This window comes from Brevibacillus sp. HD3.3A (genome assembly GCF_013284375.2).
GTDB classification, from domain to species: domain Bacteria; phylum Bacillota; class Bacilli; order Brevibacillales; family Brevibacillaceae; genus Brevibacillus; species Brevibacillus parabrevis.
This window is the reverse complement of the sequence record NZ_CP085874.1, coordinates 5366781-5482123: the sequence shown is the minus strand read 5'-3', so window position 1 is coordinate 5482123 and position 115343 is coordinate 5366781. Positions and strand designations below refer to the sequence as shown.

The window sequence follows — 115343 nt, the reverse complement described above, 5'->3', positions numbered from 1 at the left end:
GTAATCGTGATGACCACTTGGCCAGCGGCTTTTGCCGAAGTGGTCAGGGTGACATCTCCATGCCCGCTCATGGCCTCGATTGCATTTTTGATGACGTTGATAAACACTTGCTTGAGCTGGTTTTCTTCCCCGGAGATGAGGGGATCGCAGCCAAAAGCGGTGTGGAAGCGGATGTTCTTCAAGTTTGCTTCTGACGCCAGCAAGGTCAGCACATTTTTCAGCAAGAAGACCAGCGGGAGAGATTTGATCTTGACGTTGTGCGGCTTCGCGAGCACGAGCAACTCACTGACGATGAAATTGATTCGATCCAGCTCGGAAAGCATGATGTCTGCGTACATTTGATGATCAACCAGCGTCGGCTTCAACAGCTGAATAAAGCCGCGCAGCGAAGTGAGCGGATTGCGGATTTCGTGAGCGATGCCCGCTGCCAGCTCGCCGATGACAGAGAGTTTCTCGGCATTGCGCAGCAGCATCTCGTTGTTTCTCCGCTCGGTAATATCGCGGGAAACGATAATGAAGCCGTCGCATTCGCCGTTGTCGGCCAGGATCGGGGTTCCTTTTGCCTCCAGCACGAGCCAGTCGCCGCTCACCGTGCGATAGCGAAATTCACACGTTCGCGGCTCCAGCGTTTCCATTAAATCTTGAAATTGCAGGTCGACGCGTTCCAGATCATCCGGGTGAATGTTTTTGAAGGACAGCTTGCCGGCATGCCTCATCGTTCCCGTGACTCGCTCGTATGAGGGAGAGAGGTGGACGATGTCTCCGTGCTTGTCGGTTATCAAAATCAAATCGTCCGTATGCTCCGCGATAAGTTGGCTTTCTTTTCTGATTTTGGACAAGGCCGCTTCAGATACTTTGCGCTCCATGACATTGCGGGAGACAAACATGACGTTTTTCACCGTGCCATCCTCGGAAGCAACGGGAATCCCGCGTGTCTCAAAAGAAATCCATGTTCCATTTTTGTGCCGGGAGCGAAATTCCAGGAAAACCGGCTGATTCTTTTCGAAAATTTCTTGCTTCTTGGTCAAAAGCAGGGGGAAATCGTCTGGATGTGTAATCTCCAGGCTGCCGGGGGAGACGAGTTCGGAAGGCAAATAGCCCAATTGCTGCTCGACAGAGGGGGAAACGTAGACACGCTTCAGCGACTCGTCGAAAATCGTGACGATATCTTGGGTATGGTCTATCAACAGTCGATACTTGGTTTCTGTTTGAAGCAACGCTTTTTCGACCCGTTTGCGCTCGGAAATGTCTCGCGTGAGGCACGAAGCGGCGATGATGCTTCCGTTTGCGTCGCGTATGGGGGCGGCGGACAACGTAACCTCCACCTGTGTGCCGTCTTTTCGCCTGCGGATCGTTTCGTAGTTGGTCAAATGCACGCCCATGTTTCGGACGGCATCAAACAACTGTCTCGTCTCGCTGACAAGCTCGTCCGGGATAAAGCAGTACGGGGAGGCGTTGATTTCCGCAAGCGACCAGCCGTAATACTGTTCAAATGCCTGATTGACCAAAACGATCTGGTTGTTCATGTCACTGATCGAGATGGCGTCTGTCGTAAAGTGAAAAAATGCTTTCAAAATCTGATCCGGGAAGAAGAGTCTCGCCGCGTCGGGGTGGGAGCGCCTTTTTTTCCACTTGTATGTGGGCGTGAGCTTATCTGTCATAGCTATCCTGCCTTGGCATTCAATTATTTGGATTTGCAGATTCGTGTCAAGATAGTCATAGTATTCGAGCTATTGGGGTTATTTTCCTATCACCAAATTCAGAATAGAAAGGGACAATATGGAAAACGAAAAATTGGCAAACGGAGGACGGTTCAAACTGGACGAAAAAATAGGCTATAATGAAAGAAGGAAAACAGGCGGAGGTGTCTTGCATGAGTACGGGGTTTATTGTTGCGTTGGTGATTGTCTTTGTCCTCATCATCGGACTCACGATATTGATTACAAACAAAGCTTATGCCCGCAAACCGGAGCAGGTAGATCCGCTTCCGGGGAAAGAACTGGCGCAGAAAGAGCTGGATCAGTAGCGCAGAACGAATGAATGGTTTGCCTGTGAGCCTGCGATGGGGATGTGCTGTCGCAGGCTTTCAGGTAGAAAGACAAGGTCAGACCAAGGAAAACAAAAAAGACTGGAGCGAGTCCAGTCTTTTTTCATATGGTACGCCTGAAGGGAATCGAACCCCCGCACATGGTTCCGGAGACCATTGCTCTATCCACTGAGCTACAGGCGTATGATGTGAATGGGTGACACTAATCAATTATAAGGGATTACCACAGGAAAATGCAAACGAAAAACGAGATTTTGTGTGATTTTTTTTCATGAGTGTGAACAGAAGCGGAGCATTAATTTTTGCAGATCATCTTCAAAAATTGGCAGGAAAATTGCAAGAGAGAACGAATATAATGAAAATTAAAGAGACATCTCGCAAGAAGCAGTGGGAAGGGGGCGAACTTCATGAACATGGGACTGGGGTTGTATCAAGAACAGACGCTGAAATTAGTGATGACGCCGGAATTGCGTCAAGCCATTACCATATTGCAATACTCAGCTGTTGACCTGATTTCCTATTTGCAGGATCAGGCCAACGAAAATCCTGTATTCGACCTGGAAGTAGCGGGAGAAGTGGCCTCGGCGAAAGCCGAAAAGCCGGCGCCAGAGATTGACTGGAAGGAAATCGTTGGCAACCGCGCGACGGGTGAGTACTCTCCGGCAAAAAATGAAAGCACTTACAACCCGTTGGATTATGTTCAGCAAGGCAGTGAAAACTTGTATGAGCATCTGGAGCGGCAGCTTGGCTACGTGAAGGGCTTCTCCCCTTTGCAAAGGCAAATCGCACTGTTTTTGATCGGAAACCTGGACGAAAAAGGTTACCTGGAAATAACGCTGGAGGAAGCGAGCCGCAATCTCGGAGTAGAGATGCTGGAGATTGAGGATGTACTGTCGGTCTTGCAGCACTTTGACCCGGTAGGAGTAGCGGCGCGCAGTCTGGAGGAATGTTTGCTGTTGCAGTTGGAGCACCTGGCGCTCGATGACGAGAAGATCGTCATGGTCGTCCGCAACCACCTGCAAGACCTCGCAGACAACCGTTACCAGCGCATTGCCGACAAAGTAGGCTGCACGCCGCAGGAAGTGCAGACGATGGCGGATCTCGTTCGGACGCTGAATCCCAGGCCGGGTGCTCAGTTCTCTCAATCCGAGACAAGATACGTCATCCCGGACGTGACCGTGGAAAAAGTCGGCAGCGAGTACGTGGTGCTAGTCAACGATGTGGCGGCTCCGCGCTTGAAAATCAACAGCTTTTATGAAAAAATGCTCAGTCAGCAAAAAAGCCAGGAAGAAGCGAAGCAGTTTATCCACGACAAGCTCAACGCCGCCATGTGGCTGGCGAAGAGCCTGGAACAGCGCCGTCTGACTCTCATGCGCGTAACGCAGGCGATCGTGGACATGCAACGCGACTTTTTTGACCGGGGCATCCATTATTTGAAGCCGATGACGCAAAAGGAAATCGCCGAGCGCGTCAGCTTGCATGAATCGACGATCAGCCGGGCAACCAGCAACAAATACGTGCAAACGCCGCGGGGAATTTTCGAGCTGAAATACTTTTTCACTTCGGCACTCACCACTTCCAGCGGGTCTGCAACGTCCTCCGAGAGCGTAAAACGCAGAATCAAGGCGCTGATTGAGCAGGAGGATCGCAAGGCGCCACTCTCCGACCAGAAGCTGGGGGAAATGCTGCTTGCAGAAGGAATCGAGATTTCTCGCCGCACGGTCGCCAAGTATCGGGAGGAAATGCTGATTCCATCCTCGGCCAAACGAAAGAGGTTTTAAAAGCCAATGAACAACAGGCAGCTTGAAATTGTCTTGTACGGACGAAAAAAATGCCATCTGTGCGAAGATGTGGAACTGATCATCCGCGCTTTGGCAGAGGAGTTTCCTTTACAGCTAAGCGTCGTGGATATCGAAAGCGATGAAACGTTGCACGAAGAGATGATGCTGGTGATTCCGGTAGTCGCGATTGATGGAGAGGTCGTATTTCGCTCGATCACTCATGTCGTGACCATGGAAGAGCTGCGAGCGGAATTTGCCAGGCGCCAGAATTGACTGAAAAAAGCTCCCCCTGTGCCAATATTTAGGTCAGGGGGAGCTTGCATGTTTGCCTGCGATATGCTACATTCAAGTTGTAGCAAGTGATCTTTTTTTTGTACGAATCGGGACAAAAAATGTATATACAGGGACAAAAAACGTCCCGATCAATTTTACAGCCAAGGATGTAAGCACATGCGACGTTTACTGGAACTGCAACAGAAGTTGCTGCCTGACCTGACCAGGGTCTTGCGTGAAAGGTACATGTTGCTCCGATCGATCTATCACTTGCAGCCGATTGGGCGCAGAGGGCTTGCTCAGGCGATGAACACTACCGAGCGCATTTTGCGTTCCGAGGTAGAGCTGTTGAAAGAGACAGGGCTTCTGACGGTTACCGCTGCGGGAATGCAGTTGAGCGGCGAAGGACAGCAAGTGTTGGACGACATGGAGCCGCTTGTCGGCGAGCTGTTTGGCCTCCGGGACTTGGCAGAAGGGCTGCAAAAGAAGCTCGGCATCCCGGAAGTGATCGTGGTGCAGGGCGATGCAGACCAGTCTCCCTGGGTCAAAGCCGAGCTTGGACGCGTAGGCGCGAGAGTTTTGAAGCAAGCGATCCAAGAGGGCGATATTGTCGCTGTGACTGGCGGCACTTCGATTGCCAGCGTAGCCAATCACCTGACGCCTTCCGCTTCGTTCAAGCATGTACAGTTCGTACCTGCTCGCGGCGGGCTGGGCGAGAGAGTGGAGCTGCAAGCCAACACGCTCGCTGCCGCGATGGCTGCCAAGACAGGGGCTACTTATCGGCTGCTGCACGTGCCGGATCGGTTGCACCCGGAAGCGCTGCAAACATTGCTCAAAGAGCCTCAGGTGCAAGACGTTCTCGCGCTTTTGCAAAATACGCGGATCGTGCTGCACGGGATTGGCGACGCGATCGCCATGGCTCGTCGGCGCAATTACTCCGAAGAAGAGCTGGCTGATCTGGCAGAAGCGGGAGCGGTATCCGAAGCGTTTGGCTACTACTTTAATGAAGCAGGCGAAACGGTCCACCGGATGCCGACTATCGGACTTCAGCTGGAAGAAGTGCACAAGGCTGAAACCGTGCTTTCCATAGCAGGGGGCGAAAGCAAGGCAAAAGCGATTCTTTCCTTTGCCAAACAATCGTGTCAGAATGTACTCATTACAGATGAGGGAGCGGCAAGAGCACTCTTGTCCACACGATTGTAACGGGGAAGGAAGTTGATCGTATGTCTACGGCGCAAGTTACGCCGATCCTGGCGATGATTGCAGGAATCGTGCTCAGTTTGTCGCTCGGTTTGCCGATCGCATGGGGGATTGTTTTTGCGATCCTGGTCACACTGGTAAGTGTAAGAAAGCTGGGCTTTTCCATCAGGCAGCAATTCGGCTTTGGCTGGGAAGGTGTCAAGAAGACGAAGCCGGTTCTCATGATCCTGTTTTTGGTGGGCGTGCTGATTCCGCTTTTGATGATGGGAGGAACGATACCCGCGATCATTTATTACGGGTTGTCCATCGTCAACGTCGACTATTTGTTCGTTCTCTCCTTTTTGCTGACAGGAGCAGTCAGTTACCTGCTTGGAACGTCTGTCGGCACGCTTAGCACCATCGGACTTTCCTTGATGGGGATTGCCCACGCAGCAGGGATATCGCCAGCGATTACGGGCGGAGCCTTGATCTCGGGAGCGATGGTGGGGGAACGATTTTCACCAATATCCAGCAGCCGTCTGCTTGTCCTCTCCAATGTAGGGATGACAGAAGCGCAAGATGGAAAAACGAGACGTCCTGCCATGCTTGCCACAGGCATATGCGCCGTTTTGTTTCTCGCTCTCGACCTGTTCCGGTCACAGGCAGGTTCAGGCGAAATGATTCAAATGTATCAGGAGCTTTTGACGAGCCACTTTTCGATTAACTGGTTGCTCATGCTGCCGCTGCTTGTCCTCATCGGGTCTTTTGCCCTGAGGATCAAGGCCGTAACGGCTCTTTTGCTCGGCATTGTCGTCAGTGCCGTGATGGTGCTCGTTCACGGGCAGCTTGATGTCAGCACGTTTTTTTCCGCCATGCTGAACGGCTACGAGCTGCACTCAGGTACAAGGCTGGATCAGCTTGTACACGGCGGGGGGATGGTTGCCATTTTGAACGTCCTGCTGCTGATTGTTTTGGCAGGGTTTTTGAACGGCATATTGAACCAGGCCCAAATTCTTGCCCCGATTGTCGATAAATGGATGGGCGAGACGAAAAATCCGACGCTGCTGGTAGCGAAAGCAACTGCTTTGTCGCTCCTGGTCATCATCATCAGCTGTAACCAGACCATTCCGATTCTGGTGCTGGGAACGACGCTTTTGGACCGATTCTCCCAATGGAGCAAAGGGCGCGAGTTGCTGGGGAAAACCATGCTCGATTCTACGGTAGTCATGCCTGTGCTGATTCCGTGGAACGGATTGTCGATGATGATGGCTCTGACGCTGGGAGTTCCCACCGTACAGACGTTGCCCTTTGTATTTTTCAGCATTTTGTTGCCGATTGTCACCATTCTCTCCACCCGATGGTTTCTTCCGGAAGGTGGGATGATAGCCATAAAGAATAAAGCTAGTTAACGATCAGGAGGTTTTTCTCATGGTAAAAGTAGGGATTAACGGATTTGGACGAATTGGTCGCAACGTATTCCGCGCAGCACTTGGCAATCCGAACGTGGAAATCGTCGCAGTAAACGATCTGACTGACGCGAAAACGCTCGCTCACCTGCTGAAATACGATTCCGTGCACGGCGTTCTGGATCTCTCCGTAGAAGCGGGAGAAAACACGCTGATCGTAGGCGGAAAAGAAATCAAGGTTCTCGCAGAGCGTGATCCTGCTCAACTGAAATGGGCAGACTACGGCGTGGAAATCGTCGTGGAGTCTACTGGCCGATTCACGAAGCGTGAAGACGCAGCGAAGCACCTGGAAGGCGGAGCGAAAAAAGTCATCATTTCCGCCCCTGCTACCAATGAAGACATCACGGTCGTTATGGGTGTAAACGAAGACAAATACGATGCTGCGAAGCACACCGTCATCTCCAATGCATCCTGCACAACGAACTGCCTGGCTCCGTTTGCCAAAGTGCTCAACGATAAATTCGGCATCGTTCGCGGCTTGATGACTACCGTTCACTCCTACACCAACGACCAACAAATTCTCGACCTGCCGCACAAAGACTTGCGTCGTGCCCGTGCCGCTGCGGAAAACATCATTCCTACCTCCACTGGAGCAGCGAAAGCAGTAGCGCTCGTACTGCCTGAGCTGAAAGGAAAGCTGAACGGCTTCGCTATGCGCGTGCCAACTCCAAACGTGTCGGTTGTCGACCTGGTCGTTGAGCTGAAAGCTGACGTAACGGTAGATGAAGTGAACAGCGCGCTGAAAGAAGCAGCTGAAGGCCCGATGAAAAACATTCTGGGCTACTCCGAAGACCCGCTTGTATCGTCCGACTACAACGGAAACCCGGCGTCCTCCACAATCGATGCTCTGTCCACTATGGTACTGGAAGGAAACATGGTGAAAGTAGTTTCCTGGTACGACAACGAGTGGGGTTATTCCAATCGTGTCGTAGACTTGTGTCATTTTGTTGCACAGCGCGGCTTCTAACACGTAAAATAGAACTGTTGTGAAAAAAGGGAGAGCAATCTCCCTTTTCCCATATGTTTTTTCCGAATAAAAAGCCATTGATTTGGGAGGATCGTTCATGAACAAGAAATCTATCCGCGATGTTGAGCTGGCAGGCAAGCGCGTATTTTGCCGTGTCGACTTTAATGTGCCGATGCAGGACGGGACCATCACAGATGATACTCGCATCCGTGCCGCTGTGCCAACCATCCGTTTCCTGATGGAAAAAGGAGCGAAAGTAATCCTGGCGAGCCATTTTGGCCGTCCAAAGGGGCAAGTAGTCGAAGAGATGCGCCTTACTCCTGTCGCGTCCCATCTGTCTGCGCTCCTGGACAAGGAAGTCCGTAAGCTTGACGATTCCACAGGGGCAGATGTCGAAGCGGTAGTAGGAAGCATGGAAAACGGCGACGTGATCTTGCTCGAAAACGTACGCTTCCATGCGGGAGAAGAAAAGAACGATCCAGAACTGGCAAAAAGCTTTGCGGCGCTGGCCGATCTGTTTGTCAATGACGCTTTTGGAGCCGCACATCGGGCACATGCTTCTACAGCAGGAATTGCTCAGTACATACCGGCTGTTGCGGGGCTTTTGATGGAAAAGGAAATCCGCTTCATGGGCGGAGCCTTGTCCAAGCCGGAGCGTCCATTTACGGCGATCGTCGGCGGAGCAAAGGTCAAAGATAAAATTGCTGTCATCGAAAATCTGCTGACCAAAGTGGATCACTTGATCATCGGCGGCGGCATGGCGAATACATTCCTCAAAGCACAGGGCTACGGCATCGGTGCTTCGCTGTGTGAGGATGACAAGCTCGATCTGGCGCGCAGCTTGATGGAGCAGGCAAAAGAGCGCGGCGTCCAGTTGCTGATGCCAGTCGACGTCGTTGTCGCAGACCGTTTTGCGGCAGATGCCGAGAAAAAGGTTGTGGCGATCGACGCGATTCCGGAAGGCTGGATGGCGCTCGACATCGGGCCAAAAACGGTGGAGCAATACCACAGTGTAATCGTAGAGTCCAAAACGGTTGTCTGGAACGGTCCTATGGGCGTATTTGAAATGGACGCTTTTGCAGCTGGCACGATTGCCGTAGCCAAAGCGATGGCTGCGTGCACAGGAACGACGATCATCGGCGGCGGCGATTCGGTAGCTGCGGTGGAAAAAGCAGGCGTAGCCGAGCAGATGACCCACATTTCTACAGGTGGCGGAGCGTCTCTGGAGTTTATGGAAGGCAAAGAACTGCCGGGCGTTGCTGTACTGGCAGATCACGAATAAGAGCGAAGCGGGGGAGTTTGCATGCGGACACCAATTATCGCGGGGAACTGGAAGATGTTCAAGACGATTGCCGAGGCGAAAGCTTTTGCAGCAGAAGCCAAAGCAGGGAACAACACTTCCGGCGTACAAAAAGTCATTTGCGCACCATTTACAGCTTTGGCTGCTTTGACAGAGGCATTGGCAGGAACGGATATTGCCGTGGGCGCGCAAAACATGCATTTTGCCGAGCAAGGGGCATACACAGGGGAAGTCAGCGCGTCCATGCTGAAAGAGATCGGCGTCGAATACGTGATTCTCGGCCATTCCGAGCGTCGTCAATACTTCAATGAAACAGATGAGACGGTGAATCAAAAAGTGGTCGCTGCGCTGGCAGCAGACCTGGTGCCGATTGTGTGTGTCGGAGAAAGCCTGGAGCAGCGGGAAGCAGGCGAGACAGCTAACGTCGTGCGCACGCAGACAGAAGGAGCTTTTGCCGGATTGACAGCCGAGCAGGTGGCAAAAGCGATTATTGCTTACGAACCGATTTGGGCGATTGGCACAGGCAAATCTTCTACGGCTGAAGACGCTAACGAGACGATTGCGATTATTCGCAGTGTCGTAGCAGAGCGATTCGGCCAAGCGACAGCGGAAGCCGTGCGGATTCAGTACGGCGGCAGCGTCAAGCCGGAGAACATCGCAAGCTATATGGCGCAGCCTGATATCGACGGCGCGCTGGTAGGCGGAGCGAGCCTGGCAGCAGACAGCTATTTGCAGCTTGTGGCAGGTGCACAGCAGCAATAGGAGGAGGAGAAACAAATGGCACAAAGACCGAAACCGGTAGCGCTGTTGATTTTGGATGGTTTTGCTTTGCGGAGCGAAACGTATGGCAATGCAGTAGCGCAAGCCAATAAACCGAACTTTGACCGCCTCTGGAACGAGTACCCTCATGCAACGCTTGAAGCGAGTGGACTGGCTGTCGGCTTGCCGGAAGGGCAGATGGGGAACTCCGAGGTAGGGCACCTGAACATCGGTGCGGGCCGCGTTGTTTATCAAGATTTGACTCGCATCACCAAGTCGATTCGGGAAGGCGCCTTTTTTGAAAACGAGACGTTGATTGCTGCCATCGAGCACGCGAAGCAAAACGGCAAGAAGCTGCATCTGTTCGGGCTTTTGTCTGATGGAGGCGTGCACAGCCATATCGAGCATTTGTACGCGATTTTGGAGCTGGCCAAAAAGCAAAGCTTTGACCGCGTTTATATTCACGGCTTCCTCGACGGGCGCGACGTATCCCCGGACAGTGCCGTCGGATACATTGCGCAGTTGCAAGCGAAGATTGCGGAAATCGGCGTTGGTCAGATCGCAACGGTGCAAGGTCGCTACTACGCGATGGACCGCGACAAGCGTTGGGAGCGGGTAGAGAAAGCTTACCGCGCCATGGTGTATGCGGATGCTCCTGCCTATCACGACCCGATTCAGGCGGTCAAGGAATCCTATGAAAAGTCGATCATGGACGAATTTGTCATGCCGACGGTTATCCTTGGCGCTGACGACAAGCCTGTAGCGACGATCGAGAACGGAGATTCCATCATCTTTTACAACTTCCGCCCGGATCGTGCCATCCAAATCTCGCAAGCTTTTACGAACGATGATTTCCGCGGCTTTGATCGCGGAGAGAACCACCCGCGCGATCTGCACTTCGTCTGCCTGACGCATTTTTCCGAGACGGTGAACGGGTATGTCGCTTACAAGCCTTCCAACTTGGACAACACGTTGGGCGAGGTGCTGGCACAGCAAGGCTTGAAGCAGCTGCGCATCGCGGAGACGGAAAAATATCCGCACGTGACCTTCTTTTTCAGCGGCGGCCGCGAGCAGGAGTTTCCAGGCGAGAAGCGCATCCTGATTCCTTCGCCAAAAGTGGCGACGTACGACCTCCAGCCGGAAATGAGTGCGCCTGAACTGACAGATGCGGTCGTGGCGGAGATTGAAGCCGATCATTTCGACGCGATCATTCTCAACTTTGCCAACTGCGACATGGTGGGTCACTCCGGTAAAATGGAGCCGACGATCAAAGCGGTGGAGACAGTCGACGCTTGCCTCGGTCGGGTCGTCGATGCGATTTTGGCCAAAGGCGGGGCGGCGATCATCACGGCAGACCACGGCAATGCGGATTTGATGCTGGATGCAGATGGGCGTCCGATCACTTCGCACAGCACGTACCCTGTGCCAGTCATTGTGACCAAAGCAGGCGCTACGCTCAGAGAAGACGGAGTTTTGGCCGATCTGTCGCCAACCTTGCTCGACCTTTTGGGAGCAGAACAGCCTGTTGAAATGACAGGGAAATCGTTACTTGCAAAATAGGCGTCTCTAAGACACACTGATAGATGTCTGGATAGCCATACCAAATACTTGTGGGGCGACTCGCATTTTAAAAGGAGATGGACGAGAAATGGCAATGATTACTGACATTTACGCACGCGAAATTATGGACTCCCGCGGCAACCCGACTGTGGAAGTGGAAGTGTACCTCGAAGATGGCTCCATGGGCCGCGCAGCAGTACCATCCGGAGCATCCACAGGTGCCTATGAAGCAGTTGAGCTGCGTGACGGCGACAAGTCCCGTTACCTGGGCAAAGGCGTTCTGAAAGCAGTAGAAAACGTCAACGAAATCATTGCGCCTGAGCTGATCGGCATGGACGCTCTGGATCAAGTAGGCATCGATATGGCGATGATCCAGCTCGACGGTACAGACAACAAAGGCAAGCTGGGCGCAAATGCGATCCTCGGCGTCTCCATGGCAGTAGCTCGCGCAGCTGCTGACTCTTTGGGAGTGCCGCTTTACAACTACCTGGGCGGATTCAACGCAAGAACGCTGCCAGTTCCAATGATGAACATCCTGAACGGCGGAAAGCATGCCGACAACACTGTAGACATTCAGGAATTTATGGTTATGCCAGTAGGTGCAGAGTCCTTCAAGGAAGCGCTGCGCATGGGTGCGGAAATTTTCCACTCCCTGAAAAAAGTGCTGCATGACAAAGGACTGAGCACGGCAGTAGGCGATGAGGGCGGCTTCGCTCCAAACCTGAAATCCAACGAAGAAGCGATTACGACTATCCTGGATGCGATCAAGGCAGCTGGCTATGAGCCAGGCAAAGACGTGTTCCTCGCTCTGGACGTAGCAGCTACCGAAATGTTCAAAGACGGCAAATACCACTTCGAAGGCGAAGGCGTTGTGAAAACAACCGAAGAAATGATCGCGTTCTACGAAGATCTGGTAAGCAAATATCCAATCATCTCCATCGAAGACGGCCTGTCCGAAGACGACTGGGATGGCTGGAAAGCTCTGACTGACAAGCTGGGCAGCAAAGTGCAGCTCGTAGGTGACGACTTGTTCGTAACCAACACAGAGCGTCTGGCGCGCGGTATCGAAACATCTACAGGCAACTCCATTCTGGTAAAAGTAAACCAGATCGGTACGCTGACAGAGACGTTTGAAGCGATTGAAATGGCGAAGCTGGCAGGCTACACAGCTGTTATTTCCCACCGTTCCGGCGAAACCGAAGACTCCACCATCTCGGATATCGCAGTAGCTACCAATGCGGGACAAATCAAGACAGGTGCGCCTTCCCGTACTGACCGCGTAGCGAAGTACAACCAATTGCTGCGCATTGAGGATGAGCTGGCTGATACCGCTCGTTTTGGCGGACGCAAAGCTTTCTACAACCTGAAAAAATAACGAAATACAACGAAGCGATGCTTGTGCAGACGATGCGCAGGCATCGCTTCTTTTTGTTCAAGGAGCAGTCAGCCTGGGGCAGTTCGGAGGCAGGCGAAAGGGGGTACAGCTTAGCGGGAGCTTGCGGGGAGGAACGGGAATCGAATCGGACCGCGGAGTGCAGTGACGTCCCATCACCTGCAAAACGGCCTGGGCTTCGACCACCATTTCCAGGCAGGCAAAAGCATCGATTTCGATAAACCCCATCTGTGACAACAGTGCCGAATCAGCGCGACATTCAGCCGCTGCGATCCGGCAGGAGATGTTTTCCAGGTCCAAGGGGGGCGGCAGGCTGATCGCTGCCTGTTCTTCCAAAGCGAGCGAGACAGGAAGCTCAAAAAGCAAGTCGCCGTCTGCAAAAAAGAGAACAGAAACAGTTGCTTCGACGATAAAACGGGCAACAGCAATCGGCACACGCTGGCCGCCAACGATGTGAAAAGTCCGGTGCAAAGGGGCGTGGAGGTGGCAGCGGATAGGGGCACAAGTGCAAGGGTCGTCTGGGGGCAGGCAGCTCACGGAGATCGCCATGCCGCTTTGCAGACAGTTTTTCAACTGAGTGAAAAAAGGCTCAGGAACCGGCAGCCGCGAGCGGGAATAGCTGGTCGTTAGCACCCAATCGTATATTTTTGGCAGACGAACGCACTCTTCGCGCATCTGGTGTGGCATTTCGGCCCCCTCCTTTCTTTCCTTTCCCAAAGTCAATTCCAGTTAGCCCTTGCTATTGCATCTTATGAGCGAAGCAGGCAATGGGCATCAGTGGATGTTTTGCTTTTCGCATGAAAAAAAGACTGCTCCTGGATAACAGGCAGGGGCAGTCTTTTCAGAGTAACGGTCGCTTACGACATCACTGCTTCTTTTGCTTTCGCGGTGTTGCCACCGATGCGGCATTTGCTGTAAGGGATGCACATGGGAGTGCCGTACAACGGATCGAGTGTGATCTGGCAATCCATATCGAACACGGTGCGGACGAGATCGGTCGTCAAAATTTCTTCCGGCGCCCCTTCGGCCACAACCGTCTGATTGTGCACGGCGACAATATGGTGGGCGTAACGGCAAGCCAGATTCAAATCGTGAAGAACCATTACAATCGTCCGCTGCTCAGTCTCGTTCAGTTCATACAACAGATCGAGAATTTCAATCTGATGCGACATGTCGAGGTACGTTGTCGGTTCATCGAGCAAAATCGTATCGGTGCCTTGAGCCAGCGTCATGGCGATCCAGGCTCGTTGGCGCTGACCGCCGGAGAGGCTGTCTACGGATCGGCTGGCCATTTCCGTCAGTTGAGTTGCTTCCAGCGCTTTCTTCACCATTTGCTCATCTTCTTCCGACCATTGCTGAAGCCAGTTTTGATAAGGGTAACGCCCCTGCTTGACCAACTGGTGAATACTCAAGCCTTCCGGTGCCGAAGGTCCTTGCGGGAGAATAGCCAGGCGCTTTGCCACTTCTTTTGTAGAGCGTTTGGCGATGGATTCGCCCTCAAGCAGAATGGCTCCTTCTTTTGGCTTTAGCAGGCGAGCGAGGGAGCGCAGCAGTGTCGATTTGCCGCTGCCGTTGCTGCCGATGAAAACCGTAATTTTTCCACGCGGAATATTCAAGTCGAGCGCTTCGATGATGTTGCGTTCCCCGTAGGACAAGGTCAGTTTGCGGGTTTCCAAAGCTTGCATGAGGGCAAGACTCCTTTCGCTAACGATTTCGATTTTTGTACAGCAAATAGATGAAGAACGGAGCGCCAATCGCAGAAGTGAAAACCCCGACAGGCACTTCGATTGGAGAAAAAGCCATGCGGGCGATCAGATCGGCAATCAGCACAATCACGGCGCCCAGGAATGCCGACAGAGGCAGGGCACCGCCAAAGGACGGCCCGATTAGCTGCTTGGCGATATGCGGCGCGAGCAAAGCGACGAAGCTGATGTCTCCGCCTACAGAAACGGCTGTTCCGGTCAAAGCTGCACAAATCATGAGCAGCAGGAACCGATCCCATTGGAGCGAGCTTCCCAGGCTTGTCGCCACGTCATCCCCGAGCTGCTGGATATTGACCCGTCGTGCCAGGACAGCCGCAACGACGATCAGGATGACGACCCATGGCAGGATCATGAACACATCGTTCCAGTCTACCCCGTAGATGCTTCCGGTCAACCAGAGCAAGGCTTTGTTTTGCAGCAAAAACGGACTGAACATGATCAGGATCGTGACGAACGCGCCCGCAGCAATCTTGATTCCGACACCGATCATGACGAGGCGCATCGGCGTGACGCCTTTTTTCCAGGACAACGCGTATAACAGAAACGTGGTCAGCAAGGCGCCGAGAAAAGCGGTAGGCGGCAGCCATTTGATGCTGACAGTATCGAAGACGAGCAAAAAGGCCACAGCCGCAACAGAAGCACCTCCGGCTACGCCGAGAACGTCAGGTGAAGCGAGCGGGTTGCGGATAATTCCTTGCATGATCGCCCCGGCCGAAGCCAAGGCAGCACCGACCAGAATCGCAGTCAGGATGCGGGGCAGGCGAAATTGCTGGACGATCAGAGCATTTTCATCAGAACCGATGCCGAGAAGGACTTTGACGACATCGAGTGGCGCAATTTTCATCTCGCCCATGCCGAGACTGATCACCGTGACAGCGAGTGCAACCAGCAAAGCGATGCCGGAAAAAAGAACGGTTTTTTTATGCAGCTGAAAAGACAGACGTTTGCCAAACCGCAGAGAGAGGTATGGTTTCATTCCTTATCCAGCCCCTTTCGTGCGACATAGATGAAGAACGGCACACCGATCAGGGCTGTCATGACACCGATAGGAACCTCGGCTGGCATGGCGATAAAGCGCGCGCCGATATCGGCGAGCAGCAACAGGATCGAGCCGAGCAGGCCGCTGTACAGAAGCACCCAGTGTGTTTCGATTCCAACGAGATAGCGAGCCAGATGCGGCGTGACGAGCCCGACAAAGCCGATCGGCCCTGCAACCGCAACGGCGCAGCCGGAAAGCAGAACGATGACCACACCTGTCGACAGCTTGACTAGCAGTGTGCGCTGCCCAAGCCCTTTTGCCACATCATCACCCATGAGCAGCGTCTGAATCGGACGGGCCAACAGGAAGGCGGCAATCCAGGCAAAGACCATATAAGGAAAGACGGTTGCCAAATACTCCAGCTTTCTCCCCCCGACAGAGCCAGCCAACCAGAAAAGCACCTCGTCGGCAGCTTTTTCATTCAAGACCATCATGGCGTGACGAATCGAAGCGGCCAAAGCTGTAATCGCTGCACCCGCAAGCACCAGCTTGACAGGCGTAAGGCCGTCTCTGCCAAACGAGCCAAGCAAGTAGACGACAAATCCGGCGACCGCCGCCCCCAGAAAGGCAATCCAGGTAAACTCCGTCAGCGAACTGATCCCGACAAAGGTAACGGCAAAAACGACAAAGAGAGAAGCGCCCGCGTTCAGTCCGAATAACTCGACATCTGCAACAGGGTTTCTCGTTAACGATTGAAGCAGGGTCCCGGCCAGGCCGAGACAAAAGCCTACCGTCAGCGCGTTCAGCACGCGGGGAACCCGAACTTCTTTAATGACAATATGTTCGTTCGAACCGTTGAAATGGGTGTAGGCGTCGATTGCGTTTTGCCAGCTGGTGTCAATTACGCCAAAAACGAGGCTGGCATAGCTAAGGTAAAGCAAGAGCAGAATGGCGATAACCACTCCCAGAATTTTCCGAATGTTACTTGCGAGTAAACAATTCATGAGGGCTACATCCTTATCTATTTCTTGTTGTTCTGTTTTGTTAACGATTCCGCCACAATGCTAAGTTTAGAGCCAGCTCGGATATGTGTCAATGATGCTGATAGTCATTATCATTTTATGCTTGACTGTGGCCATGCATAAAGGTAGGATAGTCAATGTCTTTGACTCACATTTTCCATAGACAAAAATCAAGGGGGTCCTCACATCATGTTTTCTCGTACATATCGGACCGCAGGCGGTAAAGCGTTCTTCGCCGTTTTGATGGCGCTGTTGCTGATCGTCACAGGTTGTGGCACACCGCAAGCAACAGAGCAAAAACCGGCAGAACAGAAGCCTGCTGACCAAGCTACAGGCAACTCCAACGGTTCCGGCCAATCTTATACAGTAAAACACGCGATGGGCGAAACCACAATCAAAGGTACTCCGGAACGCGTCGTTATGCTGACCAACCAAGGTACTGAAACATTGATGGCGCTTGGCGTAAAGCCGGTAGGTGCAGTTGGTTCGACTATTGACCCGACTCAATTTTACGACTTTACCAAATCTTTCCTCGAAGGAACGAAGTCGGTTGGTACGGAAAGCCAGCCAAACCTGGAAGCAATCGCTGCGCTGAAGCCAGACTTGATTCTCGGTATGAAGTTCCGCCACGAGAAAATTTACCAACAATTGTCCGCTATTGCACCAACTGTATTCGTAGAAGAACCGCGCGGCGACTGGAAAGCAAACTTCAACTTGTACGCAGAAGCGGTAAACAAAAAAGCGGAAGGCGAGAAAGTCATCGCTGACTGGAACAAACGCGTAGCAGACTTCAAGGAAAAAGCGGGCGACAAGCTGAAAACGCAAATTTCCGTCGTACGCTTCATGCCTGGTAAAGTGCGTATTTACTACAAAGACACTTTCACTGGCTCCATTTTCAAAGACTTGGGCCTGGCTCGTCCAGCATCCCAGGACAAAGAAGAGTTCGCAGCAGAAGTAACCAAAGAGCGCATTCCGGAAATGGACGGCGACATCATGTTCTACTTCACGTATGAGCCAGGCAAAGGAGAAGCTTCCAAGCTGGAGCAAGAATGGACGAACGATCCGCTCTGGAAAAACCTGAATGTCGTAAAAGCTGGCAAGGCGTTCAAAGTGGATGATACGATCTGGAACACTTCCGGCGGCGTAATCGCGGCTAACAAAGTGCTGGATGAGCTGGAAGGCTACATCATCGGCAAATAAGCTGGAAAGCAAAAAGACGGGGGCGGGTGCCCTCGTCTTTTTTTGCGTACAAAATGGTGCTGATCAGCCTGCCATGTTGTTGATCGTGCCGCGCGGATAGTAAATGTTGACGTGATCGATGTAGAGTTTCTCCGGTTTGCCGCCCGTTCCGCTAAAGATGATTTTCAACTCGTAGTCAGGCGTAACTTTGTACGTGTAGATGGTTTCACCTGCTGTGGTCGTGACATTGTTCGGCTTGCCCAACGTTTGCAGAACTTCCGCTTGGCTGATTGCTTGCAGGCGTGCATCGTAGGAGCGAATATCCACGACTTGCATGCCTTTGTTGAAGGCGAAGACCAATCCTTTGTCCATGTAGGTATTGTAGGTAATTCCATTGAAGGTCGCGACGATATCTGGTTTGCCGATCTGTTTTTCGATGTCATCAAATAAGTCTTTTTCGACGCGATATTCGCTGCCGAAAGTTTGCCCGTTTTTGGCCAGATCGCGGATGCTTTGCAAAATATCGGCATTGCTTCCGTACAGCATCAGGTTTTTGTTGCCTTGCGGGTAGTAGACGTTGTAGCGAACCAGGACGAGATCCTTGGCACTGGCGGTTTTCTTGCCTTGGAAGATAAACTTGATTTGGTATTTGTCTGTTACGTCGTATGTGTAAATCGTTTTACCGGCGAACTCGGAAATACGGCCGGGTTTTCCCATCGCCTTTTCCACCATGTCCGCATTGAGTTTCGCCAAGCGGGGATCGTTCGTGCGGATATCGACCACCTGCATGCCTTTGTTGTAGCCGAACACGACACCGCGTTTGGCATAGGTGGAGTAGGTCAGGCCGTTTGCCTGATCGGTATGATCCGGCTTGCCCCAGTCTTTTTCGACTTGATCAAAAACAGTCTGCTCCACGCTGTAGGGAACCTCAATCACTTTGCCTTTTTCAGCGTCTTTGCGGATGAGCGGCAGCAATTGCTCCGATTGCGGCTGAACAGGCGCAGGGGTTACGGCATTTCCTTTTCCAGCCGCTGGGCCAGGGGAAGCAGAAGTCGAGCCGGGCGTGTTGCTTGTGATTGATTCCGGCATGGTGCTTTGCTGGTTGTTGCTGATGAGGGTCGCTCCCATCCAGATCGTCGCCGCCAGAACAGAGCATACGGCCAAGCCTTTACCCAGAGCAGAAAAGCGGCCGGGGGAAGCGGCTGTTCGTTTAGGCAAGGAATGAGTGTCAGTCGAGCGGATCGTGGAGATGATTTCCTGTTTTTTATCCTGGTTCATTTTCATGTCAGGTAGTCCTTTCATGTCGTTTAGAAGCTGGTCGTCTGTTTTAGATGGCATCGCCTACCATCTCCTTTCTGTCTTGCATCAAATGCTCTTTTACCGCCTTCATGGCCCGGTGCATGGTCACGTTTACTTTGTTTTCCGACCAGTCGAGAATTTCGGCCGTTTCTTTGGGAGATAACCCCTTTATCCCGCGCAGGATCAATACTTCGCGATAAGCGGGCTTCATTTTTCTGACGGCTTGGTACAGGGCTTGCTGTTCGGCGTGCAGATGCAAAATTTCCTCCGGCGTTTTTGCTTCCGATTGAACCCCGGCAAGCCATTTGTCCGGCAGCCAGTTGCGCAGCCGATTTTTGCGGGCAAAGTCGATCGCTGTATGTCTGGCGATGGTGAGCAGCCATGTTTTCGGTTGCGATCGGCCTTCGAATGACTCCAGTGACCGCAGCGCCTTGAGGAACACATCCTGGACAAGATCCTCCACGTCCTTGTTTCCGGTGTAGTAGACGAGGAACTTGTAGATGTCGTCGCTATAGCGCAGAAACCATTGCTCGATGATGCTGTTTTTGTCCATAGCTGAACCACCTTTTATGCTTTCTACTTGTAATTTGACGACCAAGGCGTGCTTTCATTACAAAAGACGAAAAAAACTGCCGGAAAAATGACCGACAGTTTTTGGAAAGAACGTTATGAGTGCAACATGGAATCGCGTGTAAACCAGAGCCGATAGCTCAGCATGCTGATCAGAACGGCGGAGACAGCAGCAGACGAGCTGAAGCTGAGCATGATGAGAATCTGGTAACGAACAGCTTCGATAGGACTGGCGCCAGCAATAATCATCCCCGTCATCATGCCGGGCAACTGGACAAGCCCAATCGTTTTCATCGTATCAAAGGTAGGGATCATGCTTGCTTTCACGGCGCGCTTGAGGACGATTTGCACCGCTTGCCGGGTAGTCGCTCCCAGGCACAAAAGCGCCTCGATCTCGCCGCGCGAGGTTTCCACTTCCCTGTTCATATGGGAAAGAAACAGGCTGCAAACGATCATGGAGCTGCCGATAATCATGCCGCTCATCGGAATCAGGTACTGAGGTGTCGGCGAAACCAGTCCGAGCGTCACCAACAGCCCCATGGTGACCAGTTCCGTGAGCGCAAGCGAAAGAGCGATGCGTCCAAAGATGCCGCGCAGCTTTTTCGCTTTGCTCGCCGCGTTCCAGGAGGCGACGGCAATCATCATGGCGATGAGCAGCAAAATGAACAAGATGCTGTCCGAATGAAAGACGAAATGCAACACGTAGCCAATCGCCAAAAGTTGCAGCGTCGAGCGGATCGTGCCGACGGCAATTTCCTTTTCCAGCCCAAGCCGCTGCCACAAGGAGAGGAGGAGGGCAATCAGTACGAAGGCAAATGCGATCCAGATCGATGTATACGTCATATAGGGTGTACCTCTTTCGCGCCTGGATGAGCTTGTGCTAGTGATGTCTGCAAAAAGTCCCGCGCCTGTTCGGTGGGCGGCGCCTGAAAAAACGCGTGGCTGGGCATGTCTGCCTGCAGCTGATGATCTGCCATGAACCAGATGCGTTCGCAGTTGTTTTTCGCCTCTTCCAGATCGTGCGTGACCCAGAGGATGGTCGTGCCTGTTTGTTTGTGCAAATCGACGAGCAATTGCTCGGTTGCCAGTTTGCTTCTCGTATCCAGCGAGGCTGTGACTTCATCCAATAGCAGAACAGCCGGACGCAGGAGCAGTGTCCGCACGAGGGCTACACGCTGTTTTTCGCCGCCAGACAGTTGCTGCGCTGGCTTCGTCCATTCGACCTGTTCCAGATGAAGCTGTTCAAACAGGGCGCGGGCGAGCTGTTGGTCAAAAGGGCGCTGGTGCAGCATGCTTGCGGTTCGCAAATTGTCTTCTACCGTACCGGGCAGCATGGTCGCCTGCTGGGCGACGTAGCTCATTTTCATTCGCCACAAGGCGCTCGGCCATTGCTCCATTGCTTTTTGCTCCATTCGGACGGTTCCGTGATCGGGAGCCAACAGTCGGCCTAAAATGCGGAGCAGCGTGCTTTTGCCCTGACCGGATTTTCCGAGGATTCCAATAATAGCAGGTTCTGAGATGGTTGCGTTCAAGTCGCGAAAAAGCCAGGAATCGGCAGAAGCGAAAACTTTTTTGCCCAACGATTCAATCTCCATGACGGTGCTCATGCAAATCCCCCCATCAACGGCAAAACACCGAAGAGGACGAGTCTTCGGTGTTTCTCCTTACGGCTATCTATGTACTTATTTGTGCTCCGACAGCCATTGTGCAACCGCTTGAATTTCTGGTTGCTTTTTCAGCATTCCTGGAGGCATGCCGCCTTTACCTTCTTTGATAATTTTGGCGATGTCTTCAGCGCTGTAAGTTGCCCCGACTTTGGTCAGGTTTGGACCTGCGATTCCTTCAAGGTTTTGCCCGTGACAGGAAGCACAGTTTTGTTTGAAAATAGCTGCAGCGTCAATGTTGGCAGTAGGTGCGCCGCCACCTTGAGCTTCTTCCCCATGTTTTGGCGGGAAAATAATCGATCCTACGAGTGCAATGAGAAAAACTAGAAACAAGATACCAAACGAAGTGAAAAAGGCCTTCGCGGAATCAATTACGTCGTTTTGATTCATGTCTTTTTTGTTGGACCCAGCCATTTGACAAAGACCTCCCGATGCAAATAATAAAGGTTCAACTGCAATTTTACGGCAAAATCTTGACAGTTGCAAGGCGACTGCCAAACAGACAAAGAAAGTACACAATTTGCCAATTTTGTGTAAACAATCTTTCACTATCTCTATCTATTGTGCCTAAAAAGTCGGAGATTATTTTGCGGATGATTGCTCCACATATAATGGAAAGGATAGCGGGTTGCTGTAACCAGACAAGTATGATAAAGTGGTTATATTGGTTTTTTACCGCCTTGGAAATCCGTTTTGAGGTGAATGTAGATGGCATTGGCTGCGAAAATTTTACTTGTGATCGCAAGTATTGGCTTAATTATCGTCGTGTTGCTGCAATCTGGAAAGAGTGCCGGCCTTTCGGGAGCGATTGGTGGCGGTGCAGAGCAACTGATGGGCAAACAAAAAGCCCGTGGGATTGACGCACTTTTAGGGAAACTGACCGTTGTATTTGCGGTTGCTTTCATGATTTTTGCGATTTTGCTCGGGTATTTCTTGAAAACAGGAGCGTAATAGACGAATAGCCGAAAGACAGCGAGTGCGACTTGCTGTCTTTTTCGCTATTCCGATTGCGATGTGGATGAACGGTGAATACTACATAGTAATGGAGAAATGGAACAGCGCGGTAGAGCCACGCGAAAAAAGGAGGTTTGTGAATGACAGATCAAGAAAAAATACTCGCGTTCATGCGCGAGCAGGCCTATCACCCGATGACAGTGAAGGAACTGGAGGAAGCGTTTGAAATCAAGGACTCAGCTTCCTTCAAGGAACTGGTGAAGACGCTGAACGCACTGGAAGCCGGCGGAGAGATTATCCGCACTCGTGCGAATCGATATGGTGTACCTGAAAAAATGAATTTGGTGCGCGGACGTCTGCAAAGCCATCCAAAAGGCTTTGGGTTTATCATCCCGGAAACACCTGACATGGAAGATGTATACGTACACGCCAACGACATGAACGGAGCGATTCACGGTGATACCGTGCTGGTTCGTGTGGAAAAGGAAGCGGGCGGCAATCGCCTGGAAGGACGGATCGTTCGCATCGTCGAGCGGGGAATGACCCAAGTTGTCGGGACGTTCAAGGACGAGACGTACTACGCGTTTGTCATCCCGGATGAAAAGCGGATTGGCAAAGACATTTTCATCCCGAAAACGGCGTACAACGGAGCGGTAGACGGCCACAAAGTAGTCGTCAATATCGTCCGCTACCCGGAAGGACGGGTGAATCCAGAAGGAGAAATCGTCGAGATTCTGGGGCACAAAAACGACCCGGGAGTCGATATCCTGTCGATTATCCGCAAGTTCAATCTGCCGGAAGCGTTCCCGGATGAGGTGCTGGCGGAAGCAGAGGCTTCGCCGGACGAAATTTCCGAAGACGAAATCAAGGAACGCCGCGATCTGCGCGACCGGATGATGGTCACAATCGACGGAGCGGACGCGAAGGATTTGGACGATGCCGTGTCGCTTGAAGTGTTGCCGAACGGAAATGTAAGGCTTGGCGTGCATATTGCCGACGTCAGCTATTATGTCCGTGAAAAGTCTGCGCTGGACAATGAAGCGTATCGCCGGGGTACGAGCGTCTATTTGGTCGACCGTGTCATCCCGATGCTGCCGCACCGCTTGTCGAACGGGATATGCAGCTTGAATCCAAAAGTGGATCGGCTGACGATCTCCTGCGATATGGAGATGGACCAAAATGCGCAGCTGGTGAAGTACGATATTTTCCTCAGCGTTATCCGTACCAACGAGCGCATGACGTACGCCGATGTGCGCAGCATCCTGGAAGACAAGGACGAAGCTTTGCTTGAGAAGTACAGCGAGCTTGTCCCGATGTTCGAGGAAATGAAGAAGCTGGCACTGAAGCTGCGTTCCAAGCGGATGCAGCGCGGAGCCATCGACTTCGATTTCCGCGAAGCGAAAATTTTTGTCAACGAAGAAGGCGCACCGACAGAGATCGGCTTCCGCACGCGCTCGATTGCCGAGCAGATTATTGAAGAATTTATGCTGGCAGCCAACGAGACAGTGGCAGAGCATTTCCACTGGATGAAGCAGCCGTTCATGTACCGCATTCACGAAGACCCGAACGCGGAGAAGCTCATGTCTTTCATGGAGTTTATCACGAACTTCGGCTATTCGATCCGGGGAAAAGGCAACTCTGTACATCCTCGTGCGCTGCAACAGCTCTTGGAGGAAGTCAAAGGCACGCCGGAAGAAATCATCATCAGCACGGTCATGCTGCGTTCCATGAAGCAAGCGCGCTACGACGCGGAAAGCCTCGGTCACTACGGGCTGTCCACCGAGTTTTACACGCATTTTACATCGCCGATTCGCCGCTACCCGGACCTGATTGTCCATCGCCGCATTCGGGATTGGATCGAGCAGGGCAACAACCTGTCAGAGAAGCGTTTGGCGTATTGGGCGGAGCAAATGCCGGTTATCGCCGAGCACGCTTCCCAGCGCGAGCGGTTGGCTGTGGACGCCGAGCGTGAGACGGACGACCTGAAAAAAGCGGAGTTCATGAAAGAGCACATCGGAGAAGAATTTGAAGGCGTGATCTCCAGTGTTACCTCGTTCGGAATTTTCGTGGAGCTGCCCAATACGATCGAGGGGCTGGTGCACATCAGCTTCCTGACCGACGATTACTATCACTACCATGAGAAGATGTATGCGCTGGTAGGGGAGCGAACTGGCAAGCAGTACCGCATCGGGGATGTTGTGCAGGTTCGCGTGGCGAGTGTCAACGTGGATGAACGCACCATCGATTTTGAAATCGTCGGCATGACCAAAGCGGCAGGTTTCCGCGGCAGCCGCGAACGTACACCGCGCGTCATCGACGGACGCGGAGGAGAGCGCAAGCCGACTCGCGGCAAGCAGGATCGTTCCCGTGGAGGCCGCCCAGAACGGCCAGATCGCCAAAAGGACAAAAAGCACCCGGCTGAAATCCGGCAAAAATACAAGGATCGCCGCAGAAGCGAAGGAACCAAAGCTTCTCGTCCACCAGCTTCCGGATCAGCAGGTGCCAAGGAAGAGGTACTGCCAATCGGGACAGGCGGAGAAGAAAATCAATCACAGAACCAGAAAGGCTTCTGGGAAGATTTTGTCCGCTCCAAAAAGAAAAACCGCAAGAATGTAGCCAGCCAGGTCAAACGGAAGCGCCGTTAAACGATTGTATAAGAGCCAAGGGGGCTTGATTTGAGTGCCAATCGGCCAGGAAAGCCCCCGAAGCTTCCGGGAAAATCGCTTGCCACCATCGGCAAAATTTGCTAGACTAACTGTTACGATACGCAGTACGTACGAGTGAGGTGATCTCCATGTCAAAAGATAAAACCGGAACCAAGACAGTCGCCCAAAACCGAAAAGCACGCCACGATTACCACATCGAGCAAGTATTCGAAGCAGGCATTGCCCTGACCGGAACGGAGATCAAGGCCGTGCGTGCAGCGCGCGTCCAGCTCAAAGACAGCTTTGCCCGCGTGCAAAATGGCGAATTGCTGCTGTACAACGTGCACATCAGCCCGTACGAGCAGGGCAACCGTTTCAACCATGAACCGGAGCGCACCCGCAAGCTGCTGATGAGACGGCTGGAAATCCTCAAGTTGAACGGTCTGATCCGCGAAAGAGGCTACTCGCTGGTTCCGCTGAGCATTTATTTGAAAGGCGGCTGGGCCAAAGTCGAGCTTGCTCTCGTCAAAGGGAAAAAGAACTACGACAAGCGCGAAGACCTCAAGAAAAAGGACGCAGCCCGCGAAGTCGAGCGCGCCTTGCGCGACCGCCAAAAGGCATAATGGATGGCTATGGCAAGCCTGGCAGCAATCAACGTTGAGTTTCCGCCATCGCTTGTGCTATAGTAGTGGAACAACAGCAAGCGGTACAAGCTTGCATGGACTGACTTGTAAACACAGTCTGGATGTCGATAATGGCTCGTCATCTGGACTTTTTCTCACCTTATACCTCGGGGGCGTTCTGGATTCGACGGGGATGGTAGAGCATGAGAAGCGAGCCGGGGGGTTGCGGACCTCGTCACCAACGCAAACGCCATTAACTGGCAACAAACAACTTTCTCTCGCTGCTTAATAACCAGTGAGGCGTTACCATTCCATCGCCCATGTGGCATGACTAGCGCTCAACTTTAGTGGGATACGCCGGAGGCTTCCGCCTGGAGCCAAAGGAAGAAGATCAATCAGGCTAGGTAACGGGTCAGCGCGTCACTCCGCGAATCCGTCGCCGAAATTTAAATGAGTGACTGCGCTCGGAGATGCTCATGTATCGCTGTTTTCGGACGGGGGTTCGAATCCCCCCGCCTCCACCTACATAAAAAAAGCCACCTGCAGAGGTGGCTTTTTTGCGTTGACAGCGAAGTCTCGTTATGCATGAACTGACTCAATTTTCAGTCATCACAGCGATACTGAAATGCGGGTCCTGTCTGTATAAAGTACCCGCTTCTAACTTGTCCGGCCCAGTTTTTCAGAGCGGATTTCCACTGGGGACTTTTTAAAAAATCATCTACCAATACAGAACCAGAAACAACCAAACGATGGGAGTAAATGGAGCGAGCTGACCAGCCCCTCCCCAAATGCCGCCTGCCGGAAACCCGTCCTCAATCACAAGTAGCAATGGTAAACCGTATTGATAAGCCATTGCAGGTTCAATTTGCAAAAAAGGCGAGTACGGTTCTCCCTGCTGTGTTGCCCTCGTTGGTCGTAGAAGGACAGAAGCCATTCCATAACTCGAGTTAATCATCGTACGGATGTTTTCCAGTGTAGTATTCGGATATTCATCCAGAAACCCAAGCGAAATGCCCAGACTGCCCAAGGCACTGCCACTACCACTACCAAAAGTCAATCCAAATACAAAATGGTATAATAAATGCGACTATTCGCAATTAAGACTTTCCCGACCAGACTTACAAATACATGAACGAAGCCAAACAAAAATGAACGAGCTAGAAAAAACAATAATATCCGCAACTCTCTCTTACGAACCAGTATGATCTTGTAAAGCTCGTCTAATCAACGAATCAGGAAACGTGTCTTATCTACTTCCAGGAAGGTTAGGCCGAGAGGAGGATCGAAAATGGGGATTACGGTGCAGGAGATGCTGCGGTTGGACGCGCTGCAAAGTTTACGTGTTATCGCCGGTTTCGATGGTTTGGACAGGATCATCAATCAGGTAAATGTTTTGGAAATGCCCATAACCGAAGTGGAGCATTTGGTTTTGGGAGGCGAGCTTGTGCTGACCACCTTTCACAGCTTGAAAGATGATCTGGAGGCGCAAGTGAATACGATTAAAAAGCTTGCTGAAAACGGGGCAGCAGCTCTGGGGATTCATCCGATGATTGCTGACAAGATCATGCAGAAGGCGATCGTGGAGGCAGCGAATATTTCCGGCCTTCCTGTCATTTTGTTGCCTCCTGCGATGCCTTATGCTACGGTTTTTTCTGCCGTGTTAGGGACGATCCTGAATCGGCAATCACAGTTGTTGAAACAATCGGAAGAGATTAACCGGGAGATGACCCGTGTCATACTGCATGGCGGCGATGTGAATGCGATTGCCAAGACGCTGACCGGATTAATCAAGCAGCCAGTCATGATTACCGACGATATGTTCGAAATTTTGGCTTTAGGGTCAAAAGAAGCGGAAGAACATTCGTTTTTAAAAAAGTGTTTGCTTATGACAGAAATGTCGGAGCGGATTCAGTTTGATAAAGCTGGAAACTGGACCCACGATTCTGCGCTGGAGATGGTGTTTCACTCCAGCTTGTTTGAGATAGAAGGGCGGTCTGTACGGCTGATCGTTATGCCTGCCGGAGTGATAAGCGATCCTCTGGGGTACATTTTTACCTTAGAGTTGGGGGCTCCCTTACAAGAGCTTGATTTTATTGCCATCTCGCACGCTTCTACTGCGGTCGCCTTGGAGATTGCCAAGCAGCGGGCGATTACCGAGGCGAAAAGACGCATGCGAAGCGACTTTTTGACGGAAATGTTCGAAGGGAAATATGTTAGAGAAGAGGATTTGTACGAGAGGGCGAGAGCGGTCGGACTTAACCTGGTGAAAAAACATATGGTGCTGGTCATGCGTTTTGACTTCAGCGATGGGCTTGAAAAAGAGATGGGGAAACTGGAAAGCCGCATTCACGCGGCGGTCCGGTCAACGATCAATCAGCATGCTCCCAAATGCAATTTTGTGGTAAAGGGGGACATGTTGGTCATTTTCATTCATTTTGACAGGCAATTTGATAAGCAACATTCGCAACAGGAAGCGAAAAATCTTGCGGTCCTGTTAAAAGAGGCTATCGAAGCGGGAAGCGGCAAAGCCCGCGTATCTGCCGGAATCGGCGGTTTTTATCCGTCGCCGTTGAACTTGGACCAAAGTTACAGGGAAGCGCTGCAAGCCCTTGAGCTCGGCTGCAAAATGTTTGGGACGGGCAGTATTACAGCAGTGAATGAGCTGGGGGTATTCGGGATTCTGGGGGAACTATCCGGCAAGTTGTTAGACCAGTTTACAGCGGGGCTTCTCGATCAGCTCTATCAATATGATGCCAAAAATCAAACGGATCTGGTAAAGACGGTAGAAGCGTATCTGGATGAAAAGGAAATCTTTACAGATGTCGCAAAGCGGTTGTTCGTACATCCCAATACGGTCAAATACCGGATTGAAAAAGTGAAGGAGATTCTCGGGTTTGATCCATTTAAAAAGCCTGAGGAAAGATTGAATTTCCATCTGGCGCTGAAGGCCAGGAAGCTATTGCCATAATAGAAGCGCGAAGCAGCTCGGTTTGTCTGTGATAGACAAAGATACGGGCTGTTTTTTGTTTGTTTTAAATATTAAGATTATTATTTTTGTGTGAAATAATGTGAACAGAAACAAGCAGTATGATTGAAAGCTATGCAGGATAGGGGGCTGTGGGCTGCATGCTGGACACACAAGATCGGGAAAAACCAAAACCGATGAGGGGGCATTCGCATGGAGAAAAGAATTTTGTGGATCAATCCGGTCACTACTGATTTGTTCAACACCATTTTCAAGAGCGAGTTTGACAGGATCAAGCAGGCGGGGACGATTGTGGATGTGGTTTCCTTGACCCCGGGTCCTGGGCCGACTCATCTGGAGTACAACTGCTACGAAGTGATGCTGATGCCGGAAATCCTCCGCGTGATTAAAAAAGCCGAAGAAGACGGCTACGATGCGGCAATTATCGGCTGCTTCTACGATCCTGTCTTGAGGGCGGCCCGAGAGATTTCGAAAAAAATGGTCGTCACGGCTCCGGCAGAAGCCAGCTTGCATATTGCGGCGACATTGGGCGAGAGTATCTCGATCATTGTCGGGCGGCGCAAGTGGATACCCGAGATGAGAGAGAACGTCCATAAATATGGCTTTGCCGACAAATTGGCTTCTTTCAAGTCACTCGATATGGGCGTGCACGATTTTCAGAAAGATCATCAGGTGACGATGCAGCGGATGCGTGAGGCGGCGCGAGAGGCTGTCGAGAAGGATGGAGCCAATGTGCTTGTGCTGGGATGCACGATTGAATTTGGCTTTTATCGGGAAATTCAGGAGGAGCTGGGGGTTCCGGTTATTGACGCAAGCCTTGCACCTTTTAAATACGCCGAATTTTTGATAGAGCTCAACCAAAAATTCGGTTGGAGCCACAGCAAGCTGGATGGCTACCAGTCGCCGCCTGATGAAGAAGTGGCCTGCTGGAAGCTGTTTTAAAAACAAAGTTAGCGGCTGTGAGAAGAGATAAGGGGGGCCATTTATGAGAGCAGAAAGCGGAGTGGAGGTACTGCAAAAGCGATCAGTACCCGTTGGGGCGCTGTTTGAAAACATGCCGGTTACCAGTCAGCATTGGCAAGCGGGATTGGTGCTTTTTTTCTCCTTTGTGATTGAATCGTGGGAAATGATGATTGTCATTCTGGCAAGCGCTTCAATTGGCGGCGAGTTTCAACTGGACGGCACTCAAATCGGATCGCTTATCGGCTCCATTTATCTCGGGATGATCCCGGGATGCCTGCTATGGGGAAAGCTCGTTGATAAAATCGGCCGCAAGCAATCAATGATTATCAGTTTTGGCCTCTATGGAATCATTTCGCTTATTAGTGCATTCTCACTCACCTACGAAATGCTGTGGTGGACCCGCTTCTTGTCCGGTGTGGCGCTCTCTGGGGTTTTGGTGGCAACGTTCCCCTACTTCGAGGAGCTGCTCCCCATGAAGGTGCGTGGGAAGGCTGCGGTGTATCTGGCTTCTGGATGGCCAGTAGGCTATTTGCTTGCCATTGGCACGACCTACCTCTTTATGGAGCTGGGCTGGCGCTGGATTATTGGCGTCAGTTCGCTTGCCGGTTTGTGGTTTCTGGCAATCGCTGCGTTTGTACCTGAGTCGCCGTACTGGTTGGCCGGAAAAGGGCGCCATTCGGAGGCGAAGGAGGTTATTGACAAACTTTCCAAAGGCACGATGCAAAAAGAGATCAACAGCGTCGAGCTTGCTGTGGAGAATGTGAAAACAGGTTCTTTCCTGGAGATTTTTAGCGGGCAATTCCGGCGTTCGACAATTTTGCAGCTCGTCATCAACTTTAGTTTTTCCTGGGGATATTGGGGACTGTCCTCCTGGATGCCGGCACTTTTGGCGAAAAAAGGATTGAGTGCGCCGGAAGGAATGGGCTTTATGGCTATATCCGCCCTCTTCATGTTTCCCGGTTACATGGTTTCCTCGTATTTGACGGGCAAATATGGGCGCAAAAAAGTAATGGCGCTGTTCGTCTTTTTTGCAGCGATCAGCGGGTTTGGATTTGCCAACGCAAATACTTTGCAGGAAATGTACATCTGGAATTTTGCCCTTTCGTTCTTCAGCTTGGGGGCGTGGGGAGTATGGGATACATGGATGGCTGAGCTGTATCCGACAGAGGTCCGCGGTGTCAGCTATTCTGTAGGGATGACCGGCCAGCGTGTAGCCAACGCGATTGCACCAAGTGTAATCGGAGCCATGCTGGCGATCAACAGCAGCTTTTTGACTACGGTTTCCTTTATCTCCGCTTTTCTTGTCGTTACATTTGTGGCTTCGCTTTTCCTGAAGGAAACGGAAGGCGAGATTTTGCATTAATGCTGTAACATTCCATTACTCCTAGAAGGGTGGTTCCTATGCGTGTAGCTACAGATATTGGAGGAACGTTTACTGACCTGGTGTACCTAGATGAGCACGGTAAAATCGGTACCGCTAAAAGCGATACAACACCGCCCCATTTTGAGCAAGGGGTTATCCAAGTGATTCAAAAGGCTGGGATTGATCCTTTGGAAATCGCGACCTTTATCCACGGAACGACGGTAATTATCAACGCATTGACGGAGCGCAAGGGAGTAAAGACCGGGTTAATCACGACAAAAGGGTTCCGCGATGTGTTGGAAATCGCCCGAGGCAACCGTCCCGATTTGTTCAATGTTCGTTATCAGAAGCCGACTCCGTTTGTTGCGCGCTTTCTGAGGAAGGAGGTCAGCGAGCGGATCAACTATAAGGGGGAAGTCATGACCGAATTGGCGGTGGAAGAGGTGAAGGCCACTGTCGAGCAACTGCGAGCGGAGGGAGTCGAGGCTATTGCGGTCTCATTCCTGCATGCCTACGCCAACCCCATTCATGAAAAGCTGGCGGTGGAAGCGATCAGGGAAATTTGGCCGGAGGTAGCCGTGACGGCTTCGCATGAGGTGACCAAGGAATGGCGCGAGTACGAGCGGACCAGTACGGCAGTGCTGAACTCTTATGTCAAGCCGATTGCCAAGTCCTACATCGACAAGTTGAGTAACCATCTTCACGACATCGGGCTTGACGGCAACAAATATATCATGCAGTCCAACTCTGGCACGACTACTTTTGAGCAGTCAAAAGAAACGCCGATCAACATGGTCGAGTCGGGGCCAGTAGCCGGGATTTTTGGCTCAGCCATCTTAGGGCAAATTCTTGGGGAAGAAAACATCATTGCTTTTGATATCGGAGGGACGACGGCCAAATGCTCCCTGATTGACAAAGGGGAAGTAAAGGTTACGACCGAATACCGGATTGAGAAAGATGAACGAAATGCCGGATATCCGATTAAAGTACCAGTGGTTGATATCGTGGAGATCGGGAATGGCGGAGGTTCTATTGCCTGGATCGACGGTGCCGGCTCATTAAAGGTGGGGCCACAGTCGGCCGGGGCGCTGCCAGGGCCGGTCGCCTATGGGCGTGGCGGTGAAAGTCCGACTACAACCGATGCCAATTTGGTTACAGGGCGGTTATCGCCTGCCAATTTTCAAAACGAGGTAAATATGGAAGCGGTCAAGCAAGCGATCGACGAAAAGATCGCAAAGCACTTCGGCATCTCCGTGGAAGAGGCGGCACTGGGAATTATCCGCATTGCCAACTCCAACATGCTGAATGCGCTGAAGCTCATTTCCATTCGCAAGGGTTACGACCCGCGGGAGTTTTCCCTGGTTGCATTCGGAGGGGGAGGACCGATGCATGCGCTGGCATTGGCCAAGGAATTGGGTGTGAAAAAAGTCATCATCCCGATTGCGGCTTCGGTCTTCTCCGCATGGGGCATGCTGATGACTGACTTGCGGCACGACTACATCCAGACGTATATTCGCCGAATGAACGGACTGAATCAGGAAGAACTGAATCGCGAATGGAGCCAACTGGAAAAAGAAGCGACCGACCAATACGAGCGCGAAGGAATTGCAGCGGATCAAGTACTGTTCGTACGGTATGCGGACATCCGTTACGTCGGACAGGAGCATGCTGTCAAGGTTCCCGTGCCAAATGGACTGATGGATGCAAAAGCGATTGAGGAAGTGATTTATCGCTTCCATGACCTGCACGAGCAGCATTACACGTTCAAACTGGAGCATGCACCGACGGAGATTGTAAACCTCCATCTAACGGCGTTCGGCATGGTGCAAAAACCACGGATAGCCAGTCTGGGAAGACAAGGGGACAATAGCGAGGAAGCGCGCAAAGAAGTGCGTCCGGTTCTGTTCGAAGAGTATGGATGGATTGACACGACAGTCTACGACCGCGAGCTGCTGAATGCCGGAAGCGCGGTGAAGGGTCCGGCAATTGTCGAGGAACCTTCTTCTTCAACGGTCATTTATCCTGGACAGCATCTCATTGTTGATGAATATGGCAATCTAATCATTACTACGGGGGTGTAGTCAGATGAGTGAGACAACGTTGAAACATGACCAGTTTACGCTTGAGATTGTGAAAGATTCCCTGATCGCCATTGGGGAAGAAATGTTTCATACATTGGCGCGCACGTCGATGAGTCCGATTATTTACGAGGTGCTCGATTTCGCCAGCGGCTTGACAGATGCAAAAGGTCAACTTCTGACGCAAGGCAACGGTGTGACCGGATTTATCGGGATGCTGACCTTTATGGTGAAGGAAACTTTGAAAAAGTTTTCCGAGCATGGGGAGCTAAAGCCGGGGGATATCATCATCATAAATGATCCTTACGGTGGAGGAGGTTCCCACTTGTCTGATGTAGGTCTTGTGCTGCCAATCTTTTACGAGGGCGAGCTGATTGCCTTTTCGGCCAACAAGGCCCACTGGACCGAAGTAGGCGGAAAAGACCCGGGTTCCTGGACGACCGACTCCACGGAGATTTTTCAGGAAGGTTTGCAATTTCCCTGCGTCAAACTATTTGAAGCAGGCAAGCTGAATCAGCCGTTGGTTGATATCATTGCAGCAAATGTCCGCTTTCCCGATCTCTCGCTTGGTGATATGTGGGCGCAGGTAGCAGCATTGCGAACAGGGGAGAAGCGCTTTCGCGAATTGTGCGATAAGCATGGAAAAGCGGTAGTGAAGGATGCCATTGACCATTTGTTAAGACATGGCGAACAGTTGGCGGTAAAAGAAATTGCCAAGCTGCCTAAGGGCACGTATGAAGCCGTAGATTTTATTGATGATGACGGAGTTGGAAACGGTCCGTTCAAGGTACAGGTGAAGGTCACGATTACCGATGACGAGTTTATTTGCGATTTCCGCGGTAGTCATCCGCAAGTGCTGGGTCCAGTCAATTGCTCCTATACCGCCTTGGTTTCCGCCGTTCGCGTCATTTTCCTTGCGGTGACCAACCCGTCTCAGGATGTAAACGATGGCGTTTTCCGCCCGCTCCACATTCTTATCGATGACCGTTCCATTTTCTCAGCGGAACGCCCGGCAGCCGTATCAACCTACTGGGAAACCATGATGTATGGAGCGGATCTCGTCTGGAAGGCACTGGCACCGGTCGTTCCCCATCGGTTGAATGCGGGGCATCTGCTTTCGGTGTGCGGGGTGGTGCTATCCGGCATCCATCCGGATACGAACGAACCGTTCCTTGTGGTTGAGCCTTCAGTCGGAGGATGGGGCGCAGGAGACGGACTGGACGGGATGGCCGGACAGTTTTGCATCGGCGATGGGGAAACGTACAACGTGCCGGTCGAAGTAGCCGAGACACGTTATGGCATCATGGTTGAGGAGTACAGCCTGCGTACGGATGGGGCTGGTGCCGGTAAATATCGCGGCGGTTCAGGAGCTATCCGCTCGTACCGCGCGATGTCTGATGGTCAGACGATCACGGCAACCTTTGGCCGTCACAAATATTTGCCATGGGGCTTTAACGGGGGGCATGACGGCTCCCGCAATGAATTTGAGATCGTCAAAGCCAATGGCGAAGTGGTTGGTCCATTTGGCAAATATGCACGCTTTCCGCTTAATAAAGGAGATGTCGTGCGCCTTGTTACCGCAACAGGCGGAGGATACGGCAACCCGCTGGAACGTCCGGTAGAGAAGGTCGTCCTGGATGCCAAAAATGGCTATATTTCCGTAGAACAAGCAAGAGATTTGTACGGAGTAGAGCTGGACAAGGCAACGTATCGTGTAGGAGGAGTGACACCGCTGCGTCAGTCTTTTGAACAGGGGGAACAGCAATGCTCATTGTAAATGCCAATGCGATTCAGCCGGAAGATCGCCCAGGTGTAACCCTGAAAATATTGTTTACCGAAGAGCAGGTAGAGAACGGAAAAGCTACTTTCGGTGTCGTCGTCGTTCCGCCTGGTGCGCGTATTCCTTTAAGCGGTTCGGGGAGTCATGCGCAGGACGAGTATTCAATCGTCGTAAAAGGAACGATTCTTGCCGGTACGGAAGAAGGTGAATATCGGATGTCAGCAAATGATGCGTCTCTTATTCCTGCCGGCGAGGCCCACTGGGCATACAACGACGGGAGCGAAGATTGCGAAATCGTCTGGGTGCTTGTAAAACGATAGCGGCATGGATACGGAGAGGATGCTAGACTTGGTTATCTCAATGCCGCAGTGAATGGAGCATAGGTTTGTGTGACTGGATGAGTGCCCTCTTTTCATAAAAGGGGGCTAATCTTATCTCATTCGAACAAGTCTAGATCGCTAGTATGTTGATACAGCCATTCACCTTGCCTTCAACGAGACTACGTTGCTGCGTAAACACATTTTCGATTCCGATCTTTGGAGCGATCTGTTATCCTGCGTGAGTCGATTTATCCAATTTCAATTTGCTAAAGTGCCATATAATGTAGACCGTCCACAGGGCGGTTTGTTTGTTTTATACTGATAAATAAATTTGAATGGAACGCAACAATAACCCTTTTTCAGCATGAATAATCTCCTCCTTAATGTCGCGACAAATTGTCCTTACATTAAGAAGGGACTTCGGTAGAAAGATTCGAGGATTTCACAGGAGGAAACGGCATGAAGACAATCACGATCCACCAGCCTTGGGCAACATTGATCGCTCTTGGCGAGAAACGCTTTGAAACCCGGGGGTGGGCCACGAAATACCGCGGCCCTCTCGCGATTCACGCGGCCAAAAAGGTGGACAAGGAGGCGTGCTACAGGGAGCCAATACGGTCGGTCCTTGCCAAACATGGCTACTCGGCAGATAATTTGCCGACAGGCGCGGTGGTTGCGACCGCAAAGCTTGAAGATTGCCTGCAAATCATTATCGCCCCCGGAACAGGCGAAGTTGCCGCTTGGCGTGACGCAGATGATGCGGCGATACCGATAAAAGGCAATGAACTCAGCTTCGGTTGGTTTGCTCGCGGAAGGTTTGCCTGGCAGATGGTTGACGTAAAGCCGATCGCTCCGGTGCCGGTGAACGGACGGCAAGGATTGTGGAATTGGGATTGTGACAAATACCATAACGAGAAAACGGATAATGAATGATTGTCCTAAAATGACGAGCGAAGCAGATGGGGAGACTAGCGCACAGGCAGCAGGAGCGTGACTTCCTCGACAAATGAGAGTTCATCCGAAACACCGAGAAACTGACAAATAAATGAGTTCGGCCAGTCATTATATATGCCGTTCCTCGCCTTGCCTGTCCTACATAAATTGTACAAGGGGGTGGAGGGATGAGCACAAACAAGTGGAGGACTCACCGCAGATTTTCGCGCAGATTCGGCACAGTCTGGTCCGTCTGGCGATCTGTGAACGGCAAAATTCAACGAGGATACTTCAAATTTCCTTGCAAGAAAAACGCGAAGTGGGGCAATGTGATTGCAAACGAGCTGATTGCTTATCATCTAGCCAAGCTCCTGGAGCTAAACGTAGCGACTGTAGAACTAACGGTTGTTGAGGGAAAGCAAGGGATCGTCTCCATTGCTAAGCCGATGGCCGCCCATTTCAACTGGTTCCAGCTAACCAAAAAAACAGGCGGTTCGCCCGTTAAACATTTGCACAATCCCGAACAACTGTTACTTACGTTTGTTTTTGATATATGGATTTGCAACATTGATCGGCACGGGGGAAATCTGATTGTGTTCCCCAAAGGGAAGCACTATGATTTTTATTTGATCGACCACGGCAGCGCGGTTTTAGGGGGAGTTACGTGGAGAAAAATCCATTGGAGCGCGGATTACTGGCTGAATGTAAGCAAATACAATTTCCACTATCCAAGAGGCTTGCGCGCCTATATCCGCACCTTTCGCCAGCTTTTGCCGCATGTGGATAAAATCGAGAAAATTCCTGAACACATGATACGAGACATTGTGGAGACAGTACCGGAAAACGTATTGCCAAAACTTGAAAAAGAAATGGTAGTAGAAATGCTGCTCTACCGTCAAAAGAAATTACGCGAGATGGTCGTGGCTTGGTGCATGCGGCATAAGAAAGCGATTGCGGAGTAAGCAACTCGGCAAGAATGGGGTGGCGCGAGGGAGTTTACCAAGCAGGAGACGTGCCCCATTTTACCGCTTTTGTTGGGACGGAAACGATTTGCAGGGAACGAAGGCGAAACCGACGAAAGCAAGGAGTAGGACCATTTGTGTCGAGGAAATCAGAAATGTAGCCAATACATCCGTGCACTTCGCCGCATGTACAGGCTCTTTTGAATGGGCGGCAATGCGGTACTCGCGGCGGGCAGCTTGCAGCGCATTTTGGCGATTGCGCCGGAGTCGGAGACGGATGGCCGCGAGCTTATCAAATTGCATCTGGAAGCGGGCAACCGCAATGAGGCGCTGCGCGTTTATTGGCAGTTGGAGCAGTTCATTCGCGATGAGTTGGGTGTCGCGATGGAAGAGGAGACGGTAAGATTGTATCAACAAATGAGACACCAGGGATGAGCGGACGATGAGAAAAACGATTGCAGCGGCACTGGTCACGCTGGTCATATTGGCCGCAACATACGGCATGTTTCTCGTTTGGTTCTCGCCGGACGGGAAGCAGACGCCAAGGGTGGAGAACGGGCTGCTGGATTTGACCGCATGGCGGTTTGCAGACAAAGGCATCGTTCCGTTGGACGGAGAATGGGAGTTTTACCCGGACAAGCTCCTCTTCCATGAAGATTTCACATCCTCCCCCGCGAATGAAAACAATCGTTTGCCGGGGCGGATCGAAGTGCCGGGCTCGTGGTCGGATCAGATGAATACTTTGGGCATGGCAACATACCGTCTGCGGATCAAAGTCGGCGATACGGCAGCGGTTTACGGTTTGAAAACATCGGCAATCTGATCGACAACGCGGTCAAGCATACGAGGGCGGCAGTATTGCCGTAACGGCAGCGGCGACAGACGGACGGCATGATTGAAATTTCGGTTCAGGACACAGGCACAGGAATCGAAGCGCAAAACATTCCCTATCTGTTCGATGCGCCGCTGGAGCCTTTTGGCTATAATGTCATTGCCGTCAAAAACGGTTATGAGGCGCTGGAACAAATCAGCCAGCGGCATAAGATAGATCTTGTCATTCTCGACCTGATGATGCCGGGCATGTCGGGGTACGAAGTGTGCCAGGAGATTCGCAAAACGTACACGCTGCTGGAGCTTCCCGTGCTGATGGTGACGGCTGCGATTCAACCTCAAGACAAGGTAGCGGCGTTCGAGGCGGGGGCGAACGACTTCCTGCCGAAGCCATTCGAACTGGCGGAGCTGAAGGCAAGAATCGGCTGCGTGCTGGCGATGAAGGAGTCGCTCGCCAAGGCGGTCGATCTGGAGGTTGCGTTTTTGCAATCGCAAATCAAGCCGCATTTTTTGTACAACGTCTTGAATAGTATTGTTGCGCTGAGTTATACGGATGTTCTGCCGCATACAGCGATGAAGCAGGCGGATGGCGTGGAGGCGATCGCGGACAGGTAGATTAAGATAGAAAAATAGACCCAAGCTTGGGGAGCAATTGGTGGATAATCCGATTCAACAGTGAATGCGGATTATCCACTTTTTTTGCACTGTCTTTCATACGAGCGATAACATGTGGTTTCATCGAATGGATTTCCGTTCCGAGGTAAGGAAATCACTTAAAAAGCACTCTCTTTCTTGCGATTGATGGCAAGTTCAGTTCAGGGGCGCTGCATAAAAGTCTGCCTGTCAGTTGTTTTGCATCAGAAAACAGAAACTCGGATTTGTGCTTGGAATAATCATGCAGCTCATCTCGTGTTAACAAGGGCAGCCCGCAGGAATCTATGGTAAAAAGCGGACTTGACCTGAACGCTCACTCCGTCTCCACTATCTATTTGGGACATGAAAATAATGTCAAATATAGTTATTTATTCCTCTATCTATCTTGGTTTTATAGCGAGCCTACACCGTTCGGGCGACTTTCATCGCACACGGCGTTTCATCAACGGATCAGAAAGAAAATGAACAACAGGCAATATTATCGTACAACTCATATGTCTGAATTTACATTGTTTATGTTCGACAAACCAGACAATTTGTTAACGAGGGAGAGAACAGCATTGCATGAAGATGCGCACACTAAGGAAAAATAAAGGGGGCATTGCCGCGTGCGCTAAGACGCGACATTCATTTTCGGGGATGGCTCAGTTGGCTTGTTCATCTTCTCAGATGTTTTGCGTTTGCCGAAGCTGTGTTGAGTTGGCGTTTGCCAATGGCTGAAGTTTACACAAAGACGAACAGGAGCGATTTTCATGAGTGATCTGAGCGTTACAGGCGCTAACTTCTTGAGGTGCGCGAGTTTTTAGGTTATGGCGCATTTGCTATATGGGAAGCAAATGACGAAAGAGCAAACGTATAGCGAGTCATAAGTCACAGCCGAAGGGAGAGCGTGTATTTGTCGATTTCCCTATGTTGGGGAGACCCACAATCCCGCAAGATGCACCTATCTCCTTGTCAGCATCCTAACATCCGTTCAAGTATATAGATTGGGTAGCAAGTATACAATTTTCCAGAGGATTTGAGCTAGCGGACATAGATAGCTTCGGCATTAACGCGCCGAGGCTTTTTAGCATGTGTTCAGGGGACAAATTCTCCCCACGCACTGACTTTCAGACCTATGCAGAAAAAAAGCTCCTGTTGACAGGACACTAAATGGTGTCTTATTATCGAAACAGACACTAAAAGGTGTCCAATAAGAAAAAACCATTTGCAAAGCTCACAACCTGAATAAGCCTCATTTGAAACAGGGATGAGAGGGGAGACGAATGAGCAAGCTGATCAGTGCCAGAACAATCGCGAGTGTAGAAATTCAGCCCTGGGGAAAAATAACTGCTTATTGGTCAGCAACATTCTTACTCGTAGCAACATTGATGGTAAGTGGCATCGGTCAGCAACATTCTTACTCGCAGCAACGGTGATGGCAAGTGGCATCGGTCAACTGATGCAAGCGGGAGAAGCGTCGAGCTGGTGGCGAAGTTTGGTTGCCCGCTATAGGCTTTGACTATCTTAACCCTCTTAACCATTCCCGGGATTTGAAAAGTGCCCGGAGCCATCGCTTTTGCCGTGCCAGGTTTGCCTCGGCTGAAAGAATGGTTCACGCTGGTATCTACTTTTGAATGACTGGTGCAGCTTTCTCTCATGTGTTTGCCAACGCTTACGGTGATTGCGAGTTTTCTGCTATCCTCCCGCTCTTTTATTCCGCGCTAAATCTCGCCGCATGGGCGCTGCATTCACAGGGTGCAAACTTTAGGGAGGTGCTCAAAATTAACATTCGTCCTTTCGCGCCACCAATACCTATGTCCTACAGAAATTAATATTTTGGAGGGAGTGTTGTGAACGAGAATGAAAACGAAAACAACCAGTCTCGGGATGTGTTTGATGCTGTAGCGGACCCAACCAGGCGACGACTGATTGAGTTATTGGCCGGAGCAGAGGAGCTGCCGCTTCATGAACTAACGGCACAGTTTCAAATGGGCCGGACGGCGGTATCCAAGCATTTGACAATTCTGAAAGAGGCCGGACTGGTGCTCGACCGCAAAGTCGGCAGGGAAACGCGATTTAGGCTCAACGCGGCTCCACTGAGGGAAATTCAAGATTGGGTGGCTTTCTACAGCAAGTTTTGGAGTGCGAATTTGTTGCGCTTGAACCAACTATTAGAGGAGGAAGCAGAATGAGTTTGACATTATCTTTGGATTTTCAGTACAAGACAACGCTTGAGAAGCTGTGGTCCGCTTTGACTGATTCAAGCAAGCTGACCAAATGGGTGTGCAACATCCAGACTGGAGAGCCGATGGAAAATGATTTTAAACCTGTGGTGGGACATCGTTTTCAGTTTCGCACTCAGCCGACCGAATATTGGGATGGAGTCGTTGAGGGCGAAGTGCTTATCGTAGACGAACCAAACCGCTTGTCCTACACGTGGGGCAGCGGGGGAGAGAAGCACACAGTTGTCTGGACGCTACAGGATTTAGGAGACGGAAAAGTTAACCTGCATCTCGAACAATCCGGAATCTCCAATGAGCAGGCACTGGGTGGAGCGAAGTACGGCTGGAGCAAGTGGTGCAGCGAGCTGGAAAAGGCGTTGGCATAATAACCGGATAGCGGGATGTACCACTGATTACCTCCGTCCGCAACGCTAGATGAATGGATGATCATTTCCATACACACAAATGAAAAGCCTTCCAGTTGCAGCAAACGGGATAGAGTGCTCGAATGGGAGGTTTTTCAATTGCGTGCAAGTGAATTGTCGCGGTTGTTCGCATAGTCACAGTCTTAATTATGATAGAATGGGCAAAATTAAGAGCAAGAGGTTATTACGACTGAATGAACATTCTTTTGACTGTCAGTTGATCAAAAGATGGAAGAGGAGTGCTCTTTGATGACAAATAGTAGTGCGCATCCGAAGGTCGACGAATTTTTAAGCAAAGCGAAAAAGTGGCAGGAAGAATTTGTGGAGTTGCGCAGAATCGTTCTCGACTGTGGGCTGACCGAAGATTTTAAATGGATGCATCCTTGTTACACGCTGGAGAAAAAGAACGTCGTTTTAATCCATGGTTTCAAAGAATACTGTGCGCTCCTGTTCCACAAAGGTGCGTTGTTGCAAGATCCGCACGGAATCCTCATCCAGCAGACGGAAAATGTACAGGCGGCGCGACAAATTCGCTTTACCAACGTACAAGAAATCGTGGAGATGGAAGACGTCTTGAAAGCCTACATTCATCAGGCTATTGAAGTGGAAAAAGCCGGTTTGGAAGTGGATTTCAAGAAGACAGAAGAATATACCGCTCCTGAAGAATTTCAAACCAAATTAGCTGAAAATCCTGACCTGAAAGCTGCCTTCGAAGCGTTGACACCGGGACGGCAGAGAGCATACCTTTATTATTTTTCTGAACCGAAACAATCCAAGACGCGAGTGGCGAGAGTGGAAAAATACATGGAGCAAATTCTAAACGGAAAAGGATTGAATGATTAGCCTAGCGCAGCTATTCAGCGATAAGCGTCAAACGGAGCGAACCAACTGAAATCCGGTGAATGCAAAAAATTAGTGAGCAAATGGGACGCCGTGCTGTGACGTACGGTTGTTTTTTGCACCGCAGTCACGAACCTTTTGTTCGCAATAGTAAGAAATCTAATTGGAGAAAGAGCAGGCCATTACGGCTTGCTCTTTTCTTTTTGCGAGAGGGCAGGCAGCTCCATACTCGCGCAGAAGCCTTTGCCGACCTCGCTCGATAACGACAGCTTTCCTCCGTGAGCCTTGGCAATTCGCTCGGCCATGGGAAGGCCGAAGCCGTGTCCGTTCTGGCGCGGGCGTTTGCGTTTGCTTGCGTAAGGCAGTTCCAGCAAGTCGGGCAGTTCGTCTGGGGAAATTCCGTTTCCGTTGTCCGAGACGACTACGTGACAAGCTTGGTTGCCGGGATCAAAAAAGGTTTGGATGCGCAGTTGGCACCCCGCCGGATTATGGTCGATGCTGTTTTGCAAAAGGTTGGCAAGGGCACGCAACAAAAGGCGCTCATCCCCATCGATTTGCGGGGATTCATCTCCAAGCTCTACTTCCAGCTGATACCGCTCATCCAGTCCGTTGTTCAACAGCTCCGAGGCCGCTTGTCTGGCGACTGCCGACAACCGCAGCGGTTTTTTGCCCAGCGGCTGCATCTCGTATTCGAGCATGGAGACGAGGTTCAAATCACTTACCAAAGAACGGATGCGCTCGGCTTGTTGGCGCATAATCGCGGCCAAGCGCCTCTGTTCTGCCGGCAGCTCCGGGCTGTCAGCGATGTCGCTCGCGTAGCCGAGGAGCATGGAAAGCGGCGTACGGATGTCGTGGGAAACGCCGGAAATCCAGTTGGAGCGGGCCTCGTCTCTTGCTTTCAGAGCGGCGTTTTTTTGTTGCAGCAGGGCGGACACATGATTGATGCTTACCGCCAGATTCGCCAGCACGCCTTTTGGCTCAATCTGGACAGGCTTGTCTGCTCCCAACGCTTGAATGCCGCTTGTCAGCGGGCGGATGGAAGCGATGAGTCTGGAACCGATGAACAGCGAGAGCAACAGAGCCAGCACGATGTTGCCTGCCAACAAAAAGAACGCCTTCCCGGGCAAATTCTCCACCCAGCCAACCGGAAGAATATGCTGGTATTTGGCGTAGGAGCCTTTCCGGTAACCGACGACGACAAGGCCATCTGGATGTTCCCAGGTGAAGACCGGATAATCGTCCAGGAAGCTGCGTGAAAACTTGGCTACATCTGCGAGAGAGTACGGCCGTTCCAGTTCGGCAGGGAGCTGGAACTTCCATGCCACGTAGCCTTTGGAGTCGATCAGCATGGCCCACGCCCCGTTTTGCTCCAACAGTTGTTGCGAGCGGGGAGCGATGGCATAGGCGTCTCGCTTGCCATGCAAGTCGTCGCTGACGAAATGCACAACAGCGGAAGGAGAGGCGCCATCGCTGATCCCGCTGCCGATCCAGATCAAGAGCACGACAGCATTGAGAGCCAGGAGCAGCAGCGAAATCAGGATGGTGGCGTGAACAAAACGCTTGATAATGCGCGAGGTGCCTTCCATCGTTACTCCTCCTTTACGATCAGCTTGTAGCCGAGTCCGCGCACGGTCAGCAAATGAGCGGGCCGGGAAGGATTCGCTTCGATTTTTTCCCGAATGCGCCGAATGTGCACCATCAGCGTATTTTCATAGCCGTAATAGTCGTCGCCCCATGCGGCCTGACAGAGCGCGTCGCTCGTGACGATGCGATTGTGGTTCTCATAAAACTTGCCGAGCAGAGCGATTTCTTTTGCGGTCAGCGGGATATTTGTTCCGTCATGGCGAATGGTGCCAGCCTCCAAGTCAATGAGACGGTCGTCCAGTTGAAAAACAGGGCGTTTTTCCGGCGTGTGGGGAATGTACACTCTGCGCAAAATAGCCGTCAGCCGCAAGACAAGCTCCCGTGGCAAAAACGGTTTCACGATGTAATCATCCGCGCCCAGTCCGAGGCCGAGGATTCGGTCTTCATCCTGTCCTTTGGCAGACAAAAACAGCACGGGCAAGTTCGAAATATGCCGGATCGCTTGCAGCAAGGAAAAGCCGTCGCCATCCGGCAGCATGACATCAAGAATGGCGAGGTCAGGCTGGATGGAACGACAAAGCTCCAGCGCTTCTCTGCAATCGCCCGCCTGGTAAATGCGCATGAATCCTTCCTTGCGCAAAAAATGCTCGATCATTTTTCGGATTTCAGGCTCATCATCGACGATAAGCAGCTTTTTCTGTTTCAGTTCGTCCATCTGTCATCACCTCTCTCTACTATAGCGGCTTTGGCGCGGGATAATCGGCTTTTGCAGCAAATTTAAGGCTAGTGTAAGGTGAACGTCAGATTGCTGAAAGAATCTCCTGTCATACTTCGAATATGCCAGAAAAAGCCATTGCAGGAGGGACAGATGGAGACGATCCTATCTACTACCAAACTATCGAAGCGATACGGTGATGCCTTGCGCGTGAAGGAAGTGAACTTGTCCGTACGCGAAGGGGAGATTTACGGATTTCTTGGACCGAACGGAGCAGGGAAATCGACTACATTAAAGATGCTGTTGGGGCTGGTACGACCGACGAGCGGCCAGGTACAGGTGTTCGGGAAGGAGCTTCAGGCAAACCGCCGCTTCGTTCTCAGTCAAATCGGTTCACTGATTGAATCGCCCTCGTACTACGGGCACTTGACCGGACTGGAAAACATGCGTGTCGTGCAGAAGCTGCGCGATGTTCCGGCGAAAAACATCGAGGAAGCGCTGAAAATCGTGCGTCTGGAAAAACAGAAGGAGAAGCAGGTTGAAAAGTATTCACTGGGGATGAAACAGCGGCTAGGAATCGCCATGGCATTGCTGTCGTTTCCCAAGCTGTTGATTTTGGATGAGCCAACGAATGGTTTGGACCCTGCGGGAATCGGAGAAATCCGGGAGCTGATCAAAGCGCTTCCGCAACAATATGGAATGACGATTTTGCTTTCCAGCCACCTTTTATCCGAAATCGACCAGATCGCGACTTCCGTGGGCATTATCAATCATGGTCACATGCTGTTCCAGGGCAAGCTGAGCGAGCTGCACCAAAAAAACCAGCCGCGCATTATCATCAAAACGACAGATAACAGGGCGGCGAGGGACGTGTTGATGCGGGCAGGCTTTTTCCCCGGCGTGGAGGAGGGCGCGCTTGTTTTTGAAAAGCTTGCCGATGGACAGGTAGCGCAGGCAAACAGGATTCTGCTGGCTGAACATATTGATGTGCTTCGCATCGAGGAACAGAAAAGAAGCCTGGAAGACATGTTCCTGAAGCTTACAGGGGGAGGCGAAAGTCTGTGAGGAAGGCGCTGTCGCTTGAGTTTTACAAGCTGCGTCGCAAATACGTGCTGCCGATGGCGCTTTTGTTCCTGACGGTGGAGCTTGTCTGGGCGTTTATTGCCGTCAGCATGTCTTTTGAGCGCAATCGTGACAGCGCGGGCTGGGAAGTGATCGTCGCCATGCTGTCCACGATGAACGGACTGTTTTTGCCATTGCTTTCGGCTATTGTCGTTTCCCGGATTTGCGACATGGAGCATAAAGGGAATACGTGGAGGCTGCTTCGCTCTATGGCCGTGCAGCCAGGGAAGCTGTATGCGGCGAAGTACGCTTGCGCCGGATTGATCATGCTGGGCGTTTGCCTGTGCCAGCTGCTGGCGATTGCGGTGTTTGGCGTCCAATCCGGGTACTTGACGTCTGTTCCGCTTGTGCTGTTGGCACGGTTTCTCTTCGGCACGCTGGTCACGACGCTGGTCGTCCTTGCTTTGCAGCAGTGGATTTCTACGGTGGTGAAAAATCAGGCGTTTGCGCTTTGCCTGGGGATGCTCGGCGGTTTTCTCGGAATGGTAGGCGATTTGTTTCCGGAAGCGGCAAGACGCGTATTCGTCTGGGCGTATTATACGGGGCTTAGTCCCGTTACGCAGCAGTATGCGAGCGAAAAGATGCAATTCGTCGTCCGGGAGGCAGGCCCGATCTCGTCTGCCGCGGCTGTTTTGCTGGCGGTTGCCGCGCTGCTTTTTCTCATGGGAAGACGCCATGCATCCAGACTGGAAGGGTAGGGGGAGAAGTGATGATCAAGCAATGCTTTCAGGCGGAGTGGCTGAAAATGCGCCGCTCCCATATTTGGGTGGTGTTCATGATCCTGCCTTTGGTCAGCGTCATCATCGGCTGGACCAATTACGTCATGAACCAAGGGACGCTGCAAAAGGAATGGTACAGCTTGTGGTCGCAGGTTGGCTTGTTCTACGGAGAGTTTTTCTTTCCTATCCTCATTGCGATCGGCTGCTCGTATCAATGCCGGCTGGAGCATCAAAACAAAAACTGGCATCTGGTGCTGACCGCACCTGTATCGCTTGCGGCCCTGTTTGCAGCCAAACTGGGAGTCGTGGCAACTCTTCTTCTCCTAGTCCAAGCGTTCTTTTGCTTGCTGTATGTATGCGGCGGGCTTTTGGCAGGGCTTCCGGCGTCGCTTCCCGCAGAATTGCCCGGCTGGTTGTTGCGCGGATGGATCGCGGCGATGACGATCGCGGTTTTTCAATTGGCGCTCTCGATGCGGATCAAAAGCTTTGCAACGCCAGTCGGCATCGGTCTGTGTGCCGTTTTTTTCGGGCTGGGAATGTATGTGCTGAAGCTCGGATTGTTTTTCCCGCATTCGCTGTTAACAGTGGGGATGGGGGTATTGAGCCAGGAGGGACTTGATTTTGGCAGCAACGTGGTTTTTCTGCTGATGAATGCATTGTTCGGAGTGGGAATCAGTACAGTTGTCTTCCGGCGATTACGCAAGTCGGATGTGCTCGCCTGATCTTTGAAAAGAAGGGTTTTTCCGTAAGTGAAGAGAATAACGGATAAAAAGTCTGAGTATTCACTCACGATGGGAGGCGGCTGCGACCATGTTGCAAGGTGGAAAATACGTGAAGGTGGAGCCAGGGGTCGAGATTTTTGTGCAGGACGTGGGACAAGGTGATCCGATCGTCCTGATCCCGGGCTGGACGTTTACAACCGAAGTGTTTCACAAGCAGATCGAGCATTTTCAAAAGACTAACAGGGTGATCGCGATTGATCCGAGAAGCCATGGCAGATCGTCCGTGACGATGCACGGCAACGACTATGCCACGCACGGTACTGACTTGGCAAAAGTCATCGAGGCGCTGGGGCTTGTGGATGTGACGCTGGTCGGCTGGTCATTTGGCTGCTTGACGATGTGGGAATACGTTCGGCAGCACGGCACGCGAAACGTGAAATCTTTTGTGTTCGTCGACTTGTCGCCGAAGCCGCTCTCCACCAATCACGAGCAAGATTGGGTGGAAGGGCCGCTCGATGAAATCGCCGCCGCCTACAACTACTACACGCGGGATGCCGAGAAGCAGCGGGAGTTTATCTCGGGCTACGCGACAGGGGTCATGGTGCAAAGAGAGCTTGCGGAAAATGAGCTTTCCTGGATCATCGAGCAATCGCTCAAAACGCCTCCTTATATCGCGGCGAACTTGTTCGCGTCCGGGATGTTCTCTGACTACCGGGTAGAGGCAAAGGTTGCGAGCGAGTCGGTGCCGACGCTGACGATTGTGGCTGAGCATTGGGCCGAGACTGCAAAACGGTTCATGGAAAAGCATGCCCCCGAGTCCGCAGTGGAAGTATTGGGCGGGCACATGATGTTTTGGGAGCATGCCGAGCGGTTTAATGAGCTGCTCACCCAATTTCTCCATGCAGAAAAAACGGCAAGATAAAAGAAAGTGGCTGTCCTTGTGGGCAGCCACTTTTTATGAGCTTTGGCTTGGAAAAAGGAGGCGCGACCTTGCAGGCACGCCCGGCGAAGCCGAACACTTTTTTCCGGCGATTACTTGCGAGTAGCAGGTGCTGGCATTTCGTGAAAGCTGGCGGTTATTTGCTTGAACTCGCCATGCAGTCTGTCAAATTTTCTCGTTTGCGTCAGGCACATAATCTGATAAAAGTGCGTCGGAGACTCTGTGACGGTTACAAGATAGGAAATACTTTGACCATCGACCTTCCCCTGCATCGTGAATTGAGTGGAAAGACGTCCGTCAATCGTGAGCTGAACATGCTTGCTCACGCTTGCATCTGTCAATTCACTGAACAAGTTTGATTCCACGAAATCGACGTATTGGGGATAATCAAATGAACCGTCCAATTCTTCTTTAGAGTCCGCGAGAATAAGCAGATGCTTGTCCGCGAAGTTGTTGGAAAGGGCAATGGATGCGTCTGGGTGAAGACTAGCATTCTCGCTCCAGGAAGTCGGAGCAATGATTTGCATGGTTTTGTCCTTGTTAAACGCTCTTTTCTAAGAAATTGTTGCTTTTAGAAAAGCCGTGAGTTGCTTGATATTTATAGTACCAAGCGAAGCGTGCATTCACGGTAAATGGAAATCCTATAGACTTCCTGATTTTCATTATAGAACACACGTTTCCACAACAGCAATAGCAACAAAATTTGCGAAAAGAGCCTTGTTAAAAAAAGCTTTGTTCTCAAATGAACCCGTTAACGAGTCTTGCTTGGCATAAAAGGAAACGCCATAAATACCGCAAGCAATGATAACGAGGGCCAACAAGGAGAAGCCGATGGCAAAGCTGGTGGTCAGCTGCTTGCTCTCGTTTTTCAAATCTTTTACTTTCACGACAAAAGTGTTCGCTGCCATATCGCCGAACCGTTGCTTCTTTTTCGACACCAGTACGCTGATCCCGGCAGGCAATCCGCCGATGAGCATCGGGTTGGTTTCGACGATGCGGATCAAGGAACGAATGACCGATTTCCACAGCCCTGGCGGTTGACCTTCCTGATTCACCACTTTGATTCGCAGGGCGAATTTCCCGATGGTATAGCCAGTAAAACCTTCCAGAAGAACGTAGTAAGATAAAATTCCGAGTACGAAAACAAGCAACCCGATAATGGCCGGATCGTCAGACGAACGCCCAGCCAGCGCGACCACCCCTAAGACGAAAAAAATGAGCAAAATGTAATCTATCACATGTGCTCCCCAACGCAGGAAAAAAATCGACGCTCCGTAAGTCTGCGTAATGGACCCCATTAATTGCGGTCCTTCCAGAATCGGTCTGTCTGGTGGTGGAATTGGGGGAGCCACCGATGAATCTGCTTGCGGCAATGAATGATTCTCCAAACTTGTGCACCTCCAACAAAAATGTAAACATATAACATTTAAACACTTCAAAATTCACTCTGTCAAATTTTGCTTTTCTGCAAGAAACCTACCTAAAGATAGGTGACACACGATAGTTGCGACGATTATATTAGGAAGCGAGCTGATGTAAGAAAAACCATATACAGGGTGATTATGATGAGTACGCCTATGACTGCTTTTGTCGCTGTTTTAGTGCTGGGGGTTGTCGCCTACCTCACGATGTGGTGGGAAGGCACCTGGGTAAACCTTCGATTCACGAAATGGTATTTCGCTATCATAGTAGTCTTGGCGATCGCGACCGGAGGGTATTTTTGGTTTACGGGAGATACGATTTAATCAAGTAAAAAGCAAGCCGTCCACGGGCCCTCTAGCTGGAGGGCTTTTTTGCGTCCACATAACGTTCTTTTCTTATAAGGCAGTTTACTTGCATTGTTCGGAAGGATTCCACATAATAACTTTGTGCACATATTGGATCGAGACAAAAAGGCTGCTCTTTTGTGGGGTCATTTTCTTTTTAGGCAGGGAGATGCACATGGATCAAGGAAAGTACAGTTCACTTATCGCAACGAAATTACATGTTCCTACATATGGTTCGGACCTGTTGCATCGGCATCAATTGGTGGAAGAAATCGATGAAGTCAGGACAGCCAGAGTGATCCTTATTTGCGCTCCGGCCGGGTTCGGGAAAACAACAGCCGTTAGTCAGTGGATTACGAGTATCGGCAAGCCGGCGGGATGGCTGTCGCTGGATGAGGCGGATAACGATCCGGCCCGTTTTTGGCGCTACTTCGCAAAAGCATTGAGCATGGCACAACGGGAAGCTGGTCGTGAAGCTTCTGCGATGCTCGATTTGACCTATGCGGCGTCAGCAGACAATCTGCTCTCCATGCTGCTTGAAGAAATCGCTGCAATGCCTACCGACTATTATTTGGTGCTGGATGACTATCATCTGATCAAGGAGCGCTCGATTCACGAAGGTTTGCAAACATTGCTCCAGCACGCCTCGCCTTTTTTACACGTCATTCTCATCAGCCGTGAGGAGCCGCCGCTGTCTCTCCATCGCTTGCGCGTACGCAAACAGCTGGGACAATTGGGCGCGGAGCATCTCCGGTTCAATGAAGAGGAATGTCGTCAGCTTTTTAACGAACTGCTCGGGCTAGATTTGTCATACGAGGACATTCACGTACTCAGCAAACGGACAGAGGGCTGGATTGCCGGGTTGCAGTTGGCTGCTTTGTCCATGCAGGGGAAGGGTGGCTCCACGGTTACCATGCACAGCTTTTCCGGCAATGACAAATACGTGGAAGACTACTTGACCGAAGAAGTATTGAAGCGATTGCCGGAATCGGTACAGCAATTTTTGCTGAAAACTTCCATATTGCCGCGCCTGTCCGGGGAACTGTGCGCAGCCGTAGCGAGTGAGCCGGATGCCCACGCCATTTTGGAGATGCTTGCACGTACGAACTCTTTTGTCGTACCGCTGGATGGAGTCAACGAGTGGTACCGCTACCATCATTTATTTGCGGATCTTTTGCACACGCATTTGCGCAAAACATACAGTGAACAGCTGCCAACGCTTCATGTGGCTGCCAGTCGATGGTTTGAGGGCCACGGATGGATGACAGAAGCAATCGACCACGCGCTCAAGGGCAGTGATTGGTCGCGTGCAACCAGGCTGATCGTCGAGCACGCTCCCTGGATGTTGAAGCAGCACGAAAATGTGACATTGCGCCGCTGGATGAGGCGTTTTGATACAGTGTGGCTCAAGAGTCATCCCGAACTGTGCATTGCTTTTGCCTGGATGCACGCATTATCGGACGAGCTTGAGCAGGCAGAAGCGTTGTTGCATCTCGCTGAGGATGGTCTGCACGGCAAAAATGAGGGGCTTGAGGAATGTCGGGTAGAAATCTGGGTGCTTCGCGGATACGTGCAGTTGATCCTGCGCAATATTGCCCTCTCCCTTTCGTACTTGGAAGAATCGGTCAAAATGAAGCCAAAATTCAGCCGCTATTTTATCGTCGGGATTGAGCTGAATGGAGACGAGGCTTTTGTGCTTCGCAGTCGCGTGGCGTTAAGCGGCTATTTGTCCAAGGTAAGCGAGTTTTACCCTGCCATCAGAACGATTTGGAAGCACAGCGGCCTGGGGATTCTCGCATACGGCTCGATTGTAATGGCAGAGCTGTATTATGAGAAAAACGAGTTCGAGCAATTGACGTACTTTGTGCAAAGAGCATTGCAGCTGGGAAGCAATACGATGAATTTTGGCGTACTGGTCCCGGCTTATCTGGTTTTGACCCGTTGGCGAAAGGCGGAGAAGCGAGGGGCGGAGATGTGGCTGCCGCTTGCGGAAATAGCGGAGCTGTGTCGCCAGCGAAAAGCCCCGCCTCATTGGATTGCTTTCCTGGACGCGTTTCGTGTGCGGCTGTTGCTGGACGAAAATCAGCGGGAAGAAGCAGAGCAATGGGCGAGCCAATTTGAAAAAATGAGCAAAGACTTGATTCATTCCCGGCACGAGTTTGAACGGTTGACTTTGGCTCGTGTGTACTTGTCTGCCAAAAGGGAAAATGAAGCGTGTGAACTGCTGACCCGGCTGAAGCATGAGACAGAGGTGAAGGATCGGCTGGGGAGCCGGATCGAGACGCTGATTTTGCTCAGCCAAGCTTATCACAGCCAAAAGCGGCATCACGAGGCAGCCGAATGTATTCGCACAGCGGTGATGTTGGCGGCACCGGAAGGCTACGTGCGCATCTTTTTGGACGAGGGGCCAGAGGTCGCCAAAATGCTGTACGCCCTCTACAAAAGCAAGGCGTGCTCCAGGCAAGAACTTGACTATATGGCAAGTCTGCTCAAGACGGTGGAAAAAGAGTTTCCGGCGCTGGACATTCAAATTCGCGTGTCGCCTGAACTGGACAAATTGACCGAGCGGGAGGCAGAAGTGCTGTCTCTGATCGGAGAAGGGTTGTCCAACGCTGAGATTGCGGGCAGGCTGCACCTGACGATCGGGACAGTCAAGGTGTATGTTCACCAGATTTACGCCAAGCTGCAAGTTCGCAATCGCACACAGGCAGTGGTCAAGCTGCGAGAGAGCGAGCTGTAACCGGGGCAGCAAAAGGTTCGCCCGATGATATACATGCCAGAGAACGAAGAAGTCGCCTGTACGTGCAGGGGGCTTTTTTTCATGGGCATAGAGCCATGTTCGCTGAGGGATAGTAAAGCTATCCTGATTTGGAAAAAGAGTGATTGGAGAATGAGTCATAACGCCAAGCAACAAGTGCCGTTCAGCAGCTCGCTGGAAGAGAACATGGAAGTGGTGAAAAGGGAGCTGGGGAACAGCACCGACCTCGTGACCAGAACTGTACGGATGGAAGCGATTGGGCAAATCGAGGTAGGCATTCTGTACACAGAAGGATTAGTCGATAAAAGCCTGATCAGCAACTTCATGGAGTCGCTCATGGTTCATGCGCACAAAAGGGAAATTCCGTCCGATGACGCTTTGGCAGACGAGCCGCTGTCGTTGATCAAGGATTTCATGCTGACGATGGGTGGAGTGGAGCTGCTGGATGATTTGGACGAGCTTTTCAATGCTGTATTGACCGGAGATACGGTTCTGCTCGTGGAGGGGTGTACGCAGGGCTTTATCGTCAATACGAAGCAGTGGGAGGATCGCGGTGTCCAGGAGACTTCTGTACAGACCGTAGTGCGTGGTTCCCGGGAGGCTTTCTCGGAAAGTTTGCGGACGAACACCGCGCTGGTGCGAAGAAGGATCAACAACCGTCATCTGTGGCTGGAAACGAAACAGATCGGGAAAATGACCCAGACCAAAGTGAGCGTGATGTACATAAAGGGGGTTGCGGACGAAAACGTCATTGCGGAAGTGCAGCGGCGGCTAAACAGGATCGATATCGATGGCATTTTGGAGAGCGGAAACATAGAAGAGCTGATTCAAGACGCGGCCTTTACGCCGTTTCCGACGATTTACAATACCGAACGGCCGGACTCGGTAGCAGCGGGGCTGCTGGAGGGGCGGGTCGCGATCCTGGTAGACGGAACGCCGATTGTACTGCTGGTTCCGGCGATTTTCGTCCAGTTTTTTCAGTCGCCGGAGGATTACTATCAGCGTTCGGATTTTGGCCTGCTTCGCATGTTGCGGCTGCTTTCCTTTTTTATCGCGCTGCTCGGTCCTTCCATCTACGTAGCGATTACGACGTTTCACCAGGAAATGCTCCAGACGAACTTGCTGATGAGTATTGCGGCCCAGCGGGAGGGTGTTCCGTTTCCGGCTGCTGTCGAGGCGATGCTGATGGAGCTGACTTTTGAACTGCTGCGCGAGGCCGGAGTGCGCATGCCGCGTGCCGTAGGTTCTGCCATCTCAATCGTCGGGGCGCTCGTTTTGGGCGAAGCGGCGGTACAGGCCGGACTCGTATCTCCTGCGACCGTCATCGTCGTCTCCATCACGGCGATTACGAGCTTTGTGTTTCCGTCGTTTTCCATGTCCATTCCGATTCGCATGCTGCGTTTCGGCTTGATTGCACTTGCTGCCAGCTTTGGCCTGATTGGCGTATTTGTCGGTTTGATCGCGCTTTGCCTGCATTTGTGCACCTTGCGCTCGTTCGGGGTTCCGTACATGTCGCCGCTCGCTCCGTTGAATTTGGCCGACCAGAGAGATACGCTGCTGCGTCTGCCGATCTGGATGATGCACACGCGTCCCTACTTTTTACGGCCGAAAAACAGTATCAGAGAGCATGACAACAAGCCCAATCCTCCGAGAGAGTCTGTTCATTAAATTGATTGCCGAGGTGGGATTAGCATGAAACGAAAGGCGGTGTTCGTTCTGGCCGCTGTTCTGCTGCTGTTGACTACAGGGTGTTGGAACCGCAGGGAATTGAACGACTTGGCGATTGTCATGGCGGTGGGCATCGACAAGGTGGACGGAGAGTATTTGTTGTCTACGCAAATCGTCAATCCGGGTGGAGTTGCCGCCTCCAAGGACGGGGCAGGAGGCACTCAGTCGGCAGTAGCCACGTACAGCATGCGATCTGCGGACATTTTTGAGGGGATACGCCGCTTGACGACCATGACTCCGCGCCGGCTGTACTTTTCGCATATTCAAGTATTGGTGTTGGGGGAGCAGGTAGCGAGAGAAGGGACAAAAGAGGTGCTCGACCTGTTGTTTCGCGATCACGAAGTTCGCCCGGATTTTTACGTCATTTTGGCGAAAGATACTTCGGCCCTGCACATTTTGAGCATGCTTGATCCGCTGGAGAAAATCCCTGCCACCAAGCTGTACAAAAGCCTGGAAACAGGCGAAAAAGCATGGGGCTCCGTGATCTCGATCCAACTGGACGAATTTATTACACAGCTGCTGAGCGAAGGGTCGGAGCCAGTGTTGGTAGGGGTTACTGTAAAAGGCAAGGTTCAGACAGGAAGCAACGGAAACAACCCGCAGCAGGAAAGCGTCTCTACCCTGCTCAAGTATGAGGATATCGGCGTTTTCAAAGAAGACAAGCTGCAAGGATGGTTTAATGAAAAGGAAAGCATCGGCTTCAGCTATATTACAGACAGGCTGGACAGCACAGTTGAAGCCATACCGTGCGACAAAAACAGCAAGCTCATCATTGAAATCATTCACAGCAAATCGACGCTTGATGGTCGTGTCGTAAACGGAAAACCGCAAGTCGAGGTGAAAATCGAAGCGGAAGGAAATGTAGGAGAAGTAGCGTGCGCGATTGACCTTGCAAAGTCGCAAACGATCTACAAATTGGAGCGAGAGGTAGAAAAGCGAATCAAGGAAAAAATCCAGAATGTGATTACAAAAGCGCAGAAGCAATTTCACTCCGATGCGTTCGGATTTGGGCAAGTCATTTACCAGAACGATCCAAAGGGCTGGGAAAAGGTCAAGCACAACTGGAACGAGGCTTTTGCCGACCTGAAGGTGAAAATCAACGTAGATGTGAAGCTCCGGCGAACAGGCAAAGTCGGCAATTCTTTTATCCCCTTTATCAAAAAGGATTAGAGCATAACTATTTCCTGTTGTGGAAAAGGTAAGGATATTCCTGGCAAGAAGTAGGTGCGACTTGTTCCGATGTGGATGATCCTGTTGATTTTGCTGATTAGTCTGGTGATCGTAGCGATCGAAGCTCCTTTTCTGAAAAGGAACGGCTTGAAAAAGGAGCTTTTTGTTTTTGGCTGCTTGCTGCTGCTCGGGACAGGGCTTTGCATCGCCGAAGCGGTGGAGGCAAACATTCCAAACCCGCTGGACTGGATTACATTCGTCTATCGGCCGTTCAGCGACTTGATTTTAAGCATGGTGGAGTAACGGTGAACATAAGCGGTGCGCAAGAGAAGGGAGGGAAACAAGGGTGCTTGGCAACAGTCTGATCAGTGCGAGGCAGTTTTTTATTTTGGTAACCCTGTTCGTCATTGGCGATGCAGTCTTGTACGTTCCCTCGCTCACCGCCACATCCGCCCGGCAGGACGCGTGGATTTCGGCTTTGATCGGTTGGGGAGAGGGCTTTCTTTTGACCAGTTTGTATGCGGCATTGAGCTTGCGGCATCCGAATCGGACGATACTTCAATACAGCGAAGACATCTTGGGCAAGTGGGCAGGAAAAGCGGTCGCTTTTTTGTTCCTTTCCTATTTTTTTATCGATGCGTCACTGATGCTGATGGAAATCGGCGATTTTGTCACCACACAGATCATGCAGGAGACGCCGATCGAAATCATTCTCGTTCTGTTTGCGGCGATTATTGTCATGGGCACCCGCTGCGGGATGGAGCCGCTTGCGCGTGTCTCCGAGCTGTTGTTTCCGTATTTTCTGCTGCTGTTTTTCACGCTGATTGCGTTCATCGCCCCGCAAATCAAGGTCGATAACCTCAAGCCTGTCCTTGCCCATGGGATGGCGCCCGTTTTTGGCGGCAACTTCCGCTATATGGGCTATTTGCTGGAATCGGTCGTCCTGATCTTTCTGTTTCCGCTTGTGAAACAGCCGCGGCACGCAGCGAAGGCGTATATTATGGGCATTTTGATTGCTAATTTTTTCCTGACAATCATTACAACCGTCGCAGTGCTTGTGCTCGGTCCCAACATTACCGTACTGCTTGCCTATCCAAGCTACACGCTGGCGCAAAAAATTAGCGTCGGCAACTTTTTTGAACGCATCGAGGTTCTGATGGCTGTCATTTGGTTCATCACGCTGTTTATCAAAATAACGGTTTGCTATTATGCCACGGCTTGCGGGATTGCCCAGACGCTGCGATTGACCGACTATCGCAGACTGACGCTGCCTCTGGCGATGATCATGGTCATCGTCGCGCTTGCCACGATGCCCAATCGGCCGTATTTTGACAACTTTGTTTCGGAGATTTGGATGCCGTACTCATTGACGTACGGCTTGTTTTTGCCTGTGCTGTTGCTCGTGGTGGGCGGACTGCGGAAAAGGTTGGGGAAATGAAAGGAAAAATGATGCCAAAGACCTAGTTCATCGTTTATACTATTTTTTGAGAAAAGGAGGGGTGGAAGACAGCGCTTTGCTCTTTATTCGAAGGAAACCATGATCAGCTAGACAAATACGCCGAACATGAAATGGGGAACCACGATGAGACTGAATCATTGGGTCATGCGAATGATCCTGTTATGCCTGCTTGTTTATTCCTTTTCTTGTCCCGTTTCACCCTCATTCGCTTTTGAAAGCGAAACAACCACTTCTTCTACAGCGGAAAATGTTAACTTCTCCGAAATAAAAGTGACCAATGGCCTTATCACCGTTCCATTTTATTCGATCCCAGAAAGAAATCCTAAGACCAAACAGTTTACCCTCTCTTACACGCAAGATTCTGAGACACACTCCTTATCCCCCCTCCCAGCTAAATGGGAAGAATCTACGCGAACCTTTTTTATTCCCTTTAAACCTTTTCAATCAACCGACACAGAGCAAGAAATAACGATCCGCATCGGCTATGAAGATTCAGAACCGACAGAGCGTTCTATTGTTTTGGCGCCGAAAGATTCTGAGGTAGAATCGATCGAGATTTTGAACACTTGGGGAAATTCTGAATTGCAGTTGCGCGACAGCAATGATCGGGAAGCGAAATTGCTGGCAGTAGCGAAAGACAGCGAAGGTGCGATTGTCGCTTATGATAAAGTTACCTGGGCAAGTGAAAATCCGCGAGTTGCTTCTGTTACTTCGCTAGGAAAAGTGTGGGCGAAGAAGGCGGGAACTGCGGAAATTACGGCAACGATCGCTGGGAAGACGGAGACTTATCAAATCGATGTCGTCAGCAAGCAGCAAGTTCCGGCGGCGATTTCCAAAGATGGAGAATTTGGCCCGGAATCGGGAGTATATAAAACGAGTGGAACAATCGAGATAAAAGGCAAGGAGACTACTGTTTTACTGAGAAACACGAAGCTGGACGGCGATCTCGTCATCGACAACGGCGGTTCTGTCACTTTGGACAACGTTCACGTCTCAGGGGAGATCAAGGTGAAGGACGTTGCTTCCAACAGTTTGCATGTAAATAATGTCTCAGCCGACCGACTGGTGATCACCGATGAGAATGGCGCACGGCTTGTTCTCGAAGATGAGGTTGAGCTGCCAGAGGTAGAGGTATCTGCCCAGTCCACACAGTTCCCTGTCGTGATCGAAGGCAAAGCAGCTACTAACAGTACGCTGCAAATTACATCTCCTTCCTGGGTGGTAGTCGACTCTGTTGTGTCAAAGGTGGTTGTAGACAAAGACGCTGAAGGAACACGGATCGAAACCACCAAAGAGAGCAAAATCGAAGTAATTGAAGCGAATGCAAGCGCCAGTGTGGAAGGATCGGGCACGATAGACAAGCTCGTGCTGGCCGACAGTTCGGTAAATGTGAAAAGCGAAGTCAACATACCGACAGTGGCGTACGCGAATGAACCTGCTATGCCAACACCGCCGACTCCACCTACACCGCCTGCAAACCAGGCGCCTGTTGCCAGCCAAGTAACGATTTCCGGTACGTTCCAAGCAGGCGAGACATTGACGGGCAGCTATGTGTACACCGATGCGGAAAACAACCCGGAGCGCTTGTCCTTGTTCAAATGGTACCGCGGTTCGCTGTCGGACGGTTCCGATAAGGTGCAAATTTCCGGCGCGAACAAAAAAACGTATGTGTTGCAGCAGGATGATGTAGGGAAGCATGTGACGTTTGAAGTGACACCTATCGCCAGCACAGGAACGAGAAGCGGGGTGCCGGCAACTTACACGTCAACCCAGACGGTTACGAACGTTCCCGCGGCGAATAACCCGCCTGTCATCAACAGCAGCTATACGGCGCAAACGTTCAAAAATACGTTAGCAAGCGGAACTGTTGCTGCGACCGATCTGGATGGCGACACCATCACGTATTTGCTCGGCTCCACAACTCCTGCACACGGGGCTGTGGTCGTTCTGCCGAGCGGAGCATGGACGTATACGCCACAAAATGCTTTTACAGGAACGGACAGCTTTTCCATCGTGGCGGATGACGGAAGAGGGGGAACAGCTGCTACGGTTGTCTCCGTAACCGTGACAGAAGACCCGCTTGAAGTTGATCGCCAGGCGCTGACCATCGGTTATGCCAGCGGGGATGACGCCGATCATGTTACGCAAAATGTAGTCTTGGCAACGACAGGGGCAAATGGCTCGCTGATTTCATGGAGTTCGGACAACCCGGCTGTGATTGCGCAGGACGGCACGGTTACGCGCCCGCAAGCTATCGAGCAAGACGCTACCGTCACATTGACGGCGACCATCACGAACGGAAGCCGCTCGAACACCAAACCGTTTGTCCTTACCGTACTCAAGCAAGCGGCGCAAAGTAACAACCAGCCGCCGACGGCAGTAGGCACGATCAGCAATCAGACGCTGCTGCCAGGAAGCCAGCCTTACCCGCAGATCGATCTGTCTACTATTTTTGCTGACCCGGATAACGACGCCTTGCAGTACCAGGCAACGGCAACGGCGCAAAATATCGTGCAGCCGACCATTAGCGGCAACATGCTCAGTCTTGCTCCGGTCGGCAAAGGAGTGGTCACGATTACGGTCACGGCCAATGACGGCAAGGGCGGCACACAAGACGTTACTTTTACAGCTCACGCCTATGAGTTCGTCGCAGGCGGGCAGGTCACGATCAGGACCAAATCAGGGGTCATGAACGTGCAACTGGACTTGAACACATATTTTCCGGGCGCTCCGGCCAACTCCCTGCAAATCCTCAATAATGGCACAGGCGGCACCGTGATGGGCACCAAGCTCCAGCTGATCCCTGCAAGCGTGCCAGGAAGCGGGCTGTGGGTTGCCAATCAAAGCGACCAGGTTGCGCTAATCAAGGTAGATATTCAGCAGCAAGGACAGCCGCAACTGTTCTTCTCGGATTATGTATACGGAACAGATGGCCGCAATGCGCTCCAGCTGTTTTTCCAGGGAGACAACAACGGTCAAAAGGTCACAGGGTACGAGCTGGAAATTCACAGGTACATGACAAGTACGCAGACAAAAGCAGTGGAGACAAAGCCAATCATGCCGCTGTTTCCGAAAATGGCCTATATTATTATCGACCCGATTTTCTATGACTTCTTTGATATCACTCCAGCTACTTATTACAACGAAGAAGTTCATATGAGTTACCAAGGATATGTCACGGCTTTCGTGCTGAAAAAAGATGGTCAAATCGTGGATGTTTTGGGGAATCCCGATCCGAATAACCGCTCCCCGATCCTGGCGCAAACGGGCACGATTGTTCGCAAGTCGGGAATCTATACAGGCTCGCAAAGCTTCAGCCTCGAAGGGGAATGGGACATTTATCCTGCCGGTTATTACCAGAACATTGGGCGGCATAATCCGTAAACAGACAGCTATTGATGACAAGACGTACAAAAGGTGAGGAAAACATGAGCCTAACACACAAAAAAGCCAAAATGATCAAGACAGCAGCAATCGGATTGCTTGCCATACAGAGCCTGTTTGGATTTGCAGCACAATCCCACGCTCAGGGACCACTGGAAGAAATCAATTCTACAGTGGATGGTTATTGGTACTCCGGCGGGGAAGTCGAAGATGGGAGCTATTTTGAGGACAGCTCCAACTATGTAGGATTAGACGAAAATTTTGGCATGCAAAAAGCAGCCGTGCAATTCCCGTTGACTCAGCTTGATACGTCATTTATCAAGGCCAAGCTCAAATTGTACGTGACCAATGTGAACGGGGACGCTCAAACGGTTCCGAGCTTCACCCTGTACGGCTCCACCTACGGAGCATGGGACGACGATTTTCCGCTGAATCCCAATGATCCGGTCATTGATTCATTTGGGCAAAATCTGCAAGAAGGCGATTGGCTGGAATTTGACGTAACCAATTTTCTTCGCCTCCAGCTAGAGGCGCAAAGCCAGAACGTGACATTTGCGCTTTTGAGCAATACACAGACAGGGGCTTTCGGATTTGGGTCAAATGAAATCATAGACGGCAATTACCCGCGTCTCGTGCTCGAATATGCAGCCAAACAACCGCAAGTGACCCCAGCTACTACCCTGGAAGATACCGCAACTTCAAGTGGACTGGTGATTACTCCTGACCCGGCGGACGCCAGCAGCGTGACCCATTTTCAGGTCAGCGAAATTCAGGGCGGAAAGCTTTACTTGAACGATGGAGTGACTGAGTTAACGAATGGCAACTTTTTGCAAAAAGCAGATGGTGCTACAGGGCTGAAATTCGTGCCTAATGCGGATGCGAATACGCCAGCTGGCGATCTGTTCGGCTTCAAGGTCAAAGCAGCCAAAGATGCCAATGGTGCAGGGCTAAGCGGAGCGGCGGCGGCGGTCATTACGGTGCAGGAAGTGAACGATGCACCGACCGCCCAGAACGATCAGCTCGCCACGGTGACAAAAGGAACGCCTAAAGTGATGATTCCGTTTTCGCTGTTGACGGCAAATGATCAGGCAGGGCCAGCCAATGAGCACGGACAAACATTGACAGTGGCAGATGTTGATCAAGCAGTAGGCGGGACGGTCAGACTTGTCGACCAAGAGGTAGAATTTTCATTGGACCCTACCTTCCAGGGGACAGCGTCTTTTCAATACAGCTTACTAGACGATGGAACAACCAACGGCCTTCCTGCTTCGTTGACGGCTAGAGCGAAAGCGGAGTTTTCCGTGGAACAAATCACGAAGCCGATAATTTCGCTGGTTGGCGGCAACGCAATGTATGTGCCGTTCGGTCAAAGCTTTCAAGAACCAGGCTACTCAGCGAGAGACGCAAACAACAACGACATTACGAACAAGGTGCAAGTGACTGGTCAGGTGGTTACGAGTGAACTGGGAGACTACGATCTGGTGTATAACGTTCAGGACGACAACGGAATTGAAGCTTTGCCCGTGACGCGGACCGTATCTGTCGTCTCTCACGAACTGAAAGGTCTATGGCTGCAAGAAGGTACGATGACACCTGCTTTTCAGCCAAGTGTGGCGCAATACACGCTGCGAGTGCCCAACGAAGTGAGCAGCCTGCGGTTTCGGGCGGCAACTTTGGATCAGACGGCAACCTTGACCATTAACGGGGCGGCTGAAGTGAACGATATAAGCAAAGAGGTGAGCCTGAATCCAGGCCAAAACGATATTACGTTTATCGTGACGGCGCGGAACGGCTCGACCAAGACATACCAGTTGAGTGTGACAAGGGATAGCGCTCCGCCTGTGACGCCGAACCCACCGACCTATCCAGGACATTCCGAAACGATTCCGGAATCGCAGAACCATTTGAATGAACAGACAAAAGAGGTAATCAAGGAATCAGTTGACGCAAAAAGAATTGCCGAGCAGGTGGATAAATCGCTCGCGCACTTGGCAGATAAAGTTATGAGCAGCAAGCTCGGCGATACCGAGAAGCTTCAACTCGTAGCAAGCACTTCAACAGAAGTTTTGTCTCCGCTCGTTGCCAAATGGAAAGAAGGAGTAGTTTCCGACAAGCAATTGAGAGAAGCGCTGTCCCTCTTTTTAGAAAAGGGAGTGAACGAAGGTCTTGCTCAAAGCAAACTGGATGATTCGGAAGTGTTTGCAGCAGGGGCAAAGCTCGTAAGCACGGTGATTCGGGACGTGATCGTCGAACTGGAAGATGATCAGGTCAGGGAAGAAGTGGCTCAGCCTTTCCGTGAAGCTATGGACAAGCTGCTCAAACACAAAAGCATCCTCCAGGTAGCCCAGCATACAGAAGTAGCGGATACGAGCGAACAGCTGAACGAGGTTGCTGCTCTGGTGCAGGACTGGAGCCAGGAGCTTGGCAGCAAGTCCGACCTGTTTGATCTCGAACGGCACTTGCTCATTCAAGTGGTGGACGAAGAAGCGGCGGACGTAGAGGACAATGGCGAACAGCTGCGTTCCGGCCGTGCTGCTTCTGCGTCCCAAGAGCCGACTGTGCTGTTGTCGGAAGAGCTGGTCGAGACTTTGGCAAATCAACAGTTTGCCGTTACCGTTATGGCGCAATCGGGAGCAAGCGTGAAGCTGCCGCCAGCCTTTTTTGCCCGCTACAACGCTGAGACGATAGCCGTGGTGGTCGAAGAAAACGAAGAGGCAACGATCCCTGCTACGTTTTCCAAGACAAGCGATGCATACGATTTCCGGGTTTTTGCCGGGGAAAAAGAAATCAAGAGCTTTGCCAAAGGAGAGGCATTGATCGGAATACCGTACGCCTATTCCTCGAAAAAGTTCGCTCCTTATACGTATGATGCCGCTCGAAAAAACTGGAAGGCTGGTGCAACAGGCAAAGGCGAAGGATACGTCAAGCATGATGGGGAGCAGGTGCTTTTTCTGACCAGCGCGCCAGGGACGTACATGCTGGCGGAAACAAAGCTGCGCTCTCTCGCTGTGGCTCAACGTACAGTGAAGCTTGAGCAGGGAGCGACGTATCAAGTGCAGGTGACAGGAGCTTTGACGAGCGGCCGAAAAGTGGATTTGACTGCTTCCGAAGACGGCACGACTTACTCGTCAAACAAGCCTGAGTTGATTGAGGTGGATGAGGAAGGTCTGATCACGGTGTTGCCGGAGGCGGAGAGTGGTTCGAAAGCGACGATCACCATCCAAAACGGGCAAAGCACGGTGAAAATGACGGTCAGTGTGTATTCTCTGGACAGCATCGCCGTGTCTCCGGCAAAAGCTGTTGTCTATGCGGGAGAGACGCTGCAATTGAAGGTCAAAGGGAAGTATACGGATCGGAGCAGCAGCGACATCACCAAATCGAGCATGGGCACAAAGTATTCGTTGGATGATACGGAATATGCCAAAATTAGCGAAAATGGCTTGCTGGAAGTCAGTCCGGATGTTCCAGATGAAACGGTGATCACCATTATGATCGAAAATGGCGACAAAAGCATAACATACCCGGTTACCGTCAAGCAGAGGGCGTAACCGACAATTGTGGAGTCCGTTGGCATTCAACCAACCGGGCTCCTTTTTCTATGGCACAGATCCAATCATTTATTTGTTGATCTGATTAATCGACATTTTATGCTTTCAATGAGTTTTAACGTATTTTGTAAAGGGTACATAGTACAAACAGGAATCGTTAAGAGTAGGAGAAGAATCGTATGAAACTCACAGTCGGAAAAAAGCTGTACACAGCATTCGCAGTGACGTTGTTGCTGATGGCGGCGATTGGGTGGCTTGGCATCTATCAAATGAAAAATTTGAACGAGAAGGCGGTGGAAATCAATACGAGCTGGTTGCCGGCCGTAGAAGACATCAACCATCTGAACTACTTGACCGAGCATGTCCATGCGCTCGTATTCTCGCATGTCTTTTATCAAAGCAAGGAACAGAAAGAGCCGCTGGAAAAGGAGCTTGCGCTGACCTTGCAGGAAGTCAGGGAGGATATAGCGTCTTACGAAAGCACCCTGGAGGAGGACGACGTCGAGGACCAGAAAATTTTCAGTTCCTTCAAGAGCAAATGGGAGTCGTATGAACAACTGCACGACAAGCTGATGGACGCATCCAGACAGAACAACAGCGCCGACATAAAGGACGTAATTGGCGAAGTGTCTGCCCTGTTTCAGGCCATGAAAAATGACCTCGATGCCCTGATCAAAATCAACCATGACGGGGCAAACAATGAGAGCGAACAAGCGGCAGCGATCTATGACGAGGGAAGAAAAGTCACATTGCTGCTGATAGCCGTCTCCGTCACGGTAGCGGTGGTATGGGCTGCTGCGATTACTCGCAGTATCCGCTCTCGCCTGAACAGGCTGGCCCAGCAAGTAAACGCTGTTGCAGAAGGCGATTTGCGCATGGAAGCTCTCCCGGTAAAAAGCACGGACGAAATCGCAGAGCTGACCCGTGACTTCAACAACATGCTGGCAAAGCTGCGCGAAATCGTTTCCCAGGTGAACGTGACCGCCCAGCAAGTGGCGGCTTCCGCGGAGCAATTGACAGCCAGTGCAGAGCAGACGAGCCAAGCGACCGAACATATTGCGATTTCCATTCAAGAAGTGGCGAATGGCTCGGATCAGCAGGTGCAAAGTGTGGAAGCAAGCTTCCGGGTCGTGGAGGAGATGTCCGGCGACTCCGAGCAGATTGCGACCAAGGCAAACGCAGTAGCCGTCATTTCCAATCAAGCTTCCAACATGGCTTCGGCAGGCAATCAGGCTGTCCATACGACCACGCGGCAAATGGACGCTATTCACTCCACCATGACCGAGCTGGCGCAAGTCGTCAGAGGATTGGGCGAGCGCTCATCGGAAATCGGCCATATTACAGAAGCGATTACGAGCATTGCGGAGCGAACCAATTTGCTGGCGTTGAATGCGGCGATTGAAGCATCCCGGGCCGGAGAAGGCGGGCGCGGCTTCGCTGTCGTCGCGGCGGAAGTCCGCAAACTGGCGGAGCAATCATCCGCTTCTGCCGAACAGATTGCCTGCCTGATCCAGACGATTCAGGCAGAGACGGCGAAGGCTGTGGCGACGATGGACACAGGCACGAAGGAAGTGCGGGAAGGAATGAACGTCGTTCAGATGGCCGGGCAAACCTTCGGAGAAATACAGCAGTCCGTGACGGAAGTGGCAGCCCGGATCGCGGAAGTCTCCGCAGCTTCCGGTCATATGTCAGCGGGCACCGAGCAAGTCGTCCAAACGATTTCACAAATTACGAATGTAGCGCAGTCAGTGGCGCTTGGCACGCAAAATATTACGGCTGCGGCCGAAGAACAGCTGGCATCGATGGAAGAAATCGCCTCCTCTGCCGCCGCTCTCTCGCAAATGGCGGAAGAGCTGCAATCATCCGTGCGCGTATTCAAGCTGTAGCGACTGTCAATTCCCTCCCGGAACAGATAGAATGGTAGATAAGGAGTCTTCTGGAACAGGAGGGAATCATGTATACAGTTGGGGTTGTCGGTCCTCATACATCTGTTGAACGAATTATCCAGCTCGGGAACGAATACGAGCAGACGATGAAATTTATCGGCTATTCATACAGCGACTTTCAGGAAACGAAAACAATCGTCCGCGAATACGACCAGCAAGTCGACGCCTGGCTATTCTCTGGCCAAATCTCGTACATGGTGGCGAAAAATACGTTAAGCACGGACGAAAAGCTGGTCTACATCCAGCATACGGAATCAGGCATTTACAAAAGTCTTTTGCATATGGGGTACTATCAGCACGAATTTTTGAGCAAGGTGAGCATCGACGAGATTACGACATCCCACCTGGAGCAGGCGCTGGAACAGATCGAGATTGCGCCGCAGGACATGTATGTGAAGACCTTTGACGTTCATTCGAGTACGCAAGAGCTGATCGACTTTCATCTGGACTTGTACCGGGCCGGGAAAACGAAAGGGGTTTTGACGTGCTTTGAAGCCGTCTATTTTGCGTTGACCGAAGCCGGAGTGCCCGCTTATCGGATCGAAAGTACAGACATGGAAATTCGTCAGGCTCTGCGCATCCTCGCGGAAAAAATCCGAACGTTTTACTACAAGGACACGCAGATTGGCGTGCAACTGGTGGAAATCGAGCAATTCGCCAAAATCAGCGAGAAGGCGAAAAGTTCCTATCATCTGCAATACTTCGAGATGAAGGTAAAAGAGACGCTGCTGCGGTACTGTGAAAAGCTGGACGGCTCTTTGCTGGAAAAAGGCAACGGCCGCTACGTGATTATCAGCTCGCGCGGGGCAATCGAGCGGGAAATCAGGGAGCTTCAGGAGACGCTCCAGCAACTGGCGAAAGAGGTTGAGCATGCCGCAAGTGTCGGGATCGGCTACGGTGTCACCGTGCATACAGCGGAAATAAACGCCGAGCGCGCCCTCCAGTTATCCAAAGACCGGGCCGAGCACGGGATTGTGATCATCCGCGAGGACGGCACGATTGTCCAGTCGGCGGGCGACGAAGAAGAGCTGAGCTTTTCCTTTCGAAGCGACGACAAGCAGCTGATCGAGAAGCTGAAGGAAGTCAAGCTCAGTGCGAAAAACTACTACAAAGTCACGGCGTTGATGAAAAGAATGAACTGGAACGACTTTACGATCAAGGACTTGGCGACGCATCTTTATTGGGACGAGCGCAATGCGCGCCGCTTCATGGTCAGTCTGTGCGAGGCAGATTTGGCGGAATGCGTCGGGGAAGAAGCTTCTTCCGCCCGGGGCAGGCCAAGCAAAAGATATCGTTTGAAATAACCATTCGCAGGTTGAATGGTTATTTTTTTTGGCGAAAATGCGTTGAAAAATGAGAATGATTCAAATATAATGCATTTTAGGTAATTACCCTTTTATTACCCTTAAATAAAAGTCGCTGGACAATCGCACTCATTTGAACATATCCAGTCTGGCGAGGGAAGACAGCTTTGCGGATCAACAGGCCGAAGAGAAAGGAGTATCCATTTTTTGCGGGCAAGCTATGAGCACAACGACGACGTGAAGAGAGAGGGAAATTCATGGATCAAGAACAATACCTGAAAAAGAAAATGGGCTTTTGGTCTCTTACGGCACTTTCTCTCGGGGGAATCATCGGTTCCAGCTGGCTGTTCGGCCCTTGGGCAACAGCGAAGCTGGCAGGTCCTGCCGCTATTATTTCTTGGTTAATCGGTGCCATTGTTATTACGTTTATCGCTCTCGTATACGCAGAGCTTGGGCGGGTCAGACCCGAGTCCGGGGGACTTGGACGCTATCCGCTGTACTCGCACGGAAGCATGCTGGCGACTGTGACCAGCTACTCGATCTGGCTTGGCTATTGCGCTACCGCTCCGGTAGAATCGGCTGGCGTGATTCAGTACGCGAATCAGTTTTGGCCCGGACTTTACGACGTGGGCAACGAACAGTTGACGACGACAGGGATTTTGGCTGCTACGGTACTCATGGTCTTTTTCGTTGTATTCAATTATTTCGGCGTGAAGCTGTTTGCTGTGACGAACACGATTATTACCGTCATCAAATTTGTTGTGCCGGTGCTGACGATTATCGCCTTTTTCATGACAGGCTTTCACCCGGAAAACTTCACAAGCCAGGGCTTTGCGCCGAATGGCTACAGTGCGGGTCTGAGCGCGGTGCTCACAAGCGGAATTTTCTTTGCTTACACCGGATTTGGAAACGTCATCATGATGAGCGGCGAAGTGGTCAATCCGCGCAAAAACATTCCGCTGGCTTTGATCGCGTCGCTCGTCTTGGCGGCGATCATGTACGTGCTGCTGCAAGTCGTCTTCATCGGGGCTGTGCCGCCGGAGATGATTGCGAACGGCTGGAGCGGCATCAAGTTTGATTCTCCTTTTGCCAATCTCGCGATGATTGCCAACATGGTCTGGCTCTCCTGGATCATTACAGCAGACGCGATGGTGTCTCCGACAGGCTCTGCGCTCGCTTACACAGCAGGAACTTCCAGACATGTATTCGGGATGGCGAAAAGCGGCTTTTTGCCCGGTTATTTCGGGGTGATCAACAAGCGCTTTGGCGTACCGACTCGCGCGCTCGCTTTTAACTTTGTCATCGGCTTGTTGTTTTTGTTCCCGCTGAAAAGCTGGACGGCAATTGTCGCGATCGTCGGCGCGATCGGCATTTACAAGTACGCCTCTGCGTGCGTAACCGTCATGGTGTTTCGCAAGGTTGGTTTGACCAAAGACAAAGGTCTTCCGGGCATGAGTGTCATTGCGCCTTTGGCGTTCGTATTCGCCACTCTGCTCATTTACTGGACGAAATGGAGCAAGGTGCAGCTGGGGATTACGGGCTTGCTGATTGGATTGGCTTGCTACTTGATCGTTCATTTCATCCGCAAGTACAAAGCGGAGGAAATCATCGGCGGACTGTATTTGATCGCCTACATCCTCGTGCTCATCGGGCTGTCCTACCTCGGCAACTTTGGCGGAATCGGCATCCTGCCTGAGCCGTTCATGTCGATCGTCGCCGCAGTGACAGGCTTCATCTTCTACTACTTTGCGGTGTACAACGGTGTCTGGTACATGCGCAAAAAAGGAAACGTCGCAGAGCTTGCCGAGGAGTAGGCGCAAGCGAGCGGCAAACATTTTTATCGATCATAAAGGAGAACGTAGCTATGAAGCTTTGGGGTGGCCGTTTTAGAAAAGAAGAAAACAAGCTGATGGAAGACTTCAACAGCTCGCTGCATGTCGATCAGCGACTGTATGCAGAGGACATCAAAGGAAGCGTGGCCCACGTCAACATGCTGGCGCATAGCGGGCTGCTCACCCGGCAAGAAGGCGAGGAGATCGTCAAAGGGCTGCTCGCCATTTTGGAAGAGATCGAAGCGGGCACATTGGAGATCGGCGGCAATTACGAGGATATTCACAGCTTTGTCGAAGCGAAGCTGACCGAGCGGATTGGCGCCACAGCGAAAAAGCTGCACACGGCGCGAAGCAGAAATGACCAGGTGGCGGTAGACATTCGGCTTTATGCGAAAAACAAGGCGCACGAGGTCATGCAAAGCATCGAGGAGCTGCAAGCCAGCCTGGAAGCGAAGGCGCGCGAAAACAACGTGATCATGCCGGGCTATACCCACTTGCAGCGCGCCCAGGTCGTGACGTTCCAGCACCATCTGATGGCGTACTACCAGATGCTGCGCCGCGACAAACTGCGAATCGCCAATGCAATCGAAATCATGAACGAAAGCCCACTCGGCTGCGGCGCTCTCGCAGGCACGACGCATCGGATCGACAGGGAGATGACGGCAAAAGCGCTCGGCTTCGCAAAGCCAGTCGACAATTTCCTCGACGGGGTGAGCGATCGCGACTATTTGCTGGAGTTGATGTCGGGCTTTTCCATCCTGATGATGCACCTCAGCCGTCTGAGCGAGGAACTGATTTTGTGGAGCAGCCAGGAGTTCCGCTTCGTGCAAATCGACGACGCGTACTCGACGGGAAGCAGCATCATGCCGCAAAAGAAAAACCCGGACGCCGCCGAGCTGATCAGAGGGAAGACGGGACGCGTGTATGGCTCGTTGACCTCGCTATTGACGACGATGAAAGGACTGCCGCTGGCCTACAACAAGGACATGCAGGAAGACAAGGAGGCGTTTTTCAACGCTTTGGATACCGTTCTCTCGTGCCTGGCGATCATGTCCAACATGATCGCGACGATGAAGGTCAATCACGAGCAGATGAAAAAGGCAGTAAAAGCGGGCTTTCTCAACGCGACGGAGGTTGCCGACTACTTGGTCAGCAAAGGGGTTGCCTTCCGCGACGCCCACAGCATCGTCGGCTCGATCGTGATTTATTGCGAGGACAACCAGAAGGCGATCGAGGAGCTGACGCTGGAAGAATTGCAGCAGATCAGCCCGTACATCGGAGACGATCTGTACACGTTTATCGATTATGAGAACATCCTGAACAAAGGGATCAAAGTGGGACTGCTGCGTTAGCAGAACGCCGAAGCGCTTTTCCCCTCCCTGCGAACCGGGCAATCTCCAACCGGGCAAAATTTTCAGGGGCAGGAAGAGCAGCAAGCCATCCGATGCGGTGGCTTGTTTTTTTGGAATTGAAAGAAAATTTTTACAGGAAATTGCTTGCGTTTCTTGAAATGTAAGAGGAAACGAACCGAAAAAGAGGTGTTGGGGAATGCGTGAGCTTTTTTCTGTTGCCGACCTGGAAGCGTTTGTCGTGCAAGCCAAGCAGCACACATACGTTGGAGGAGCCAAGCGCCTGTTGCCGTATCGGCTGGGGTCCAAGGACATTCAATATGCAAGCGGGGATTGGGCCTATCACGACAGCTATTTGGGCGAGAGCGATTTTATCGGGCAAGAGGTCGTGTACTTCCAAAAAAGTCCGGTGTGGGCAATGAATTATTTTGGCTACATTACCAAGCCGGAGCGAATCGACGCGCATGCTGCGGGACTGGTCATTAAGGCGAGCTTGTCGAAGATGTACGCGGAGGGCCGCTTTTTGGGGGCGTTCGAGCATGCGCAGGACGATTTGCGCTACGTCGATACGAATGAGGGGAATGTGACTCTTTTTCAGGGGAAGGAATTTATTTACCGCCAGGATGAGATTGTCTATGAATTGCTCTATCATGGCGGGTTGTTGAAAAAGTAGGGCTGCATGATGACCAATCTCGCGCGGGCAACCAAAACCGATCCGCCCCGTGAACCGATTTTGGCATAAAAGCGGCAAAAAGCCACCAGAATACAGGTGGCTTTTTGCGTTGGACGGCTTTTTGGCATGGAGACAAATTGGATGGGTAAGAAACAGCGCGATTGGATCAGAAGAAAGACAGCGGCTTGTCCTATAATCAGCTTGCCACACTACAGGCTGACACTTGAGAAAAGGCTGGACAAGCGAAGGAGGAGCCATGTCAAATCAAGACCAAACACCGTTGTTTACTGGACTGGTCAAGCACGCCCGAAAAAATCCGATTCAATTTCATATACCCGGCCATAAAAAAGGCAAAGGAATGGACCCGGAATTTCGCTGGTTCATCGGCAAAAATGCGCTGTCTATCGACTTGATCAACATCCGGCCGCTGGATGATCTGCACCAGCCTGCCGGGATTATTCAAGAGGCCCAGGACTTGGCTGCCGAGGCTTTTGGCGCCGAGCACACGATCTTCTCCGTGCAAGGAACCAGTACAGCGATCATGACGATGATCATGTCGGTTTGCCATCCGGGCGAAAAAATCATTGTGCCGCGCAATGTGCACAAGTCGATCATGAGCGGAATTATTTTCTCGGGGGCGCATCCGATTTTTCTGCATCCGGAAATGGACCTGGTCTACGGGATCGCGCATGGCATCACTCCAAAATCCGTCGAAGAAGCTTTGGAGCAGCACCCGGACGCCAAGGCTGTTTTGGTTATTCACCCGACCTATTTTGGCACAGCAGGCGACCTGAAAAAAATTGTGAAGGTAGCGCACGCGCGAGGAGTGCCTGTACTGGTCGATGAAGCTCATGGCTCGCATGTGCATTTTCACCCGAAATTGCCGCTGTCCGCGATGCAGGCAGGCGCAGATATGGCGGCGAGCAGCATGCACAAGCTTGGCGGCTCCATGACGCAAAGCTCGGTGCTGAATATCCAGGGAAACCGGATTTCGCTATCGCGCGTACAGGCGATTTCCAGCATGCTTTCCACGACGTCCACGTCTTATTTGCTGCTCGCCTCGCTCGATGTAGCGCGCAAACGGCTGGTGACCGCAGGCAAAACGCTGTTGGATCAGGCAATCCGGCTTGCCAATCAGGCGCGTCAGGAAATCAATCGGATCGAGTATTTGACTTGCATGGGTAGCGAGATCATTGGACAAAACGGGGTGGTCGCCTACGATCCGACGAAGCTGGTCATTTCCGTAAAAGGGCTGGGGCTGACCGGGCATGAGGTGGAAAAATGGCTGAGGGAGCGCTTCCATATTGAAGTGGAGCTGTCCGATTTGCACAACATCCTTTGTATTGTCACACCGAGCGACAGCAAAGCGGATTTGCAAATTCTCGTGTATGCGCTGGAAGAATTGTCGCTGCATTTTCGAGAGCAGGCGAAGGCGCTGGCAGAGGAGCACATGCCTCTGCCACAAATTCCGCAGCTTGCTGTCACGCCGCGTGACGCTTTTTACGCGCCGACCGAAATCGTGCCCGTCGCAGAAGCGGAGGGGAGAGTTATCGCCGAGTTTGTCATGGTGTACCCGCCAGGAATCCCGATTTTTATTCCGGGTGAAGTCATTTCCAAGGAAAATGTGGCTTACGCGCAAAGAAACCGGGAGGCAGGTCTGCCTGTCCAAGGCTCGGAAGACCCAGCGTTTTTGACTGTACGTGTACTCAAGTAAATGTGATCTGCAAAAAAAGGCAGCCTTTGCTACGGGCTGTCTTTTTCTGTGACCAAACCTTGTCGTAAATGCAACCAAATCTTGAACATGGCTGGTTCAAGGACTTGCTCATTGGCTGGTGACACTCGATTGGATCGCCCTTACAGTAGGACTTGTTTCAACCAGTACCGAGCATGGTGATAGGAGATGAGGACATGAAAACGTCCAAGACAGCACGCTGTCTGTCCGTTTTGTACATGTTCCTGCTGCTGTTCATGACGACCGGGTGCGCAGATAAATATCTCGTGCTCAATCCGAAGGGGCCGATCGGTGAACAGCAAAAGGACCTGATGATTTTGTCTACGCTTTTATGCTTGATCGTGATTGTTCCGGTTTTGATTCTGACTTTTGTCATTGTGTGGCGATACCGTGACAGGAAAGGAAGAAAGGCGAAGTACACCCCGGAGTGGGAGCACAGCACGGCGCTGGAGACGACCTGGTGGGGGATTCCTGTTGTCATCATTACGTTGATCGCTATTATTACGGTTCGCTATACGTATTCGCTCGAACCGTCCAAACCGCTGGAGTCAAAAGTCGAACCGATCACGATTCAGGTGACGAATCTGGATTGGAAGTGGTTGTTCCAATATCCCGAGCAGGGGATTGCGACAGTGAACTACGTGCAGTTCCCGGAAGATGTGCCGATTCGCTTCGAGATTACCTCGGATGCCCCGATGAACTCCTTCTGGATTCCCCAGCTTGGCGGACAGATTTATGCGATGTCGGGAATGGCGATGGTTTTGCACCTGCAAGCGGACGAGCAGGGCGAGTACATGGGTTCCGGCGCCAACTACACGGGGAAGGGCTTCGCGGACATGTACTTCACGGCCAAGGCGACATCGCAGGAAGCTTTTGATCAATGGGTGAGCGAAGTGAAAGGAACATCGGCAGCATTGACTCTGGATGGCTATAAAAAGCTGGCAGAGCAAGGTACCTCGGATGTCCGCTATTTCTCCTCTTTCCCTGAAGGATTGTTTGAGATGACAGTGACGAAATACGCTGCTTCGCACAACCACGGTTTGTCCGTGAAGGCACGCAAGGAAGTGCGCATCGAGGAATAGCCAGAAGGAAGGAGAGAGGAAGACGTGTGGGATAAAGTGAAAGAATTTGCTTCGGAGTTTTTTGTGACAGGCGATCCGCTCATCTACGGTGCGGATGTCAGTATCGCTTTGACGCTGATCGCGATCGTTTCTGTGCTGACTTACTATAAAAAATGGGGCTGGCTCTGGCGCGAATGGCTGACGACTGTCGACCACAAACGGATTGGCATCATGTACATTTTGGCTTCCGTGCTCATGCTGTTTCGCGGCGGGGTCGACGCGCTGCTGATGCGCGCGCAGCTCGCCATGCCAGAGCTGCAATTTTTGCCCGCCGAGCACTACAACCAGATTTTTACCACGCATGGCGTCATCATGATTTTGTTTATGGCGATGCCGCTTATGTTCGGGCTGTTCAATGTGATCGTACCGCTGCAACTGGGGGCGCGTGACGTAGCCTTTCCGTTTCTGAACTCGCTCAGCTTCTGGCTGTTTTTCTCGGGAGCGATGCTGTTCAACTTGTCGTTTGTCATCGGCGGCTCGCCGGATGCCGGGTGGCTGGCCTATCCGCCGTACTCGGATAAAACATTCAACCCTGGCTACGGGCAAGACTTCTACATTTGGGGCATCCAGATTTCCGGGATCGGCAGCTTGATGACAGGGATCAACTTCATCGTCACGATCTTGAAAATGCGCACGCCCGGCATGACGTTGATGAAAATGCCGATGTTCTCGTGGTCGGTGCTGTCGAGCTGTATCGCCATCGTGTTTGCTTTTCCGATCTTGACCGTGACTTTGGCGCTTCTGTTCATCGACCGCTATTTGGGCGGACATATTTTCACGCTGGATGGCGGCGGCAACCCGATGATGTACATCAACCTGATCTGGATGTGGGGCCACCCGGAAGTATACATTCTCGTGCTGCCTGCATTCGGCATCTTCTCCGAGATCGCCGCCACGTTCTCGAAGAAAAAGCTGTTCGGGTATAAATCCATGGTGTTCGCCATGATGATTATTAGCGTCGTGTCGTTCCTCACCTGGGCGCATCACTTTTTTACGATGGGCTCCGGGGCAGATGTCAACGCGTTCTTTGCCCTGTCCACGATGGTGATTGCCATTCCGACAGGTGTGAAGGTGTTCAACTGGCTGTTTACGATGTTCCGCGGAAAAGTCACTTTTGAAACACCGATGCTGTGGATGATCGGGATTATTCCGAACTTCGTCATCGGCGGGATGACCGGGGTGCTCTTGTCTGTCGCGCCTGCCGATTTCCAGTATCACAACAGCTATTTCCTGATAGCCCACTTCCATCAGGTCATTATCGCCGGAGTCGTATTCGGATTTTTCGCCGGATTGTACTACTGGTGGCCGAAGCTGTTTGGCTTCAAGCTGAACGAACGTCTCGGCCGACTGGCTTTCTGGCTGTGGAATATCGGTTTTTACCTGTGCTTCATGCCGCAATACGCGCTCGGGCTGATGGGGATGACTCGTCGGGTGTACACGTACGGTTGGGACAAAGGCTGGTTTGAAATGAATCTCGTTTCCACGATCGGGGCCGTCCTGATGGGCGCAGCCTTCATCGTGCAAGTTTGGGATATTGCGCACAGCCTGAAAAAAATGGATCGGGAAGGAACCCAAGATCCGTGGAATGCGCGGACGCTGGAATGGTCGATTCCGTCTCCCGCTCCGTTTTACAACTTCGCTACTTTGCCACAGGTGACTCATCAGGACGACTGGTGGGAGAAGAAGCAGAGAGGCTGGAGTGCTCCGGCAGTCGAGCTGGAACCGATTCACATGCCGAAAAATTCCGGTATCCCGATCATCATGTCGATGTTTTGGTTTTTCAGCGGATTCGGGCTGGTATTTGACTGGCTTTGGCTGGCGGTACCGGGATTTGTGGGAGTGCTCGCTTGCATGATCGTCCATTCGTTCAACTACAAGCCGGACTATTACGTCCCGGTGGAGGAAGTGCAGCGGGTTGAGGCTGCGGCAAGGAGGGGGAGCAAGTAATGGCTCAGACGCATAGCAACGCCGAGCATCACGGCCATGAACATCCTGATCAGGAGGAAATGCGCACCTTTGCTTTTTGGATTTACCTCATGACGGACGTCATTTTGTTTGCGACCTTGTTTGCGACTTACATCGTCCTGCAAGGCAACACGGACGGCGGGCCAGGGCCGAAAGACATTTTTCAGATGAACGGCATTTACGCCAGTACGTTTATTTTGTTGACGAGCAGCTTTACGAGCGGCCTTGCCCTTTTGGCGATGCACAAGGGCAATCGACTTGCTCTGATGAACTGGCTGTGGGTGACGATTTTTCTGGGAGCGTCGTTTTTGTTCCTGGAGGTCAACGAGTTTATGCACATGGTGCACGAAGGCGCAACGATCAGCACGAGCGCTTTTCTGACGGCCTTTTACACATTGGTCGGGACGCACGGCTTGCACGTTGCTCTCGGCCTGGGCTGGATGATTATTTTGATCATCCAAATCGCCAAGCACGGCATCACGCCCGTGACCAAGCGCAAAGTCAACATCGTCAGCCTGTTCTGGCATTTTCTCGATATCGTCTGGATTTTCGTCTTCACCATCGTGTATTTGCTGGGGGTGAAGTAAAGTGAGCAACCAAACGGCACACGGTTCCTTGAAATCGTACGTCACCGGGTTTATTTGCTCGATCGTGTTGACGATTATCCCGATTGTCGTCCTCGTAAACAATTGGCTGGAAGGGCTGGGCAGCACAATCGTCTTTTTGGCGGCGGCGCTGTTGCAGTTTATCGTCCAGCTGGTGTTCTTCATGCACTTGAAGGACGAGGAAAAACCGAGGTACAATCTGATGTCGCTTTTGCTCGGGATTTTTATCGTCCTGTTGATCGTGGTCGGCTCCATCTGGATCATGATGTACAACATGGTAGCGATATGAGCAAGAAACAAAAGGAGGGGCCCGGATGCTCGCAGACTGGATACAGCTGACCAAACCCCGCATCCTACAGTTGAATTTGATCGCAGCATTTGGCGGTTACTGGGTGGCTAGCAAGTGGGAGCCGGATTGGCTGCTTCTTTTGTGGCTGTTGATCGGGACGGCGCTGACGATGGCGGCGTCCTGCGTATGGAACAATGTTTGGGATTACGAGCTGGATCGCAAAATGCAGCGGACAAAAGACCGCCCGCTCGCGGCTGGTCGACTGAAAACCGGGGGCGTGCTGCTGTACGCCCTGGTGCTCGGTGTTTGCGGCGAGCTGGTTTTGTTCTGGAAAGGAAACGAGCTGGTCGGTTGGCTCGGACTGTTCGGGATGTTCATGTACGGGTGCGTCTATACGATGTGGCTGAAAAGAAAGTCGACATGGAGCACGTCGATTGGCGGGGTGTCCGGCGCAATGCCCCCGGTGATGGGGTATTGTGCCGCTTCGAACGAGCTTGATGCCGGGGCATGGTTGTTGTTTGCCTTGCTGTATTTTTGGCAGCCCGCGCATTTCTGGTCGCTGTCGATTCGGCGCGTGGACGAGTATAAAGCGGCTGGCTTTCCGCTGCTTCCTGTCGTCAAAGGAATCGCCCGAACCAAGCTGCAAATGATTCCGTACGTACTGTTTCTGCTCCCGACGGTCACGGTGATGTACCTGCTAGGGTATGCAGGGGTTGTGTTTTTCGCGGTTTCTTTGCTGTTCGGCATGATCTGGATGGGACATACCATCAGTGGGGTTGTGACAGCAAATAATGAGAAATGGTCGAAAACGAATTTTATCTTGTCCGTAAACTATTTGCTGGTTGTCTTCGTGTGCATGGTCGTCGATACGCCAGGCCGTCCATTTTGGTAGACCAGATGAAGGGCAGGGATTCTTATGAGAGTGGCTTCTTATCTGATCGTATTTTTTCTGCTCGCCGCAGTTTCCGGGTGCGGCAGCCCAGCAGCCGAAGAACAGGCGGAAGTGACGGCTTCCGCTGAAGATACAAGCGCGATGCAGCTATATAAAAAGAACTGCATGAGCTGCCATGGCAACGATTTGTCCGGCAGGGTCGGCCCGAGCTTGCAGCAAGCAGGTTCCAGGCTGACCGAGGAACAGATTGGAGACATCATCAAAGCGGGTGCAAGAGGGATGCCGGGCTATGAAAAGAGCCTGAAGACCGAAGAAATCTCCCAACTGGCAAAATGGTTGTCTGCGAAAAAGGAATAGAGCGGGAGGAATATGCGATGAAAAGAGCAGTTTGGTTCATCACTTTAGTCATCACAATCGTATTGGCGACCGCCTGCGGCAGTGAAAAGGCAAGCAAGCTGAACATACCCGTGCAACCTTTCGCGTTTACTGACCAGGATGGAAAACCTTTTTCCTCAGCCGATGTAGAAAACAAGGTGTGGGTCGCCAACTTTATTTTTACGTACTGCGCGACGGTTTGCCCGACGATGACAGCCAACATGGCGCAGTTGCAAAAGAAAGCGAAGGAGGCGGGAGTGGACGTCGAGCTGGTCTCCTTTTCGGTCGATCCAGAGCAAGACAGCCCGGAGGCACTGAAGGCTTATTTGGGCAAATTCGCTGCCGATTTTTCCAACTGGCATGCATTGACCGGCTACGAGTTTGCCGAAATCAAAACGTTTTTGCTGCGCTCGTTCCGGGCTACGATTGCCAAAGACGCTGCATCTGAACAAGTCATTCACGACACGCTGTTCTATCTGGTCGATCAGAACGGCAAAGTGGTGGCACGCTATGACGGCATGACCGATCCGCCTTACGACGAGATCATGGAGGACATCAAGCTGCTGCAAAAATAGGGCAAGACAAAAAGAGAAACTCCTTTGGCGAGTTTCTCTTTTTGTCGATAAAGCCCTGTCCCGTTTTGTTATCTTGCCAGCAGCAGCGCTAGGAGAACAGCTTGAAATTCCTCTGGCGCATTGTCAAAAGCTACTTGCCTGTTGTTACGGAAGAAATCGGCTTCCACTTTTTCATTTTGGTCAATCGGAACGAGATAAATGCCGGATGAATCTGGCTCCAAGCTCTGATGGTGACTCTTATGGCTGGGAAAGGGGCATGGAATTATACAGAATTAGCTTTCGGTAGAAATGGTACTGATGAAGAATCAGATGCTTTTCGACATGTGTTATGGAATATGTGGATAGTATGGGCAGTGAATGATAGTTGGGCAGAAAAGTGGACGAATGCCCACGAAGATGGTGCTTCCTATCAAAACAAAAAATCTCTAACATATAAAATGGATATGCACAATAATGCAGAAGGACGATACAAAGCAGCACAAGAGGGGATAGACAGTGATAGCAGTCGTTCAGACATTAAAATTGCGATTGATGAGTTATACAAAAGCGGAAAGCTTAAAAAAATTAATAAACCGAACCCTAAAAAAGAGAGTACCTGGACACTAGATAAATTTACAGGTAAAGAAGAGGATTATGCAGATCAAGATCTTCCCCCTATTTAGTAAGAAAAAAGAGAACCAGGAATAATCATTCCTGATTCTCCTTTTTGAAAGAAGGTGATATTTATGAAGAATAAATTAATGGTGCCTTTGGCTGCAACAGCAATAGTTGTGGTGCTAGTATTTGGATTTTTATATGTGTGGACTGGAACCGATTACTATAAATTTTCTGATGGAGCATCTTCAGAACAGATAGAAGCTCTAAAGAGTAATAAAATAGATTATATAATCAAAGAAGATGGGTCTTTATGGATAAGAAAAAGTGACGAATTGAAAGTAGCACAATGCTGTACATAGCAATGGTTTCTTTTAAAGTTTTTCCCCTGAATTACTGAGGCCATAAAGAAAGGCCGTCGAGAAAGTCGACAGCCTGAGAAACTCGCGACAGGAGGTTTTCTTTTTCTGGACATTGTGGCGCGAATCAGCTTAAAACCGCACGCAGAGCCGAGGCGAATTTGGCTACGCCAAGCGTGATTTCTGCTTCTTTCGGGCGGGCAAAGGTGAAGCGAATATAACCGGAGTCAGATCCGTACACACTTCCGGGGGCGACAACCACGCCGCGCCGCAGAGCTTCTTCAAACAGCTGGTTGTCGTTGATCTCGGGCACAATTTTGCACCACAAATGCAGTCCGCCCTGCGGAAGCGTGAACGTCACCAGATCAGGCAGTTCCGTTTGCAAGGCTTCCACCAGCAAATCGCGGCGATAGAGCAGGCGCATCCGCAGTTGCTCCAGGTGGGGCAGGAAGAAGTTGGAGTGCAAAAATTGGGCGGCAATTTTTTGCGGAACGACGCTCAGGCCGAAGTCCATCTGCTGTCGCGCGTCTGCCAGTCGTTCCACGACGGAGTGGGGGGCCACCATCCAGCCGACGCGCAAGCCGGAGGCCGCGATTTTGGAAAAGGAACCGATGTACAGGACGGAGCCGAGCTGGTCGTGCGATTTGAGCGGGGCAGGCGGATCGCCATCGTAGGACGTGAGACTGAATGGATCGTCCTCCACGATCGGAAGCCCCAGCTCGCTGGCCACGTTCAGCAGTTGGGTACGGCGGGCCGGATTGAGGCAAATGCCTGTCGGGTTTTGAAAAGTCGGATTGAGAAAAATCATTTTGATCCGGTGTTTTTTATACAAGGAGCGAATATCTTCGGGATCGATGCCCTCCGGACTGACCGGGAGCCGGAACAGGCGCAGGCCGGCCGACTGAAACATCGGCAAAGAGTAGCAATACGATGGATCTTCTATGGCGACGGCATCCCCGGGAGCGAGCAAACATTGAGTGATCAAATAAAGCGACTGCTGGGAACCCGATGTGATGAGAATGGACGAGTCTGTCGTGTTGATCTGCCGATACCGCGACAAATAGGAAACGAGTTCTTCGCGCAGTGGCGTGAAGCCTTGGGGATTGTCGTACCCTAAATATTCCGTAAAGGGGTTTTCTTTCATCAAGGTGCTGATTTCCTGACCCGGAGACAATTGCGCGGACAGCTCACCGCTGGCAAAGTCGATCATGCCGTCTTTTTGCAGGGCCTCGCGAATGCGGCGCAAGTAAAACAAATTCGGGAGAAACTGCCCGCCCTCCACGTACCGATGCCAGTTTGGGGTGTGTTTGGGGGTCGCTTCCCATTTGTTTTTGCAGACGCGCGTGCCGCTGCCTGTCCTGCTTTCGATGATGCCGAGTGCACGCAGCTCTTCGTAAGCCAAAATGACGGTGCTTCGATTGACCCCCAACTGCTCTGCCAGCTTTCTTTCAGAGGGGAGCAAGCTTCCAGGAGGATATTCTCCATAAGAAATCCTGCGCTCGATCTCATCGGCGATTTGGTGATAGAGTGTTTGCGTGCTGGACCGATCAGGTTTCCACATGATAATCACAACCTTGGACATATTCGTTAACAATGATATTGACAAGAAACAAACTTATCATACCACGCGAATGGAAGCAGCTTCGGCCGAAAGAATACCAATCTATTGAACATGGATGGGTGAATGGCTGAGCAATTGGATGGTTTGCTTTTGAGAAAAATGTGGTATTCGGTGATCAATCACCGAGCAGTTTATTTCCGCTGACGGCTATATTATTGTTGCTCCGATGTGGAATTACGGCGTGCCGCCGATGTTGAAGGCGAATATCGATGCGGTGTGCATCGCCAGAAAAGCATTTCGCATGACGGAAAACGGCGCGGACGGCGTCATTTCCGTCTTGAAACAACTATATATGGAAAAAGGGCCGCCCCGAACATCCATTCTTGTTCGGGGCGGCAATAGTGGCAGTAGCGATGTCGTTACTCGACGTAGCGAATGATGTGTTCGCGCGGCTGTCTTGTTTTCGGGCGCGGCTCGTTTTTGCGGTAGCCAAAGGCAACCATGCAGGCTACGCCGAAGCGTTCCTTGTCCAGCAGTCCTTCAGCTTGCAGGAGTTCCTCTGCCTGTTTTTTGTCGAAGCCTTCGATCGGGCAGGAATCGATGCCGATCATGGCGGCTGAGGTCATCATGTTGCCAAGGGCGATGTACGTTTGTCTGGCTGCCCATTCGAACATGACGCGCTCGTCTGCAAACAGCTCAAAATCTTGCTTCAAAAATTTGTCGTACATGGCGCTTTTCGCGGTGATGACGTTTTCCGGCAAAAGCTGTACGTTTTTCATCTGGTTCATTACGTAGTCGGAATCAGCCGCCATCTCTTGCTTGGTACGCGCCAGGATGATGACAAAATGACTCGCTGTAGCCAGTTGCTTTTGCGCTCCCCAGGAAACGACAGACAGCTTGTCGCGCAGAGCGCGGTTTTGCACGACGAGAAAGTTCCAAGGCTCAAAACCGAATGAGCTGGGAGAAAGGCGAGCCGTTTCCATAATGAAAGCGAAGTCTTCTTGTGCAATCGTTTTGTCTGCGGCAAATTCTTTAGTGGCGTGTCTGGTTTCGTATGCTTGCAAAATCTGTTCTTTTTGGATCATGTTATCCTCCAGATAAGGTAAGTTATTTTGGGGAAGTCATCGGGTAGAACGGACAAAGGACAGGACGGTTTCGATCAGCTCTGCCTCCTGCTCCCACAGTACCAGGTGCCCTGAAGCGATCTCGTGGTAGCGCGCGTCAGGCAGGAGAGCGGCCATTTCCCTTGTCTGCTCCACAGGCACCATGCGATCGTAAGTCAAGCCGATGGCCAGTGCTGGGGCAGTGACTTTGCCAAGCAAAGGCCGCAGGTTGATGCGAGTGTCAAGTTCGGCCTGTTTGCCAGTACCTTCGGCAAGTGTCGCAGCCAAATTGGCGGTAAACTCATGCAACTGCTCCAACGTTTGAAACGAGCTGTAAAACGCCGGGCTGAGGCCAGTGTGGATGGCGAATTGGGCGAACAGCTCCCGATCCTGGCGGAACAGCTTTTGCCACAGATCGAACTGATAGGCGACAGCGAGATCGCTTTCTACCCAGCCCGCGATCGCTGTCACCGATTGGACTCGCTCCGGGTATTTGGCGGCGATGGCCGTTGCTACGACAGCGCCGAGCGAGTAGCCTACGACATGAAAGTGCGTAAAGCCTTCCTGCATAACTGCCTGCACATTTTGCTCGACCAGATCGTCCAGCTCCAGCCGCTCGCGGTCGTCTTGCGTTTTGCCCGAGCCGCTGTAATTGGGGGTGATGACGGTAAAGTCAGGTGCCAGCGCCTTGCCGAGATTGCCCCACGTGCCTTCGTAACTGCCTCCTGTACCGTGGATCAACAGCACGGCAGGTCCGCTTCCTTCTACTGCATATGCGACGTTTATGGGACCAACCTGAACGAATTTTTCCATGAGGGCCTCCTTGAAATCGTGTTTTACAAAAGTGATCTTACCGAATACACTGTAAAAAAGTAAGTACGCACTTTTTCGTTGAATACTTACCAAAAGGGAAGTGAGAACCATGGGGAACCAACAGGTGATTTATCAAATAAACGGCAAACAGTTTCAGTGTCCGATCGAGCTGTCTGTTTCCATTCTTGCAGGAAGATGGAAAACGACGATTATTTGCCAACTGATGAACGGGAAAAAGCGGTACGGTGAGCTGAAGAAAAACATCATGGGCGTGAATCACAAAATGCTCGCGGAACAGCTGCGGGAGCTGGAAGAGGCGGGGATTGTGCTGCGGCATGTGTACCCGGTCGTTCCGCCAAAGGTGGAGTACGAGCTGACAGAGCGGGGAGAAGCACTGCGTCCCGTGATTGAATACTTGATCAAATGGGGAGAGCAGTTTGGCACGCCTGTGGCGGATGAAGTGGAGCCGACTGCCTAAAACTGCTGAAAGCACCGGGCCATAATCGCATACGACAACCATACGACCACCTGAGAACGGCGGATTTTTTTCGGGCGAAGGCAAAAGAGGGAAGGAAGCGGCCGATTTGTTTTTACGGTCCCCCCTCCCTATGAAAATAATGGTATAATCAGCCAAGAATAGCATGCAGCTAGGTGCCTTTGCGAGAGCAAGGGGTAACAGGGAATCGGGTGAAAATCCCGAGCGGTCCCGCCACTGTAATTGGTGAGTTCTCTTTCCAACATGTCACTCGGTATGGAGCATAACCATCGGGGAAGACGAAAGAGCGCGATGAGCCAAAAGCCAGGAGACCTACCTAGTTTGTCACACCCGTAATCCTTCGCGGAAAAGGTGAGGTGTAGGAAGAAGCTGCGACAGCTTGTGTCTATTTATTCATGATGTCGACTGATTACTTCTACACGTTTGCCTCGTCCGGCGGGACGGGGCTTTTCTATTGATCACAAAAAGATAGGGAGTGGAAACGATGCTGCAAAAGAACCGGAAAAGCTGGATCGGCAAAGCATGGCTGTTTGGCCTGCTCACGATTTTTTTGGTCGTGACTGGCTGCTCTGCTGCTTCACCGTCATCGTCAACGCCTGCGGAACAGAAAACTGAACAGGCGGTGCCGCAGGAAAAGCAGGAGCTTGCTTTTCAAGATTCCGCAGGGACTGCGATCACGGTAAAGCTGCCAGTAGAGCGGGTGGTCGTGCTCAATCGCAACACGGCAGAAGCGATCAAGCTGCTGGGAGCCGAGCAGTACGTGCTGGCTACAGGCGACACGACGGTCAAAAATAACCCGTACCTCGGATTTGACAGCAAGCCGGATGTGGGGGAAACGAAGCAGATCAATCTGGAGCAAATCATCAGCTTGAAGCCGCAAATCGTCTTCGCCTATACGAATCGCCCCGACAAGACGCTGGAGGAAAAGCTGGAGCCAGCCGGAATCAAAGTCGTGCGAATGAACAACTATTTGCCGGAACAGATGGATGAGGAGCTGAAGCTGCTCGGCAAAATTTTTGATAAATCGGACAAGGCAGACGAATTTCTCGCCTGGAAGCATTCGATTGAAAAGCTGTTAGCGGACCGGGTGGCGGGCATCAAGGAGGAAGACAAAAAACAGGTGCTTGCCTTGTCAGCCGGATTTCTCAATACGAACGGGGGCTACCGGATTTTCCCCAGCCAGTCGTTAGACGGGAAGCCAGGAGTAGGGGAAGGCTACGCGACGATTCTGGCTGGCGGGAAAGACGCTGCCGACTTGCAATGGAATCCGGCGGAGGCGTCGACTACGATCATGGTCGACGAGGAATATGTGCTCAAGCGCAACCCGGAGGTCATTACCCTGCACGGCACCTGGCTGGGTGGCTACAATGTGAAGGATACGAAGCCGTTTGAAGAAGCGCTGCGCCATATTATGAGCACGACATCTGTTTCGCGGCTCAAGGCGGGGCAAAGCAAAGACATTTACTTTTTCTACACCAACTTTGTCGGATCGGACAAGCGGTATATCGGCAATCTCCAACTAGCCAAATATTTGTACCCGGATAAATTCCAGGATATCGATCCCGAGCAGTATGCCAAAGAGTATTTTGAAAAATGGTTAGGCGTGCCATACCAAGGCATTTGGCACTATTCGTTCAAAGATGTTCAATGACAGCCAAGGACAACCGCTGAGCAAGCCAGTGCAGCGACCGATCCAGGCCATCTATCACGGGAGCGTGAAAAGCAAGCTGCTCATTTTGACAAGCCTTTTCCTCCTGCTGGTGCTGCTGACGCTTTACGCAGTCAGTCAAGGGGCTGTAGAAGTTGCGTTGCCTGAGCTTTTGGCTATTTTGTCCGGACGCGCTTCCGATGAGATGACCGCCTACATCGTATACGAGATTCGGCTGCCGCGCATGGTCATGTCGATCATTACAGGAGTTTCGCTGGCATGTGCCGGTGCGATTATGCAGGCGATTTTGCGCAATCCGCTGGCAGACCCTTTTACGCTCGGCGTATCGAGCGGAGCGGCTTTTGGAGCAGCATTGGCGATCGTGGCCGGGACGAGTGTGTTTGGCATCAACCTCGTTTCGAGTGGACAGTGGATGATCGCTCTTAATGCCTTTGTGTTTGGCTGTCTCGCTGTGGGCGCGGTCTACGGCATCGCCAAGCTCAAAAACAGCTCGACGACCGTACTGCTTTTGGCGGGGGTGGCCATTGGGCAACTGTTTTCGGCGGGCGTTTCCGGTTTGAAGTTTTTTTCCAACAACGAAGCGTTGAAAGACTTGGTTGTCTGGCTCATGGGAGGATTTTGGGGAGCGAAATGGCAAGTGCTGCACATTTTGCTGCCGCTCGTGATCATCTCGCTTGTCCTTTTGCTGAAATACGCCTGGGACCTGAACTCGCTATGCGCTGGCGAAGATGTAGCGCGAACGCTCGGCGTCAATGTCAAACAAGTCCGCTGGGTGTGCCTTTTGCTCGTTACCTTGATGGCCTCCGTCACGATTGCCTTCACCGGGATTATCGGGTTCATCGGGCTGGTGGCACCGCATATCAGCAGAATCATCATCGGGACGGATTATCGATTTTTACTGCCGTGCTCTTGCCTGATGGGCGCTTTGCTGCTGCTCTTGTCAGATACGGCAGCCCGCATGGTATTATCTCCGATCGAGATTCCGGTAGGCATCATCACCGCGTTGTTTGGCGCCCCGTTTTTCGTCTATTTGCTGTTGAAAAAGCGCAAGGACTACTGGGCATAAGGAGGACGGTCGGGTGTACATGCAGGTCAAGGATTTATCGATCAAGTACGGAACGAAGATGATTCTGAAGCAAATTCAGATGAACTTGCAAAAAGGCGAGGTCGCAAGCATCATCGGGCCAAACGGTGCCGGGAAAACAACCTTGCTCAAAAGCATGGCGTCGATTATCCCGGTGGAACGAGCGCGGATCTGGATCAAAGACAGAGACATTCGCTCCTATTCGGCTAACGAGTTGGCGAAAACGCTGGGGTACGTGCCGCAGCATACGGCTTTCGGCTATCCGTTAACGGTGTTGGAGACAGTGCTTCTGGGCAGGAAACCGTACATGCAGTGGAACGTGACCGCTCACGATCTGGAAGTAGCGGGAGCAATCATGGAGCGGCTGCAACTTGCGGAAATGGCGCAGCGTTATATGGACGAGCTGAGCGGAGGCGAGCGGCAAAAGGTACTGATTGCGCGAGCGCTTGCCCAAGAGCCGGAAATACTGCTGCTGGATGAGCCGACGTCCGCTCTCGATATTCGCCATCAACTGGAGGTGCTGGAGCTGGTTCGGCAGCTTGCCCTCCAGCAGCAAGTGCTGGTCGTGTTGATCATGCACGATCTGGAGCTGGCGGCCAGATATTCAGATCGCGTGTTTTTGCTGCAGCAAGGGCAAATTTATGCTTCCGGGCGGCCGGAGGAAGTGTTTACCTCTGCGAATATGGAGCAGGTGTACGGAGTAAAAGTCGAGATCGGGCAGGGCAGCAGCGGTCTGAAGTTGACGGCCACGCTGCCAGAGTCGCGATAAGCAAGGGGGAGAACATGTACTACGGAGTAAGGCTAGGGATGAAGTCCAGGGAAGCCTGGATGGAAGGGATGAAAAATTGGGAAGGCAAGCTGCCCGAGCGCATGACTGACGACCAACTGGAAGAAAGCTTTTGGGATCAATTTTTGCAGCGCAAAACGGCGGAAGCGGAGCCGGATGACTATGTGCGGGAGATTGGCAGGGAGCTGCTTTCCTTTATTCAGGAAGACGATGAAGTGCTGGAGATTGGGCCGGGATGGGGAAATTACACGTTTGCGGCGGCGAGCAAAGCGCGGTCGCTCACTTGCGTAGACAGTTCGGCGAGTGTGCTGGGCTATCTGGAGCAGGGGGCGCGTGCGAAAGGGCTATCCAACATGAGCTTTGTCCATGCCAAGTGGGAAGAGTACGAGCCGCCCGTCCATGATGTCGTGTTTGGTGTGAACTGCTATTATCGGATGCAGGCGATTGATCAGGCGATGGTCAATATGAACAATTCGGCCAGGCGGTTGGCGGTGATCGGGATGACTAGCGGGCCGGAAAAGCCGCACTACTGGGATATTCATCAGCAGCTCGGGTACAAAATCAAGTTTTCGCGCAGAGACTATATTCATCTGACCAATTTGCTGTATGAGCTGGGCATTGACGTGAACTGCAACATTCTTCCTTTGCAAAAAACGTACGTGTACGAGTCGGAGGAGCAGTTTGTCAGCCAAAATTTGAGCGCGATTATGGAGCCGTCCTATGATCGGGAGAAAGCGGAGGCGATTTTGCGCCAATATTTGGTCTGGGTAGATGGCAAGCCTGCGTATGTGCATCAGTTTAAAGCGGCGTTGTTGTATTGGAAGCCGGAGAGAAGGATTAGTTTGTAAAGATGGTGTTGATCGTAGCTGTAGCGGAGGGAGGAAACAGGAGAAACACACAAGCAAAACAAGCACGAAAAAGCTTCGCGCACAAAATGCAGCGAAGCTTTTTATCATGCTAGGCAACTCTTTTCGGCATGGCGAATCCGAACTTTTTCTACGCATTCACTCAACGCATCCACTTTTCCATCCCATTGAAAATCCATTCCGCTTCCGTCCCAACAGCCAGACGGATCAATGCTTCCGACCCGTTTTCCTCCGCGAAGCGTTGTTCGGCACTCGTGATGGGAATCATCCAGAGCAGGTTGACCGGATCGCCGTAAACCGTCGGGAAGGCCAGCGCCGGGGCGCTTTGGGGCTTGGCGAGCAGCATGGATGTGAAGCGGCCGTCTACCTCGCTGATCTCCTGACAAGGGATGGTGTGCCCTTGGGCGAGAAAAGTCATGTACGACCAGGGCAGCGTTGTTTGCCCGCTGATGTAGGCCAAAAGTTGCTTTTCATTTTCGGCCAGCCATTTGGTTTCGCAGGCAAAAGCCAGCTCGAAGCGGCGCAGTTGTTCCGGTGATTCGGTATATAGCTCGACCTTTGGCTGCGGCACGATGGAGACGCCCAAGGTGACGGCGTAGGTGATTTCGCCCTTTTCCACCGTGACCAATGCTTTCGGCGGCCAGTGACCGCCGTCGATGCCGTAATAGTTTTTGACCGGGCCAAGCGTTGCCGTGATCGCGTCGAGATACTGATGCTGCAAGTCTGGCCAAGGATTTTCGTCCCAGCTCGCCCAAAATTGCCGGGCAGCTTCGATTCGCGCAAACAAAGCGTTTGTGTCTGGTGTGCCCAGCGGAAAGCAGAAAGGAGATTCTGCGATACAGTCTCGCGCATAAGCCGGATAGCTGGAGCCGTCTGCCTGCTGCCCCGCCCAGCCGGGAATGACGCACAGCACCTCGTCTTGATAAAGCAAAGCTGCGGCGTCTCCTTCTGTCAGCCAGACAATTGACAGCTCATCTGGGTCGAGCTTTTCCGCGCCTTGCGGATGGGCGCAGCAGTCGCGCGGCAGCATGGGAGCGTTTCCGTCTTCCATGGCGGAAAAATCGAGTGTCTCGGGAGCTGGCCCGTAATTGCGCACCCAGCAGGAGCGAATACTCGCGTGTTCCTGGCCGGGGTAGTCCCACAAATAAAAATAAACGCCAGATTCATCTTCTTCGACAAAGGCTTGAATGTCGCAAAGTGGAGAAAATTCCTCCAACAAAATGTTTTTCATCGGATCACCTTCCAAACGGAATATGGTAGATTCTTCATCAAAATAGGTAGATGTAAACTTGCACGGAACAGGGGTAGAATACCATAATTGACTATTGGTGGCAAAATTTCGTCTAGACAAAAGATAGAAACGAAAGCGGGGAGCAACGATGAATCAATGTACACTATACGTCTCCATAGCTGACTATCAAAAAATAGTCGATGCGATCAAGGAGACTTTTCCAGACAAAGAAGTACAAGCTGCTGCGGACGGACAAAGCGTGACCGTCACAGACAAGAAATGGTTTGGCAAAAGCACACTGGCCTTCAACTTCATGCGCGAGGAAGCCGATCCGGAGCGCTTTTTGCAGATGAAAAAAGGGATGTACGGATTTTTTGCCCAGATTGAGACGGCGCATGAAAAGGTCAAGGAAAAGCTGCTGATCCAGATTACCGCGCTCAACGTGGCCGTAGGCATCGTAGCCAGCAAGGAAATCGACCGGGAAACGTTCGCTGCTGTCCTGGCGATTGCCAAGGAAGTATCCGGCATCGTTTTCCTCCCGACAGGCCACATGCTCGATAAAGAGGGCCGCCTGCTTTTGAACACCGAGGGCGAATCAGAGGTGGACGACTATTTGGTGACGGTGAGCACCGAGTTTATCGATCGGCACGTGCGTCCATCCCAGTCCGGGGAAGAGCGCAAAGCGCGCAACATCCAGCTTTTGCAGGAGCAAGGCGTCCCGTATATTAACCATTTGCCTGTCATCGTCGGGGATGAGGATGCTGTCATCAGGACCAAGGAAGAGATCGTGCAGCGGGCCATTGCTTTGTGCCTGATTGCCGTCTACGCCGCCGGAATCGCAGAGAACGGGGAGATTGCCGAAGAGCGCGAGTTCATCGAAGGAATTATCGAGCAGTACGGCGCGGCAGACTTCTTTACGGAAAACGAAAGAAAGCTCCTCGACGACCCGAATCCAAGCCAGAACGACATGGTGCAGATGGCGTGGATGTACGAATGCTACTGGGTGCTGTTGTGGGCGCTCGGCTATAAAAAAGAATTGGAGTTTCCGAGCGAGATTTGCGATGTCAGCTACGCCATCGATGTATTGCGCAGCGCGGGAAACTATCGAACTTTCTACGACAACGCCGTCGTGCGGAGCAAGGCGGAGATTTTGGATCAGGCGGATTTGATCTATCGCTACGACTGGGCGTGCGTCGATGCGCGCATCAACAACCGGACCGTGGCGGGAGGTTTGGAGCCGGGAGTCGTCATGGAAAGACACAGGGCACTAAACTGGCTCGTGCGTCACATGGAAGACGAGTGGGATCATGTGCAGATGGACACATAGGGTTCGCTAAAAAGCAGCAACAGGCTGATATCGTTCACGAACGATGTCGGCTTTTTTCGTTGTGCTCGAAAAAGAGTTGGGTACTTTTCTCGACCGATTTGTTAATACAATCTGCTTTTTCCCGTATTAACTAGCGTGAGACTCACGGACAACCACAACAAATTGCGCAATTTGTTCCTGTACCATGTCTGAGTCGGGAGGGAAGGGAGGGGAAGTAGTTGGAGATTGTTCAAATGAGCACCAAAACGGGCATCCATTCAAATCAGCTGAACGAGAGCCACGATGAGTGCATGGCAGCGGAAAAGTTCGCCGAGATTTACGATGCGTACTACAAACGCGTCTACAAGTACATTTGCTACCGGATCGACAATCACTATGCGGCAGAGGAAGTATGCAGCCACGTATTCGAAGCGGTGATTGCCAAATACAACCGCTTTTCGCCGGAAAAAGCGAGTTTTGAAGTATGGCTGTTCGCCATTGCCAGAAATGCGGTGACGGATTACTTCCGCTCACAGAAAAAAAGGGCCGCCTTCTCGCTCAGTTCGATTTTGAATTTGGCCTTGCCCAAGTCGTCTCCGGAAGACATCGTGATCCGCGATGACCGCCATGCCGCTTTGTTCCGGGCGCTGGCAAAGCTGAGCGACAAAGAACGCAACATCATCGGCATGAAGTATGCGGCAGGCTTGAAAAACGCAGAAATCGCAGAGCTGCTTGGCGTCAGCGGTTCGAATATCGGGGTTGTGCTGTACAGATGCTTGAAGAAGCTGCAAAAAGAGCTGGAAAAAGGAGGTTTTCGGCATGAGGAATAAGCCGGATACAGACGAATTTCGCGAGCTGGCCGACTATCTCGCTCATGTGGAGCTGGATGACCAGGCAGCGAGGGACAGAATCTACAACCGGCTTGCAAACAAGCTGAAAGCCGGAAAAATCCAGGCAAAGCCTGTGGAAAAGGATGAGATCGTGATGAAAAAAAGCAGTTGGAAAACGGTTGCGGCCAGTGTCGCTGCCATTATCTGCCTGACGGGAGCTTTCTCGACTACCTCGTTTGCCCAAGAAATGCTGTCCTCTATTTTGGCGCGGTTTCAAGTGGGGAATTTGCAAATTGTGCAATATGACAAAGAGCCTGCTGCACCTGCAAGCGAAAATGCAGCCGTCCAAGCCGGAGCAGACGGCGCCCGTGCCGTGACTTTGCAGCCGCGTCCCAATCTGACGGTGCAGGAAGCCCGCGCTGTACTCGGTTCGAACTTTCCCGCGCCATCCTGGGTAGCCGATTACGAGTACGTCAACACGGTCGTTCACGGTGACAGCATGGCGGAAGTCCAATATGCGCATGGCGATAAAACAGTGAACTTCCTGATCTCGAAAGGCGGGGAAAACGGGATCGGAACGACAGAGGAAGTCAAAACGCAAGTGCTGAACGGAACGAAAGTGTACATGGCGAACGGGATTGTCATTTGGGAGAAGGACGGGTATACGATCGAGTTGTATGCGCAAGATGATTTTGCGCCTAACGTATTGGGCAAAATCATTGACGGCTTCTCGACAGGAGCGCCGCTGACACAAACGGAAATCGAGCAAGCGAGAGAAAAGCTGAAAAATGCTCCTGTTACAGAAGGGGCTGGCCCTGCTCCAGCTCCCGCGCCCGTGTCCGGTAAGTAAGCGGATTGCAACCAGCGAAGCGTGTCCAGGCGACGCCATGTTTTTAAGTGGCTCCCGCGGGCACGTTTTTTTGTTGCCAACTGCATGTGCCGAGCAGCTTGTCGCTTGACATTATTTGATTAGGACTATATAGTTCTAATCATGAAAAAAATCTCGAATCGCGACCATGTGATTGCCAGCGCATCCGCTCTGTTTTTGCAAAAAGGGCTGATGAATACGAGCATGGATGACGTCGTGGCGCAGAGCAAAGTCTCCAAGTCAAATATTTACTACCATTTCAAGAGCAAGGAGGAGCTTGTTGTCGCTGTGTTGGACTACCGCGCCCAATTGTTGCGCACGGTGCTTGATGAGATTGCCCAGGCCAGGGACTTGACCGCTGCGAGGCGGATCGAGCAAATTTTTGCCGCACTGGCTGACGAGCTGAACGGGCGAGACTGTGTGGGAGGCTGTCCGATCCTGTCCCTTCTGTCCGCGCAAATCCCGCAGGTTCGGGTTCGCATCCACGCGTTTATGCGCGAGCTGCAAGGAGTAGCGGAAAATGTGCTAAGAGAAGGAGTTGAGCGAAAAGAGTTCAAGGCAGGGATTCCGGTTCCCGAGACAGCGGCGCTTCTCATCACGATTTTGGAAGGAGCCATGCAGCTTGCCGAGTCTTACGGCAACACAGAAGCTTTTATAAACGCAGGCGCTACTTTTCTACACTTGATTCAAGTGTAGGCTTTTTTTGCAATTGATTAGTACCAATTAGTCCTATTAAAGGGAGGTTCATTTTATGGCAGTTGTATTGATAACAGGAGCGACAGGGTTTATCGGCCGGGAGGTAACAAGGCGCTTGGCACGCGCAGGACATACGGTGTTGGCGCTCGTGCGCTCCCTGGAAAAGTGGGAGAGGCAACTGGCTGCAATGACAGCCGAAGAGCAGGCGAACAGCAGCGCAGTACGGGGGGATTTGCGCGAGGAGAGGCTGGGGCTGTCAGAGCTTGACTACCAGCGGGTGCTTGCCGCAGATACGATCATTCATGCCGGGGTGCCGATGGATATCTCGCTCGGTGAGGAAGCGGCCAGAAAAGTCATTTTGCAAGGAGCCGATCATCTGTTGAAGCTGGCGGGCGAGCTGCACCAGCGCAAAAGGCTGCAAAAGCTCATTCACCTTGTCGGCTACATGAGCCCTTTTGACGATGCGAGCGCGACGCTTGCCACAGATGTGTTCGCCGAGAACAAGCTGTTCGATCATGCGGGAGGCTATGAAAAATACAAGTTTTTGGCTGACCTGTACGTGCGGCAGCAAGCTCATCAAGCAGGAATGCCGCTGGTTGTCGTCAATCCGAGCACAATCATCGGGCCGCGGCATACGGGAAGCACCGAGCAGACGGATGGCCTGGGACTTGTGGTCAACTCCATGCGGCAGGGGAAATTTCCCGTATTGCCCGGCGGAAAAGAATGGTGGCTCCCGCTGCTTGCCGTGGACGATCTGGCAGAAGTGATCGTCGGAATTGTCGAGGCAAAAGGCATCGCGCACCAGACGTACTACGCCTTGAACGAGCGCGGGGCGACGCCGTCTTTCCCGGAACTGGTGCAACTCATGGCAAAAGAACTGCGAATGAAGCCGCCGTCCGTCCCGTTCCCGCTGTCCGTTTTGAAAACGATCGTGCGCAACGGAGGCAGCCGCTTGCTCGGCGTTCCGGCCAACTCGATGGACTTTATCGTGAAAAAACAGTTCCCGCTCGCGCCTTTTCAGCAAATGAAGCAAACGAGGGGCGTGGGCGAATATCAAGCGGACAGCCATCTGCCAAGCGTTGTGGCTGATCTCGATTATCGCTTGTCTGCCCGGGGCGATGCCGCTCCCGATGCTTTTCGGCGGGCGAAAGTCGCAGGCTTGGCTGCCTATCAGAAGCCAGGCGTGGAGGGAGCGCCATGGGTACTGTTGCACGGCTTGTTCAGCGAGCTTGGCGATTTGTTCCCGCTGGCTGAGCAGCTTGGCGAGGAGAAGGTATGGCTGTGGGACTTGCCGGGCTTTGGCAGATCGCCCTATCATCACCGGGAGCAAAAGCTGGGCGGCTTCATCGAGGCGGTCGCCAGCGCGCTCCGAGAGCTGCCTGCTCCCGTCCATTTGGCAGGGCATTCGTTTGGTGCTTTCCTGGCATGGGAAGCGGCCAAGCGAGTGCCGGACAAGATCGCCGGAGTGTATTTGCTGCAACCGCCGCTGCACGCCCCGAAGCAGAACCCGCTGCTTGTGCAAATCGGGAAGAGCGAGAGCTTGCTCCAGCGCTTTTTGCAAAAGCAGCTGACCCGCCCCCGTCTGGAGAGCACGATGATTGAACAAGGGATGTTTCGCTTCGTGGCTGAGGTGCCGGCTGGCTATCTGGACAAGACAAAAAGCCTTCTGCAATCACCGCGCATCAGCAAGACACACGCAGAGGTTTTGCGTTATTTCATGCACGATTTTCAGCAAATGGAGTGGGGTCAAGCTGCCGCTTTTCCCGTTCACCTTGTATGGGGAAATCAAGACAGCGCCTATCGCCTGACAAGCGAGCAGGAGATAGCGCTTGGGGAGAGGCAGATCGCGGTACACCGCCATGATTTGGCCCATCATTTTCCGCTCAGCCATCCGCACGAGACAGCCAGCTTGCTGCGGTCACTGAGGGGATAGGAGATAGCTTGACTTCCTGACTGTCCGACTTCCCGACGAGACGGGGCTGGGGCTAGGAACGCTTTCAGCAAAAAGTAAAGGAGCCTTGCCGATCAAACAGGCAAAGCTCCTCTTTCTTTTGGGGATTCGAGCGATTCGGCCACTTCGGACAAGCGAAGCGAGCTACTTTTCTACATACGCGTACTTGAAGTACGAGCCTCCGAGCGGGAAGATCACGAAATCTTTGACTTTGTCGTTTTTCACATAGGCGTTGCCGCGGAAGTGCAGAGGTGCGAGCGGCATTTCGTCCATGAGAATTTTTTCCGCGTCAAACATCAGCTGTTTGCGCTTCGCGGCATCGGTTTCATAGTAGCTTTTGTTCAACAAGTCGCGGTACTCTTTGTTGTCGAAGCGCACGACGTTGTTGCCGCCTTCTTTGTCCTTGTACATTTCCAGGAAGTTGATCGGGTCGTTGAAATCGGCGCCCCATAGCCAGATGCCGAAGTCGTATTTCCCGTTCTGGACGTCGTCGTTGAACACTTTCCACTCGGCTGTGCGAATCTCGATGTTCACGCCGAGCGTTTTCTTCCACTCGTCCTGCAACGCCTGGGCGATCTTCTTGTCGGTTTCTCCCGTGTCGTAGTAGTACGTCACTTTCGGGAACTCGCTCAACCCCAGCTCCTTCATGCCTTCCGCGAGCAGCTGCCTGGCTTTGTCTATGTCTTCCTTGAAGTAGCCGTCCGGGTTCAAGCCCATCGAGGTCGGCACCCAACCGTATGCAGGCGGTACCCCGGTTTGCAAAATATTGTCGATTAACTGTTGGCGTTCGATGGAGTAAGAGAAAGCCTGGCGAATTTTTTTGTTGGTAAAAGGCGGTTTTTGCGTATTGAAAATGACTGCCTTTGTCCCCGGATTATCGGCGACGACCAGCTTGCCCTGTTCCTTGATTTGCCCGATTGCATCAGGAGAAAGGCCGAAGGAAGGATAGCCGCCCCAATCGAGATCGCCGTTTTCAAACATCGAGAGAGCGGTGTTGTTGTCTTCAATCACGACGATTTCAATCCGATCCAGCTTGACGTTGGCCTGATCCCAGTAAGTAGGGCTTTTGGAAAAGGCCAGCTTCGCTTTATGCTCCCACTGGTCGATGACGAACGGGCCGTTTCCGACGATGGTAGAGGCGTCGCTTGCCCATTTCGGATTGCTCTCCAGCGTCTTTTTATGCAAAGGATAATAAGTAGTGAATGAGGTCAATTCACGGAAAAATGGCGTAGGCGAGCGCAGGGTGAAGTCGAGTGTGTAATCGTCCTTGGCTTTGACGCCGACGTCTTCTGCTTTGCCTGTGCCGTTGAAAAACTCTTCGCCGCCTTTGATGTAGAACAGCTGGTAAGCGTAGCCGGAGGCGGTTTTCGGATCGAGATTGCGCTTGATAGCGTATTCAAAATCGTGGGCGGTAACCGGATCGCCGTTGCTCCATTTGGCATCCTTGCGCAAGGTAAAAGTGAAGTGGGTAAAGTCAGGGGAGTTGGTGAAGCTCTCTGCTGTTCCGTTGATCATCTGACCTTGCCGATCGACGATAGTCAGTCCTTCAAAAGCGAGATTGATCATGTCCATGCTGGAGGCGTCAGTAGCAATGCCGGGGTCCATCGTCGGAGGTTCGCCCGTGATGCTCCAGTGCAAGACCATCGGTTCTCCCGAGGCAGGTTTTCCGGTCTCACCAGCGGGCTGCTGGCTTGCGGCAGGCTGGGCATTTTCAGCGGGCTTCGTCGTACAGCCGATCATGAGGCTTGCTAGTAACGCGGTGCTACAGGCAACTCGCAACCATTTTTTCATCAGTACCTCCTAGTTGTTTGAATATTTTTAAAAATTCATATGTAGAAGGATAATTCAGTTTCCTGTATCTGTCATTAAACATTCTGTATAAATATTCATGAATATTCTGTTTTTAAAACCGGGAATAATTCATACAATTTGTCCTTGAATCAGCAGCAAGGCGGAAAGCGGCTGCTGTTGCAAGCGATTTGATCCTGAATAAAAAAACGCCGGCCGACACCAGAAGATTCCGGTGCAGCCAGCGTCTTTTGCCTGCCGTATGCAGGATGATGAATGGAACGAGAGGCTAGTGCATGCCCACGTTACGCGACTTCGATCGTGTCCAAGGCGTGCCCAGGTACGACAAAGCCCAACGGTCCAGACCGTACCAGCCAGCGACTTTCCAAGCGAGAACGAGCCATGTGGCAAAAACAAACAGCATCGGGTTGGTGCTGACTGTCCCTGCGAACAGGAAGCTGACGTTCATCAATCCGCCGAAGAAAGCGGCAATTCCGGTAAGCAAGCCGAGAATGAGTCCGAGACCAACCAGTACCTCGCCGTAAGCGACCATGAAAGCGAACAGCTTGGCATTTGGCAAAACGGCGCTTTCCAAAAACCAGCCGTACCAGGAGGTGACGTCTTTTCCTTCCGCTGCTTTCGCGAGCGAGCCTTTGACGAAGCCCTCGATGGCAGCTCCAGCTTTGTCTCCTGTCCAGGAGTCGGTATGGATTTTTTTCCAGCCTGCTGTCAGCCAAGTGTAGCCGACATACACGCGGATGATCAGCCAGATCCATGCCGAACGGGTGCTGGTGAACAAAAATTGTGACACGGGATTTTCAGGAATGATGATTTCGTTGTTGCTTGGTGGACGCATGTGTACGTGCCCTCCTTATAAAAATAGAATGGATATCCTGTGATGGATATTGATTCCAGGTGATTTTAACACAAGGAACGATTTGATGCAGTGGTTTAGGGCATAAGTTCATACGGTGTTCATTGACACTATTGGCACGATGTTAACCTTAGTTCGATTGTCATGTGTTCGGATGGACATAAAAAGCGCAAAAAGGTAAGAAGACATAGTTTTTGCAAAATAAAGTCATCAGGAAGAAATATTGACAAGTTAAGATATGGTAAATTATGTTGAGTTTTGTTGAAAAATACGGAGACTATTGGAGCATACTTATGAAACGAAATTTTGTGTCTTTTCAAATGAAACTCAGCGTCATGATCTCGCTGTTTACGATGCTGGTCGCGATTGTGCTGTCGCTGATCGACTATTCGCAGCTCAAGGCCACGATCCTTTCGGAAAAAGCGGTGCAGTATCAGCTAGTCGAGGATCGGATCATTCATGCCGTCAAAAACGTCGATCTCGTGTACGGCGTGTTCGAGCAAGACATGGAGGAGCGGATGAAGGGCGCACTGGAAAAGCTGGCGAAAAACTATCAGGCCAACTCGGCGCTTTCGGCGTGGGACTATGCGGCTTTGCGCGAGCAGTACGGAATGGATTTTTTCGTCATTGATCGAAACATCAAAGTAGTGCAGTCCAGTGTCGCCTCTGACGTGGGACTCGATTTTAGCCAATCGGGAGCTTTCGCGGAGGTGTTGAAGAAACGAATCGACGGAAGCAAGTTTTCCGCCGACGGAATGGAAGTGTCCGTCAACAGCGGGCAGATCAAAAAGTTCGCCTATCTCCCAACCGGGGATCACAAATATTTGCTGGAAGCGAGCATGAATTTGCAGGACAGCGACTTGTTCCAGACGTTCAACTTTCTCGATGTCTCGAAGGAGATCGCAGGCAAATACAGCATTGTGAAAGAAATCACCGTTTACTCGCACGATGGCTACGCGCTCGGCAAAAAAGGGGAGGACGGCAAAGCTTTGCGCATCGCGCAGCGGTTTGCGCCAACTTTTGAAGCGGCGTTCTCCACGCAGACGATCAAGGAATTTCACGAGAGTACGGGAGAGGACGACCAAACATACCGCTATATCCCATACAAGCTGGATGAGAGCGCCAACGACCTGAGCCGTTCCCGTGTAGTGGAAATCGTCTACAACAATACGGAGCGCAACGAAGTGCTCGCCAACAGTCTCCGGTCTGCGCTATTGAAAATGGCGGCAGCGGTGGCAGGAGCGCTGATCTTGTCGTTTGTGCTCAGCCGCTTGATTACCGGACCGCTCGACCACATGCGCAAGATGATTGCGCAAACAGCCGAGTTCGACTTGCGCGAGCAGATCGTGGCGAAGGAGCAGGTGACGGAGGATGAGATCAGCCTGATGGCGAAGTCGATTTTGGTCATGCGCGAGCAATTGCGGGAAGTGGCGAGCAAGCTTGCGACCGTCTCTCATGTGGTAGCGGAAAATGCGCAAAGCGTGCAGCAATCCACAGTGGCCGTCAGCGAGCAATCGAGCGGAACGGCGGAGGCGACTGCTGTCTTGCTGTCGCATATGCAAGAGACAATGGCTTCGACGGAAGAAATGAACGCTACTCTTACTGATATTCAGCATGTCGTTCACGCAGTCACTTTGCGCACGACCGAAGCAGCGGCTACCTCTCAGGACGTAAGCCAGCGAGCCGATGTGTTGAAGGAAAATGCCGTTGCGGCGCAAGTATCGGCAGCCGAGTTGTATCAAAGCGTGAAGCAGCAAACGGAGCAGGCGATTGTGCAGTCGACCGAATCGATGGGACAAATCAATTTGTTGGCAGAAGCGATTTTGCATATTTCCGAGCAGACGAATTTGCTCGCCTTGAACGCCGCGATTGAAGCGGCGCGTGCCGGGGAAAGCGGAAGAGGCTTCTCCGTCGTGGCTGATGAAATACGCAAGCTGGCGACACAGTCGTCTGCGGTCGTCATCGATATTCAGCGAATTATCGCCATCGTGCGCGAATCCGTGAACAATCTCGCAGAAAACTCTTCCAGCGTGCTGGAGTTTATCGACAGCAAAGTCCGCCCGGATTACGGCAAGCTGATTCACATGTCAGAGCAATACAACAGCGACGCACATCATTTCAACACATTGCTGACGGATTTCAGCGCTTCGTTCGAAGAATTGAACTCGTCGATTGCCAGTGTAGTGGCGATCGTGGAGCAAGTGACAAGCTCCATGGGCCAAAGCGCATACAGCGTGGAAGCGATCACCGAGCAGGCGCAAATTATCGCGCACAACAACCAGAAAATCGCGACCATCTCCGAACGCAATGCGGAATTGACGCATTCGATGGAAGAGATCGTCCAGCGCTTTCGCCTGTAAGTGAACAAAGTCATGAGCGTGAACTTGCCCCCTTCGTACCGAGAGCGAAGGGGGCATTGCTTTGCCTTTACAGGACAGCTTTCAGTTTATCCGGGTTGCGAACGAAGTACAGGCGGTGAATTTTTTCTGCCTTGCTGTGCAGGAAAACGACTGTATCTACTGCGTCATTTTGCCGGATGACGAGTGCCGTTTGGCCGTTCAGCGAAGCAAGCCCTACTTCGTACGGAGAGCCTTGTGCGGCGAAGCGCATCAAGCCAAGCAAGAACTCCGCGACACGTTTGCCAGACACGACCGGACGTATGGCAGCGAATACTTTTCCACCGCCATCCGAGAGCAGTTCAGCATCTGCGGACAAGAGCGTGAGTAAAGCGTTGACATTGCCGTGTTCCAGCGCATGCAGAAAACGGCCGATCCATTCTTCGCCGATTTCTTTTTCGTGCGCGTGAAGCTGTTCGTCTGCATCCAAACCGAGCTTGGCTTTGCAGCGGCTGATGATTTTCCGGCAATTGGCCTGGCTTTTTCCGACAAGCTGGGCAATCTCGTCGTAGTCGAAGGCAAAAGCTTCGCGCAGGACGAAGACCGCACGCTCGACCGGAGACAAGCGTTCGAGCAGCACGAGCATGGCGTACGACAACAAATCTTTGGTGATGACCGATTCGTAGCTGTCCGCTCCGGGAGTAGGGATCGGTTCGGGCAGCCATGGCCCCGTGTACAGCTCCCGCCTGTGGCGTGCCGATTTCAACAGATCGAGGCAGCGGTTTGTCGTCATTTTGCACAGGTAGGCTTTTGGCTCTGCGATTTGTTCCAGCTCGACATCGTACGCTTTCAAAAAGACATCCTGCACGATATCTTCCGCATCTGTGGCCGAGCCTGTGAGCTGGTAGGCGAGACGAAACAGCAATCCTTTGTATTGCTGATAAAGGGTCTCCATCGCATGTTCACTTCCTCTGGCGTCTAGTGTCAGCATCGTTTTTTCCTTATTTTATCATGCTGGCAATATTCCACGTGAACTGACGCAGCTTCCAGCCCAATTTCCCTGTCAAAATGATGTCCACGCCCCATTGGCGCGTCCAGACGATCGCCCGCTCCGGCCCCAATCCGACGCAGTAGAAATCCATGCAACTTTTATGAACGGGAGACTGCGTTCCATCCAGATCAGCGAGGATAATTTTGCTCAACCGGGCGGCTTGCCTGCTCGCTTCCTTGCACGTCATCCGGTCCGCCTGGCCGCTTGCCGGGTCGACGATGCGAGCGCAATCGCCAATGCTGTAGACGAAAGGGGCGCCAGCGACCCGATACGATTCATCCACGACAAGCTGGCCGTGTGTGGTGAGCGGCAACCCCATCTGGCGCAGCGCCGGGTTCGGCAGCAGACCGAGCGCCCAGATGCACAGACCGACAGCAAGCGTGCGGCCCGTGGACAGACTCAGCTTGCCGTCCTGCTCGCGAATGGCTTTTGTCCCGTGCAAAACCGTGACTCCGCCGTCCAGCAAAGCTTGTTCCAGCTTGCGCGCCATTTTCACAGGTCCTTCCGTGAAGAGGCGATTTTGCGCATTGAGCAAGTAGACAGTGACTTCATGGGGAGCGATGCCGAGGTGTTGCGCTTCCTGACGCATGGAAAAAGCAAGCTCCGAAGCTGTCTCGATGCCGCTGATGCCCGCCCCTGCGACAGCGATTGTCAAAAGCCGCTGTCTTTCTTCGGGGCGCTTTTCCAAAACGGCCAGCCGCATATTTTGCTGCCATGTGTTGCGAATCGTCTCGGCGGCTGCCACATCAGACAAGGCGATTCCGCCCTGCTCCGGCTCTGCTCGGCGGGCGACGCTGCCTACCGCGAGGACGAGCACGTCATACGCAAGCGACAGTTCTTTTCCGCCTTTATCTACATAATGGATCATCTTGGCGCTTCCCTGGACAGAAACGACCGTACCTTGCAAAAATTCAACGCCTGCGGGGAAGATGGTTTTCAACGGGATGGCGATATCGGCTTGGGAGACAGCTGGCTTGAACAGCAAAACTTTGCGCAGATGGTAAGGCTCCTTGTCGATCAGGACGATACGTGCAGGGCGTCCTTTCCATGTGTCCTGGATTGCTTTAACGGCATTGATTCCGGCATAGCCGCCGCCGACTACGACCACAGTCATTTCGTTCATGGAGATCAGCTCCTCGCTGCGATTTGACCATATAACGAGGCGGGGGCAATTTTTGTGACGCAGCAATCAGAAGTTTTTTCGGAAAAGGGCGATTCGGCGAAAAAGTTTGTGCTTCAAACAAGTTTTGATAGAATGAAAGAGTCGTGGAAAGGATTTCCTGACTTTCTAGCGAGGAGCCTTTTGGCGAACAGAGAGACAGCGATGTTTTTGGGAGGATGGAAAGAATGGCATACAAGGTGTATACACAAGCAGAACGTCCTGATTTGAACGATCAGATGGCCGAAGTGCTCGCTGCCAGCTGGTCTACCTTCATGCTGCATGACGAAGTGGCCGACCAGCACTACGATCGGCTGGAAGAGTGGTTTGCTTCTTTTCAATATTTGTTGACCGATGAAAACGACAAGGTAATGGCCGTGGGCAACTCGATTCCTTTTTACTGGGACGGCACGCTGGAAGGAATGCCGAAGGGCTGGGGAGACGTCTTCCTGCGCGGGATTGAAGGACACGCCCAAGGCCAGAAGCCAAACACATTGTCGGCGCTTTCGATTTCAATCGACCCTGCGCATCGCGGTCTTGGACTGAGTCGTCACATGGTAGCGGCGATGAAAGACATTGCGAAGCAAAACGGGCTGGAATATATGGTGGCGCCTGTTCGCCCATCGCTCAAGCACAAGTATCCGTTGACCCCGATGGAAAACTACATCGAATGGAAGACGGAAGAGGGCGCTCCTTTTGATCCGTGGGTTCGCACGCATTGGAAGATGGGGGCGAAAATCATGAAAGTGGCGTCGGAATCCATGTCGATCGTGGGAAGCATTGCCAACTGGGAGGAATGGACAGGCTTGAAGTTCCCTGAGTCCGGCACGTATATCATTCCGGACGCGCTTGTTCCTGTGCGGATCGATGTGGAGAAAAACGAGGCCAAGTACGTGGAGCCAAATATTTGGATGCAGCATTTTCTGTAATCGCGGCGGCACAAGTTGCTGCGTTACGTTACGCGGAATTGTTTGATTTAGGTTAGGAGAGCCGGCTTTGTCGAGGCTCTCTTTTTTTGTCACCTATTTAATCAGTAATTTTTTTTAGCTCAAAAATAGTTGCCTCTGATATCAAGATCAGCCTATCGTTATTAACAAGAAAAAAACCTATACTTACAGGTATGTGCATGTTTGTAGAAGGGTCACTTATATCTATTACTTTTACTACATCATTTTCATTTAAGTCTGGGATATCTATTTTATATAATCTATAAAAAGAGGTAGAGTTATAGCATGTCGCTGTAATCTCGTATAATGGATTTTTTAGTTCATATTGATATTTCTTATAGTTTTTAAGTCCTTTTGATGAAAAAAAGTCTTTTTTGATTATCAATTCATCTCCAATAAATTTTTGCCCTGTTGGATATTCAGAAGCATCATTCCATGAATTTGCAAATCCTAAAAGCTTCTCAACTTTCCAAACTCCATAGAAATATTTTTCAGTTTCACTATCTAAATTTATATTTTCTGCATTAAAACAATCGGATGTGTTTTTTTGAATAATAGACTCATCCGTTTCAGGTTTAGGCTCACTAGAAGTAGGTGGATTTGATGTCATTTCAACATTTCCACAAGCCGATGCTAGTATCAACATTACCATGATACAAACCAATAATATTTTTTTCATATTTCACACTCTCTTTTATTTTTTTGATCATGATACAAATCTTTGCTGGCTTTTACTACCTTAGTTTTGATATCTCGCTCGCTTCCTTTGCATACGTTCTATAAGCTTAGCATCTTCTAACTCCTTAACCCATTGACTTATTGATCGTTTGGATTTTCCAAAATAGTGAACGATGCTTCCAAGTCCAACCCATTTTTTTCAATCTTGTTGCCGGACATGAGATCAAAGCGAATACATAACTTTACTGAGTTTCCAGATAATTACTACTAATGCGTAATCTAATAATATCTTTTATCAAAACTCTTTGCAAAAATTACTCCTTGTATAGAACACATAACCAGGCAAAAAAAAACAAGCCATAGAATCTCTATTATGGCTTGTTTTCATTGGTAGAACGAATTTCTCCGCTTCCCAATTCCATGTAAACTACACCCGCTCAACCGGAGAAGTCAGGCAAGTAGGGCCGCCCGTGCCTTTATACGAGATTTCATGACCCTCGTACTCGTACACCGTAGCGCCCGCTTTTTGCAGCAGCTCTTTTGTGATCGGATTGCCCGCTACGACCATGCACAGGCGAGGGGCGAGCGCGAGGACGTTGCTGCCCAGGTTATCGTATTCGTTGTCGGGAACTTCAATCAGTTCAATGCCTCTGTCGATGAGCAGCTGACGGAAGAAAACAGGCATCAGTTTGGAATAGACGACGGCGAGATCGTGGTCAACCATGCTGATAATCGACATCAGGTGCAGGCACTCCGCCGGGCCGCGGTCGTATGGCAGCGGAACGACGATGATTTCTTCCGTGAAATCTTTGACCATCTCCGTAATTTGCGCGATCGCCGCCTGGTTGGTGCGGAAGCCTAGCCCGATGGCGAGCGTTTTTTCGTCCAGCCAGACGAGGTCGCCACCATCGGAGCGGGCATCGCCTGTCAACTGTCCGAGAATCGGAATGTTGTTTGCTTGCAGGAAATCTTTGTATACTTCTGCTTCACCCTGGCGCAGCTCTTTGCCGGATTTGAGGATGATCGCCCCTTGGGACGTGAACTTCACCGGATCATGGGCGTAGATGGAATCGAGTCCGGTTTTGTCTGATTGCGGGAGATGCAGGACGTTTTCCACATGCTCTTGCAAAATGGCTTCGAACTTCTCGTACTCGTGCAAAGCTTTGTCCCAATCAGGACGGTCTGTATAGTTAAAGGTTTTCCACGATTCTTCGAGGTGGGCCTGGCTGATAAAAGCTTCACGGGGATGCTTGATGATGACTGTCTTCATCTTTTTGACCATGGATTGGCTGCCTTGGAACATAGTTGCCTCCCTTTATTCCGTATTATGGAATATTGTTCATATTTCGAAAAATCACTCTAAGTGTACACATTCTGATTTTGCACTGTCAATCGCTATTCCGCGCCAGATGTGGGGATTTGTGTAAAATTTTTTACGATTCACAAAATTGTAGCGAGTAGTTTAAGATATGAGATAGACGAGAACATAGAAAAAGGGGAAATGACAGTGATTCAATCGTTTGATCGGGCGATGGCGATTGCGACGGCACTTGCGTCGGACGAGCATAGAAAGTGGTGGACCATCAACGATTTGGCGAAAGAATGCCAGCTTCCGGTGAGTACGACTTATCGCCTCCTGTACACTTTGATGAATCACGATTTGGTGGAGCACGATGCGGCGACGAAGCAGTACACGTTGGGAATCAGGTGGATGGAGTTTGGACTTCGCGTCCTGGATCGGATCGATTATCGCAAAGTGATCAAACCGATGATTGAGGAGCTGGCCAGAGAAGTCGAGGAAAGCGTTTATTTCAGCCAGCCGAGCGGTTTGGAGTCGATCGTGGTCGATCGAGTGGACAGCCAGCACAATATTCGCATCTACGATCAGCTTGGCTTGCGCATCCCGATGCACATCGGTGCAGCGAACAAGGTCGTTTTGGCGCACATGCCAGAGGAGGAAGCGAGGCAGACCGTGCTTCAACTCGTCGGCGAGGAGGAGACGCCTGCATTTATGGAGAAGCTGGCCCAGATTCGCAAGGCTGGTTACGCGGTGAGTTTTGCGGAACGGACAGAGAATACTGCTTCTGTTGCCTCTCCGATTTTTGATTATACGCAAAAAGTAATCGGTGCTCTCAGCATCGGAATCGTCACCTTTGATTTGAAAGAAGAACGGTTGAACTATTTGATCGAGCGCGTGCAGGATGCTGCCCACAAAACATCGCAGCGGCTGGGGAGCATATAATTTTTTGGTCCATATAATGGAAAATTTTCTGCTATATGAAAATAGCAACGTCTTTTTCAAGGCCGTCAGCTCGGGAAATCGGGAAACGGCCTTTCTTGATCGGCGAACTTGTATAATTGCTTCCAAAACTTTACATAGTAAAATGAAGAAAGGCATAGAGCAGGGGGCACAAGTGGGTGGAGCTGTTCAGTGAAAGCTTGATCGTGATCGGGCGGGTTTGCTCGATTTTGCCGCTATTGTTGGTTGTGACGCTATTCATGGGAAAACGCTCGATTGGCGAGCTGCCTGTTTTTGATTTTATGGTGATCATCACGTTAGGCTCGGTGGCAGGGGCCGATATCGCCGAACCGAACGTCCACCATATCCCCATAGCTGTCGCGATTGTGACATTGGGCGTGCTGCAACGAATCGTGTCGCAATGGTCGGTCGTTTCCAGGCGCTTTGGCAAAATGGTCACGTTTGAGCCGACGGTTGTTTATTACAACGGCGAGTTTCTCGTCGATCAGCTGAAAAAAATCCGCTATTCCCTCGACAACGTGCTGCAAATGCTGCGGGAAAAAGATATTTTCGATCTCGCCGAGATTGATATGGCGATTATCGAGGCCAACGGGCGTTTGACGGTCTTGAAAAAATCGGCACAGCAGACCGTGACGAGACAAGATTTGCAAATCAAGACGGCTTCGACAGGCATTTCCTTGCCTGTGATTATCGAGGGGAAAATATGCGCAGAAGTGTTGACCTATCGCGAGCGGGATGAAAACTGGCTTTTGCAGGAGCTACATAAAAGCGGCGTCGCGGTTGAGCAAGTATTTTTAGCTACATTGAACCGGCAAAACGATTTGCTGTTTTTTGAAAAACATCCGAAGAACGAGCAACAAGTGCCGCCCGTTCATCATTAGAAAAAGGGAACAGAGCAATCAAACATGCGGAAGGATCGTCACGGATCGCTTGACAGAACGGTTTGGTCAGGCGGTCTTTTCTATGTAACATTTCCTTTTGCCTGCGACTATTTGGCTGAGCAAGAAAAAAGCCGGAAGAGGCCGCTGGTGTTTTCTTACGGCCGAAGATACTCGCTTGCAAATCCTTTAATCAAAAATATTTTATCAATTTAAAATTATTTGATAAAATAAACGCGTATGTCATCCAAGCCGAGGAGGAATGGCTGTGCTGGTTTTGAAATCAATGGAGCAATGTACGGTGGCAGAGACTGTTTTAGCTTACAACAGAGGGTTTTCCGGGTACTTTTTCGATCAGTCGAAGACGGCGGACACGCTCATCTGGAAAATGGGGAAAGAAGAGTTGTCGCCAACGCATTCGCTGGTTGCGTTTGTAAACGGCGAGCCTGCCGGAATTGTACTGAATGGAATTTGGGAGCGGGACGGGCAAAAAGTTGGGTGGAATGGTGGGACAGGGGTAGCGCCGGAGCATAGGCGGAGCGGAGTCGGCCAAGCCTTGATGGAAGCGACTTTGCAAATATATCGGGAGCAGGGTGTACAGCTTGCGGCGCTGGTCGCCATTCGGGAGAACGACAGGGCGATAGCCTTGTACGAGAAAATAGGCTTCGCCGTCTGTGACCAGTCGATTTTTCTGGAACAAAAAGCTCATGACCACAAGCGGTCACATCCAACTTCGCTGAAAAACGTCGAGGCGTCTTCCACAGAAGAAGGCGTGCTTTCCGCTTTGCAAAAGGAAGCAAGTCCGTCCTACGAATTGCTTGAAGGCATGCCGGATGACGTGTATTCATTGGACTTTTGGACCAAACCGCTTTGGGATATTCAGTGGAGAACGATTGAGAACAAGCAAGCGGTACTCGTCCGCGATGAGAACAAACAAGTAATCGGCTATGCCTTGTACAGACGGATTTTTGAAAACGGAAAACAAACGACAGCTTTGCTGTTTCAGTGTGAGGCAAGGCCGGAACGGGCCGACCGGGAGGCGATTGTCAGAAGTGCTCTTGCCCATGTGTTTTCGCCATGGGACAAGGAGCTGTATCGCCTCACGGTCAATTTGCCAGTTTCCAACGAAATGGCCATCCGTATTTTGCAAAGGGCAGGTTTTGAGGTGATGGCCGAGCAAGTATTCATGACCAGGTCGCTCGTTTAAGCCCAGATCACTCGACTGACGGCTAGGGTTGCGCGTGATACGGAAACGTGATCGTGAATTTGGTGCCGACTTTTGGCTTGCTGGACACGCTTACCGACCCGCCGAACGCGTGGATGACGTGATAGGAGTACGTAAGCCCGAGACCGGTTCCGCTTGTTTTCGTCGAGAAATAAATGGACCCGAGGCGTTTGATCTGGCCTTCGTCCATCCCGATGCCGTTGTCTTTGATGATCAGCATGGCGTTGCTTTTCTCAATGAACAGCGAGAGGGACACTTTGCCGTTGACCGTCTCCTCACAAGCTTCGATCGCATTTTTGATGAAGTTGACCAAGACTTGTTTGAACTCGTCGGGATTGGCCAGGATCGTGACAGGCTTTTCATAAGCTTGCAGCTCCAGCTCGACATTGTGCATATTGGCAAAAGGCAGCATGACTTCCCGCACGACGTAAAGCTGGTCGCATACGTTGATTAGCTCGGTGCGCTCCTTGAGCGGCTTGGACAAAGCGAGATACTCGGTCAGGATCGCTTCCGTCCGCTGGATTTCGTCCATGCTGATGCGGATGTACTGATCGGTTTTCGTAATATTTTCAGGATTTTCCTGGATCAGGCGCAAAAATCCTTTGACCGCTGTGAGCGGATTTCTCACCTCGTGAGCAAGCGATGCGGCGACATGGCTCATCGTTTCGATTTTTTCATTTTGGGCGTGTCGAATAAACAGTTCTTTGTCGGATACGCACTTGCTAAATAGCGACAACAAAAGCCAAATTCCGACAAAGTTTTGAACGGGGATCACGAACAAGTAGTAGGCAGGATGATGGGATACATAGGTGGGAAAGTATAGATAGGTCAACCCCAAAGCTACCAGGGAAAAGAGCGCGCCCGTCAAAAAAATATACAGTGTTTTCCGATAACTGGCTTTGTAACGCCGATACATCAGGAGGGAGATGGAAAAGGTGACAACCAGGGCAAGCAGCGCGAGCCAGATGCCTTCACCACCCAAATAATAGCGGTATAGCGCGGACTCGATCAGCAAGACCAGCGCGATCCGCACTCCCCCATAGACTAGGGCAAAAAATACGATGATGTGCCTGATATCGAAAATCACGCCTTCCGAGACGCTGGTCGCGAAGGTCATGGCCAGAAACATGCAAATCGAGCTGGTCACAAGAATGAAAGCGCGGCTGTAATTGCGCATTCGGTCGCGGTAATAAATATTGAACAGGACAAATGGCGTCAGAGCAAAAAACATCTGCAAAATTACTTCTTTTAGTAGAATCATCGGACATCCCCATCGCAAATTTGCATGGCTGCTTCAATCTACGATATTTCGACAAGAGCCTACACGATTCCTCCAAAATTTGGACGCGCCGACGGAATAAATTTAAAGGAGAAAAGTTTTAAAAACCTAGTTGACAGATGGGTAAAACACGGATTATAGTCTCTATATACTAATACAAAGGTTTCGAAAATAATAACTACTCTTATCCAGAGAAGGCTGAGGGAATGGCCCTATGACGCCCGGCAACCTAGCTGGCAAGATCAATGTCTTGCGAGCCAAGGTGCTAACTCCAACAGGTAGCGATACCTGACAGATAAGAGGCGCGAATCTTGTCGATCAAGCCTCTTTCATCTGTTGAAAGAGGCTTTTCCTTTTGGAAAGGGAAGGTCGTCGCCTCCTCAGCTTGCAGCACAACAAGGAACAAAGAAAAAGGGGGATTTTTCGATGAAAAAGAAACTGGGCCTTATCACATCACTCGTACTGGCAGTATCGGTGGCCTTGACCGCGTGCGGCGGCGGAGCCGATACGAAAAACACGGCGGCAAACGGCGCTTCCGGCGAAAAAGCGAAGCGGATTGCCCTGATCATGCGCCAAAATGTAGGAACGTTTTCGGCTCAATACATTAACGGTGTGAAGCAGGAAGTCGAGAAAAACGGCGGAGAGCTGACAGTATTCAACGCAGATACGGATTTGTCGAAAATGGCGTCGAATCTTGACGCTGCGGTCAACCAAAACTTCGACGGCATCCTGATCGACCACGGTACAGCGGAAGCGTTGCAACAAGGTACGCAAAAAGCTGTCGACAAAAAAATCCCGGTCGTTCTGTTCGACACAGACATCAAGCTGCCTGGCGTGCCGATTGTTGAGCAAGACGACAACAAGCTGGCAGAGCTGAGCCTGGAAAAGCTGGCGGCAGATTCCGGCGGCAAAGGCAACATCGTGAAAATTTGGGTGGCAGGCTTTGCCCCGATGGAAAAACGTCAGGTGACTTATGAAGCGTTCCTGAAAAAATATCCGGATATCAAGGAAGTCGCCGCTTTCGGTTCCGCGACAAACAACACGGCGCTGGATACCCAAGCACAGATGGAAGCCATCCTGAAAAAATATCCGAACAAAGGCGACATCACGGCTGTATGGGCATCTTGGGATGAATTTGCCAAAGGGGCAACCCGTGCGATCTTGCAAGCAGGCCGCACAGAAATCAAAGTATACGGCATCGACCTGAGTGATGAAGACCTGCAACTGATCCAGGAAGCAAATTCGCCATGGGCAGCGACTGCAGCCGTAGATCCATCGAACATCGGACGCACTCACGCAGCGGCTATTTTCCAAAAAATCAAAGGCGAGCAAGTGCCAGACAGCGTGAAGCTGAATCCGGTGCTGGTGAAACAAGAAGATTTGCCTAAGGACAAAAAAGTGACAATGGGCGACTTGTCCCAGTACGTGAAAGAGTGGGGCAAGTAAGCATATAAAGCTGGTTGATTTGGCTATTCCCGTTGATCAGTCAACGGGAATCTTGCTTATTTAAGGGGGGGGCGAAAAGTGTCCAGCTTGCAGATGAAAGGGATTGTGAAGCAGTTCTCCGGCGTTCCTGCGCTGCGTTCGGTCGATTTTGAGGTCAAGGCTGGCGAGGTTCATGCGCTTTTAGGAGCGAATGGAGCGGGGAAAAGTACCTTGATGAAAATTTTGACGGGCGCGTATCAGTCTGACGGGGGGAGCATCACGATTGACGGCAAAGAGGTGTCGATCCAATCGCCCCAGGATGCGAAAGCTTTAGGCATCCAGTGCGTGTACCAGGAAGTGGATACGGCGCTGATCCCGTACTTGAGCGTGACGGAAAACATTTTGCTCGATCAGATTGTCTCGGCAGGCCGCAAAGGATTCATGAACTGGCCGAGCTTGCACAAGGAAGCGGAAAGCATTTTGCAGAGCTTCGGCTTTTCCATCCCTGTGCGCATGCTCGTCGAGGAATGTACGCTGTCCGAAAAGCAACTGATCCTGATTGCCCGCGCGACCGTGCAAAAAGCGAAGTACGTCATTTTTGACGAACCGACAGCTCCGTTGAGCACGAAGGAGAGCGAGCGGCTGTTTCTCATCATTGACCAGTTGAAAAAAGCGGGTGTCGGGATTATTTACATTTCCCATCGCCTGCCGGAAATTTTTGAGATATGCGACCGAATCACGATCATGCGGGACGGTCAACTGATCGTGACGAGCGAGACGTCCCACACGACGATGGATGAGGTCATCGGCAACATGCTGGGCAAAAGCTTCGAGGAAGAGTTCCCGAAAGTCGAAGTGCCTGTAGGCGGGGTGCTTCTGGAAGCTGCGGGAGTGGTTGGCGGCAAGGTTCGCCGCGCCGATTTGAGCGTTCGCGAAGGCGAGATTGTCGGGATTGTCGGGCTGGTTGGAGCCGGGAAGACGGAACTGGCGAGACTTTTGTTCGGAGCGGATACCGCCGAGGCGGGACAAGTCAGGCTGAACGGCAAAGAGGTGCGGCTGCGGTCGCCAAAGGACGCTGTTGATGCGGGAATCGTCCTCGTACCGGAAGAGCGGCGCAAAGAAGGCATTTTTGTCGAGGAATCTGTCCAGAACAACTTGTCTGTCTCCGCTTTGGAGAAGTGGTCGCGGCTCGGATTTGTCCGCAGAGGGGCAGAAGCGAAGCAGGCGAGGGAGCTGGTGAGCCGTCTGGGCGTAAAGACGGCAGACATCACACAGCTGGTTGGCTACCTCAGCGGAGGAAACCAGCAAAAAGTCGCGATTGGCAAATGGCTGGATACGGATGCGCAAGTGTTCATGTTCGACGAGCCGACCAAAGGCGTCGACATCGGGGCGAAAAGCGATATTTACCGCCTGATTGGAAAGCTGGCGGAGCAGGGCAAGGGCGTTCTCTACTTTTCTTGCGAGTTTGCCGAAGTATTGGGCATTGCCGACCGGATTTTGGTCATGTTTGAAGGGAAAATCGTCAAGGAGCTGAGCCGCGCGGACGCGACACAGGAGACGATGATGTATTATGCCAGCGGGGGTGAGTAAGGTGGAAGGTAAAAAATTCAGCTTGTTTGATTTTATTTACAAATACGGTACAGTCGCAGTAATTGTGATCGTCATGCTGTTGTTCAGTCTGACCAATCCGTATTTCTTCACGTACGACAACATCACGGACATTTTGCGTTCCATCTCGATCGTAACGTTCGTCGCGATTGGCGTTACGTTTTCACTGATTGTCGGAGGCTTCGACTTGTCTGTCGGTTCGACGGTGTCGTTGACCACAGTCGTTTCGGCTTCCATGATGGTCTGGTACGAGCAGGGCGTGTTTGCCACTTTGGTCGTCCCGATCGCGCTCAGTCTGATTGTCGGATTGGTCAACGCTTTTCTGGTCGTCAAAATCCGCATTCCCGATCTGCTGGCGACACTGGCGATGCTGTACATCGTCAACGGACTTCATATGACTTATTCAAAAGGCTACTCGATTTACGCCAACATGCCGTTGGAAGACGGTTCGATGGCTCCGGGGAAATTCCAGGAATGGTTCCTCTGGCTCGGACAAGGCAAAATTTTATCCCTGCCTGTTCCCGTCATTTTGACCTTTTTATTGGTCGCGGTCACACACGTCTATTTGGCGTATACTCGCCAAGGGCGGATGCTGTACATGACGGGCGGCAATCTGGAAGCGGCGCGTCTCTCCGGCATTCCCGTGAATCGCTATCGCACGCTCGCTTATGTGTTGTCTGCCCTGTTCGCCGGACTGGGCGGGATGCTTTTGGCAGCGCGGATCGGTACGGGCCAGGTGAGCAGCGGCGGCTCGATGCTGATGGATGCAGTGGCGGCCGCGTTTGTCGGCTTCTCCGTTTTCGGCGCGGGCAAGCCGAACGTATTTGGTACGTTCGTCGGCGCGATTTTGATCGGGGTGTTGCTGAACGGCATGACGATGCTGAACGTGCCGTATTACGCCTACGATATTATTAAAGGAACGGTACTGGCGCTTGCTCTTGCGGTGACGTACTATCAGTTGCGCAGGAAAAGAAAAGCGTAAAACATGGCTGTACAGGCAAGGCAGGGAGCTGCGGGAATGCAGGCATCCTGCCTTTTTCTTTTCAATAAAATGGAAAATGTTTCACATGCAGCATCCCTCCGCTATAATACTCTGGGGGGATATAAGTGATCCATTATAAGACGTACATACGCGGAGATGCCTATGAATGGGTAACCTTCGTCCACGGGGCGGGCGGCAGCTCATCCATCTGGTATAAACAGATCAAAGCTTACAAAGAGCATTTCAATATTCTCCTCGTCGATTTGCGCGGTCACGGCAAGTCGAAGCAGCATATGGGGAAGCCCAGGGCTAAATACACGTTTGAAGACATCAGCAAAGATATCATTGAGGTGCTCAAGCACGAGAACATTGCTTCCACTCATTTCGTAGCGGTGTCGCTGGGCACGATCATCGTCCAGATCATCGCCGAGCTTGCGCCGCAAAAAATACGCTCGATGGTTTTGGCGGGAGCCGTGACGAAGCTGAACTTGCGCTCGCAAATCTTGATTGCGCTGGGCAATCTCGTCAAGCATATCGTTCCGTACATGTGGCTGTACAAGCTGTTTGCCTGGGTGATCATGCCGCGGGAACGCCATCGCGAATCCCGCTCCTTATTTGTCAGAGAAGCGAAAAAGCTTTGTCAAAAGGAGTTCAAGCGCTGGTTCAGGCTGACGTACGGAATCAATGCGTTTCTCGCGGGGCTGCTGACGAAAGAGCCTGCGATTCCCGCGCTTTTTATCATGGGAGATGAGGACTATATGTTTTTGCCCTCGGTCCAGTCGTGTGTAAGCCGCAGAAGGCACGCCCAGCTTTGCATGCTGGACAATTGCGGCCATGTCGTCAATGTGGATCAGCCGGAAGAGTTCAATCGTGTCTCGATCAGCTTTATTAGGCAGCAGGCAGGGGGAGGACAGTACGTGGTCAGTCCGGCCTAGCGCGCCTGGCTTGCCGTTTGGTTCAAGCCTTTGGCATTTGCGATTTGCGCGGAAGTGTGTTCCAATAAATGGGAGCGGAGCTGGAAATAAATTTTGGCCATATATTTAATGAAGGGGGAAATGACATGTCGATTCAAAATGAGCACGATTTGCTCGCTTTGCAACGGATCGGGAGAATCGTGGCAGAAGCGAGAGAAGCGATGCTGCAGGCCGTTCGGGCGGGGATCACGACAAAAGAGCTGGACCGGATCGGCGGCGATATTTTGGCGAAGTACGGCGCGCGCTCCGCACCTCAGGTGACGTACGACTTCCCCGGGCAGACGTGCATCAGCGTGAATCATGTTGTGGCGCACGGGATTCCCGATGGAACGGTATTGAAGGAAGGCGACATCGTCAATGTCGACGTTTCCGCAGAGCTGGAAGGTTACTTTGCGGATACAGGCGCTTCGGTTGTCGTGGGACAGGGAGAACCTGTGAAGCAGGCGCTGTGCAAATGCGCAGAGGAGTCGCTGTACAAGGCGCTGGATTCGGCCAGGGCTGGCTCCAAGTTGAGCCAGATCGGGCGCATCGTCCACAATGAAGCGAAGGCAAAAGGATTTACGGTCGTCAAAAACCTCACAGGCCACGGCATCGGCAAAAGCTTGCACGAGGAGCCGACGGACATCCTGAACTACTACGACAAATGGGACAAACGGCTGCTGACGGACGGGCTTGTGCTCGCTGTCGAAACGTTTATTTCCACAGGAGCCGAGTATGTGCAGGACGGGAAGGACGGCTGGGCTTTGGTGACGCCGGACAGAAGCTACACCGCCCAGTACGAGCACACCGTCGTCATAACGCGCGGCAAGCCGATTATTTTGACGGCTTGAGCGTTTTTTTTCACCGCGCGCGGTGATTTTGCGAGCGTGAACAAAGAGAGGAGGCCCTATTGCGCTGATAGGGTCTTTTTTGTGTGAAAAACGTCTCGACGTTTTTTATGAAATGGGATGTGAGCGCTTGCGGTCAACGAAACGGTCATGACCGTTTTGCTTTGGGAGAAAAATTGCGAGAATGAGCAAGAATAACTTGCAGAATAGCCAAAGATTGTATATTCTTTGTACAAGAATATATGTTCGTATTTGCTGGGAGGTTCCTTTTGATGAATCGATGTGGCTGGGTGAATCAGGACCCGTTGTATTTGGATTATCACGATCATGAGTGGGGAGTGCCTGTCTACGATGACCGGCTGCTCTTTGAATATTTGAATCTGGAAGGCGCGCAGGCGGGGCTGAGCTGGTACACGATCCTGAAAAAGCGGGAGAACTACCGCCGGGCTTTTGACAACTTCGAAGCGGCAAAGATTGTGCAGTACGACGAGGACAAGATCGAGCAGCTTTTGCAGGATGAGGGCATCGTGCGGAACAAGCTGAAAGTCAGGGGCGTCGTCAAAAATGCTCACGCCTTTCTCAAGGTCGTGGAGGAGTTCGGCTCCTTTTCCAGCTACATCTGGTCGTTTGTTGGCGGCAAGCCGATTCACAACCACTTTCAGGAGCTAAAAGATGTGCCTGCCTCCACCGAGATCAGCGACAAGCTGAGCAAGGATTTGAAAAAGCGCGGGTTTACGTTTGTCGGTTCGACGATCTGCTATGCGTTCATGCAAGCAGTAGGGATGGTAAATGACCACGTGAAG

General features: G+C 51.7%; 101 protein-coding genes, 1 tRNA gene, 1 other RNA gene, 1 pseudogene and 2 riboswitches (2 of these 106 cut by a window edge). Of the genes and pseudogenes, 78 read left to right on the top strand and 26 right to left on the bottom strand.

Going from position 1 to position 115343, the window contains the following annotated elements:
- Positions 1 to 1661, bottom strand: the 5' portion of a protein-coding gene (locus tag HP435_RS25630; protein WP_173597713.1) for a PAS domain-containing sensor histidine kinase. It extends 214 nt beyond the left edge of the window; only the first 1661 of its 1875 coding nucleotides appear in the window; its start codon is at positions 1659 to 1661; its stop codon lies off the left edge, out of view.
- A gap of 212 nt (positions 1662 to 1873) precedes the next feature.
- On the opposite strand from HP435_RS25630, the gene HP435_RS25625 reads away from it, so the two are divergent.
- The gene (locus tag HP435_RS25625) at positions 1874 to 2026 is read left to right on the top strand and encodes a hypothetical protein (protein ID WP_167470261.1); all 153 of its coding nucleotides are present in this window, start codon (positions 1874 to 1876) and stop codon (positions 2024 to 2026) included.
- Positions 2027 to 2155: 129 nt separating this feature from the next.
- On the opposite strand, the gene HP435_RS25620 is transcribed toward HP435_RS25625, so the two are convergent.
- Positions 2156 to 2230 (bottom strand) — tRNA-Arg (locus HP435_RS25620).
- Positions 2231 to 2454: 224 nt separating this feature from the next.
- Between HP435_RS25620 and rpoN the strand changes: the two genes are divergently transcribed.
- The 9 genes from rpoN to eno all read left to right on the top strand — a co-directional run bounded on the left by rpoN (position 2455) and on the right by eno (position 12707).
- Entirely contained in the window at positions 2455 to 3828 is a 1374-nt protein-coding gene (gene rpoN, locus HP435_RS25615) for an RNA polymerase factor sigma-54 (protein WP_173597712.1), read from the top strand.
- 6 nt (positions 3829 to 3834) lie between these two features.
- Positions 3835 to 4101, top strand: coding sequence for a glutaredoxin family protein (locus HP435_RS25610; RefSeq protein ID WP_122963671.1), 267 nt, complete (start codon positions 3835 to 3837; stop codon positions 4099 to 4101).
- A 177-nt stretch (positions 4102 to 4278) separates the two neighbouring features.
- Positions 4279 to 5304 carry a sugar-binding transcriptional regulator gene (locus HP435_RS25605; RefSeq protein ID WP_122963672.1) on the top strand — a complete coding sequence of 342 codons (1026 nt, stop codon included), beginning with the start codon at positions 4279 to 4281 and terminating at the stop codon, positions 5302 to 5304.
- 20 nt (positions 5305 to 5324) lie between these two features.
- Positions 5325 to 6689, top strand: a complete 1365-nt coding sequence (locus HP435_RS25600) for a Na+/H+ antiporter NhaC family protein (protein WP_122963673.1) — start codon at positions 5325 to 5327, stop codon at positions 6687 to 6689.
- A gap of 19 nt (positions 6690 to 6708) precedes the next feature.
- Positions 6709 to 7713: a type I glyceraldehyde-3-phosphate dehydrogenase gene (gene gap, locus HP435_RS25595; protein WP_063230979.1), complete on the top strand. Its 1005-nt coding sequence runs from the start codon at positions 6709 to 6711 to the stop codon at positions 7711 to 7713.
- Positions 7714 to 7810: 97 nt separating this feature from the next.
- The gene (pgk, locus tag HP435_RS25590; RefSeq protein ID WP_173599430.1) at positions 7811 to 8995 is read left to right on the top strand and encodes a phosphoglycerate kinase; all 1185 of its coding nucleotides are present in this window, start codon (positions 7811 to 7813) and stop codon (positions 8993 to 8995) included.
- A 21-nt stretch (positions 8996 to 9016) separates the two neighbouring features.
- Complete coding sequence (gene tpiA / locus HP435_RS25585) at positions 9017 to 9775, top strand: triose-phosphate isomerase (protein ID WP_173597708.1); 759 nt, start codon at positions 9017 to 9019, stop codon at positions 9773 to 9775.
- 15 nt (positions 9776 to 9790) lie between these two features.
- Positions 9791 to 11332, top strand: coding sequence for a 2,3-bisphosphoglycerate-independent phosphoglycerate mutase (gene gpmI, locus HP435_RS25580; protein WP_173597707.1), 1542 nt, complete (start codon positions 9791 to 9793; stop codon positions 11330 to 11332).
- Positions 11333 to 11420: 88 nt separating this feature from the next.
- Positions 11421 to 12707, top strand: a complete 1287-nt coding sequence (gene eno / locus HP435_RS25575; protein WP_063230975.1) for a phosphopyruvate hydratase — start codon at positions 11421 to 11423, stop codon at positions 12705 to 12707.
- Between the two features lie 57 nt (positions 12708 to 12764).
- Here eno and HP435_RS25570 read toward each other — a convergent pair whose 3' ends face one another.
- From HP435_RS25570 to HP435_RS25555, 4 genes are all read right to left on the bottom strand, one after another.
- A complete protein-coding gene (locus tag HP435_RS25570) occupies positions 12765 to 13412 on the bottom strand; it encodes a hypothetical protein (protein WP_173599429.1) in 648 nt (215 codons plus the stop codon).
- A 170-nt stretch (positions 13413 to 13582) separates the two neighbouring features.
- A complete protein-coding gene (locus HP435_RS25565; protein ID WP_173599428.1) occupies positions 13583 to 14410 on the bottom strand; it encodes an ABC transporter ATP-binding protein in 828 nt (275 codons plus the stop codon).
- Positions 14411 to 14429: 19 nt separating this feature from the next.
- Positions 14430 to 15464 (bottom strand): FecCD family ABC transporter permease, encoded by a 1035-nt coding sequence (locus HP435_RS25560; RefSeq protein WP_122963679.1) that lies wholly within the window; start codon positions 15462 to 15464, stop codon positions 14430 to 14432.
- On the bottom strand, positions 15461 to 16471 hold the full coding sequence (locus HP435_RS25555) for a FecCD family ABC transporter permease (RefSeq protein ID WP_173599427.1): 1011 nt from the start codon (positions 16469 to 16471) through the stop codon (positions 15461 to 15463). The genes HP435_RS25560 and HP435_RS25555 overlap by 4 nt, the downstream gene beginning before the upstream one ends.
- Before the next feature lie 207 nt (positions 16472 to 16678).
- Between HP435_RS25555 and HP435_RS25550 the strand changes: the two genes are divergently transcribed.
- A complete protein-coding gene (locus tag HP435_RS25550; protein ID WP_122963681.1) occupies positions 16679 to 17689 on the top strand; it encodes an ABC transporter substrate-binding protein in 1011 nt (336 codons plus the stop codon).
- Between the two features lie 63 nt (positions 17690 to 17752).
- Here HP435_RS25550 and HP435_RS25545 read toward each other — a convergent pair whose 3' ends face one another.
- The 5 genes from HP435_RS25545 to HP435_RS25525 form a co-directional block, all read right to left on the bottom strand.
- Positions 17753 to 19006, bottom strand: coding sequence for a YjgB family protein (locus HP435_RS25545; RefSeq protein ID WP_122963682.1), 1254 nt, complete (start codon positions 19004 to 19006; stop codon positions 17753 to 17755).
- Positions 18996 to 19520: an RNA polymerase sigma factor gene (locus tag HP435_RS25540; protein ID WP_122963683.1), complete on the bottom strand. Its 525-nt coding sequence runs from the start codon at positions 19518 to 19520 to the stop codon at positions 18996 to 18998. The genes HP435_RS25545 and HP435_RS25540 overlap by 11 nt, the downstream gene beginning before the upstream one ends.
- A 113-nt stretch (positions 19521 to 19633) precedes the next feature.
- Positions 19634 to 20380, bottom strand: a complete 747-nt coding sequence (gene fetB, locus HP435_RS25535; protein WP_173599426.1) for an ABC transporter permease — start codon at positions 20378 to 20380, stop codon at positions 19634 to 19636.
- Positions 20377 to 21144: an ABC transporter ATP-binding protein gene (locus HP435_RS25530; RefSeq protein WP_173599425.1), complete on the bottom strand. Its 768-nt coding sequence runs from the start codon at positions 21142 to 21144 to the stop codon at positions 20377 to 20379. Before HP435_RS25530 ends, fetB begins: the two co-directional genes overlap by 4 nt.
- 75 nt (positions 21145 to 21219) lie before the next feature.
- Positions 21220 to 21615: a YqzM family protein gene (locus HP435_RS25525; protein WP_173597700.1), complete on the bottom strand. Its 396-nt coding sequence runs from the start codon at positions 21613 to 21615 to the stop codon at positions 21220 to 21222.
- A 294-nt stretch (positions 21616 to 21909) separates the two neighbouring features.
- On the opposite strand from HP435_RS25525, the gene secG reads away from it, so the two are divergent.
- The 19 genes from secG (at position 21910) to HP435_RS25430 (ending at position 41765) form a co-directional block, all read left to right on the top strand.
- The gene (secG, locus tag HP435_RS25520) at positions 21910 to 22152 is read left to right on the top strand and encodes a preprotein translocase subunit SecG (RefSeq protein WP_003843341.1); all 243 of its coding nucleotides are present in this window, start codon (positions 21910 to 21912) and stop codon (positions 22150 to 22152) included.
- Positions 22153 to 22295: 143 nt separating this feature from the next.
- Complete coding sequence (rnr, locus tag HP435_RS25515) at positions 22296 to 24800, top strand: ribonuclease R (RefSeq protein WP_122963687.1); 2505 nt, start codon at positions 22296 to 22298, stop codon at positions 24798 to 24800.
- 149 nt (positions 24801 to 24949) lie between these two features.
- On the top strand, positions 24950 to 25423 hold the full coding sequence (smpB, locus tag HP435_RS25510; protein WP_122963688.1) for an SsrA-binding protein SmpB: 474 nt from the start codon (positions 24950 to 24952) through the stop codon (positions 25421 to 25423).
- Positions 25424 to 25592: 169 nt separating this feature from the next.
- Positions 25593 to 25947: a transfer-messenger RNA gene (gene ssrA / locus HP435_RS25505) on the top strand.
- Between the two features lie 764 nt (positions 25948 to 26711).
- On the top strand, positions 26712 to 28391 hold the full coding sequence (locus tag HP435_RS25500) for a PucR family transcriptional regulator (protein ID WP_173599424.1): 1680 nt from the start codon (positions 26712 to 26714) through the stop codon (positions 28389 to 28391).
- 210 nt (positions 28392 to 28601) lie between these two features.
- On the top strand, positions 28602 to 29351 hold the full coding sequence (locus HP435_RS25495) for an aspartate/glutamate racemase family protein (RefSeq protein WP_173599423.1): 750 nt from the start codon (positions 28602 to 28604) through the stop codon (positions 29349 to 29351).
- A 43-nt stretch (positions 29352 to 29394) separates the two neighbouring features.
- On the top strand, positions 29395 to 30735 hold the full coding sequence (locus HP435_RS25490) for an MFS transporter (protein WP_122963696.1): 1341 nt from the start codon (positions 29395 to 29397) through the stop codon (positions 30733 to 30735).
- Between the two features lie 38 nt (positions 30736 to 30773).
- Positions 30774 to 32816 (top strand): hydantoinase/oxoprolinase family protein, encoded by a 2043-nt coding sequence (locus HP435_RS25485; RefSeq protein WP_122963697.1) that lies wholly within the window; start codon positions 30774 to 30776, stop codon positions 32814 to 32816.
- Positions 32817 to 32820: 4 nt separating this feature from the next.
- The gene (locus HP435_RS25480; RefSeq protein ID WP_173599422.1) at positions 32821 to 34590 is read left to right on the top strand and encodes a hydantoinase B/oxoprolinase family protein; all 1770 of its coding nucleotides are present in this window, start codon (positions 32821 to 32823) and stop codon (positions 34588 to 34590) included.
- A complete protein-coding gene (locus HP435_RS25475; protein WP_173599421.1) occupies positions 34578 to 34913 on the top strand; it encodes a cupin domain-containing protein in 336 nt (111 codons plus the stop codon). Before HP435_RS25480 ends, HP435_RS25475 begins: the two co-directional genes overlap by 13 nt.
- 459 nt (positions 34914 to 35372) lie before the next feature.
- Entirely contained in the window at positions 35373 to 35846 is a 474-nt protein-coding gene (locus HP435_RS25470) for an ASCH domain-containing protein (protein WP_173599420.1), read from the top strand.
- A gap of 188 nt (positions 35847 to 36034) precedes the next feature.
- Entirely contained in the window at positions 36035 to 36808 is a 774-nt protein-coding gene (locus HP435_RS25465) for a HipA family kinase (protein WP_122963701.1), read from the top strand.
- 204 nt (positions 36809 to 37012) lie between these two features.
- Positions 37013 to 37243, top strand: coding sequence for a bacterial transcriptional activator domain-containing protein (locus HP435_RS25460; RefSeq protein WP_122963702.1), 231 nt, complete (start codon positions 37013 to 37015; stop codon positions 37241 to 37243).
- Positions 37244 to 37250: 7 nt separating this feature from the next.
- Positions 37251 to 37631 carry a hypothetical protein gene (locus tag HP435_RS25455; protein ID WP_173599419.1) on the top strand — a complete coding sequence of 127 codons (381 nt, stop codon included), beginning with the start codon at positions 37251 to 37253 and terminating at the stop codon, positions 37629 to 37631.
- Between the two features lie 68 nt (positions 37632 to 37699).
- Positions 37700 to 38254 (top strand): response regulator, encoded by a 555-nt coding sequence (locus HP435_RS25450; RefSeq protein ID WP_173599418.1) that lies wholly within the window; start codon positions 37700 to 37702, stop codon positions 38252 to 38254.
- Positions 38255 to 39558: 1304 nt separating this feature from the next.
- Entirely contained in the window at positions 39559 to 39711 is a 153-nt protein-coding gene (locus HP435_RS29355; protein WP_338076110.1) for a hypothetical protein, read from the top strand.
- A gap of 414 nt (positions 39712 to 40125) precedes the next feature.
- Positions 40126 to 40467 (top strand): ArsR/SmtB family transcription factor, encoded by a 342-nt coding sequence (locus tag HP435_RS25440; protein ID WP_173599417.1) that lies wholly within the window; start codon positions 40126 to 40128, stop codon positions 40465 to 40467.
- Complete coding sequence (locus HP435_RS25435) at positions 40464 to 40883, top strand: SRPBCC family protein (RefSeq protein WP_173599416.1); 420 nt, start codon at positions 40464 to 40466, stop codon at positions 40881 to 40883. Before HP435_RS25440 ends, HP435_RS25435 begins: the two co-directional genes overlap by 4 nt.
- A gap of 288 nt (positions 40884 to 41171) precedes the next feature.
- Entirely contained in the window at positions 41172 to 41765 is a 594-nt protein-coding gene (locus HP435_RS25430; RefSeq protein WP_173599415.1) for a YdeI/OmpD-associated family protein, read from the top strand.
- A gap of 179 nt (positions 41766 to 41944) precedes the next feature.
- Here the strand turns inward: HP435_RS25430 and HP435_RS25425 are convergent, their stop codons facing one another.
- Together HP435_RS25425 and HP435_RS25420 are read right to left on the bottom strand one after the other, a co-directional pair.
- Positions 41945 to 43348 (bottom strand): sensor histidine kinase, encoded by a 1404-nt coding sequence (locus tag HP435_RS25425; RefSeq protein WP_173599414.1) that lies wholly within the window; start codon positions 43346 to 43348, stop codon positions 41945 to 41947.
- 2 nt (positions 43349 to 43350) lie between these two features.
- The gene (locus tag HP435_RS25420) at positions 43351 to 44061 is read right to left on the bottom strand and encodes a response regulator transcription factor (RefSeq protein ID WP_122963710.1); all 711 of its coding nucleotides are present in this window, start codon (positions 44059 to 44061) and stop codon (positions 43351 to 43353) included.
- Between the two features lie 153 nt (positions 44062 to 44214).
- Here HP435_RS25420 and HP435_RS25415 point away from each other — a divergent pair, with 153 nt between their 5' ends.
- From HP435_RS25415 to HP435_RS25400, 4 genes are all read left to right on the top strand, one after another.
- The gene (locus HP435_RS25415) at positions 44215 to 45126 is read left to right on the top strand and encodes an ABC transporter ATP-binding protein (RefSeq protein WP_173599413.1); all 912 of its coding nucleotides are present in this window, start codon (positions 44215 to 44217) and stop codon (positions 45124 to 45126) included.
- On the top strand, positions 45123 to 45881 hold the full coding sequence (locus HP435_RS25410; protein WP_173597688.1) for an ABC transporter permease: 759 nt from the start codon (positions 45123 to 45125) through the stop codon (positions 45879 to 45881). Before HP435_RS25415 ends, HP435_RS25410 begins: the two co-directional genes overlap by 4 nt.
- Positions 45882 to 45892: 11 nt before the next feature.
- Entirely contained in the window at positions 45893 to 46624 is a 732-nt protein-coding gene (locus HP435_RS25405) for an ABC transporter permease (protein WP_173597687.1), read from the top strand.
- Positions 46625 to 46712: 88 nt separating this feature from the next.
- Positions 46713 to 47546, top strand: coding sequence for an alpha/beta fold hydrolase (locus HP435_RS25400; RefSeq protein ID WP_122963714.1), 834 nt, complete (start codon positions 46713 to 46715; stop codon positions 47544 to 47546).
- A 110-nt stretch (positions 47547 to 47656) separates the two neighbouring features.
- Here the strand turns inward: HP435_RS25400 and HP435_RS25395 are convergent, their stop codons facing one another.
- On the bottom strand, positions 47657 to 48091 hold the full coding sequence (locus HP435_RS25395; protein ID WP_173599412.1) for a hypothetical protein: 435 nt from the start codon (positions 48089 to 48091) through the stop codon (positions 47657 to 47659).
- Positions 48092 to 48226: 135 nt separating this feature from the next.
- On the bottom strand, positions 48227 to 48802 hold the full coding sequence (locus tag HP435_RS25390; protein WP_173599411.1) for an RDD family protein: 576 nt from the start codon (positions 48800 to 48802) through the stop codon (positions 48227 to 48229).
- A gap of 703 nt (positions 48803 to 49505) precedes the next feature.
- On the opposite strand from HP435_RS25390, the gene HP435_RS29215 reads away from it, so the two are divergent.
- The 22 genes and pseudogenes from HP435_RS29215 (at position 49506) to HP435_RS25275 (ending at position 78991) form a co-directional block, all read left to right on the top strand.
- Positions 49506 to 52070: a winged helix-turn-helix domain-containing protein gene (locus tag HP435_RS29215; protein ID WP_173599410.1), complete on the top strand. Its 2565-nt coding sequence runs from the start codon at positions 49506 to 49508 to the stop codon at positions 52068 to 52070.
- Between the two features lie 150 nt (positions 52071 to 52220).
- On the top strand, positions 52221 to 53756 hold the full coding sequence (locus HP435_RS25375) for a spore germination protein (RefSeq protein WP_173599409.1): 1536 nt from the start codon (positions 52221 to 52223) through the stop codon (positions 53754 to 53756).
- 24 nt (positions 53757 to 53780) lie between these two features.
- Positions 53781 to 54986, top strand: coding sequence for a Ger(x)C family spore germination protein (locus HP435_RS25370; protein WP_122963719.1), 1206 nt, complete (start codon positions 53781 to 53783; stop codon positions 54984 to 54986).
- Between the two features lie 69 nt (positions 54987 to 55055).
- On the top strand, positions 55056 to 55289 hold the full coding sequence (locus HP435_RS25365; RefSeq protein WP_122963720.1) for a hypothetical protein: 234 nt from the start codon (positions 55056 to 55058) through the stop codon (positions 55287 to 55289).
- A gap of 43 nt (positions 55290 to 55332) precedes the next feature.
- Positions 55333 to 56424 (top strand): GerAB/ArcD/ProY family transporter, encoded by a 1092-nt coding sequence (locus HP435_RS25360; protein ID WP_122963721.1) that lies wholly within the window; start codon positions 55333 to 55335, stop codon positions 56422 to 56424.
- Positions 56425 to 56964: 540 nt separating this feature from the next.
- Positions 56965 to 59829, top strand: a complete 2865-nt coding sequence (locus HP435_RS25355) for an immunoglobulin-like domain-containing protein (RefSeq protein ID WP_173599408.1) — start codon at positions 56965 to 56967, stop codon at positions 59827 to 59829.
- Positions 59830 to 59873: 44 nt separating this feature from the next.
- Entirely contained in the window at positions 59874 to 63377 is a 3504-nt protein-coding gene (locus HP435_RS25350; RefSeq protein WP_173599407.1) for an immunoglobulin-like domain-containing protein, read from the top strand.
- A 179-nt stretch (positions 63378 to 63556) separates the two neighbouring features.
- The gene (locus HP435_RS25345) at positions 63557 to 65263 is read left to right on the top strand and encodes a HAMP domain-containing methyl-accepting chemotaxis protein (RefSeq protein ID WP_173599406.1); all 1707 of its coding nucleotides are present in this window, start codon (positions 63557 to 63559) and stop codon (positions 65261 to 65263) included.
- Between the two features lie 68 nt (positions 65264 to 65331).
- A complete protein-coding gene (locus HP435_RS25340) occupies positions 65332 to 66627 on the top strand; it encodes a hypothetical protein (protein ID WP_173599405.1) in 1296 nt (431 codons plus the stop codon).
- Positions 66628 to 66884: 257 nt separating this feature from the next.
- Entirely contained in the window at positions 66885 to 68441 is a 1557-nt protein-coding gene (locus HP435_RS25335) for an APC family permease (RefSeq protein ID WP_063229510.1), read from the top strand.
- Positions 68442 to 68491: 50 nt separating this feature from the next.
- The gene (argH, locus tag HP435_RS25330) at positions 68492 to 69811 is read left to right on the top strand and encodes an argininosuccinate lyase (protein WP_173599404.1); all 1320 of its coding nucleotides are present in this window, start codon (positions 68492 to 68494) and stop codon (positions 69809 to 69811) included.
- Positions 69812 to 70007: 196 nt separating this feature from the next.
- Positions 70008 to 70481, top strand: a complete 474-nt coding sequence (locus HP435_RS25325) for a DUF5680 domain-containing protein (protein WP_122963727.1) — start codon at positions 70008 to 70010, stop codon at positions 70479 to 70481.
- Between the two features lie 256 nt (positions 70482 to 70737).
- On the top strand, positions 70738 to 72195 hold the full coding sequence (locus HP435_RS25320) for an aminotransferase class I/II-fold pyridoxal phosphate-dependent enzyme (RefSeq protein WP_173599403.1): 1458 nt from the start codon (positions 70738 to 70740) through the stop codon (positions 72193 to 72195).
- 194 nt (positions 72196 to 72389) lie between these two features.
- Positions 72390 to 73295: a ubiquinol oxidase subunit II gene (cyoA, locus tag HP435_RS25315; RefSeq protein ID WP_122963729.1), complete on the top strand. Its 906-nt coding sequence runs from the start codon at positions 72390 to 72392 to the stop codon at positions 73293 to 73295.
- A 24-nt stretch (positions 73296 to 73319) separates the two neighbouring features.
- On the top strand, positions 73320 to 75281 hold the full coding sequence (locus tag HP435_RS25310; protein ID WP_173599402.1) for a cbb3-type cytochrome c oxidase subunit I: 1962 nt from the start codon (positions 73320 to 73322) through the stop codon (positions 75279 to 75281).
- Positions 75281 to 75886: a cytochrome o ubiquinol oxidase subunit III gene (gene cyoC / locus HP435_RS25305; RefSeq protein ID WP_173599401.1), complete on the top strand. Its 606-nt coding sequence runs from the start codon at positions 75281 to 75283 to the stop codon at positions 75884 to 75886. The genes HP435_RS25310 and cyoC overlap by 1 nt, the downstream gene beginning before the upstream one ends.
- 1 nt (position 75887) lies before the next feature.
- Positions 75888 to 76193, top strand: a complete 306-nt coding sequence (gene cyoD / locus HP435_RS25300; RefSeq protein ID WP_063229517.1) for a cytochrome o ubiquinol oxidase subunit IV — start codon at positions 75888 to 75890, stop codon at positions 76191 to 76193.
- A gap of 19 nt (positions 76194 to 76212) precedes the next feature.
- A pseudogene (gene cyoE, locus HP435_RS25295) lies at positions 76213 to 77085 on the top strand (heme o synthase); the annotation flags it as partial.
- A gap of 24 nt (positions 77086 to 77109) precedes the next feature.
- A complete protein-coding gene (locus HP435_RS25290; protein WP_173597672.1) occupies positions 77110 to 77442 on the top strand; it encodes a c-type cytochrome in 333 nt (110 codons plus the stop codon).
- 17 nt (positions 77443 to 77459) lie between these two features.
- Positions 77460 to 78035, top strand: coding sequence for an SCO family protein (locus HP435_RS25285; protein ID WP_173599399.1), 576 nt, complete (start codon positions 77460 to 77462; stop codon positions 78033 to 78035).
- Positions 78036 to 78274: 239 nt separating this feature from the next.
- Positions 78275 to 78697: a DUF6973 domain-containing protein gene (locus tag HP435_RS25280; RefSeq protein ID WP_229049760.1), complete on the top strand. Its 423-nt coding sequence runs from the start codon at positions 78275 to 78277 to the stop codon at positions 78695 to 78697.
- Positions 78698 to 78760: 63 nt separating this feature from the next.
- Positions 78761 to 78991 carry a hypothetical protein gene (locus tag HP435_RS25275; protein WP_122963735.1) on the top strand — a complete coding sequence of 77 codons (231 nt, stop codon included), beginning with the start codon at positions 78761 to 78763 and terminating at the stop codon, positions 78989 to 78991.
- Positions 78992 to 79115: 124 nt separating this feature from the next.
- Here HP435_RS25275 and HP435_RS25270 read toward each other — a convergent pair whose 3' ends face one another.
- Positions 79116 to 80549 carry a MocR-like pyridoxine biosynthesis transcription factor PdxR gene (locus HP435_RS25270; RefSeq protein WP_173599398.1) on the bottom strand — a complete coding sequence of 478 codons (1434 nt, stop codon included), beginning with the start codon at positions 80547 to 80549 and terminating at the stop codon, positions 79116 to 79118.
- 178 nt (positions 80550 to 80727) lie between these two features.
- Here HP435_RS25270 and HP435_RS29350 point away from each other — a divergent pair, with 178 nt between their 5' ends.
- The gene (locus tag HP435_RS29350) at positions 80728 to 80988 is read left to right on the top strand and encodes an NAD(P)H-dependent oxidoreductase (protein ID WP_173599432.1); all 261 of its coding nucleotides are present in this window, start codon (positions 80728 to 80730) and stop codon (positions 80986 to 80988) included.
- Here the strand turns inward: HP435_RS29350 and HP435_RS25265 are convergent.
- Complete coding sequence (locus tag HP435_RS25265; RefSeq protein ID WP_370641112.1) at positions 80969 to 81631, bottom strand: NAD(P)H-dependent oxidoreductase; 663 nt, start codon at positions 81629 to 81631, stop codon at positions 80969 to 80971. The two genes, HP435_RS29350 and HP435_RS25265, sit on opposite strands and share 20 nt — an antisense overlap.
- Positions 81632 to 81670: 39 nt before the next feature.
- The gene (locus HP435_RS25260; protein ID WP_173597667.1) at positions 81671 to 82465 is read right to left on the bottom strand and encodes an alpha/beta fold hydrolase; all 795 of its coding nucleotides are present in this window, start codon (positions 82463 to 82465) and stop codon (positions 81671 to 81673) included.
- Positions 82466 to 82574: 109 nt separating this feature from the next.
- On the opposite strand from HP435_RS25260, the gene HP435_RS25255 reads away from it, so the two are divergent.
- The 5 genes from HP435_RS25255 to HP435_RS25235 all read left to right on the top strand — a co-directional run bounded on the left by HP435_RS25255 (position 82575) and on the right by HP435_RS25235 (position 87349).
- Positions 82575 to 82943: a winged helix-turn-helix transcriptional regulator gene (locus tag HP435_RS25255; RefSeq protein WP_173597666.1), complete on the top strand. Its 369-nt coding sequence runs from the start codon at positions 82575 to 82577 to the stop codon at positions 82941 to 82943.
- Positions 82944 to 83097: 154 nt separating this feature from the next.
- Positions 83098 to 83296, top strand: a riboswitch (cobalamin riboswitch).
- A gap of 149 nt (positions 83297 to 83445) precedes the next feature.
- Positions 83446 to 84612 carry an ABC transporter substrate-binding protein gene (locus HP435_RS25250; RefSeq protein ID WP_122963740.1) on the top strand — a complete coding sequence of 389 codons (1167 nt, stop codon included), beginning with the start codon at positions 83446 to 83448 and terminating at the stop codon, positions 84610 to 84612.
- A 28-nt stretch (positions 84613 to 84640) separates the two neighbouring features.
- Complete coding sequence (locus HP435_RS25245) at positions 84641 to 85696, top strand: FecCD family ABC transporter permease (protein WP_229049759.1); 1056 nt, start codon at positions 84641 to 84643, stop codon at positions 85694 to 85696.
- Between the two features lie 19 nt (positions 85697 to 85715).
- The gene (locus tag HP435_RS25240; protein WP_217365748.1) at positions 85716 to 86483 is read left to right on the top strand and encodes an ABC transporter ATP-binding protein; all 768 of its coding nucleotides are present in this window, start codon (positions 85716 to 85718) and stop codon (positions 86481 to 86483) included.
- 14 nt (positions 86484 to 86497) lie between these two features.
- Entirely contained in the window at positions 86498 to 87349 is an 852-nt protein-coding gene (locus HP435_RS25235) for a class I SAM-dependent methyltransferase (protein ID WP_122963743.1), read from the top strand.
- Positions 87350 to 87509: 160 nt separating this feature from the next.
- On the opposite strand, the gene HP435_RS25230 is transcribed toward HP435_RS25235, so the two are convergent.
- A complete protein-coding gene (locus tag HP435_RS25230) occupies positions 87510 to 88598 on the bottom strand; it encodes a suppressor of fused domain protein (RefSeq protein WP_173597664.1) in 1089 nt (362 codons plus the stop codon).
- A 148-nt stretch (positions 88599 to 88746) separates the two neighbouring features.
- Here HP435_RS25230 and HP435_RS25225 point away from each other — a divergent pair, with 148 nt between their 5' ends.
- From HP435_RS25225 to HP435_RS25205, 5 genes are all read left to right on the top strand, one after another.
- Positions 88747 to 89925: a DUF4272 domain-containing protein gene (locus HP435_RS25225; protein WP_173599395.1), complete on the top strand. Its 1179-nt coding sequence runs from the start codon at positions 88747 to 88749 to the stop codon at positions 89923 to 89925.
- Positions 89926 to 90158: 233 nt separating this feature from the next.
- Entirely contained in the window at positions 90159 to 90734 is a 576-nt protein-coding gene (locus tag HP435_RS25220; RefSeq protein WP_229049758.1) for a sigma-70 family RNA polymerase sigma factor, read from the top strand.
- On the top strand, positions 90724 to 91584 hold the full coding sequence (locus HP435_RS25215) for a hypothetical protein (RefSeq protein WP_173599393.1): 861 nt from the start codon (positions 90724 to 90726) through the stop codon (positions 91582 to 91584). Before HP435_RS25220 ends, HP435_RS25215 begins: the two co-directional genes overlap by 11 nt.
- A gap of 141 nt (positions 91585 to 91725) precedes the next feature.
- On the top strand, positions 91726 to 92298 hold the full coding sequence (locus HP435_RS25210) for a TetR/AcrR family transcriptional regulator (RefSeq protein WP_122963748.1): 573 nt from the start codon (positions 91726 to 91728) through the stop codon (positions 92296 to 92298).
- Positions 92299 to 92353: 55 nt separating this feature from the next.
- Positions 92354 to 94231, top strand: coding sequence for an alpha/beta fold hydrolase (locus HP435_RS25205; RefSeq protein WP_173599392.1), 1878 nt, complete (start codon positions 92354 to 92356; stop codon positions 94229 to 94231).
- A gap of 162 nt (positions 94232 to 94393) precedes the next feature.
- Here HP435_RS25205 and HP435_RS25200 read toward each other — a convergent pair whose 3' ends face one another.
- Positions 94394 to 96040, bottom strand: a complete 1647-nt coding sequence (locus tag HP435_RS25200) for a peptide ABC transporter substrate-binding protein (RefSeq protein WP_173599391.1) — start codon at positions 96038 to 96040, stop codon at positions 94394 to 94396.
- Positions 96041 to 96326: 286 nt separating this feature from the next.
- A complete protein-coding gene (locus HP435_RS25195; RefSeq protein ID WP_122963751.1) occupies positions 96327 to 96893 on the bottom strand; it encodes a DoxX family membrane protein in 567 nt (188 codons plus the stop codon).
- A 311-nt stretch (positions 96894 to 97204) separates the two neighbouring features.
- Here HP435_RS25195 and HP435_RS25190 point away from each other — a divergent pair, with 311 nt between their 5' ends.
- Positions 97205 to 99271, top strand: a complete 2067-nt coding sequence (locus tag HP435_RS25190; RefSeq protein ID WP_173599390.1) for a methyl-accepting chemotaxis protein — start codon at positions 97205 to 97207, stop codon at positions 99269 to 99271.
- A 67-nt stretch (positions 99272 to 99338) separates the two neighbouring features.
- Here the strand turns inward: HP435_RS25190 and HP435_RS25185 are convergent, their stop codons facing one another.
- Both HP435_RS25185 and HP435_RS25180 read right to left on the bottom strand, forming a co-directional pair.
- Complete coding sequence (locus HP435_RS25185) at positions 99339 to 100202, bottom strand: RNA polymerase sigma-70 factor (RefSeq protein ID WP_122963753.1); 864 nt, start codon at positions 100200 to 100202, stop codon at positions 99339 to 99341.
- A 46-nt stretch (positions 100203 to 100248) separates the two neighbouring features.
- On the bottom strand, positions 100249 to 101421 hold the full coding sequence (locus tag HP435_RS25180) for an NAD(P)/FAD-dependent oxidoreductase (protein ID WP_173599389.1): 1173 nt from the start codon (positions 101419 to 101421) through the stop codon (positions 100249 to 100251).
- Positions 101422 to 101645: 224 nt separating this feature from the next.
- Between HP435_RS25180 and HP435_RS25175 the strand changes: the two genes are divergently transcribed.
- Positions 101646 to 102386: a GNAT family N-acetyltransferase gene (locus HP435_RS25175; protein ID WP_173599388.1), complete on the top strand. Its 741-nt coding sequence runs from the start codon at positions 101646 to 101648 to the stop codon at positions 102384 to 102386.
- Positions 102387 to 102483: 97 nt separating this feature from the next.
- Here HP435_RS25175 and HP435_RS25170 read toward each other — a convergent pair whose 3' ends face one another.
- Both HP435_RS25170 and HP435_RS25165 read right to left on the bottom strand, forming a co-directional pair.
- Positions 102484 to 103083 (bottom strand): hypothetical protein, encoded by a 600-nt coding sequence (locus tag HP435_RS25170; protein WP_173599387.1) that lies wholly within the window; start codon positions 103081 to 103083, stop codon positions 102484 to 102486.
- A 426-nt stretch (positions 103084 to 103509) separates the two neighbouring features.
- Complete coding sequence (locus HP435_RS25165) at positions 103510 to 104385, bottom strand: dimethylarginine dimethylaminohydrolase family protein (RefSeq protein ID WP_173599386.1); 876 nt, start codon at positions 104383 to 104385, stop codon at positions 103510 to 103512.
- Between the two features lie 204 nt (positions 104386 to 104589).
- On the opposite strand from HP435_RS25165, the gene HP435_RS25160 reads away from it, so the two are divergent.
- The 3 genes from HP435_RS25160 (at position 104590) to HP435_RS25150 (ending at position 107427) form a co-directional block, all read left to right on the top strand.
- Positions 104590 to 105324, top strand: coding sequence for an IclR family transcriptional regulator (locus HP435_RS25160; RefSeq protein ID WP_122963757.1), 735 nt, complete (start codon positions 104590 to 104592; stop codon positions 105322 to 105324).
- Positions 105325 to 105500: 176 nt separating this feature from the next.
- Positions 105501 to 106223, top strand: a complete 723-nt coding sequence (locus tag HP435_RS25155) for a DUF421 domain-containing protein (protein WP_173597654.1) — start codon at positions 105501 to 105503, stop codon at positions 106221 to 106223.
- Between the two features lie 265 nt (positions 106224 to 106488).
- Positions 106489 to 107427 (top strand): GNAT family N-acetyltransferase, encoded by a 939-nt coding sequence (locus HP435_RS25150; protein WP_173599385.1) that lies wholly within the window; start codon positions 106489 to 106491, stop codon positions 107425 to 107427.
- A 22-nt stretch (positions 107428 to 107449) separates the two neighbouring features.
- Here the strand turns inward: HP435_RS25150 and HP435_RS25145 are convergent, their stop codons facing one another.
- The gene (locus HP435_RS25145; RefSeq protein ID WP_167470266.1) at positions 107450 to 108706 is read right to left on the bottom strand and encodes an ATP-binding protein; all 1257 of its coding nucleotides are present in this window, start codon (positions 108704 to 108706) and stop codon (positions 107450 to 107452) included.
- A gap of 199 nt (positions 108707 to 108905) precedes the next feature.
- A riboswitch (SAM riboswitch) is annotated at positions 108906 to 109026 on the top strand.
- Positions 109027 to 109150: 124 nt separating this feature from the next.
- On the opposite strand from HP435_RS25145, the gene HP435_RS25140 reads away from it, so the two are divergent.
- The 6 genes from HP435_RS25140 to HP435_RS25115 form a co-directional block, all read left to right on the top strand.
- Entirely contained in the window at positions 109151 to 110170 is a 1020-nt protein-coding gene (locus HP435_RS25140; protein WP_063231736.1) for a sugar ABC transporter substrate-binding protein, read from the top strand.
- 78 nt (positions 110171 to 110248) lie between these two features.
- The gene (locus HP435_RS25135; RefSeq protein WP_173599384.1) at positions 110249 to 111739 is read left to right on the top strand and encodes a sugar ABC transporter ATP-binding protein; all 1491 of its coding nucleotides are present in this window, start codon (positions 110249 to 110251) and stop codon (positions 111737 to 111739) included.
- Position 111740: 1 nt separating this feature from the next.
- Positions 111741 to 112739 (top strand): ABC transporter permease, encoded by a 999-nt coding sequence (locus HP435_RS25130; RefSeq protein WP_122963766.1) that lies wholly within the window; start codon positions 111741 to 111743, stop codon positions 112737 to 112739.
- A gap of 125 nt (positions 112740 to 112864) precedes the next feature.
- Positions 112865 to 113674: an alpha/beta fold hydrolase gene (locus tag HP435_RS25125; RefSeq protein ID WP_173599383.1), complete on the top strand. Its 810-nt coding sequence runs from the start codon at positions 112865 to 112867 to the stop codon at positions 113672 to 113674.
- Positions 113675 to 113799: 125 nt separating this feature from the next.
- Entirely contained in the window at positions 113800 to 114543 is a 744-nt protein-coding gene (gene map / locus HP435_RS25120; protein ID WP_122963768.1) for a type I methionyl aminopeptidase, read from the top strand.
- Between the two features lie 269 nt (positions 114544 to 114812).
- Positions 114813 to 115343 carry the 5' portion of a DNA-3-methyladenine glycosylase I gene (locus HP435_RS25115; RefSeq protein WP_122963769.1) on the top strand. The gene runs 27 nt beyond the window's last position, so the window shows 531 of its 558 coding nt (coding positions 1-531); the start codon lies at positions 114813 to 114815; its stop codon lies off the right edge, out of view.

Excerpts from the sequence above, each read along its gene's own strand:
- gap (WP_063230979.1), top strand. The coding sequence starts at position 6,709 with ATGGTAAAAGTAGGGATTAACGGATTTGGACGAATTGGTCGCAACGTA.
- HP435_RS25525 (WP_173597700.1), bottom strand. The coding sequence starts at position 21,615 with ATGGCTGGGTCCAACAAAAAAGACATGAATCAAAACGACGTAATTGAT.
- HP435_RS25200 (WP_173599391.1), bottom strand. The coding sequence starts at position 96,040 with ATGAAAAAATGGTTGCGAGTTGCCTGTAGCACCGCGTTACTAGCAAGC.
- HP435_RS29215 (WP_173599410.1), top strand. The coding sequence starts at position 49,506 with ATGGATCAAGGAAAGTACAGTTCACTTATCGCAACGAAATTACATGTT.
- HP435_RS25415 (WP_173599413.1), top strand. The coding sequence starts at position 44,215 with ATGGAGACGATCCTATCTACTACCAAACTATCGAAGCGATACGGTGAT.
- HP435_RS25350 (WP_173599407.1), top strand. The coding sequence starts at position 59,874 with ATGAGCCTAACACACAAAAAAGCCAAAATGATCAAGACAGCAGCAATC.
- HP435_RS25240 (WP_217365748.1), top strand. The coding sequence starts at position 85,716 with ATGCAGGTCAAGGATTTATCGATCAAGTACGGAACGAAGATGATTCTG.
- HP435_RS25610 (WP_122963671.1), top strand. The coding sequence starts at position 3,835 with ATGAACAACAGGCAGCTTGAAATTGTCTTGTACGGACGAAAAAAATGC.
- HP435_RS25275 (WP_122963735.1), top strand. The coding sequence starts at position 78,761 with ATGAAGAATAAATTAATGGTGCCTTTGGCTGCAACAGCAATAGTTGTG.
- HP435_RS25485 (WP_122963697.1), top strand. The coding sequence starts at position 30,774 with ATGCGTGTAGCTACAGATATTGGAGGAACGTTTACTGACCTGGTGTAC.
- HP435_RS25345 (WP_173599406.1), top strand. The coding sequence starts at position 63,557 with ATGAAACTCACAGTCGGAAAAAAGCTGTACACAGCATTCGCAGTGACG.
- HP435_RS25220 (WP_229049758.1), top strand. The coding sequence starts at position 90,159 with ATGAGCACCAAAACGGGCATCCATTCAAATCAGCTGAACGAGAGCCAC.
- HP435_RS25550 (WP_122963681.1), top strand. The coding sequence starts at position 16,679 with ATGTTTTCTCGTACATATCGGACCGCAGGCGGTAAAGCGTTCTTCGCC.
- HP435_RS25530 (WP_173599425.1), bottom strand. The coding sequence starts at position 21,144 with ATGAGCACCGTCATGGAGATTGAATCGTTGGGCAAAAAAGTTTTCGCT.
- HP435_RS25165 (WP_173599386.1), bottom strand. The coding sequence starts at position 104,385 with ATGTTCCAAGGCAGCCAATCCATGGTCAAAAAGATGAAGACAGTCATC.
- HP435_RS25375 (WP_173599409.1), top strand. The coding sequence starts at position 52,221 with ATGAGTCATAACGCCAAGCAACAAGTGCCGTTCAGCAGCTCGCTGGAA.
- HP435_RS25500 (WP_173599424.1), top strand. The coding sequence starts at position 26,712 with ATGGGGATTACGGTGCAGGAGATGCTGCGGTTGGACGCGCTGCAAAGT.
- HP435_RS25465 (WP_122963701.1), top strand. The coding sequence starts at position 36,035 with ATGAGCACAAACAAGTGGAGGACTCACCGCAGATTTTCGCGCAGATTC.
- smpB (WP_122963688.1), top strand. The coding sequence starts at position 24,950 with ATGTCAAAAGATAAAACCGGAACCAAGACAGTCGCCCAAAACCGAAAA.
- HP435_RS25195 (WP_122963751.1), bottom strand. The coding sequence starts at position 96,893 with ATGCGTCCACCAAGCAACAACGAAATCATCATTCCTGAAAATCCCGTG.
- rnr (WP_122963687.1), top strand. The coding sequence starts at position 22,296 with ATGACAGATCAAGAAAAAATACTCGCGTTCATGCGCGAGCAGGCCTAT.
- eno (WP_063230975.1), top strand. The coding sequence starts at position 11,421 with ATGGCAATGATTACTGACATTTACGCACGCGAAATTATGGACTCCCGC.
- HP435_RS25435 (WP_173599416.1), top strand. The coding sequence starts at position 40,464 with ATGAGTTTGACATTATCTTTGGATTTTCAGTACAAGACAACGCTTGAG.
- HP435_RS25270 (WP_173599398.1), bottom strand. The coding sequence starts at position 80,549 with ATGTGGAAACCTGATCGGTCCAGCACGCAAACACTCTATCACCAAATC.
- map (WP_122963768.1), top strand. The coding sequence starts at position 113,800 with ATGTCGATTCAAAATGAGCACGATTTGCTCGCTTTGCAACGGATCGGG.
- HP435_RS25570 (WP_173599429.1), bottom strand. The coding sequence starts at position 13,412 with ATGCCACACCAGATGCGCGAAGAGTGCGTTCGTCTGCCAAAAATATAC.
- HP435_RS25565 (WP_173599428.1), bottom strand. The coding sequence starts at position 14,410 with ATGCAAGCTTTGGAAACCCGCAAACTGACCTTGTCCTACGGGGAACGC.
- HP435_RS25365 (WP_122963720.1), top strand. The coding sequence starts at position 55,056 with ATGTGGATGATCCTGTTGATTTTGCTGATTAGTCTGGTGATCGTAGCG.
- HP435_RS25185 (WP_122963753.1), bottom strand. The coding sequence starts at position 100,202 with ATGGAGACCCTTTATCAGCAATACAAAGGATTGCTGTTTCGTCTCGCC.
- HP435_RS25215 (WP_173599393.1), top strand. The coding sequence starts at position 90,724 with ATGAGGAATAAGCCGGATACAGACGAATTTCGCGAGCTGGCCGACTAT.
- argH (WP_173599404.1), top strand. The coding sequence starts at position 68,492 with ATGAAGCTTTGGGGTGGCCGTTTTAGAAAAGAAGAAAACAAGCTGATG.
- HP435_RS25170 (WP_173599387.1), bottom strand. The coding sequence starts at position 103,083 with ATGAAAAAAATATTATTGGTTTGTATCATGGTAATGTTGATACTAGCA.
- secG (WP_003843341.1), top strand. The coding sequence starts at position 21,910 with ATGGCATTGGCTGCGAAAATTTTACTTGTGATCGCAAGTATTGGCTTA.
- HP435_RS25340 (WP_173599405.1), top strand. The coding sequence starts at position 65,332 with ATGTATACAGTTGGGGTTGTCGGTCCTCATACATCTGTTGAACGAATT.
- HP435_RS25260 (WP_173597667.1), bottom strand. The coding sequence starts at position 82,465 with ATGGAAAAATTCGTTCAGGTTGGTCCCATAAACGTCGCATATGCAGTA.
- HP435_RS25560 (WP_122963679.1), bottom strand. The coding sequence starts at position 15,464 with ATGAAACCATACCTCTCTCTGCGGTTTGGCAAACGTCTGTCTTTTCAG.
- cyoC (WP_173599401.1), top strand. The coding sequence starts at position 75,281 with ATGGCTCAGACGCATAGCAACGCCGAGCATCACGGCCATGAACATCCT.
- rpoN (WP_173597712.1), top strand. The coding sequence starts at position 2,455 with ATGAACATGGGACTGGGGTTGTATCAAGAACAGACGCTGAAATTAGTG.
- HP435_RS25540 (WP_122963683.1), bottom strand. The coding sequence starts at position 19,520 with ATGGACAAAAACAGCATCATCGAGCAATGGTTTCTGCGCTATAGCGAC.
- HP435_RS25175 (WP_173599388.1), top strand. The coding sequence starts at position 101,646 with ATGGCATACAAGGTGTATACACAAGCAGAACGTCCTGATTTGAACGAT.
- HP435_RS25490 (WP_122963696.1), top strand. The coding sequence starts at position 29,395 with ATGAGAGCAGAAAGCGGAGTGGAGGTACTGCAAAAGCGATCAGTACCC.
- HP435_RS25460 (WP_122963702.1), top strand. The coding sequence starts at position 37,013 with ATGGGCGGCAATGCGGTACTCGCGGCGGGCAGCTTGCAGCGCATTTTG.
- HP435_RS25405 (WP_173597687.1), top strand. The coding sequence starts at position 45,893 with ATGATCAAGCAATGCTTTCAGGCGGAGTGGCTGAAAATGCGCCGCTCC.
- gpmI (WP_173597707.1), top strand. The coding sequence starts at position 9,791 with ATGGCACAAAGACCGAAACCGGTAGCGCTGTTGATTTTGGATGGTTTT.
- HP435_RS25495 (WP_173599423.1), top strand. The coding sequence starts at position 28,602 with ATGGAGAAAAGAATTTTGTGGATCAATCCGGTCACTACTGATTTGTTC.
- HP435_RS25235 (WP_122963743.1), top strand. The coding sequence starts at position 86,498 with ATGTACTACGGAGTAAGGCTAGGGATGAAGTCCAGGGAAGCCTGGATG.
- HP435_RS25285 (WP_173599399.1), top strand. The coding sequence starts at position 77,460 with ATGAAAAGAGCAGTTTGGTTCATCACTTTAGTCATCACAATCGTATTG.
- HP435_RS25600 (WP_122963673.1), top strand. The coding sequence starts at position 5,325 with ATGTCTACGGCGCAAGTTACGCCGATCCTGGCGATGATTGCAGGAATC.
- HP435_RS25205 (WP_173599392.1), top strand. The coding sequence starts at position 92,354 with ATGGCAGTTGTATTGATAACAGGAGCGACAGGGTTTATCGGCCGGGAG.
- HP435_RS25605 (WP_122963672.1), top strand. The coding sequence starts at position 4,279 with ATGCGACGTTTACTGGAACTGCAACAGAAGTTGCTGCCTGACCTGACC.
- tpiA (WP_173597708.1), top strand. The coding sequence starts at position 9,017 with ATGCGGACACCAATTATCGCGGGGAACTGGAAGATGTTCAAGACGATT.
- HP435_RS25400 (WP_122963714.1), top strand. The coding sequence starts at position 46,713 with ATGTTGCAAGGTGGAAAATACGTGAAGGTGGAGCCAGGGGTCGAGATT.
- HP435_RS25475 (WP_173599421.1), top strand. The coding sequence starts at position 34,578 with ATGCTCATTGTAAATGCCAATGCGATTCAGCCGGAAGATCGCCCAGGT.
- HP435_RS25370 (WP_122963719.1), top strand. The coding sequence starts at position 53,781 with ATGAAACGAAAGGCGGTGTTCGTTCTGGCCGCTGTTCTGCTGCTGTTG.
- fetB (WP_173599426.1), bottom strand. The coding sequence starts at position 20,380 with ATGACGTATACATCGATCTGGATCGCATTTGCCTTCGTACTGATTGCC.
- HP435_RS25145 (WP_167470266.1), bottom strand. The coding sequence starts at position 108,706 with ATGATTCTACTAAAAGAAGTAATTTTGCAGATGTTTTTTGCTCTGACG.
- HP435_RS25430 (WP_173599415.1), top strand. The coding sequence starts at position 41,172 with ATGACAAATAGTAGTGCGCATCCGAAGGTCGACGAATTTTTAAGCAAA.
- HP435_RS25470 (WP_173599420.1), top strand. The coding sequence starts at position 35,373 with ATGAAGACAATCACGATCCACCAGCCTTGGGCAACATTGATCGCTCTT.
- HP435_RS25455 (WP_173599419.1), top strand. The coding sequence starts at position 37,251 with ATGAGAAAAACGATTGCAGCGGCACTGGTCACGCTGGTCATATTGGCC.
- HP435_RS25325 (WP_122963727.1), top strand. The coding sequence starts at position 70,008 with ATGCGTGAGCTTTTTTCTGTTGCCGACCTGGAAGCGTTTGTCGTGCAA.
- HP435_RS29355 (WP_338076110.1), top strand. The coding sequence starts at position 39,559 with ATGAGCAAGCTGATCAGTGCCAGAACAATCGCGAGTGTAGAAATTCAG.
- HP435_RS25190 (WP_173599390.1), top strand. The coding sequence starts at position 97,205 with ATGAAACGAAATTTTGTGTCTTTTCAAATGAAACTCAGCGTCATGATC.
- HP435_RS25625 (WP_167470261.1), top strand. The coding sequence starts at position 1,874 with ATGAGTACGGGGTTTATTGTTGCGTTGGTGATTGTCTTTGTCCTCATC.
- HP435_RS25450 (WP_173599418.1), top strand. The coding sequence starts at position 37,700 with ATGATTGAAATTTCGGTTCAGGACACAGGCACAGGAATCGAAGCGCAA.
- HP435_RS25320 (WP_173599403.1), top strand. The coding sequence starts at position 70,738 with ATGTCAAATCAAGACCAAACACCGTTGTTTACTGGACTGGTCAAGCAC.
- pgk (WP_173599430.1), top strand. The coding sequence starts at position 7,811 with ATGAACAAGAAATCTATCCGCGATGTTGAGCTGGCAGGCAAGCGCGTA.
- HP435_RS25290 (WP_173597672.1), top strand. The coding sequence starts at position 77,110 with ATGAGAGTGGCTTCTTATCTGATCGTATTTTTTCTGCTCGCCGCAGTT.
- HP435_RS25250 (WP_122963740.1), top strand. The coding sequence starts at position 83,446 with ATGCTGCAAAAGAACCGGAAAAGCTGGATCGGCAAAGCATGGCTGTTT.
- cyoA (WP_122963729.1), top strand. The coding sequence starts at position 72,390 with ATGAAAACGTCCAAGACAGCACGCTGTCTGTCCGTTTTGTACATGTTC.
- HP435_RS25555 (WP_173599427.1), bottom strand. The coding sequence starts at position 16,471 with ATGAATTGTTTACTCGCAAGTAACATTCGGAAAATTCTGGGAGTGGTT.
- HP435_RS25395 (WP_173599412.1), bottom strand. The coding sequence starts at position 48,091 with ATGCAAATCATTGCTCCGACTTCCTGGAGCGAGAATGCTAGTCTTCAC.
- HP435_RS25210 (WP_122963748.1), top strand. The coding sequence starts at position 91,726 with ATGAAAAAAATCTCGAATCGCGACCATGTGATTGCCAGCGCATCCGCT.
- HP435_RS25280 (WP_229049760.1), top strand. The coding sequence starts at position 78,275 with ATGGCTGGGAAAGGGGCATGGAATTATACAGAATTAGCTTTCGGTAGA.
- HP435_RS25420 (WP_122963710.1), bottom strand. The coding sequence starts at position 44,061 with ATGGACGAACTGAAACAGAAAAAGCTGCTTATCGTCGATGATGAGCCT.
- HP435_RS25180 (WP_173599389.1), bottom strand. The coding sequence starts at position 101,421 with ATGAACGAAATGACTGTGGTCGTAGTCGGCGGCGGCTATGCCGGAATC.
- HP435_RS25255 (WP_173597666.1), top strand. The coding sequence starts at position 82,575 with ATGGGGAACCAACAGGTGATTTATCAAATAAACGGCAAACAGTTTCAG.
- HP435_RS25225 (WP_173599395.1), top strand. The coding sequence starts at position 88,747 with ATGAATCAATGTACACTATACGTCTCCATAGCTGACTATCAAAAAATA.
- HP435_RS25480 (WP_173599422.1), top strand. The coding sequence starts at position 32,821 with ATGAGTGAGACAACGTTGAAACATGACCAGTTTACGCTTGAGATTGTG.
- HP435_RS25230 (WP_173597664.1), bottom strand. The coding sequence starts at position 88,598 with ATGAAAAACATTTTGTTGGAGGAATTTTCTCCACTTTGCGACATTCAA.
- HP435_RS25140 (WP_063231736.1), top strand. The coding sequence starts at position 109,151 with ATGAAAAAGAAACTGGGCCTTATCACATCACTCGTACTGGCAGTATCG.
- HP435_RS25335 (WP_063229510.1), top strand. The coding sequence starts at position 66,885 with ATGGATCAAGAACAATACCTGAAAAAGAAAATGGGCTTTTGGTCTCTT.
- HP435_RS25425 (WP_173599414.1), bottom strand. The coding sequence starts at position 43,348 with ATGGAAGGCACCTCGCGCATTATCAAGCGTTTTGTTCACGCCACCATC.
- HP435_RS25545 (WP_122963682.1), bottom strand. The coding sequence starts at position 19,006 with ATGCCATCTAAAACAGACGACCAGCTTCTAAACGACATGAAAGGACTA.